This window comes from Stappia sp. G46H5W (assembly GCF_058448995.1).
Window position 1 is genome coordinate 1 of sequence record NZ_JBZFLL010000002.1, and the last position, 109,263, is coordinate 109,263.

Annotated in this window: 116 protein-coding genes and 1 tRNA gene; 71 read left to right on the forward strand and 46 right to left on the reverse strand. The window is 67.6% G+C overall.

Going from position 1 to position 109,263, the window contains the following annotated elements; genetic code table 11:
• The 31 genes from ACVJ6E_RS05560 to ACVJ6E_RS05710 form a co-directional block, all read left to right on the forward strand.
• A partial coding sequence (locus ACVJ6E_RS05560) for an EF-Tu C-terminal domain-related protein (protein WP_491676440.1) occupies positions 1-66 on the forward strand: 66 nt, incomplete at its 5' end.
• Between the two features lie 53 nt (positions 67-119).
• Positions 120-428 carry a 30S ribosomal protein S10 gene (gene rpsJ, locus ACVJ6E_RS05565; RefSeq protein WP_067216522.1) on the forward strand — a complete coding sequence of 103 codons (309 nt, stop codon included), beginning with the start codon at positions 120-122 and terminating at the stop codon, positions 426-428.
• 23 nt (positions 429-451) lie between these two features.
• Positions 452-1,162, forward strand: coding sequence for a 50S ribosomal protein L3 (rplC, locus tag ACVJ6E_RS05570; protein WP_067216520.1), 711 nt, complete (start codon positions 452-454; stop codon positions 1,160-1,162).
• Complete coding sequence (gene rplD, locus ACVJ6E_RS05575) at positions 1,162-1,782, forward strand: 50S ribosomal protein L4 (protein WP_067216517.1); 621 nt, start codon at positions 1,162-1,164, stop codon at positions 1,780-1,782. Before rplC ends, rplD begins: the two co-directional genes overlap by 1 nt.
• Entirely contained in the window at positions 1,779-2,072 is a 294-nt protein-coding gene (locus ACVJ6E_RS05580) for a 50S ribosomal protein L23 (protein ID WP_067216514.1), read from the forward strand. The genes rplD and ACVJ6E_RS05580 overlap by 4 nt, the downstream gene beginning before the upstream one ends.
• A 16-nt stretch (positions 2,073-2,088) precedes the next feature.
• A complete protein-coding gene (gene rplB, locus ACVJ6E_RS05585) occupies positions 2,089-2,922 on the forward strand; it encodes a 50S ribosomal protein L2 (protein ID WP_120267413.1) in 834 nt (277 codons plus the stop codon).
• Between the two features lie 12 nt (positions 2,923-2,934).
• Positions 2,935-3,213, forward strand: a complete 279-nt coding sequence (gene rpsS / locus ACVJ6E_RS05590) for a 30S ribosomal protein S19 (protein WP_120267414.1) — start codon at positions 2,935-2,937, stop codon at positions 3,211-3,213.
• Positions 3,214-3,215: 2 nt separating this feature from the next.
• The gene (gene rplV, locus ACVJ6E_RS05595; RefSeq protein WP_067216508.1) at positions 3,216-3,596 is read left to right on the forward strand and encodes a 50S ribosomal protein L22; all 381 of its coding nucleotides are present in this window, start codon (positions 3,216-3,218) and stop codon (positions 3,594-3,596) included.
• Entirely contained in the window at positions 3,596-4,318 is a 723-nt protein-coding gene (gene rpsC, locus ACVJ6E_RS05600) for a 30S ribosomal protein S3 (RefSeq protein WP_067216505.1), read from the forward strand. Before rplV ends, rpsC begins: the two co-directional genes overlap by 1 nt.
• Before the next feature lie 45 nt (positions 4,319-4,363).
• On the forward strand, positions 4,364-4,777 hold the full coding sequence (gene rplP, locus ACVJ6E_RS05605; protein WP_067216503.1) for a 50S ribosomal protein L16: 414 nt from the start codon (positions 4,364-4,366) through the stop codon (positions 4,775-4,777).
• A gap of 23 nt (positions 4,778-4,800) precedes the next feature.
• The gene (gene rpmC / locus ACVJ6E_RS05610; RefSeq protein WP_067216501.1) at positions 4,801-5,001 is read left to right on the forward strand and encodes a 50S ribosomal protein L29; all 201 of its coding nucleotides are present in this window, start codon (positions 4,801-4,803) and stop codon (positions 4,999-5,001) included.
• Between the two features lie 10 nt (positions 5,002-5,011).
• A complete protein-coding gene (gene rpsQ, locus ACVJ6E_RS05615) occupies positions 5,012-5,254 on the forward strand; it encodes a 30S ribosomal protein S17 (protein WP_067216498.1) in 243 nt (80 codons plus the stop codon).
• A 56-nt stretch (positions 5,255-5,310) separates the two neighbouring features.
• The gene (rplN, locus tag ACVJ6E_RS05620; RefSeq protein WP_067216497.1) at positions 5,311-5,679 is read left to right on the forward strand and encodes a 50S ribosomal protein L14; all 369 of its coding nucleotides are present in this window, start codon (positions 5,311-5,313) and stop codon (positions 5,677-5,679) included.
• Complete coding sequence (rplX, locus tag ACVJ6E_RS05625) at positions 5,679-5,996, forward strand: 50S ribosomal protein L24 (protein WP_067216494.1); 318 nt, start codon at positions 5,679-5,681, stop codon at positions 5,994-5,996. The genes rplN and rplX overlap by 1 nt, the downstream gene beginning before the upstream one ends.
• The gene (gene rplE / locus ACVJ6E_RS05630; protein ID WP_120267415.1) at positions 5,989-6,546 is read left to right on the forward strand and encodes a 50S ribosomal protein L5; all 558 of its coding nucleotides are present in this window, start codon (positions 5,989-5,991) and stop codon (positions 6,544-6,546) included. Before rplX ends, rplE begins: the two co-directional genes overlap by 8 nt.
• A gap of 23 nt (positions 6,547-6,569) precedes the next feature.
• Complete coding sequence (gene rpsN, locus ACVJ6E_RS05635; protein WP_120267416.1) at positions 6,570-6,875, forward strand: 30S ribosomal protein S14; 306 nt, start codon at positions 6,570-6,572, stop codon at positions 6,873-6,875.
• Between the two features lie 12 nt (positions 6,876-6,887).
• The gene (rpsH, locus tag ACVJ6E_RS05640) at positions 6,888-7,286 is read left to right on the forward strand and encodes a 30S ribosomal protein S8 (RefSeq protein WP_067216487.1); all 399 of its coding nucleotides are present in this window, start codon (positions 6,888-6,890) and stop codon (positions 7,284-7,286) included.
• Between the two features lie 44 nt (positions 7,287-7,330).
• Positions 7,331-7,864, forward strand: a complete 534-nt coding sequence (rplF, locus tag ACVJ6E_RS05645) for a 50S ribosomal protein L6 (RefSeq protein ID WP_120267417.1) — start codon at positions 7,331-7,333, stop codon at positions 7,862-7,864.
• 11 nt (positions 7,865-7,875) lie between these two features.
• Positions 7,876-8,238 (forward strand): 50S ribosomal protein L18, encoded by a 363-nt coding sequence (gene rplR / locus ACVJ6E_RS05650; protein ID WP_120267418.1) that lies wholly within the window; start codon positions 7,876-7,878, stop codon positions 8,236-8,238.
• A 40-nt stretch (positions 8,239-8,278) separates the two neighbouring features.
• Positions 8,279-8,851: a 30S ribosomal protein S5 gene (gene rpsE / locus ACVJ6E_RS05655; protein ID WP_067216481.1), complete on the forward strand. Its 573-nt coding sequence runs from the start codon at positions 8,279-8,281 to the stop codon at positions 8,849-8,851.
• A 42-nt stretch (positions 8,852-8,893) separates the two neighbouring features.
• Positions 8,894-9,085: a 50S ribosomal protein L30 gene (rpmD, locus tag ACVJ6E_RS05660; RefSeq protein ID WP_067216479.1), complete on the forward strand. Its 192-nt coding sequence runs from the start codon at positions 8,894-8,896 to the stop codon at positions 9,083-9,085.
• A 20-nt stretch (positions 9,086-9,105) separates the two neighbouring features.
• The gene (gene rplO, locus ACVJ6E_RS05665; RefSeq protein ID WP_120267419.1) at positions 9,106-9,576 is read left to right on the forward strand and encodes a 50S ribosomal protein L15; all 471 of its coding nucleotides are present in this window, start codon (positions 9,106-9,108) and stop codon (positions 9,574-9,576) included.
• Positions 9,577-9,625: 49 nt separating this feature from the next.
• Positions 9,626-10,960: a preprotein translocase subunit SecY gene (gene secY / locus ACVJ6E_RS05670; protein WP_120267420.1), complete on the forward strand. Its 1,335-nt coding sequence runs from the start codon at positions 9,626-9,628 to the stop codon at positions 10,958-10,960.
• On the forward strand, positions 10,957-11,553 hold the full coding sequence (locus tag ACVJ6E_RS05675; RefSeq protein ID WP_120267421.1) for an adenylate kinase: 597 nt from the start codon (positions 10,957-10,959) through the stop codon (positions 11,551-11,553). The genes secY and ACVJ6E_RS05675 overlap by 4 nt, the downstream gene beginning before the upstream one ends.
• A 158-nt stretch (positions 11,554-11,711) precedes the next feature.
• The gene (rpsM, locus tag ACVJ6E_RS05680; RefSeq protein WP_067216470.1) at positions 11,712-12,080 is read left to right on the forward strand and encodes a 30S ribosomal protein S13; all 369 of its coding nucleotides are present in this window, start codon (positions 11,712-11,714) and stop codon (positions 12,078-12,080) included.
• Positions 12,081-12,151: 71 nt separating this feature from the next.
• Positions 12,152-12,541, forward strand: a complete 390-nt coding sequence (gene rpsK / locus ACVJ6E_RS05685; RefSeq protein ID WP_067216467.1) for a 30S ribosomal protein S11 — start codon at positions 12,152-12,154, stop codon at positions 12,539-12,541.
• Positions 12,542-12,620: 79 nt separating this feature from the next.
• Positions 12,621-13,643 carry a DNA-directed RNA polymerase subunit alpha gene (locus ACVJ6E_RS05690; protein WP_067216465.1) on the forward strand — a complete coding sequence of 341 codons (1,023 nt, stop codon included), beginning with the start codon at positions 12,621-12,623 and terminating at the stop codon, positions 13,641-13,643.
• Positions 13,644-13,721: 78 nt separating this feature from the next.
• Positions 13,722-14,147 carry a 50S ribosomal protein L17 gene (gene rplQ / locus ACVJ6E_RS05695; protein ID WP_067216462.1) on the forward strand — a complete coding sequence of 142 codons (426 nt, stop codon included), beginning with the start codon at positions 13,722-13,724 and terminating at the stop codon, positions 14,145-14,147.
• Between the two features lie 148 nt (positions 14,148-14,295).
• Positions 14,296-15,732 (forward strand): DegQ family serine endoprotease, encoded by a 1,437-nt coding sequence (locus ACVJ6E_RS05700; protein WP_120267422.1) that lies wholly within the window; start codon positions 14,296-14,298, stop codon positions 15,730-15,732.
• A gap of 28 nt (positions 15,733-15,760) precedes the next feature.
• Positions 15,761-17,074, forward strand: a complete 1,314-nt coding sequence (locus tag ACVJ6E_RS05705) for a replication-associated recombination protein A (protein ID WP_120267423.1) — start codon at positions 15,761-15,763, stop codon at positions 17,072-17,074.
• Between the two features lie 69 nt (positions 17,075-17,143).
• Entirely contained in the window at positions 17,144-19,636 is a 2,493-nt protein-coding gene (locus tag ACVJ6E_RS05710; protein WP_120267424.1) for a patatin-like protein, read from the forward strand.
• Here the strand turns inward: ACVJ6E_RS05710 and folB are convergent.
• Together folB and lipB are read right to left on the reverse strand one after the other, a co-directional pair.
• Complete coding sequence (folB, locus tag ACVJ6E_RS05715; RefSeq protein WP_120267425.1) at positions 19,611-19,979, reverse strand: dihydroneopterin aldolase; 369 nt, start codon at positions 19,977-19,979, stop codon at positions 19,611-19,613. The two genes, ACVJ6E_RS05710 and folB, sit on opposite strands and share 26 nt — an antisense overlap.
• Positions 19,980-20,131: 152 nt before the next feature.
• Positions 20,132-20,842 (reverse strand): lipoyl(octanoyl) transferase LipB, encoded by a 711-nt coding sequence (gene lipB, locus ACVJ6E_RS05720; protein WP_120267426.1) that lies wholly within the window; start codon positions 20,840-20,842, stop codon positions 20,132-20,134.
• A 120-nt stretch (positions 20,843-20,962) separates the two neighbouring features.
• Between lipB and ACVJ6E_RS05725 the strand changes: the two genes are divergently transcribed.
• From ACVJ6E_RS05725 to crcB, 5 genes are all read left to right on the forward strand, one after another.
• The gene (locus tag ACVJ6E_RS05725) at positions 20,963-21,229 is read left to right on the forward strand and encodes a FliM/FliN family flagellar motor switch protein (RefSeq protein WP_067216448.1); all 267 of its coding nucleotides are present in this window, start codon (positions 20,963-20,965) and stop codon (positions 21,227-21,229) included.
• Between the two features lie 126 nt (positions 21,230-21,355).
• Positions 21,356-21,442: transfer RNA gene (locus ACVJ6E_RS05730), tRNA-Leu, on the forward strand.
• Positions 21,443-21,683: 241 nt separating this feature from the next.
• Positions 21,684-23,096 (forward strand): magnesium transporter, encoded by a 1,413-nt coding sequence (gene mgtE / locus ACVJ6E_RS05735; RefSeq protein ID WP_120267427.1) that lies wholly within the window; start codon positions 21,684-21,686, stop codon positions 23,094-23,096.
• 37 nt (positions 23,097-23,133) lie between these two features.
• Complete coding sequence (locus ACVJ6E_RS05740) at positions 23,134-23,562, forward strand: VOC family protein (RefSeq protein WP_120267428.1); 429 nt, start codon at positions 23,134-23,136, stop codon at positions 23,560-23,562.
• Positions 23,563-23,671: 109 nt separating this feature from the next.
• Entirely contained in the window at positions 23,672-24,058 is a 387-nt protein-coding gene (gene crcB, locus ACVJ6E_RS05745) for a fluoride efflux transporter CrcB (protein WP_120267429.1), read from the forward strand.
• A 26-nt stretch (positions 24,059-24,084) separates the two neighbouring features.
• On the opposite strand, the gene ACVJ6E_RS05750 is transcribed toward crcB, so the two are convergent.
• Positions 24,085-24,483 carry a RidA family protein gene (locus tag ACVJ6E_RS05750; protein ID WP_120267430.1) on the reverse strand — a complete coding sequence of 133 codons (399 nt, stop codon included), beginning with the start codon at positions 24,481-24,483 and terminating at the stop codon, positions 24,085-24,087.
• Positions 24,484-24,629: 146 nt separating this feature from the next.
• On the opposite strand from ACVJ6E_RS05750, the gene ACVJ6E_RS05755 reads away from it, so the two are divergent.
• From ACVJ6E_RS05755 to ACVJ6E_RS05770, 4 genes are all read left to right on the forward strand, one after another.
• Positions 24,630-25,232 carry a TetR/AcrR family transcriptional regulator gene (locus ACVJ6E_RS05755; protein ID WP_120267431.1) on the forward strand — a complete coding sequence of 201 codons (603 nt, stop codon included), beginning with the start codon at positions 24,630-24,632 and terminating at the stop codon, positions 25,230-25,232.
• 127 nt (positions 25,233-25,359) lie between these two features.
• A complete protein-coding gene (locus ACVJ6E_RS05760; RefSeq protein ID WP_120267432.1) occupies positions 25,360-26,370 on the forward strand; it encodes an RluA family pseudouridine synthase in 1,011 nt (336 codons plus the stop codon).
• A 15-nt stretch (positions 26,371-26,385) separates the two neighbouring features.
• Entirely contained in the window at positions 26,386-27,066 is a 681-nt protein-coding gene (locus ACVJ6E_RS05765) for an HAD-IA family hydrolase (protein ID WP_491676441.1), read from the forward strand.
• Positions 27,066-27,860: an ATP12 family protein gene (locus tag ACVJ6E_RS05770; RefSeq protein WP_120267434.1), complete on the forward strand. Its 795-nt coding sequence runs from the start codon at positions 27,066-27,068 to the stop codon at positions 27,858-27,860. The genes ACVJ6E_RS05765 and ACVJ6E_RS05770 overlap by 1 nt, the downstream gene beginning before the upstream one ends.
• Positions 27,861-27,958: 98 nt before the next feature.
• Here ACVJ6E_RS05770 and ACVJ6E_RS05775 read toward each other — a convergent pair whose 3' ends face one another.
• Complete coding sequence (locus ACVJ6E_RS05775) at positions 27,959-28,354, reverse strand: hypothetical protein (protein WP_120267435.1); 396 nt, start codon at positions 28,352-28,354, stop codon at positions 27,959-27,961.
• A gap of 62 nt (positions 28,355-28,416) precedes the next feature.
• Complete coding sequence (locus tag ACVJ6E_RS05780; protein ID WP_120267436.1) at positions 28,417-29,304, reverse strand: hypothetical protein; 888 nt, start codon at positions 29,302-29,304, stop codon at positions 28,417-28,419.
• Positions 29,305-29,456: 152 nt separating this feature from the next.
• On the opposite strand from ACVJ6E_RS05780, the gene ACVJ6E_RS05785 reads away from it, so the two are divergent.
• On the forward strand, positions 29,457-30,314 hold the full coding sequence (locus tag ACVJ6E_RS05785) for an endonuclease/exonuclease/phosphatase family protein (protein ID WP_120267437.1): 858 nt from the start codon (positions 29,457-29,459) through the stop codon (positions 30,312-30,314).
• A 21-nt stretch (positions 30,315-30,335) separates the two neighbouring features.
• On the opposite strand, the gene ACVJ6E_RS05790 is transcribed toward ACVJ6E_RS05785, so the two are convergent.
• Positions 30,336-31,004, reverse strand: a complete 669-nt coding sequence (locus tag ACVJ6E_RS05790) for a TetR/AcrR family transcriptional regulator (RefSeq protein WP_120267438.1) — start codon at positions 31,002-31,004, stop codon at positions 30,336-30,338.
• A 61-nt stretch (positions 31,005-31,065) separates the two neighbouring features.
• On the opposite strand from ACVJ6E_RS05790, the gene ACVJ6E_RS05795 reads away from it, so the two are divergent.
• Genes ACVJ6E_RS05795 through ACVJ6E_RS05805 form a run of 3 tightly spaced genes read left to right on the forward strand, consistent with a single transcriptional unit; the run spans position 31,066 to position 34,186 of the window.
• Positions 31,066-32,301: an HlyD family efflux transporter periplasmic adaptor subunit gene (locus ACVJ6E_RS05795; protein ID WP_120267439.1), complete on the forward strand. Its 1,236-nt coding sequence runs from the start codon at positions 31,066-31,068 to the stop codon at positions 32,299-32,301.
• Entirely contained in the window at positions 32,298-33,485 is a 1,188-nt protein-coding gene (gene devC / locus ACVJ6E_RS05800) for an ABC transporter permease DevC (protein ID WP_208996616.1), read from the forward strand. Before ACVJ6E_RS05795 ends, devC begins: the two co-directional genes overlap by 4 nt.
• Positions 33,486-33,487: 2 nt before the next feature.
• On the forward strand, positions 33,488-34,186 hold the full coding sequence (locus tag ACVJ6E_RS05805) for an ATP-binding cassette domain-containing protein (protein ID WP_245165077.1): 699 nt from the start codon (positions 33,488-33,490) through the stop codon (positions 34,184-34,186).
• A 25-nt stretch (positions 34,187-34,211) separates the two neighbouring features.
• On the opposite strand, the gene ACVJ6E_RS05810 is transcribed toward ACVJ6E_RS05805, so the two are convergent.
• The 6 genes from ACVJ6E_RS05810 to ACVJ6E_RS05835 all read right to left on the reverse strand — a co-directional run bounded on the left by ACVJ6E_RS05810 (position 34,212) and on the right by ACVJ6E_RS05835 (position 41,348).
• The gene (locus ACVJ6E_RS05810; protein WP_067216409.1) at positions 34,212-34,943 is read right to left on the reverse strand and encodes a proteasome-type protease; all 732 of its coding nucleotides are present in this window, start codon (positions 34,941-34,943) and stop codon (positions 34,212-34,214) included.
• A 121-nt stretch (positions 34,944-35,064) separates the two neighbouring features.
• Positions 35,065-35,886 (reverse strand): transglutaminase family protein, encoded by an 822-nt coding sequence (locus ACVJ6E_RS05815; RefSeq protein WP_067216407.1) that lies wholly within the window; start codon positions 35,884-35,886, stop codon positions 35,065-35,067.
• 79 nt (positions 35,887-35,965) lie between these two features.
• Positions 35,966-36,913, reverse strand: coding sequence for an alpha-E domain-containing protein (locus tag ACVJ6E_RS05820; protein WP_067216405.1), 948 nt, complete (start codon positions 36,911-36,913; stop codon positions 35,966-35,968).
• Between the two features lie 6 nt (positions 36,914-36,919).
• Positions 36,920-38,341 (reverse strand): circularly permuted type 2 ATP-grasp protein, encoded by a 1,422-nt coding sequence (locus ACVJ6E_RS05825; protein WP_120267441.1) that lies wholly within the window; start codon positions 38,339-38,341, stop codon positions 36,920-36,922.
• A 401-nt stretch (positions 38,342-38,742) separates the two neighbouring features.
• On the reverse strand, positions 38,743-40,533 hold the full coding sequence (locus ACVJ6E_RS05830) for a methyl-accepting chemotaxis protein (RefSeq protein ID WP_120267442.1): 1,791 nt from the start codon (positions 40,531-40,533) through the stop codon (positions 38,743-38,745).
• 218 nt (positions 40,534-40,751) lie between these two features.
• Positions 40,752-41,348 (reverse strand): hypothetical protein, encoded by a 597-nt coding sequence (locus ACVJ6E_RS05835; RefSeq protein ID WP_120267443.1) that lies wholly within the window; start codon positions 41,346-41,348, stop codon positions 40,752-40,754.
• 89 nt (positions 41,349-41,437) lie between these two features.
• Between ACVJ6E_RS05835 and ACVJ6E_RS05840 the strand changes: the two genes are divergently transcribed.
• A complete protein-coding gene (locus tag ACVJ6E_RS05840) occupies positions 41,438-42,115 on the forward strand; it encodes a helix-turn-helix transcriptional regulator (RefSeq protein ID WP_120267444.1) in 678 nt (225 codons plus the stop codon).
• Here the strand turns inward: ACVJ6E_RS05840 and ACVJ6E_RS05845 are convergent, their stop codons facing one another.
• The 3 genes from ACVJ6E_RS05845 to ACVJ6E_RS05855 all read right to left on the reverse strand — a co-directional run bounded on the left by ACVJ6E_RS05845 (position 42,116) and on the right by ACVJ6E_RS05855 (position 44,230).
• Positions 42,116-42,463, reverse strand: coding sequence for a hypothetical protein (locus ACVJ6E_RS05845; protein ID WP_208996617.1), 348 nt, complete (start codon positions 42,461-42,463; stop codon positions 42,116-42,118).
• Positions 42,464-42,599: 136 nt separating this feature from the next.
• A complete protein-coding gene (locus ACVJ6E_RS05850) occupies positions 42,600-43,430 on the reverse strand; it encodes an aldo/keto reductase (protein ID WP_120267445.1) in 831 nt (276 codons plus the stop codon).
• A 161-nt stretch (positions 43,431-43,591) separates the two neighbouring features.
• The gene (locus ACVJ6E_RS05855) at positions 43,592-44,230 is read right to left on the reverse strand and encodes an ATP-dependent Clp protease proteolytic subunit (protein WP_491676411.1); all 639 of its coding nucleotides are present in this window, start codon (positions 44,228-44,230) and stop codon (positions 43,592-43,594) included.
• 374 nt (positions 44,231-44,604) lie between these two features.
• On the opposite strand from ACVJ6E_RS05855, the gene ACVJ6E_RS05860 reads away from it, so the two are divergent.
• The gene (locus ACVJ6E_RS05860) at positions 44,605-45,315 is read left to right on the forward strand and encodes a DNA helicase (protein WP_120267446.1); all 711 of its coding nucleotides are present in this window, start codon (positions 44,605-44,607) and stop codon (positions 45,313-45,315) included.
• Here the strand turns inward: ACVJ6E_RS05860 and ACVJ6E_RS05865 are convergent.
• Entirely contained in the window at positions 45,312-46,067 is a 756-nt protein-coding gene (locus tag ACVJ6E_RS05865; protein ID WP_120267447.1) for a hypothetical protein, read from the reverse strand. The two genes, ACVJ6E_RS05860 and ACVJ6E_RS05865, sit on opposite strands and share 4 nt — an antisense overlap.
• Positions 46,068-46,228: 161 nt before the next feature.
• On the opposite strand from ACVJ6E_RS05865, the gene ACVJ6E_RS05870 reads away from it, so the two are divergent.
• The gene (locus ACVJ6E_RS05870) at positions 46,229-46,546 is read left to right on the forward strand and encodes a hypothetical protein (RefSeq protein WP_120267448.1); all 318 of its coding nucleotides are present in this window, start codon (positions 46,229-46,231) and stop codon (positions 46,544-46,546) included.
• A 1,114-nt stretch (positions 46,547-47,660) separates the two neighbouring features.
• On the opposite strand, the gene uvrA is transcribed toward ACVJ6E_RS05870, so the two are convergent.
• Positions 47,661-50,621, reverse strand: coding sequence for an excinuclease ABC subunit UvrA (uvrA, locus tag ACVJ6E_RS05875; protein ID WP_120267449.1), 2,961 nt, complete (start codon positions 50,619-50,621; stop codon positions 47,661-47,663).
• A 757-nt stretch (positions 50,622-51,378) separates the two neighbouring features.
• Here uvrA and ACVJ6E_RS05880 point away from each other — a divergent pair.
• The 5 genes from ACVJ6E_RS05880 to ACVJ6E_RS05900 all read left to right on the forward strand — a co-directional run bounded on the left by ACVJ6E_RS05880 (position 51,379) and on the right by ACVJ6E_RS05900 (position 56,943).
• Positions 51,379-51,966, forward strand: a complete 588-nt coding sequence (locus ACVJ6E_RS05880) for a single-stranded DNA-binding protein (protein WP_120267450.1) — start codon at positions 51,379-51,381, stop codon at positions 51,964-51,966.
• A 224-nt stretch (positions 51,967-52,190) separates the two neighbouring features.
• On the forward strand, positions 52,191-53,177 hold the full coding sequence (lhpI, locus tag ACVJ6E_RS05885; RefSeq protein ID WP_120267451.1) for a bifunctional Delta(1)-pyrroline-2-carboxylate/Delta(1)-piperideine-2-carboxylate reductase: 987 nt from the start codon (positions 52,191-52,193) through the stop codon (positions 53,175-53,177).
• Between the two features lie 651 nt (positions 53,178-53,828).
• Positions 53,829-54,845 carry a YeiH family protein gene (locus tag ACVJ6E_RS05890; RefSeq protein ID WP_120268313.1) on the forward strand — a complete coding sequence of 339 codons (1,017 nt, stop codon included), beginning with the start codon at positions 53,829-53,831 and terminating at the stop codon, positions 54,843-54,845.
• A gap of 19 nt (positions 54,846-54,864) precedes the next feature.
• Positions 54,865-55,758, forward strand: a complete 894-nt coding sequence (locus tag ACVJ6E_RS05895) for a LysR family transcriptional regulator (RefSeq protein WP_120267452.1) — start codon at positions 54,865-54,867, stop codon at positions 55,756-55,758.
• 84 nt (positions 55,759-55,842) lie between these two features.
• A complete protein-coding gene (locus ACVJ6E_RS05900; RefSeq protein WP_120267453.1) occupies positions 55,843-56,943 on the forward strand; it encodes an NAD(P)/FAD-dependent oxidoreductase in 1,101 nt (366 codons plus the stop codon).
• On the opposite strand, the gene ACVJ6E_RS05905 is transcribed toward ACVJ6E_RS05900, so the two are convergent.
• From ACVJ6E_RS05905 to ACVJ6E_RS05965, 13 genes are all read right to left on the reverse strand, one after another.
• Positions 56,933-58,372, reverse strand: coding sequence for an FAD-dependent oxidoreductase (locus tag ACVJ6E_RS05905; protein ID WP_120267454.1), 1,440 nt, complete (start codon positions 58,370-58,372; stop codon positions 56,933-56,935). The genes ACVJ6E_RS05900 and ACVJ6E_RS05905 overlap by 11 nt on opposite strands.
• A gap of 1 nt (position 58,373) precedes the next feature.
• Positions 58,374-58,988, reverse strand: a complete 615-nt coding sequence (locus ACVJ6E_RS05910) for a cysteine hydrolase family protein (protein ID WP_120267455.1) — start codon at positions 58,986-58,988, stop codon at positions 58,374-58,376.
• Between the two features lie 3 nt (positions 58,989-58,991).
• On the reverse strand, positions 58,992-61,043 hold the full coding sequence (locus tag ACVJ6E_RS05915) for a hydantoinase/oxoprolinase family protein (RefSeq protein WP_120267456.1): 2,052 nt from the start codon (positions 61,041-61,043) through the stop codon (positions 58,992-58,994).
• A complete protein-coding gene (locus tag ACVJ6E_RS05920; RefSeq protein ID WP_120268314.1) occupies positions 61,040-62,779 on the reverse strand; it encodes a hydantoinase B/oxoprolinase family protein in 1,740 nt (579 codons plus the stop codon). Before ACVJ6E_RS05920 ends, ACVJ6E_RS05915 begins: the two co-directional genes overlap by 4 nt.
• Positions 62,776-63,675: an isocitrate lyase/PEP mutase family protein gene (locus ACVJ6E_RS05925; RefSeq protein WP_120267457.1), complete on the reverse strand. Its 900-nt coding sequence runs from the start codon at positions 63,673-63,675 to the stop codon at positions 62,776-62,778. The genes ACVJ6E_RS05920 and ACVJ6E_RS05925 overlap by 4 nt, the downstream gene beginning before the upstream one ends.
• Positions 63,672-64,178: a LeuD/DmdB family oxidoreductase small subunit gene (locus ACVJ6E_RS05930; RefSeq protein ID WP_120267458.1), complete on the reverse strand. Its 507-nt coding sequence runs from the start codon at positions 64,176-64,178 to the stop codon at positions 63,672-63,674. Before ACVJ6E_RS05930 ends, ACVJ6E_RS05925 begins: the two co-directional genes overlap by 4 nt.
• Positions 64,175-65,476, reverse strand: coding sequence for a 3-isopropylmalate dehydratase large subunit (locus tag ACVJ6E_RS05935; RefSeq protein ID WP_120267459.1), 1,302 nt, complete (start codon positions 65,474-65,476; stop codon positions 64,175-64,177). The genes ACVJ6E_RS05930 and ACVJ6E_RS05935 overlap by 4 nt, the downstream gene beginning before the upstream one ends.
• Positions 65,476-66,180, reverse strand: a complete 705-nt coding sequence (locus ACVJ6E_RS05940; protein ID WP_120267460.1) for a branched-chain amino acid ABC transporter ATP-binding protein — start codon at positions 66,178-66,180, stop codon at positions 65,476-65,478. Before ACVJ6E_RS05940 ends, ACVJ6E_RS05935 begins: the two co-directional genes overlap by 1 nt.
• Positions 66,173-66,958: an ABC transporter ATP-binding protein gene (locus ACVJ6E_RS05945; protein WP_120267461.1), complete on the reverse strand. Its 786-nt coding sequence runs from the start codon at positions 66,956-66,958 to the stop codon at positions 66,173-66,175. The genes ACVJ6E_RS05940 and ACVJ6E_RS05945 overlap by 8 nt, the downstream gene beginning before the upstream one ends.
• Positions 66,951-67,919, reverse strand: coding sequence for a branched-chain amino acid ABC transporter permease (locus ACVJ6E_RS05950; protein ID WP_067334466.1), 969 nt, complete (start codon positions 67,917-67,919; stop codon positions 66,951-66,953). Before ACVJ6E_RS05950 ends, ACVJ6E_RS05945 begins: the two co-directional genes overlap by 8 nt.
• A 3-nt stretch (positions 67,920-67,922) precedes the next feature.
• Positions 67,923-68,795 carry a branched-chain amino acid ABC transporter permease gene (locus ACVJ6E_RS05955; RefSeq protein WP_120267462.1) on the reverse strand — a complete coding sequence of 291 codons (873 nt, stop codon included), beginning with the start codon at positions 68,793-68,795 and terminating at the stop codon, positions 67,923-67,925.
• A gap of 76 nt (positions 68,796-68,871) precedes the next feature.
• Complete coding sequence (locus ACVJ6E_RS05960; RefSeq protein ID WP_120267463.1) at positions 68,872-70,119, reverse strand: ABC transporter substrate-binding protein; 1,248 nt, start codon at positions 70,117-70,119, stop codon at positions 68,872-68,874.
• A 65-nt stretch (positions 70,120-70,184) separates the two neighbouring features.
• Positions 70,185-70,997: a GntR family transcriptional regulator gene (locus tag ACVJ6E_RS05965; RefSeq protein ID WP_120267464.1), complete on the reverse strand. Its 813-nt coding sequence runs from the start codon at positions 70,995-70,997 to the stop codon at positions 70,185-70,187.
• 236 nt (positions 70,998-71,233) lie between these two features.
• Here ACVJ6E_RS05965 and ACVJ6E_RS05970 point away from each other — a divergent pair, with 236 nt between their 5' ends.
• Positions 71,234-71,788: a tautomerase family protein gene (locus ACVJ6E_RS05970; RefSeq protein ID WP_120267465.1), complete on the forward strand. Its 555-nt coding sequence runs from the start codon at positions 71,234-71,236 to the stop codon at positions 71,786-71,788.
• A 183-nt stretch (positions 71,789-71,971) separates the two neighbouring features.
• Here ACVJ6E_RS05970 and ACVJ6E_RS05975 read toward each other — a convergent pair whose 3' ends face one another.
• Both ACVJ6E_RS05975 and ACVJ6E_RS05980 read right to left on the reverse strand, forming a co-directional pair.
• Complete coding sequence (locus tag ACVJ6E_RS05975; RefSeq protein WP_120267466.1) at positions 71,972-74,146, reverse strand: DUF294 nucleotidyltransferase-like domain-containing protein; 2,175 nt, start codon at positions 74,144-74,146, stop codon at positions 71,972-71,974.
• Entirely contained in the window at positions 74,143-74,769 is a 627-nt protein-coding gene (locus ACVJ6E_RS05980) for an esterase (protein WP_120267467.1), read from the reverse strand. Before ACVJ6E_RS05980 ends, ACVJ6E_RS05975 begins: the two co-directional genes overlap by 4 nt.
• Before the next feature lie 249 nt (positions 74,770-75,018).
• Here ACVJ6E_RS05980 and ACVJ6E_RS05985 point away from each other — a divergent pair, with 249 nt between their 5' ends.
• From ACVJ6E_RS05985 to ACVJ6E_RS05995, 3 genes are all read left to right on the forward strand, one after another.
• Positions 75,019-75,285 (forward strand): DUF4212 domain-containing protein, encoded by a 267-nt coding sequence (locus tag ACVJ6E_RS05985; RefSeq protein WP_245165075.1) that lies wholly within the window; start codon positions 75,019-75,021, stop codon positions 75,283-75,285.
• A gap of 10 nt (positions 75,286-75,295) precedes the next feature.
• The gene (locus ACVJ6E_RS05990; protein ID WP_120267468.1) at positions 75,296-77,155 is read left to right on the forward strand and encodes a sodium:solute symporter family protein; all 1,860 of its coding nucleotides are present in this window, start codon (positions 75,296-75,298) and stop codon (positions 77,153-77,155) included.
• A 72-nt stretch (positions 77,156-77,227) separates the two neighbouring features.
• Entirely contained in the window at positions 77,228-77,629 is a 402-nt protein-coding gene (locus tag ACVJ6E_RS05995) for a hypothetical protein (protein ID WP_120267469.1), read from the forward strand.
• Here the strand turns inward: ACVJ6E_RS05995 and ACVJ6E_RS06000 are convergent.
• The gene (locus tag ACVJ6E_RS06000; protein WP_120267470.1) at positions 77,602-78,276 is read right to left on the reverse strand and encodes a TetR/AcrR family transcriptional regulator; all 675 of its coding nucleotides are present in this window, start codon (positions 78,274-78,276) and stop codon (positions 77,602-77,604) included. The genes ACVJ6E_RS05995 and ACVJ6E_RS06000 overlap by 28 nt on opposite strands.
• Positions 78,277-78,471: 195 nt before the next feature.
• Here ACVJ6E_RS06000 and ACVJ6E_RS06005 point away from each other — a divergent pair, with 195 nt between their 5' ends.
• The 9 genes from ACVJ6E_RS06005 to queF all read left to right on the forward strand — a co-directional run bounded on the left by ACVJ6E_RS06005 (position 78,472) and on the right by queF (position 87,899).
• Positions 78,472-79,299 (forward strand): FAD binding domain-containing protein, encoded by an 828-nt coding sequence (locus tag ACVJ6E_RS06005; protein WP_120267471.1) that lies wholly within the window; start codon positions 78,472-78,474, stop codon positions 79,297-79,299.
• Between the two features lie 9 nt (positions 79,300-79,308).
• A complete protein-coding gene (locus ACVJ6E_RS06010) occupies positions 79,309-79,824 on the forward strand; it encodes a (2Fe-2S)-binding protein (RefSeq protein WP_120267472.1) in 516 nt (171 codons plus the stop codon).
• The gene (locus tag ACVJ6E_RS06015; RefSeq protein ID WP_120267473.1) at positions 79,821-82,196 is read left to right on the forward strand and encodes a xanthine dehydrogenase family protein molybdopterin-binding subunit; all 2,376 of its coding nucleotides are present in this window, start codon (positions 79,821-79,823) and stop codon (positions 82,194-82,196) included. The genes ACVJ6E_RS06010 and ACVJ6E_RS06015 overlap by 4 nt, the downstream gene beginning before the upstream one ends.
• 59 nt (positions 82,197-82,255) lie before the next feature.
• The gene (locus ACVJ6E_RS06020; RefSeq protein WP_120267474.1) at positions 82,256-83,314 is read left to right on the forward strand and encodes a C4-dicarboxylate TRAP transporter substrate-binding protein; all 1,059 of its coding nucleotides are present in this window, start codon (positions 82,256-82,258) and stop codon (positions 83,312-83,314) included.
• A 104-nt stretch (positions 83,315-83,418) separates the two neighbouring features.
• Positions 83,419-83,988, forward strand: coding sequence for a TRAP transporter small permease (locus tag ACVJ6E_RS06025; RefSeq protein ID WP_120267475.1), 570 nt, complete (start codon positions 83,419-83,421; stop codon positions 83,986-83,988).
• Entirely contained in the window at positions 83,985-85,310 is a 1,326-nt protein-coding gene (locus tag ACVJ6E_RS06030) for a TRAP transporter large permease (RefSeq protein ID WP_120267476.1), read from the forward strand. Before ACVJ6E_RS06025 ends, ACVJ6E_RS06030 begins: the two co-directional genes overlap by 4 nt.
• A gap of 109 nt (positions 85,311-85,419) precedes the next feature.
• The gene (locus ACVJ6E_RS06035; protein WP_067216321.1) at positions 85,420-86,232 is read left to right on the forward strand and encodes a class II aldolase/adducin family protein; all 813 of its coding nucleotides are present in this window, start codon (positions 85,420-85,422) and stop codon (positions 86,230-86,232) included.
• 164 nt (positions 86,233-86,396) lie between these two features.
• Positions 86,397-87,311: a LysR family transcriptional regulator gene (locus ACVJ6E_RS06040; RefSeq protein ID WP_120267477.1), complete on the forward strand. Its 915-nt coding sequence runs from the start codon at positions 86,397-86,399 to the stop codon at positions 87,309-87,311.
• A gap of 120 nt (positions 87,312-87,431) precedes the next feature.
• Complete coding sequence (gene queF, locus ACVJ6E_RS06045) at positions 87,432-87,899, forward strand: preQ(1) synthase (protein ID WP_120267478.1); 468 nt, start codon at positions 87,432-87,434, stop codon at positions 87,897-87,899.
• A 5-nt stretch (positions 87,900-87,904) separates the two neighbouring features.
• Here the strand turns inward: queF and ACVJ6E_RS06050 are convergent, their stop codons facing one another.
• A complete protein-coding gene (locus ACVJ6E_RS06050) occupies positions 87,905-89,119 on the reverse strand; it encodes an MFS transporter (protein ID WP_120267479.1) in 1,215 nt (404 codons plus the stop codon).
• Between the two features lie 165 nt (positions 89,120-89,284).
• On the opposite strand from ACVJ6E_RS06050, the gene ACVJ6E_RS06055 reads away from it, so the two are divergent.
• Together ACVJ6E_RS06055 and ACVJ6E_RS06060 are read left to right on the forward strand one after the other, a co-directional pair.
• A complete protein-coding gene (locus tag ACVJ6E_RS06055; protein ID WP_120268316.1) occupies positions 89,285-89,752 on the forward strand; it encodes a DUF2269 family protein in 468 nt (155 codons plus the stop codon).
• A 3-nt stretch (positions 89,753-89,755) separates the two neighbouring features.
• Positions 89,756-91,090 (forward strand): SDR family oxidoreductase, encoded by a 1,335-nt coding sequence (locus ACVJ6E_RS06060; RefSeq protein WP_120267480.1) that lies wholly within the window; start codon positions 89,756-89,758, stop codon positions 91,088-91,090.
• Here ACVJ6E_RS06060 and ACVJ6E_RS06065 read toward each other — a convergent pair.
• The 3 genes from ACVJ6E_RS06065 to ACVJ6E_RS06075 all read right to left on the reverse strand — a co-directional run bounded on the left by ACVJ6E_RS06065 (position 91,087) and on the right by ACVJ6E_RS06075 (position 94,151).
• Positions 91,087-92,718: a serine hydrolase gene (locus tag ACVJ6E_RS06065; RefSeq protein ID WP_199680990.1), complete on the reverse strand. Its 1,632-nt coding sequence runs from the start codon at positions 92,716-92,718 to the stop codon at positions 91,087-91,089. The two genes, ACVJ6E_RS06060 and ACVJ6E_RS06065, sit on opposite strands and share 4 nt — an antisense overlap.
• 214 nt (positions 92,719-92,932) lie before the next feature.
• Positions 92,933-93,163, reverse strand: a complete 231-nt coding sequence (locus ACVJ6E_RS06070) for a hypothetical protein (protein WP_120267482.1) — start codon at positions 93,161-93,163, stop codon at positions 92,933-92,935.
• 226 nt (positions 93,164-93,389) lie between these two features.
• Complete coding sequence (locus ACVJ6E_RS06075; protein ID WP_147421810.1) at positions 93,390-94,151, reverse strand: hypothetical protein; 762 nt, start codon at positions 94,149-94,151, stop codon at positions 93,390-93,392.
• 432 nt (positions 94,152-94,583) lie between these two features.
• On the opposite strand from ACVJ6E_RS06075, the gene ACVJ6E_RS06080 reads away from it, so the two are divergent.
• Genes ACVJ6E_RS06080 through ACVJ6E_RS06090 form a run of 3 tightly spaced genes read left to right on the forward strand, consistent with a single transcriptional unit; the run spans position 94,584 to position 97,320 of the window.
• Positions 94,584-95,261, forward strand: a complete 678-nt coding sequence (locus ACVJ6E_RS06080; protein WP_120267484.1) for a TetR/AcrR family transcriptional regulator — start codon at positions 94,584-94,586, stop codon at positions 95,259-95,261.
• On the forward strand, positions 95,258-96,562 hold the full coding sequence (locus ACVJ6E_RS06085) for an acyl-CoA synthetase family protein (RefSeq protein WP_120267485.1): 1,305 nt from the start codon (positions 95,258-95,260) through the stop codon (positions 96,560-96,562). Before ACVJ6E_RS06080 ends, ACVJ6E_RS06085 begins: the two co-directional genes overlap by 4 nt.
• Complete coding sequence (locus tag ACVJ6E_RS06090) at positions 96,559-97,320, forward strand: enoyl-CoA hydratase/isomerase family protein (RefSeq protein WP_120267486.1); 762 nt, start codon at positions 96,559-96,561, stop codon at positions 97,318-97,320. Before ACVJ6E_RS06085 ends, ACVJ6E_RS06090 begins: the two co-directional genes overlap by 4 nt.
• Before the next feature lie 37 nt (positions 97,321-97,357).
• On the opposite strand, the gene ACVJ6E_RS06095 is transcribed toward ACVJ6E_RS06090, so the two are convergent.
• From ACVJ6E_RS06095 to katG, 3 genes are all read right to left on the reverse strand, one after another.
• Positions 97,358-98,134 carry an SDR family oxidoreductase gene (locus ACVJ6E_RS06095; protein ID WP_067216287.1) on the reverse strand — a complete coding sequence of 259 codons (777 nt, stop codon included), beginning with the start codon at positions 98,132-98,134 and terminating at the stop codon, positions 97,358-97,360.
• Entirely contained in the window at positions 98,134-99,057 is a 924-nt protein-coding gene (locus ACVJ6E_RS06100; protein WP_120268317.1) for a dihydrodipicolinate synthase family protein, read from the reverse strand. The genes ACVJ6E_RS06095 and ACVJ6E_RS06100 overlap by 1 nt, the downstream gene beginning before the upstream one ends.
• 329 nt (positions 99,058-99,386) lie before the next feature.
• Entirely contained in the window at positions 99,387-101,591 is a 2,205-nt protein-coding gene (katG, locus tag ACVJ6E_RS06105) for a catalase/peroxidase HPI (RefSeq protein ID WP_120267487.1), read from the reverse strand.
• Positions 101,592-101,912: 321 nt separating this feature from the next.
• Between katG and ACVJ6E_RS06110 the strand changes: the two genes are divergently transcribed.
• The gene (locus tag ACVJ6E_RS06110; protein WP_120267488.1) at positions 101,913-102,863 is read left to right on the forward strand and encodes a LysR substrate-binding domain-containing protein; all 951 of its coding nucleotides are present in this window, start codon (positions 101,913-101,915) and stop codon (positions 102,861-102,863) included.
• Here the strand turns inward: ACVJ6E_RS06110 and ACVJ6E_RS06115 are convergent.
• The 6 genes from ACVJ6E_RS06115 to ACVJ6E_RS06140 form a co-directional block, all read right to left on the reverse strand.
• Positions 102,853-103,671, reverse strand: a complete 819-nt coding sequence (locus tag ACVJ6E_RS06115; protein ID WP_120267489.1) for an alpha/beta fold hydrolase — start codon at positions 103,669-103,671, stop codon at positions 102,853-102,855. The two genes, ACVJ6E_RS06110 and ACVJ6E_RS06115, sit on opposite strands and share 11 nt — an antisense overlap.
• Positions 103,668-105,305 (reverse strand): MFS transporter, encoded by a 1,638-nt coding sequence (locus ACVJ6E_RS06120; protein ID WP_120267490.1) that lies wholly within the window; start codon positions 105,303-105,305, stop codon positions 103,668-103,670. Before ACVJ6E_RS06120 ends, ACVJ6E_RS06115 begins: the two co-directional genes overlap by 4 nt.
• 5 nt (positions 105,306-105,310) lie before the next feature.
• The gene (locus ACVJ6E_RS06125; protein ID WP_120267491.1) at positions 105,311-107,179 is read right to left on the reverse strand and encodes an amidohydrolase; all 1,869 of its coding nucleotides are present in this window, start codon (positions 107,177-107,179) and stop codon (positions 105,311-105,313) included.
• Positions 107,180-107,214: 35 nt separating this feature from the next.
• Positions 107,215-107,511 carry a DUF1427 family protein gene (locus ACVJ6E_RS06130; RefSeq protein WP_120267492.1) on the reverse strand — a complete coding sequence of 99 codons (297 nt, stop codon included), beginning with the start codon at positions 107,509-107,511 and terminating at the stop codon, positions 107,215-107,217.
• 77 nt (positions 107,512-107,588) lie between these two features.
• On the reverse strand, positions 107,589-108,245 hold the full coding sequence (locus tag ACVJ6E_RS06135; RefSeq protein WP_120267493.1) for a hydrolase: 657 nt from the start codon (positions 108,243-108,245) through the stop codon (positions 107,589-107,591).
• Between the two features lie 112 nt (positions 108,246-108,357).
• Complete coding sequence (locus ACVJ6E_RS06140) at positions 108,358-109,257, reverse strand: helix-turn-helix domain-containing protein (protein WP_147421811.1); 900 nt, start codon at positions 109,255-109,257, stop codon at positions 108,358-108,360.
• Between the last annotated feature and the right edge of the window lie 6 nt (positions 109,258-109,263).

The window sequence follows — 109,263 nt, forward strand, 5'->3', positions numbered from 1 at the left end:
CGCTTCGCTATCCGCGAGGGCGGCCGTACCGTCGGCGCCGGCGTCGTCGCCTCCATCATCAAGTAACCAACAAGGCGGAACGGGATAACCGTTCCGCCGTCCCGCTCGGGGATTGAGAGATGAACGGTCAGAACATTCGGATCCGTCTCAAGGCGTTCGACCATCGGGTTCTCGATGCGTCGACCCGTGAGATCGTCAACACGGCGAAACGGACCGGTGCACAAGTGCGCGGCCCCGTGCCGCTGCCCACGCGGATCGAGAAGTACACCGTGCTTCGTGGTCCGCATATCGACAAGAAAAGCCGTGATCAGTTCGAGATGCGCACTCATAAGCGCCTCCTCGACATCGTTGATCCGACGCCGCAGACCGTGGACGCGCTCATGAAGCTCGACCTTGCGGCCGGTGTCGACGTCGAGATCAAGCTGTAAGGCGCTCACAAGGGGACACGCCGATGCGTTCTGGAGTGATCGCACAGAAGGTGGGTATGACTCGCATCTATAACGATGCGGGTGAGCATGTGCCGGTGACGGTGCTGAAGCTCGAAAACTGTCAGGTTGTTGCCCACCGGACGGAAGAGAAGAATGGCTATGTCGCGCTGCAGGTCGGCGCCGGTCTGGCCAAGGTGAAGAATACGTCGAAGGCCATGCGCGGACATTTCGCCGTTGCCAGCGTCGAGCCGAAGCGCAAGCTTGCCGAGTTCCGCGTCTCCTCGGAGAACGTGATCGAGGTGGGTGCGGAGATCACGGCCGACCACTTCGTCGAGGGTCAGTTCGTGGACGTCACGGGCACCTCGATCGGTAAGGGCTTCGCCGGTGCCATGAAGCGTCACAACTTCGGTGGCCTGCGCGCCTCGCACGGTGTGTCGATTTCGCACCGTTCGCATGGCTCGATCGGTCAGTGCCAGGATCCGGGCAAGGTCTTCAAGGGTAAGAAGATGGCCGGACACATGGGCGCCGAGCAGGTGACCACGCAGAACCTGAAGATCGTCCGCACCGATCCGGAGCGCGGCCTGATCATGATCCAGGGCGCTGTCCCGGGGTCGAAGGGTGGCTGGATCGTGGTTCGCGATGCCGTCAAGAAGGCCCTGCCGGATGGCGTGCCGATGCCGGGTGCGTTCCGTGCTTCCGCTGCCGAGGCTGCGGTCGAGAAGGAGAGCGAGTGATGGAACTTGAGGTGAAGACCCTGGACGGGGCCGCCGCCGGTTCGATCACGGTGTCGGACGAGATCTTCGGTCTCGATCCGCGCACCGACCTGATCCACCGCGTCGTGCGCTGGCAGCTTGCCAAGCGCCAGGCCGGTACCCACAAGGCGCAGCAGCGCTCGGAAGTTTCCGGCTCGACGAAGAAGTTCGTCCGCCAGAAGGGTTCCGGCGGCGCGCGTCACGGTAACAAGAAGGCCCCGCAGTTCCGCGGTGGTGGCAAGGCTCACGGCCCGGTCGTGCGCAGCCACGCTCACGATCTGCCGAAGAAGGTTCGCGCCCTCGGCCTGCGTCACGCCCTTTCGGCGAAGTTCAAGGCCGACGGCCTGATCATCGTCGACGTGGCGAGCGCCGAGGAAGCCAAGACCAAGGCTCTGGCCGCGCGTCTGGCGAACCTGGGCCTGAGCAACGCGCTCGTCGTGGACGGCAGCGAGATCGATGCGAACTTCCGCCTCGCCTCGCGCAACATCCCGGCGATCGACCTGCTGCCCGTCGAAGGCCTGAATGTCTATGACATCCTGCGTCGTGAGAAGCTGGTGCTGACCAAGTCGGCGGTGACGGCTCTCGAGGAGCGGTTCAAATGACCAACCTGAAGCACTACGACACGGTCGTTTCCCCGGTGATCACCGAGAAGGCGACCTTCGCTTCGGAGCAGAACAAGGTCGTGTTCAACGTCTCCCCGACGGCGACCAAGCCCGAGATCAAGGCGGCGGTTGAGGCGCTCTTCGGCGTCAAGGTCACGGCAGTGAACACCCTGGTCCGCAAGGGCAAGGCGAAGCGCTTCCGCGGTCGTCTCGGCCAGCAGTCCGACGTCAAGAAGGCGGTCGTGACACTTGCCGATGGCCAGTCCATCGACGTCACCACCGGACTCTGAGGGCGGAGAAGGAAAGATGGCACTCAAGACCTTTAATCCGACGTCGCCGGGTCGTCGCCAGCTGGTGATGGTCGACCGCTCGTCCCTGTACAAGGGCAAGCCGGTCAAGACGCTGACGGAAGGCCTGTCGAAGACGGGCGGCCGCAACAACCTCGGCCGTACGACGTCGCCGAACCGTGGTGGCGGCCACAAGCGCCGGTACCGCTTGATCGACTTCAAGCGGACCAAGGCCGACATGTTCGCGACCGTCGAGCGGATCGAATACGATCCGAACCGGACCGCCTTCATCGCTCTCATCAAGTATGAGGACGGTGAGCTCGCCTACATCCTGGCGCCGCAGCGCCTGGCCGTTGGCGACAAGGTTGTCTCGGGCAAGCTCGTGGACGTGAAGCCGGGCAACGCGATGCCGCTGGCGTCGATCCCGGTCGGCACGATCGTGCACAATGTCGAGCTGAAGCCGGGCAAGGGCGGCCAGGTGGCCCGTTCCGCCGGTGCGTATGCCCAGATCGTCGGCCGTGACCAGGGTTACACCACGGTCCGCCTGCAGTCTGGCGAGCAGCGCCGCATTCTCGGCACCTGCATGGCCTCGATCGGCGCCGTGTCCAACCAGGACCATGGCAACATCAACCTCGGCAAGGCCGGTCGGTCGCGCTGGATGGGTCGTCGCCCGCATGTCCGCGGTGTCGCGATGAACCCGGTCGACCACCCGCACGGTGGTGGCGAGGGTCGCACCTCGGGTGGCCGTCATCCGGTCACGCCGTGGGGCAAGCCGACCAAGGGCAAGCGCACGCGTCGCAACAAGGCCACGGACAAGTTCATCGTCCGCAGCCGCCACGCGCGCAAGAAGTAAGAGGGGCCTGGAATGGCACGTTCTGTTTGGAAAGGCCCGTTCGTCGACGGCTTTCTGCTGAAGAAGGCAGAAAAGGTCCGCGCCTCGGGTCGCAACGAAGTCATCAAGATGTGGAGCCGGCGCTCGACCATCCTGCCGCAGTTCGTCGGTCTGACCTTCGGCGTCTACAATGGTCAGAAGCACGTTCCGGTTATGGTGTCCGAGGACATGATCGGTCACAAGTTCGGCGAGTTCTCGCCGACCCGGACCTATTACGGCCACGGCGCTGACAAGAAGGCGAAGAGGAAGTAACGATGGGCAAGCCGAAGGGCGGGCGCGCGCTCGCCGATAACGAGGCGAAGGCGGTCGCCCGGATGCTGCGGGTCTCCCCGCGCAAGCTCAACCTCGTCGCGGCAACGATCCGCGGCCAGAAGGTCGAGAAGGCTCTCGCCGACCTCACCTTCTCGCGCAAGCGGATCTCCGACGACGTCAAGAAGACGCTCATGTCGGCGATCGCCAATGCCGAGAACAACCATGATCTCGACGTCGACAGCCTTGTCGTCGCCGAGGCTCATGTGGGCAAGGCTTTTGTGATCAAGCGGTTCCAGGCGCGTGCTCGTGGCCGTGTCGGTCGGATCGAGAAGCCGTTTTCGAACCTGACCATCGTCGTCCGCGAAGTCGAGGAGACTGCCTGATGGGACAGAAAGTAAATCCGATCGGTCTGCGGCTTGGCATCAACCGCACCTGGGATTCGCGCTGGTATGCGGACAAGGGCGAGTACGGCAAGCTGCTGCACGAGGATTTCCGCATCCGCGAGTACATCCTCAAGGCGCTGAAGCAGGCGGCCGTTTCCAAGGTCGTCGTCGAGCGCCCGCATCGCAAGTGCCGCGTCACGGTCCATTCCGGCCGTCCCGGCGTGATCATCGGCAAGAAGGGCGCCGACATCGAGAAGCTCCGCAAGGCGCTTTCCGACATGACCTCTTCGGACGTGCACATCAACATCGTTGAAGTGCGCAAGCCCGAGGTCGACGCCCAGCTGGTGGCCGACTCGATCGCACAGCAGCTCGAGCGCCGCGTGGCGTTCCGCCGCGCCATGAAGCGCGCCGTTCAGTCGGCGATGCGCATGGGCGCCCAGGGCATCCGCATCAACTGCGGTGGCCGTCTGGGCGGCGCGGAAATCGCGCGTACCGAGTGGTACCGCGAGGGCCGCGTGCCGCTGCACACGCTGCGTGCGGACATCGACTACGGCGTGTCCACGGCGCACACCGCCTACGGCACCTGCGGCGTTAAGGTCTGGATCTTCAAGGGCGAAATCCTTGAGCATGATCCGATGGCCTCGGAGCGGCGCGCTGTCGAGGGCGACGGAACGAACCAGGGCGGCGGACGCCGCGAGCGCGAGCGCGGCCGCGCTGCCTAACGGCGCCCGGTCGGTCTTGGACAGAAGCAAAGAGCGAGAGAAGAGATGCTGCAACCGAAGCGAACGAAGTTCCGCAAGCAGCACAAGGGCCGGATCCACGGCACCGCCAAGGGCGGTACGGATCTCAACTTCGGCGCCTTCGGCCTGAAGGCCGTCGAGCCGGAGCGGGTGACCGCGCGCCAGATCGAGGCGGCCCGTCGTGCCATGACCCGTCACATGAAGCGTGCGGGCCGTGTTTGGATCAGGATCTTCCCGGACGTGCCGGTTTCGTCGAAGCCGACCGAAGTCCGTATGGGTAAGGGTAAGGGTTCGCCGGACTATTGGGCCTGCAAGGTCAAGCCCGGTCGGATCATGTTCGAAATCGACGGCGTGCCGGAAGATACGGCACGTGAGGCGATGCGCCTTGCGGCAGCCAAGCTGCCGATCAAGTGCCGCTTCGTCCAGCGTATCGCCGACTGAGGCGCGACCAGGAGACTAGTGCCATGAAGGCGACAGACGTTCGGGCAAAGACCATGGACGAGCTGGGAACGGAGCTCGAGAGCCTGAAGAAGGAGCAGTTCAACCTGCGCTTCCAGCGGGCGACCGGCCAGCTTGAGAACACGGCGCGGGTTCGCCAGGTGCGCCGCGACATCGCCCGCATCCAGACGATCATGCGCGAGAAGCGCGTGGCGACAAGCGCGTAAGGAGATCGAAATGCCGAAACGCGTTCTGCAGGGTGTCGTTGTCAGCGACGCCAACGAAAAGACGGTGACGGTTCGTGTGGAGCGGCGCTTCACGCATCCGCTCTACAAGAAGACCGTTCGTCGCTCGAAGAAGTATCGGGCGCATGACGAGACCAACGCGCACAAGGTGGGGGACACCGTCCTCATCCAGGAGTGCGCGCCGATCTCGAAGACCAAAACCTGGACCGTTGTCGAAGGGTCGACCGCGGACTGACGTGACTTCCGGCGTCCGGTGTCGGGCGCGGTGAAAGAAGAATAAGGCGGCCAGTCATGATTCAGATGCAAACAAACCTCGACGTGGCGGATAATTCCGGCGCCCGTCGTGTCATGTGCATCAAGGTGCTCGGCGGCTCGAAGCGGAAATATGCCAGCGTCGGCGACATCATCGTCGTCAGCGTCAAGGAGGCCAATCCGCGCGGCCGCGTCAAAAAGGGCGACGTGATGAAAGCGGTCGTTGTGCGCACGGCGAAGGATATCCGCCGGCCCGACGGCTCCGTGATCCGGTTCGACCGCAATGCGGCCGTGCTGGTCAACAACAACAAGGAACCGATCGGGACCCGTATCTTCGGCCCGGTTCCGCGTGAACTGCGTGCGAAGAACCACATGAAGGTGATCTCGCTCGCGCCGGAGGTTTTGTAATGGCCGCCAAGATCAAGAAGGGCGACACTGTCGTCGTGCTTACCGGTCGTGACAAGGGCAAGACCGGTGAAATCGTCCGCATGCTGCCGGACGAGAACAAGGCTGTGGTGCGTGGCGTGAATGTGGTTCGTCGCCACCAGCGCCAGACCGCCCAGTCGGAAGGTGGCATCGTTTCGAAGGAGCTGCCGGTTCACGTATCGAACCTGGCGCTTGCCGACCCCAAGGATGGCAAGCCGACACGTGTCGGGTTCCAGATCAAGGAAGACGGCACCAAGGTGCGCGTGGCCAAGCGTTCGGGGGATCTGATCGATGGCTGAGACCAAGACCGCTCCGCGGCTGAAGACGGAATATCTTGAAAAGATCCGTCCGGCCCTGCAGGAGAAGTTCAACTACAAGAACCCGATGCAGATCCCGTCGCTCGAGAAGATCGTTCTCAATATGGGCGTCGGCGAGGCTGTGGCGGACAGCAAGAAGGCGAAGATCGCCGCTGAGGACCTGGCCATGATCGCCGGTCAGAAGCCGGTGATCACCCGTGCCCGCAAGTCCATCGCCACCTTCAAGGTGCGTGAGGGCATGCCGCTCGGCGCCAAGGTCACGCTGCGTGGCGAGCGCATGTACGAGTTCCTGGACCGCTTGATCACCATCGCGCTTCCGCGCGTTCGTGACTTCCGCGGCCTGAACGCGAAGAGCTTCGACGGGCGTGGCAACTATGCCATGGGCATCAAGGAGCACATCGTGTTCCCGGAGATCAATTACGACAAGGTCGACCAGATCTGGGGCCTTGACGTGATCGTGTGCACGTCCGCGGATAATGATGACGAGGCGCGCGAGCTTCTGCGCGCGTTCAACTTCCCGTTCCGTAAGTAAACGGGAAAGAACGAGGACAGACGATGGCGAAGAAGAGCGCGATCGAGAAGAACAAGCGGCGCGAGCGGCTCGTTAAGAAGTACGCCGAAAAGCGTGCGGAACTGAAGGCGGCAGCGAAGGACGAGAGCCTTTCGCTGGAGGAGCGCTACGCAGCGCGCCTCAAGCTCGCCAAGCTGCCGCGCAACTCGGCGGAGATTCGCGTGCGCAACCGGTGCGAAGTCACCGGTCGTCCGCGCGGTTACTACCGCAAGCTGAAGATGTCGCGCGTTGCGCTTCGCGAGCTGGGCTCCAAGGGCTTGGTCCCGGGCCTCGTGAAGTCGAGCTGGTAAGGAGACGGTCCGATGGCGATTTCTGATCCCTTGGGCGATATGCTCACCCGGATCCGCAATGCCCAGATGCGGCGCAAGAGCAAGGTCTCGACGCCGGCTTCGAAGTTGCGCGAACATGTGCTCGACGTTTTGGTCGCGGAAGGGTATATCCGCGGCTACTCGATGGTCGAGTACGAGGGCGGCAAGTCCGAGCTCGAGATCGAGCTGAAGTATTTTGACGGCGAGCCGGTGATTCGCTCTATCGAGCGCGTCTCTAAGCCGGGTCGGCGGGTGTACTCTTCGGTGAAGAATATCCCGCGCGTCGCAAACGGCCTGGGTGTCTCGATCCTGTCCACGCCGCGTGGTGTGATGGCAGATCACGATGCCCGTGAGCAGAACGTGGGTGGCGAGGTTCTCTGCCGCATCTTCTGATGCGGCGGTCCCCGCCAGAAAGTTGAACTAGACAGGTTGGTCATATGTCTCGAATTGGCAAGAAGCCAGTCCCCGTGCCTAGCGGGGTAACGGCAACGATCAACGGTCAGACGGTTGAGGTTAAGGGCCCGAAGGGACAGATGTCCTTCGTGCTCAACAGCCTCGTTCTGGCCGAAATGAACGACGACGGTATCTCGATCAAGATGCGTGAGGACAGCAAGCCTGCCCGCGCCATGTGGGGCATGTCCCGCACGATGGTCGAGAACCTGGTGACGGGCGTCAGCAAGGGCTTCGAGAAGAAGCTCGAGATCACTGGCGTCGGTTACCGCGCACAGGTGCAGGGCAAGAACCTGCAGCTCGCGCTCGGTTTCTCCCATGACGTGGTCTATTCGATGCCCGAGGGTATCGAGGCCGCTTGCCCGAAGCCGACGGAAATCGTCATCACCGGCATCGACAAGCAGCGCGTTGGTCAGGTTGCTGCGGAAATCCGCAAGTACCGGCCGCCGGAGCCCTACAAGGGCAAGGGCATCCGCTATGCGGGCGAATACATCGTCCGTAAGGAAGGCAAGAAGAAGTAACGGACCGGATCATGGCGAAGACAAACAATGGCTTCGAACGCCGCCGCGACCGCGTCCGTCGTTCGATCAAGAAGGTTCTGAACGGCCGTCCGCGTCTGTCGGTTCACCGTTCGTCCAAGCAGATCTATGCTCAGATCATCGACGATGTGCAGGGTCACACCCTGGCATCCGCCTCGACGGTCGAGAAGGATCTTCGTGGCACGCTGAAGACCGGCGGCAACATCTCGGCTGCGGCCGAGGTCGGCAAGCTCATCGCAGAGCGCGCCAAGGCTGCCGGTGTCACCAAGGTCGTGTTCGACCGTGGCGGCTACATGTACCACGGGCGCGTGAAGGCTCTGGCCGACGCCGCGCGCGAGGGCGGACTGGAATTCTGATCGTCGTCAAGACGCTCACAGACAAACGGAAGCGAATATTATGGCGAGACAGGATACACGGGAGCGCGGTGGCGATCGCGCCGAGCGCGACAGCGAGTTTGTCGACAAGCTCGTCCACATCAATCGCGTCGCCAAGGTCGTGAAGGGCGGACGCCGCTTCGGATTTGCCGCACTCGTCGTGGTCGGCGACCAGAAGGGCCGCGTCGGCTTTGGTCACGGCAAGGCGCGTGAGGTGCCTGAGGCGATCCGCAAGGCGACCGAGGCTGCCAAGCGCTCGATGATCCGCGTCGCTCTGCGCGAGGGTCGGACCCTGCATCACGACGTCAACGGCCGTCATGGTGCCGGCAAGGTCGTGCTGCGTGCGGCTCCGGCCGGTACCGGCATCATCGCCGGCGGCCCGATGCGCGCCGTGTTCGAGACGCTCGGCGTCCAGGACGTGGTGGCGAAGTCGCTCGGTTCGGCGAACCCCTACAACATGGTGCGCGCCACCTTCGAGGCCCTCAAGCAGGAGGACAGCCCGCGTTCGGTTGCTGCCCGCCGCGGCCTCAAGGTTTCGCAGATCCAGTCGCGTCGCCGCGACATCGACGACAGCGTTCCGGCCGCCGAGGCTTGAACCCGGCAGTTGCCGACCCCAGCTTGAGAAAGGCTTGGTTCCATGGCGAACGAAAAGACCGTCACGGTCGAGCAGGTGGGTAGCCCGATTCGGCGCCCGAAGGACCAGCGGGCAACGCTCGTCGGTCTCGGTCTGAATAAGATGCACCGCCGCTCGACGCTGAAGGATACCCCGGAAGTGCGTGGCATGATCCGGAAGGTTCAGCACCTCGTGCGCGTCGTCGAAGACGCGTAAGGGATGCGGGGAGACATACGATGAAACTGAATGAACTCCGGGACAATCCGGGTGCCACCAAGGAGCGCATGCGCGTCGGCCGTGGCATTGGTTCGGGCAAGGGCAAGACCGGTGGCCGTGGTGTCAAGGGTCAGAAGTCCCGCTCGGGCGTCGCGATCAAGGGCTTCGAGGGCGGCCAGATGCCGCTGCATCGTCGCCTGCCGAAGCGCGGCTTCACCAACATCTTCGCAAAGTCGTTCAACGCGGTCTCGCTTGGCCGTGTCCAGATTGCGATCGATGCTGGCAAGCTCGATGCTTCCCAGACGGTGACCGCCGAGGCCCTCAAGGCCGCTGGCGTCATCCGCCGCGTCAAGGACGGTGTCCGCCTGCTCTCCGATGGTGAGCTGAAGGCGGGTGTGACCTTCGAGGTCGCCGGTGCCTCCAAGAACGCGCTTGCCGCGGTCGAGAAGGCCGGTGGCAAGGTCACGATTATCGGAGCCCAGGCTGAATAAGCCTGGGTTTTCCCACGTCAGATTGCTCGAGAATTGACCGGAGCCCGGAATGGCATCTGCTGCCGAACAGCTAGCGGCTAATCTGAACTTTTCAGCTTTCGCCAAAGCCGAGGAATTGAAGAAGCGTATCTGGTTCACACTGGGTGCGCTTCTTGTGTATCGGTTCGGCACTTACGTGCCGCTGCCCGGGATCAATCCGGATGCCTTCGCGCAGGCCTTTGGCCAGGCGCAGCAGGGCATCGTCGGGCTGTTCAACATGTTTTCCGGCGGTGCCGTGGAGCGCATGGCGATCCTGGCCCTCGGAATCATGCCGTACATCTCGGCGTCGATCATCATCCAGCTGCTAACCTCGGTTGTTCCCTCGCTGGAGCAGCTGAAGAAGGAAGGCGAGCAGGGCCGCAAGGTCATCAACCAGTACACCCGCTACGGCACGGTGGTTCTGGCGACCTTCCAGGCCTACGGCATCGCCATCGGCCTCGAGAGCGCCGCCAATGTGGTGGTCGATCCGGGCTGGTTCTTCCGCATTTCCGCGGTGATCACGCTGGTCGGCGGCACCATGTTCCTGATGTGGCTGGGCGAGCAGATCACCGCCCGCGGCATCGGCAACGGCATTTCGCTGATCATCTTCGCCGGCATCGTCGCGGGCCTGCCGTCCGCGGTCGCCTCGACGCTGGAGCTCGGCCGCCAGGGCGCGCTCGCCACCCCGATCATCATCGGCATCATCGCGCTGTCGATCGTTGTGATCGCCCTGATCGTGTTCATGGAGCGTGCGCAGCGCCGGCTGCGGATCCAGTATCCGAAGCGCAACGTCGGCAATCGCATGGTCGAGGGCAACACCTCGTTCCTGCCGCTGAAGCTCAACACCGCCGGCGTCATTCCGCCGATCTTCGCCTCTTCTCTGCTGCTGGTCCCGGCCACCCTGTCGGGCCTCGGCACGACCGGCGACGAGAGCAGCTGGCTGACGACGGTGACCGCGCTGCTCGGCCACGGCCAGCCGCTCTACATGCTGCTCTACGCGGCCCTGATCGTGTTCTTCTGCTTCTTCTACACGGCGATCGTGTTCAATCCGTCGGACACCGCCGACAACCTGAAGAAGCATGGCGGCTTCATTCCGGGCCTGCGTCCGGGCGAGCGCACCGCCCAGTACATCGACTATGTGCTGACCCGGATCACGGTGGTCGGTGCCATCTACATCGTCCTGGTCTGTCTATTACCCGAATTCCTCATTTCCGCGACCGGCGTTCCGTTCTACTTCGGAGGCACCTCGCTGCTGATCATCGTCAGCGTGACCATGGATACGGTTTCCCAGATCCAGGGGCACCTGCTTGCGCATCAGTACGAAGGCCTTGTCAAGAAGGCGAAACTCAGGGGGAAGCGTAGATGAGGTTGATTTTTCTCGGACCGCCGGGCGCCGGCAAGGGAACGCAGGCCGCTCGGCTGGTCGAGAAGCACGGAATCCCGCAGCTCTCCACCGGTGACATGCTGCGCGCCGCCGTTGCGGCCGGCACGCCGGTCGGACTGAAGGCCAAAGCGGTGATGGATGCCGGCGGGCTCGTGTCCGACGAGATCGTCATCGGCATCGTCGCTGACCGGATCGAGGAAGCGGATGCCCAGAAGGGGTTCATCCTCGACGGCTTCCCGCGGACTGTTGCCCAGGCCGAGGCGCTCGACCACATGCTGGCGAGCAAGGGCCTGAAGCTCGACATGGTGCTGGAACTGGAGGTCGATCAGTCGATCCTCGTCGACCGCATCATCAAGCGCGCCGCTGATGCCAAGGCCGCCGGACAGCCGGTCCGCAAGGACGACGATCCGGAAGTCTTCAAGCAGCGCCTTGAGGCCTATAACCGCGATACCGCGGTTGTGGCTCCCTACTACCGCAACCGCGGACAGCTGGTCGGGATCGACGGCATGCAGCCGATCGACGGGGTCTCGGCACAGATCGATTCCGCGCTTGACGCGGTGGCGGCTGCGGGCTAAGGCTCGCGGCTCCAGCAAAACGCCTGCATCCGGGCCGCGCAAAGCGCGCGGCGCGGGTGCGTTTGCGCTTTCCTCCGCAGGGGCCGGGCTCCACCGGACGCGGGGACAACCCGGCGCGCTCCTCACCCCGAGGTCGCGCCATTAACATGGAGACGGCAGTGGCCCGTATCGCAGGTGTAAATATCCCGACAAACAAGCGCGTCGTCATCGCGCTTCAGTACATTCACGGCATTGGCGCGAAGTTCGCGGCGGAGATCATCGAGAAGGTGAACATCGCTCCCGAGCGCCGCGTCAACGAGCTGTCCGACGCCGAAGTGCTCGCGATCCGCGAGACCATCGACCGCGACTACATCGTCGAGGGCGACCTGCGTCGTGAGACGGCCATGAACATCAAGCGTCTGATGGACCTTGGCTGCTACCGCGGCCTGCGCCATCGTCGCGGTCTTCCGGTGCGCGGCCAGCGTACCCATACGAACGCCCGTACCCGCAAGGGTCCGGCGAAGCCGATTGCCGGCAAGAAGAAGTAATCTCACTGGCAATCAGGCCCGGTGGAGCCGCCGAGTTACGGCGGTGACGAGATCGACCAAAGGACAAAGACATGGCTAAAGACACCACGCGCGTCCGCCGCCGCGAGCGAAAGAATATTTCCTCCGGCGTGGCGCATGTGAACTCCACGTTCAATAACACGATGATCACCATCACCGACGCACAGGGCAACGCGATCTCCTGGTCGTCCGCCGGTGCGATGGGCTTCAAGGGCTCGCGCAAGTCGACCCCGTATGCGGCTCAGGTCGCGGCCGAGGACGCTGCCCGCAAGGCTGCCGAGCACGGCATGCGCACCCTCGAGGTCGAGGTTCGCGGTCCCGGTTCGGGCCGTGAGTCCGCTCTGCGCGCCCTGCAGGCCGCCGGCTTCATGGTGACCTCGATTCGCGACGTGACGCCGATCCCGCACAACGGGTGCCGTCCGCGCAAGCGCCGCCGCGTCTGACGCTCAGCCGCATACCGTTCATTCCCATGGCACAGCATGGCCGGCCCTCGAGGTCGGCGGGACAGCCGGAGGATAAGAATTGAGCATTCACAAAAACTGGCAGGAACTGATCAAGCCGAACAAGCTCGAGGTGAAGCCCGGCCACGACCCGCGTGTCGTCGGTACGGTCGTCGCCGAGCCGCTTGAGCGTGGCTTTGGTCTGACGCTGGGCAATGCCCTGCGCCGCGTGCTTCTGTCCTCGCTCCAGGGCGCGGCAGTTACGGCGGTGCAGATCGACGGCGTTCTGCACGAGTTCTCGTCCATTCCGGGCGTGCGGGAAGATGTCACCGACATCGTCCTGAACATCAAGGAAATCGCGCTGCGCATGCAGGGCGAGGGCCCCAAGCGCATGGTCGTGCGCAAGCAGGGTCCGGGCGTGGTGACGGCTGGCGACATCCAGACGGTCGGCGACATCGAGGTTCTCAACCCCGATCTCGTTCTCTGCACCCTCGACGAGGGCGCGGAGATCCGCATGGAGTTCACGGTCAACACCGGCAAGGGCTACGTGCCGGCGGAGCGCAACCGTCCGGAAGATGCTCCGATCGGGCTTATCCCGGTCGACAGCCTCTACTCCCCGGTCAAGAAGGTCTCCTACAAGGTCGAGAACACCCGTGAGGGCCAGGTTCTCGACTACGACAAGCTGACCCTGAACGTGGAGACCGACGGTTCGGTTTCTCCGGAAGATTCCGTCGCATTCGCGGCGCGTATCCTGCAGGACCAGCTTTCGATCTTCGTCAACTTCGAAGAGCCGCGTCGCGAAGTGAAGGAGGACACCGTCCCCGAGCTCGCGTTCAACCCGGCGCTTCTGAAGAAGGTCGACGAGCTGGAGCTGTCGGTGCGTTCGGCCAACTGTCTGAAGAACGACAATATCGTGTATATTGGCGATCTCATTCAGAAGACCGAGGCGGAGATGCTGCGCACCCCGAACTTCGGCCGCAAGTCGCTCAACGAGATCAAGGAAGTTCTCGCCCAGATGGGTCTCCATCTCGGCATGGAAGTGGCCAACTGGCCGCCGGAGAACATCGACGAGCTCGCCAAGCGCTACGAGGATCATCAGTACTGATCGCGCGAAAGCGCGGTCTTCCAAGGGACAGGCGGCGGCACGCAAGAGACGTGACCGCCAGAGAAAAAGGAGAGAGCCATGCGCCACGGCAATCGCGGCCGCAAGCTCAACCGGACATCCAGCCATCGCAAGGCGATGTTTGCCAACATGTCCGCTTCGCTGATTGAGCATGAGCAGATCGTGACGACCCTCCCGAAGGCCAAGGAACTGCGGCCGATCGTGGAAAAGCTCGTCACTCTCGGCAAGCGTGGTGACCTGCATGCCCGCCGTCAGGCGATCGCGCAGATCCGCGACGTTGCCCTCGTTCGCAAGCTGTTCGACACGCTTGCCGAGCGCTACAAGGGCCGCAACGGCGGCTACACCCGCGTCCTCAAGGCCGGGTTCCGCTACGGCGACAACGCCCCGATGGCCGTGATCGAGTTCGTCGATCGCGACGTCGACGCCAAGGGCGCGGTCGACCGGGCGCGCAACGAGGCTGCCGAGGGCGCCGAAGCTGCGGCTTGATCTTGCGGGCGAACCTCGCGTTCGCATTCGCACACGGAAAGGCGGCCTTCGGGTCGCCTTTTTTGTTAGGTTTGGCTCGACTGTCCAAAGGCGGGGCATGAGTCGTTCCGGCCATGCCCGGCGCCGCAAATCGGTGAGGTTTCCAGGGATGTCCGTCTACACCCTCGCAGGCCGCGCTTCGCTCGCGCTTGCCACCGCCCTTTTCGTTGCGCTCGCCGGCGTTTCCAGCACAGGCGCCCAGGAGCGGACAGCGCCGCGCGATGCGGCCGAACTGCGCCTGTCCTTCGCGCCCGTCGTGCAGCAGGCCGCGCCCGCGGTCGTCAACGTCTATGCCAGCCGCACGGTGCAGAGCCGGCCGGTCTCGCCCTTCTTCGACGATCCGTTCTTCCGCCGCTTCTTCGGCGGGCCGGGGCAGGACATGGGGCGCCCGCGCGAGCGCGTGCAGTCTTCGCTCGGCTCCGGCGTCATCGTGTCGGCCGACGGCATCATCGTCACCAACAACCACGTGATCGCCGAGGCTGACGCGGTGCGGGTGGCGCTGGCCGACCGGCGCGAGTTCGACGCCGAGATCGTGCTGAAGGACGAGCGCACGGATCTCGCCATCCTGCGGGTGAGGGATGCGTCCGAGACCTTCCCGCATATCGAGTTCGCCGATTCCGACCAGCTCGCCGTCGGCGACATCGTGCTGGCCATCGGCAATCCCTTCGGCGTCGGCCAGACGGTGACGCAGGGCATCATCTCGGCGCTGGCCCGCACCCGGGTCGGGGTCTCCGACTACCAGTTCTTCATCCAGACGGACGCGGCCATCAACCCGGGCAATTCCGGCGGTGCGCTGGTCGACATGGAAGGCCGGCTGGTCGGCATCAACACGGCGATCTTCTCGCGCTCCGGCGGGTCGAACGGCATCGGCTTCGCCATTCCCTCCAACATGGTGCATTTCGTCGTTGATGCGGCGGAAAACGACGGCCGCGTGCGCCGGCCCTGGCTCGGTGCCAGTCTGCAGACCGTCAGCGCGGAGATCGCCGAGGCGCTCGGCCTCGACCGCCCGAGCGGCGTGCTGGTCACCGTCGTCGGCGCGGGCAGCCCCGCAGAGCGCGCCGGGCTCAAGGTCGGCGACCTGATCACCCATGTCGGCGATACGGAAGTGACCGATCCGGACAGCTTCGGTTATCGCTTTGCCACCCGCACGCTCGGCTCCACCACCACGTTGACGGTCCTGCGGCCGCGCGGCGAGGTGAAGCTGGAGGTGACGCTGGAGGCGGCCCCGGAGACGACCCCGCGCGATGCGCGCGAGATTTCCGACTATTCGCCCTTCGCCGGCACGACGGTGATGAACCTGTCGCCGGCCGTTGCCGAGGAGTTGCGGCTCGACGGCTTCGACACGGGCGTCGTCATCGCCAAGGTCGAGCCGGGCTCGCCGGCGGCGCGTGTCGGTTTGCAGGTCGGCGACGTGGTGCAGACGATCAACGGGCGCGCGGTCGATTCCAGCCGTACCCTGCAGCGCATCGCCGGCAGCGATCCGGGTGTGTGGCGGCTGGAGATCCGGCGCGGCGGCCGGGTCCTGCGGATCGCGCTGCGGGGCTGAGGCGAGAGGCGAGGGCAAGGCATCCCCCATGAGCGATCTTTTCCAGTCCGCAGGGCTCGGGGCGCAGACCCGGCGGCCGCTTGCCGACCGGCTGCGGCCCGCGCAGCTTTCCGACGTGGTCGGGCAGGATCACCTGCTCGGCCCCGACGGCGTGCTGACCCGCATGCTGGAGACGGGATCGCTCGGCTCGCTGGTGTTCTGGGGGCCGCCGGGTACCGGCAAGACCACGGTGGCGCGGCTGCTGGCGGATGCGACGGACCTGCGCTTCGAGCAGATCTCGGCGATCTTCAGCGGTGTTGCCGAGCTGAAGAAGGTGTTCGAGGCCGCGCGCGCCTCGCGCCTCACCGGCAAGGCGACGCTGCTCTTCGTCGACGAGATCCACCGCTTCAACCGGGCCCAGCAGGACAGCTTCCTGCCCGTCATGGAGGACGGCACGGTGACGCTGGTCGGCGCCACCACCGAGAACCCGAGCTTCGAGCTCAATGCCGCGCTGCTGTCGCGGGCGCATGTACTTACCTTCCGTACGCTCGACAGCGAGGCGCTGGAGCGCCTGCTTGCCCGTGCCGAGGCGGAGGAGGGGCGGCCCCTGCCGCTCGATGAGGGCGCGCGCGCCGCGCTCCTGCGCATGGCCGATGGCGACGGACGCGCCGCCCTGACGCGGGCCGAGGACGTCTGGCGCGCCGCGCGCGGCGGGGAGACCTTCGATGCAGAGCGGCTGCAGGAGCTGGTGCAGCGCCGGGCCCCAGTCTACGACAAGTCGCGCGACGGCCACTACAATCTCATCTCGGCGCTGCACAAGTCGGTGCGCGGCTCCGATCCGGATGCGGCGCTCTACTGGTTCTGCCGCATGCTGGACGGCGGCGAGGATCCGTTGTTCCTCGCCCGGCGGCTGATCCGCATGGCGGTCGAGGATATCGGCCTTGCCGACCCCAATGCGCTGGTCCAGGCCAATGCGGCGCGCGATGCCTACCAGATGCTCGGCTCGCCGGAGGGCGAACTGGCGCTGGCGCAGTCGGTCGTCTATCTGGCGACGGCGCCGAAGTCGAATGGCGCCTATGTCGCCTACAAGGCAGCGATGCGCGCGGCCAAGCAGCACGGCTCGCTGGCCCCGCCCAAGCATATCCTCAACGCCCCGACCAAGCTGATGAAGTCGGAAGGCTATGGCGACGGCTACGCCTACGATCACGACCAGCCGGACGCCTTCTCGGGGCAGGACTACTTTCCCGAAGCGATGGGCCGCCAGCGCTTCTACGACCCGCCCGAGCGGGGCTTCGAGCGCGAGCTGCGCAAGCGCCTCGACTATTGGGACAAGCTTCGGCGGGAGCGCGGCGGGCGTTCCTGACAGCTTGCCCATTGCGCTTTGCGGCGAACAGGCGGACCATGGCGGCGGCGTCCTGTTCCGGTAGGATCCATGAAACAGATCGAGTTGCGTCTGGCGCTGGTGCTTTACGGAGGGGTCTCCCTTGCCGTCTACATGCACGGCATCACGCGGGAATTCCTGAACCTGGTGCGGGCGTCGCGGCGTCTTGAGGCGAACGGAGCCGGGGCCGGAGCGTCCGCGCGGGACGAGACCAGTACCGAGGTCTACGAGCGGTTTCTGGCGCTGTTCGCGCCGGCGCTGGACCTGAGGGTCGTCGTCGACGTGATTGCGGGGGCCTCCGCCGGCGGCGTCAACGGCGTGATGCTGGCGCGGGCGCTGGCGCATAATCTCACCCTCGACGGCCACCGCGACCTCTGGCTGGAAAATGCCGATGTCACGCGGCTGTCCAACGAGCCCGTCGGCCTCAGCCGCTATCTCAAGGGCTCCATTGCCCCGGTGCTCGACCGGCTGGTCGGCATGGCGCTGAAATCCGAGCTCGGCGACCCGGAGACGCGCACCAAGCTGCGTCAGTTCATGCAGGCGCGCTGGTTCACGCCGCCCTTTTCCGGCGAGCGCTATGTCGGCTGGATGCTGGATGCGGCCAAGGGGATGCGGCCGGACAGCTCGCCAGGCGCGCCCCACTCGCTCATCCCGCAAGGACAGTCGCTGGATCTCTTCGTCACCGTGACGGATTTCCACGGCGAGAGGCGGCGCTTTGCCATCGACGATCCGGTGGAGGTGGAGGAGACGGAGCACCGGCTGATCCTGCGCTATTCCGCCAGCAGCCGGGGCAATGGCAACATCGTCTCCGACTTCACGGATGCGCGCATTCCCGACCTCATCTTCTCTGCGCGGGCGACCTCCGCCTTTCCCGGGGCCTTTCCGCCGATGACGGTGGGCGAGATGGACCGGGTGCTTGAGGCGCGCGGCGAGAGCTGGCCGCTGCGCGGCATCTTCCTGCACCGCGCCTTCGGGCGCAGCGAGACGCCCGCCGAGGCCCGCATCCTGGTCGACGGCAGCGTCGTCATGAACAAGCCCTTCCAGCCGGTGATCGAGGCGATTGCCGGACGCCCTGCAGCGCGCGAGGTCGTGCGGCGCATCGTCTATGTCGACCCGATGGCCAATGTCCTCGGCCGCAAGGACGAGGCGCCGGCCCCCGGCAATGGCCATGGCGTCGCGGAGGAAGCGCTTGGCGCGGGGGAGGGGAGTTTGCCCGGCTTCTTCCGCGTCATCCTGGCTTCGCTCGCCCATATCCCGCGCAACGAGCCCATCGGCGATGCACTGGAGCAGGTGGAGGAGTACAATCGCGACGTCCGCCAGGTGGCGGAAGTGATCGCCGCGGCCGAGCCGGTCGTCGAGCGGGAGGTGGCGTCGATCCTGCGCGCCGATCTCGACCGGCCGATGACGGTTCCCGAGCTCACCCGCTGCCGGATGCTGGCCAACCAGCGCGCCCACGCTTCGGCGGGCTATGCCTATCACGGCTACCAGCGGCTGAAGCTGTCCGGGGTGGTGACGCGGGTGTCGGACCTGCTGGCTCAGCTCGCGACGGCGCGGGCCGGGACGGTGGGCGGGACGGTGACCAGTCCGCGCGACTGCGAAATGCGGATCGAGACCTGGCTGGCGCGCCAGCACGCGGAGGCGGCCTCCGGCCATGGCGGGGTCGAGGGGCCGACGCCGCAGCCGATCATCCGCTTCCTGCGCGGTCTCGATGTCGATTACCGAACCCGCCGGCTGCGCTTCGTGATCCGCCGGCTGAACCGGCTCTACCGTGCGGCGGGCGCGGAAATGGAGCTGCGTCCGGCGGAAATGGACGAGCTCAAGAGCACGCTCTACGAACAGGTCGATCATCTCGGCCAGCGCTGGTTGGTCAGCTTCTACGGTGCGGAGACGGCCGATGCAGCAGCCCGGCTCGCCGCCTGTGCCCCGGACGATGTCGAGACCATCGGTGAGGTGCTGGACCAGCTCGCAACCCGCATGGGGCTGGCCGATCTCGACCAGCTTTGCGACGACGCCTTCTCGGTGATGGCCTACAGCTACCTGCCGCAGCCGCTGCGTCTGCCGCTCGTGGCCGCCTATATCGGCTTCGCCTTCTACGATCTCGTCACGCTGCCGGTACTGCGCCGGCTTGCAAGCTCGGAATACAACGAGATCCTGATCGACCGCATCAGCCCGTCCGACCCGCATTCGCTGCGGCCCGAGGGCGTCAAGCTGAAGGGCAACAACCTCAACGCCTTCGGCGCGTTCTTCAACCGCCGCTGGCGGGAGCACGACTATCTGTGGGGGCGGCTGTCGGCGGCCGACCGGCTGATGACGATGGCAACCCGCGCCGCTGCTCCGATCGTGCATGTGGATCCGCAGGCGCTGGCCGCGATCCGGCGCGAGGTGTTCCTGGCGATCCTGCGGGAGGAGGATGGCCGCCTGGTCGCCGACGCCCGGCTGGTGCCGGACCTGCTGGCCGAGGTGGAGCGCATGCTTGCCGTGGACGCGGCCGAGGCCGCGCCCGAGGCGGGCGAGAAGATCAGCTCGCTGTCCGCGTCCGCGTGATCTCGACGCTGACGCGGCCGGCGGCGATGGGCAGCGGCGCGCCTGGCTTGTGCACGCGCACGGTCACTTCGCGGATCCGGCCTTCGGCCTCCAGCACCGCATCGGCGATGGCGCCGGCCAGCCGCTCGATCAGCTTGTAGCGCGACCCGGTGACCACCTTCTCGATGGTTCTGGTCAGCGTCGCGTAGCACACCGTCTCCTCGTAGCGGTCGCTGAGCGAGGGAGCGGTGAGGTCCAGCCGGCAGGTCAGGTCGACGATGAAGCGCTGGCCGAGCCGCGCCTCTTCCTCATGCACGCCATGGAAGGCGTAGAAGGCAAGGTCCTGGAGGTGGATGGCGTCCATGGAAGGGCTCGCTGGTCTGTGGCGGCCCGTCGGGTCCGCCGGAATTGGTTGCCGGCATGGGTAGGCCAGCCGGCCGGCAATCGCAATCGCTCAAACCGGCATGGCGGGGGTGCAGTTCCGAGGCATCTCGTCGTCGCCAGGGGGAGGGCGGCTTACAGAGGGGGAACCGATACGGTCGGGCCGAACCGTTCCTCGAAGCAGCGCCGCAGCACGATGTCGACATCGGCCAGGGTCACCGGCAGGCCGAGATCGACGAGGCTCGTCACGCCGTGCTCGGTGACGCCGCAGGGCACGATACCGGAAAAGTGCTCGAGATTCGGGTCCACGTTCAGCGACAGGCCGTGAAAACTGACCCACTTGCGCATGCGGATGCCGATGGCGGCGATCTTGTCTTCCCGGGTGGCGCCCTTGTCCGGGCGGGGCACCCACACGCCGACGCGGTCCTCGCGCCGTTCGCCGCGCACATGATGCTCCCACAAGGTGCCGATCACCCAGTCCTCCATCGCGGCGACGAAGGCGCGCACGTCTGCCCGGCGGCGCTTGAGGTCGAGCATCACATAGGCGACCCGCTGTCCGGGCCCGTGATAGGTGAACTGGCCGCCGCGTCCGGTCTTGTGCACGGGAAAGCGGTCGGGCGCGATCAGGTCCTGGTCCTTGGCGCTGGTGCCGGCCGTATAAAGCGCGGGATGCTCCAGCAACCAGACCCGCTCGGCCATCGTGCCCTCGGCAATGCCGGCGACGCGCCGCTCCATCTCTTCCAGCGCGACCTCGTAGGCGACCGGCTCGTCGCTGATCGCCCATTCGACGGGGGGAGAGCCGGCGCTGGGGAAGAAGGAGCCGGCCAGTTCCGCACGCTCTGTCATTTTGCAAGTCCGTTAGGAGTTTGTTAACCAGACGCCCGCCAAGGTCGGCGGACGGGGCGGCATCGGCCCGTATAGAATGAAGCCGACGGCATTGCCAAGCGACATCGGTCCGGTGGTCATATGGGTACTTTCGATAATATTTCCATCGAGATCTCGGTCGTGCTCGGCAAGGCCGAGATGCCGATTCACCAGTTGCTGCGCATGGGCCGCGGCGCGGTGATCGAGCTGATGTCGCGCGAGGAGGACGACGTCCAGATCCTCGCCAACAACATTCCCATTGCCCGCGGACAGGTCGTTCTGCAGGGCGAGCGGGTCGGCGTTTCCGTCACCGAGGTCCTGATGCGCCCGCCCGAGGCTCGCCCGGCACGGATGAGCGGAGCTCTGTGATACTGCCCTTGGGGCGACGTGCAACTTTCCCCTTGTGAATATCCTGTCGCAAAGCGCTTGCGCGGGAAAAACCTATTTGCTAGACGAGGGCTCCGCTGAGCCGATGGAGCGCAGCGGAAACGACAAGCGGTCGTGGCGGAATTGGTAGACGCGCAGCGTTGAGGTCGCTGTGGGGTAAAACCCGTGGAAGTTCGAGTCTTCTCGACCGCACCAAAAAAGAACCCGGCAGATATGCCGGGTTTTTTTGTGTCTTTCGCCAGCCTATAAAAATCCTCGTGAAGGCAGATCTCGCCCGATTTTCGCCGTGAGCAACTGCGAAATCATCGGATGCGGCGCAGCATTGTCGCAATTCCCATGTTAGGACTGGGTTCGGGCGTCTTTCTCAAGGAAGGGCGACGGGTTTCATTCTGCGGCGGGCGGGCAAACCTTGCGGCAGGCGAGAGGGGGCACTTGCGTGACCGAGGCCGACCACACCGACATTCCCGAAACCGTCCAGATTCCGGCCGTCCGTGACGAGGACGGGCGCATCAGCGCCGACTTCCTTGCCCTGATCGAGGCGGGAATCGCCGCCGAGGATACGCCCGCCCTGATCGGCCTTGCCGGCGATCTGCACGAGGCGGATGTCGCCGATCTGATCGAGGCGCTGCCGGCCGACAACCGCGTCCCGCTGGTGCGGCTGCTGGGCGACGAGTTCGACTACGCCACCTTGACCGAGCTGGACGAGGCCGTCCGCCTCTCCATTCTTGAGAATCTGCCCTCCGACACGCTTGCCGAAGGCATCGGCGAACTCGATTCGGACGACGCGGTCTACATTCTGGAAGACCTCGATGCCGAGGACCAGGCAGCGATTCTCGAACAGCTGCCCTATTCGGACCGAATCCAGCTCCAGCGCTCGCTCGACTATCCGGAGGAATCGGCCGGCCGTCTGATGCAGACGGACTTCATCGCCGTACCGCCGTTCTGGAGCGTCGGCCAGACCATAGACCACATGCGCGAGACGGAGGACCTGCCGGACACGTTCCACGAGATCTTCGTGGTCGATCCCGGCTTCCGCCTGATCGGCTCGGTGCCGCTGGACAAGATCCTGCGCACCAAGCGGGCGACGAAGATCTCCGAGATCATGACGGAGGACCCGCAGACCTTCAGGGCGACCGACGACCGGGAAGACGTGGCGCGTGCCTTCGAGCGCTACAACCTCGTTTCCGCCGCCGCCGTCGACGATGCCGGCCGCCTGGTCGGCATGCTGATGATCGACGACATCGTCGACGTCATCCAGGAAGAGGCGGAGGAGGACCTTCGCGGTCTTGCCGGCCTTGGCGACGAGGAAATCTCCGATACGGTGCTGGTGACGGCACGCTCGCGCCTGACCTGGCTCCTGGTCAACCTGTGCACCGCCGGCCTTGCGGCCACGGTGATTTCCTTCTTCGAGGCGCCGATTGCCGCGATGGTGGCGCTGGCGGTGCTGATGCCGGTGGTCGCGTCCCTCGGCGGCAACGCGGCGACCCAGACCATGACCGTTGCGGTGCGCGCGCTGGCCACCCGCGAGCTCACGGCGCGCAACATGCTGCGCGTGCTGCGACGCGAGGTGCTGGTGGCGTTCCTGAACGGCATGACGCTCGCCGTCCTGCTGGGCGCCGGCGCGACCCTGTGGTCGGGAAATCCGGGCCTCGGTGTGGTCATTGCCATGGCCATCACCATCAATCTGTTCTTCGCCGGTGTGGCGGGACTGCTGATTCCGGTGGCGCTGGAAAAGGCGGGCGTCGACCCGGCGATTGCCTCCAGCGTCTTCGTGACCACGGTCACCGACGTCATCGGCTTCTTCGCCTTCCTCGGCATCGCGGCGCTCTGGTTCGGCCTGCCGCTTTGAGGCACTGTGGCCCGGCATAGGATTGAAAGGAATCGTCATGCCGACACCGCCGCCGCTTCAGGGCATCCTGGAAACCGCCGTCTATGTCGATGACCTCGAAAAGGCGCACGCCTTCTACGCGGGCGTCATCGGGCTGGAGCGCATGGTGGGAGGCGATCGCCTTTGTGCCTACGACGCGGGCCCCGGCGAGACGTTGCTGGTCTTCGCGCGCGGGCATACCGCGGAGGATGTCGAGACCGACGGCGGCGTCATTCCCGGCCATCACAGTGACGGACCGGCCCATTTCGCCTTCCGCATCACCGCGGATCAGCTGGATCCGTGGCGCGCGCATCTTGCCGCTTGCGGTGTTCCCCTTCGCAGCGAGGTGACCTGGCCGGCCGGCGGCACCAGCCTTTATGTCGACGATCCGGACGGCAACGTGGTGGAGTTCGCGGCCCCGCCGCTCTGGGCGAATTTCATGGGGTAGAGCCCGTTTGGCCGATGCTACGGCACCGCGCGGCGACCGTTTCGACGCCGGATCGCCGCCCCAGTCGAGAAGCAGAATTGACTGCGAATTGGTCGAAAGGGCTCTAGGTATGCAGCACCTCTTTCTGGTGGCGCTGGGCGGCGGACTGGGAGCGGCCGGCCGCCATCTCGTCAATCTCGCCGCGCTCAGGACCTTCGGCCCCGGCTTTCCTGCCGGCACGCTGACGGTCAACGTGGTCGGCTCGCTGGCGATGGGGCTGCTGGTGGGCTGGCTCGCCTCGCGCCCGGACGGGGTGGGGCCGGGCCTGCGGCTGTTCCTGGCGACCGGCTTTCTCGGCGGCTTCACCACCTTCTCGGCCTTCTCGCTCGACGTCGTTGCCCTGTGGGAGCGCGGCGAGGCGACGACGGCGCTTTTCTACGCCGCCGTTTCGGTCGTGGTGTCGATTGCCGCGCTGTTCGCCGGGCTGATGGTGATGCGCACGCTGACGGCCGCTTGATCCTGCCGCTCTTCGCGCGTCCGGCGTCAGTTCTTCGCCGGAATGCGGGCGATCACCTTGATCTCGAAGTCGAAGCCGGCGAGCCAGGTGACGCCGACCGCCGTCCAGTTCGGATAGGGCGCCTTCGGGAAGATCTCGTTCTTCACTTCCATGATCGTCGCGAACTGGGCCTCCGGGTCCGTGTGGAACGTGGTCACGTCCACCAGATCGGCGAAGCTGCAGCCCGCTGCGGCAAGCGTCGCCTCCAGATTGGCGAAGGCGCGGCGCACCTGCGCGGCGAAATCGGGCTCGGGCGAGCCGTCCTCGCGGCTGCCCACCTGTCCGGAGACGAAGAGCAGGTCGCCGGAGCGGATGGCGGCGGAATAGCCGTGCGCTTCGTAGAGGGCATGGCGGTTTGCGGGAAAGACGGGGGCAGGGGTGGTCATGATGGCGGCCTTTTTGCTGGCGTGACGGTCGCCCGTTGCGGGGCTGACCGGAGCGCGGGAATTTGATATACGCTTCGTATGTATAATTTCACATACGGGGCGTATGTCAACTGGCATACGCTCCGTATCTGGATGGAGTGCGGGTGATGGCGCCAAGACGGCGTGCCGAGACGATGGAGGAAAACCGCGCGAAGCTGATCGCGGCGGGGCGGAAGGCCTTTGCCGAGAAGGGGTTCGCTGCGGCCTCGATGGATGAGCTGACGGCGGAGGCCGGCCTGACGCGCGGCGCGCTCTACCACAATTTCGGCGACAAGAAGGGGCTTCTTGCGGCCGTCGTTGCCCAGGTCGACGGCGAGATGGCCGCCCGGGCTAAGGCGGTCGGGGCGGGGCTCGGCGACGCTTGGCAGGGGCTGCTTGCGGAAGGGGCCGCCTATATCGAGATGGCGCTGGATCCGGAGGTCCAGCGCATCGTGCTGCTGGACGGGCCGGCGTTTCTCGGCGACCCGTCGCAATGGCCGAGCCAGAATGCCTGCCTGCAGGGCACCCGCCAGACGGTCGCCCGGCTGGTCGAGGCCGGCATCATGAAGCCTGTCGATGTGGACGCCGCCGCGCGGCTGCTGAGCGGTGCCGCGCTCAACGCCGCGCTCTGGGTCGCGGCGAGCGAGGACCCGCGCTCGGCCCTGCCGCGGGCGGTCGAAGCGTTCCAGGCGATGTCGGAAGGGCTGCTGCGGGGCAGGGACGGGCAGTGAAGCGCTGCGCCGGCACCATGCTGCGCTTGCCCTCGGGCGGCGTCGGGATTAGGTAGGGCGCTTGAAAAAGGGGTGGGGCGAGCAACTGCGATCAGCGCGCGGGCCCTTTCCTGCAACGGGAAGCATCATGTCCGGTATCGAACAGAAGACCGTCACCTCGGACGAGGCCGGCATGCGGCTCGACCGCTGGTTCAAGACCCACTATCCGGGCCTCGGCCACGGCCACCTGCAGAAGCTGCTGCGCACCGGCCAGGTGCGCGTCGACGGCAAGCGCGCGGAAACCTCCACCCGCGTCGGCACCGGCCAGGTGGTGCGTATCCCGCCGCTCACCGTCGATGCCCATGTGGCGGCGAAGGACAGTGCCAACGCCAAGCCCAAGCCGCGCAAGCTGGTGGCCGGCGACCGCGAGGCGGTCGAGGCGATGATCCTCTACGAGGACCGCGAGGTCATGGTGCTGAACAAGCCGGCCGGGTTGGCCGTGCAGGGCGGCTCCGGCCTGACGCGCCATCTCGACGGCATGCTCGAGGCGTTCCGCGACCAGAAGGGCGAGAAGCCCCGTCTCGTCCACCGGCTCGACCGCGAGACCTCCGGCATCCTGCTGCTGGCCAAGACGCGCAAGGCCGCGTCCGAGATGGCCAAGTCCTTCCGCGCCCGCCAGACCCGCAAGATCTACTGGGCGCTGGTCGCCGGTGTACCGAAGCCCCGCCAGGGCCGCGTGTCCACCTATCTGGCCCGCGACGAGGGCGAGGAGCGCATGCGCGTTGCGCGCCACGGCGAGGACGAGGCACAGCATTCCGTCTCGCTCTATTCGGTGGTGGAAAATGCCGGGCCGAAGGTGTCTTGGGTCTCGCTGCGGCCGATCACCGGCCGCACGCACCAGCTGCGCGCCCACACCGCCCATATCCATCATCCCATCGTCGGCGATCCGAAATACTTCAACATCGAGAACTGGGAGTTCCCCGGCGGCCTGCAGAACAAGCTGCATCTGCATGCCCGTCGCATCGTCATTCCGCATCCTTCGGGGCGCGGCACCATCGATGTCTCGGCGCCGCTGCCGCCGCATATGCAGCAGAGCTGGAACCTGCTCGGCTTCGATGCCTCGCAGTACGATCCCGAGACGAACGACCCGGAGGAGTAGGCCCTGTATCTGGTCATCTTCGATTGTGACGGCACGCTGGTCGACAGCCAGGACACCATCCTGCACGGCCTTGCCGTCGGGTTCGAGGCCGTCGGTCTCGCACCGCCCTCGCGCGAGGCGGGTCTTTCGATCGTCGGCCTGTCTCTGGAAGTGGCCTTCCGGCAGCTGGCGGCGCCCGAGCATCATCATCTGGTGCCTGCGATGGCCGAGGCCTATCGCCAGTCCAAGGTCTCCCGCCGGCTTGCCGGGCTCGATCACGACCCGCTCTATCCCGGCGCGCGCGAGGCGCTCGACGCGCTTTCGGCCCGCGACGACGTGCTGCTCGGCATCGCCACCGGCAAGGCCATGCGCGGCGTCCACCACATGCAGGAAAGCCACGGGCTCGAGGGGCGGTTCATCACCATCCAGACCGCCGACAAGGCGCCGTCCAAGCCGCATCCGGGCATGATCCTGCAGGCGATGGCGGAGACGGGGGCAGAGGCGGCGCGCACGGTGATGATCGGCGATACCGGCTTCGACATGGAGATGGCGCGTGCGGCCGGCGTTGCGGGGCTCGGCGTCAGCTGGGGCTACCATCCGCGGGCGCGGCTGGAGGCAGCGGGCGCGGCGCGCATTCTCGATCGTTTCGACGAGCTCGTGCCGGCGCTGGGCACTCTGCTCGGCTGGGGCGACATGGAAGAAAGGGAGCTTGCGTGATGCGCGACCTGTTGAGCGATATCGAGGCCGGCAGCACCATCGATCCGGTCAAGCGCGCCAGGGCCCTGTCCCGCCGCGAGCTGCCAAAGCGCTTCTACAAGGAGGTGCAGGTCGCGCGGCAGGATGACGGGTTGCACGCGGTGCAGCTCGACGGACGCCCGGTGAAGACGACGGGGCGCAACCTTCTGGCGCTTGCCGAGGAAGAGATCGCCCGTGGCATCGCCGGCGAATGGGACGCGCAGGGCAAGGAGATCGATCCCGCCACCATGCCGCTCACCCGCATCGCCAATGTGGCCATCGATGCGGTGCCGGAGCGGGCCGGGGAGGTCGCCGACGACGTCGCCGCCTATGCCGGCAACGATCTGCTGTTCTATCGGGCGGAAACCCCGCAATCGCTGGTCGAGCGGCAGAACGCCATCTGGGGGCCGGTGCTGGCCTGGGCTGAAGACCGCTTCGGCGGCCGTTTCGTGCTGGCAGAGGGCATCATGCCGGTGCGCCAGGACGCGGCGCTGCTGGCGCGCATCCGTGAAGCACTCACGCCGCTTTCGCCCTTGCCGCTTGCGGCGCTGCATGTCGCAACGACGCTGAGCGGCTCGGCGTTGCTGGCGCTGGCGCTGATGGAGGGCGAGCTGTCGGCCGACGAGGCCTGGGCGGCTGCCTTCGTCGACGAGGACTGGAACATCGAGCACTGGGGCGAGGACCCGGAAGCGGCTGCGCTGCGCGCCTCGCGCCGCCGGGATTTCGATGCGGCCGCGCTGATCCTTGCCGTTTGCGGCAGGACCGGCAGCCGCTGATCGGCACAGCCTGCAAGAGCCGGGAACCAGCGGCCCGCCGGAGCGATCCGGCGGGCCGTCGTGCATTCGGGCCGCCGCCGGGCGGGGCGGCCTTGCGCCTAGGTGAGCTGGGTGGTGATGGTCCACACGGTGCTGGCCGTGCCGTCGCTGGAGCCGGTCGTCGCCACTGCGGTGGCGACATAGTTGGCGGTCGTCACCTGATCCTGCGAGGCGGCGGTGCAGGGGCAGGAGCCGCGCTTGTTCGCGGCGGTGAAGGCGTAGTTCAGCGTCAGGGAATAGCTGCCGTTGGAGGTGGTGACCGTCACATAGCCCGAGCAGTTGCCTTCCGTGCCGCCGCTGGAATAGGCGGTGCCGCTGGCGCTGCCCTGGTTGGCGATGGTCGTGCCCTTGTCCAGGTCATGCAGGTTGCCGACCACGCCGTCGGATGCGGTGACCGTGAAGTCGGTGCCGGAGTTATTGACGATCTTGACGAGGCTGGCATCACAGCAGCTCATGTTGGCGGTCCTTGCTTGAGGGACGGGGCGGGCCCGCCGGTTCGGAGGCCGGCGGCGGTCGTTCAGCCCATGGCGACGGGGATCTTGCGCATCATGACATCCGTCGGGACCTCGGGCGCGATGAGGTCGGAGATATTGTAGCTCTTGACGATGATCGGGTTCAGGCCGCTGACGATGGAGGCCAGCGGCTGGTAGCTCGGCGAGAAGATCGTGATCACGTCCGTCATCTGCCAGCGCAGCACCGCCAGGTCGTCGGTGCCGGAATTGGTCACCGTGTCGGACATGTAGGACGTGTTCTGCTCGTTGACCGTCACCTGCTGGAAGGTCGTCGATTCCGCATTCAGGCTGGCGGAGATGCCGGCCGAGATCGGTCCCCAGCCCGCATGGGCGTCGACGCCGATGCTCGCGCCGACGGTGTCCTGGGTCGAGGAGGTGGTCTGGCGGCCGGAAACCACCGTGTAGCTCACGGTCCGGCTCTCGCCGACGCTCAGGCTGTAGCTGTCGCCCTGCAGGTTCCAGTACTGCTCGCGGGTGATGTAGTTGGTGGTCGATCCGTCCGGCGTGATGGTGGAGATCGCGACCATCACCAGCGGCGAGTTCACCGGCACCAGCACATCGGTGGTCGGCACGGGGATCGAGCCGATATTGTTCGGCGAGGTCAGCACCGAATTGTCGACCGTGTAGCTGCTCTCGCTGGTGTTCAGCGCATAGGCGCTGATGAAGCTGCCGCTGAGAGCCGACGCGATCACCAGATAGTCGCCATCGGTCCCGGTGACGGGGGCGTTGGAGCCCGGCGAGATATGGCCGAGAAGCTGGCGCGCTCCGGTGCTGGTCGAGTTGTAGACCGCGATCTTCACCGGAAGGTTGTTGTAGACCTGTACGGTCACGACAGTGTCCGTCTCGGCGGCGTAGAGCTGGTTGGTCAGGGCCCGGGCGTAGAGATCTTTCATTTGAGGGCACACCTTCTGGCTGAAACGTTACGGAACGCTATCAAGGGGTGCGGAGGTGTTCAATATCAAAAATTGTATTTCATACTGTTGCAATTAACGGGTGCGGATGATTTTCTTGGCCGGCAGCTTCTGACCGTTCGGAGGGATTGCGAATGCGCGGCCGGGACTATCTGACTGTCGGCTTCTGGAACATCGAGAAGCACAATGTGCTGCCCGAAGAGGGGCAGGCGGTGTTCGAAAGCCAGATGCTTCGGCGCAGCAACTACGTGATGCGGACCATCGAAAGCTGGTTCTCGGTCTCGCAGTTCGATGTGCTGATCCTTGCGGAGGTCGCGCAGCGGCAAACCGGCGGCGAAGACTTCGCCCGGACGCTGGCGACACGGCTCAGCCGGAGTTTCGGCCTGCGACGGTGCAACATGCAGGGCTCCTTCCATTGGTTCGAGGGCAATGGCGGCCGGGTCGGTCCCTGCAACTACATTGCGATCTGGAATGACGGCCTGCCGGAACTGACCGGGCTCGGGAACCGCGTAGAGTTCTACTGGGAGCGCGACTGGGTACGGCCGATGATCGTCCTGCAAGGCGGGACGCTGGTCGTGGGAGGGCTGCACGCCAAGTCGGCGCGCCGCGATCTTGCGCGGCAGGAGATTCTGGAGAGCTGCATCTACCTTTACCGGAACTACCGGCAACGGGCGGTGCTGATCGGCGACATGAACATCCCCTACAAGGCCTTTCCGGCTGAGACGGAGCGCGAGCTTGCGATGTGGGGATGGGAGCGCAGACCGCCCGGTATGCCCGCGACCTTCAAGTCGCGGGGCGCGCGGTACAACTCGTCGGTGCTCGACTACATGTGGCACAATGGCGGCGTGACGGTGAGCCGGGCCGATCCTCCCATGCACCCGTATGACGGCTGGGACGAGAACGACCACGCTCCGATCCAGTACGACGCCGTGTGGAACATGGACGGCTACGACAAGGCCGACGAGATGGACTGGGACGAAGAGGTGGCGTGAGCCGCGTTTGCCCCGCGTCCGTCAGCCTCCCGCCCTTGGCGGCTCGCCCTTGTCCTTCGCCAGCAGGCCCTCCAGCACCATGTCGACATGGGCGGCGAGGAAACGCCGGGTCTCGATCGGCTCGAACCGGTCGAAGGTCATCTTCCACACGATGGTCATCACCGCCGGAGCGACGACGACGATCGGCAGGTCGGTCAGCGCGCTGCGGCGGAACTCGCCGCGCTCGACGCCCCGGCGCACGAGGGCGGCGATTACCTCCTGGCCGCGGCTGATGACGCGGCGATGGTACAGCTCGGCAATCGCGGGAAAGCGCCCGCCTTCCGTGATGATGATGCGCATCAACACGTGCAGCCCGTCCTCGAACAGCGCCTTGTAGATGCGGGGCAGGGCGGTGCGCACCAGCTCTTCCGACGAGCCGGGATAGGCCGCGACCAGCCCCGCCACATCGTCGAAGAAGGGGGTGATGCGCGAGGCGAGCGCGGCCTCGAACAGTTCCTCCTTGCTGGAGAAATAGCGGTAGATCGTGCCTTTCACGACGCCCGCGCGTTTGGCGACATCCTCCAGCCGCGTCGCCGCAAAGCCGTTCTCGGCAAACTCCTGAAGTCCCGCATCGATGATCTCGCCGGGCCTGGCCTCCTTGCGCCGGCGCCGGGGCTTCGGTGTTTCCGCGGCGGAATCGCTCTCCGTCATCGTCCTTGCACTTCCCGTTGCGTACTGTTAATGACTTTCCAGTCATTAACAGGATCGTGTCATGTCCTCAACCTCGAGCCCTGCTGCGGGCGGTCGAGCCGAACCTTCGCACCCCGCCGCATCGTCCGGCGAGACGTCCGACTTGCCGCTGGCGGTGGTGCGGCGCGAGTCGCCGCGCTCCGGGGCGTCCCGCCGGCGACTATGGCCGATCCTCTCCCGCCTGCGTAGTCTTGCGCTCGGGCTGGTTCTCATCGGCGGCGGCATTGCCGCCGGCGCTGCGCTTCAGGCGCGGGGGATCCTGCCCTTCGCGGTCGTCGATACGGGCGCGCCGCGCGCGTCCATGTCTGCGGCAACGGTGCAGGAAACCACCGCCGTCTTCGGTCTCGGCCGCCTGCTGCCCGACGGGTTCGTCGTCACCGTCGCCCCGCCCTTCGGGGCGGGGGATGCTCGTGTCGCGCGGTTGCTGGTGGCGGAGGGCGAGGCGGTCGCGCAGGGCCAGCCACTGGCCGAGCTCGACAACCGTCCGCAGCTTCTGGCAGCTCTCGCCTCGGCTGAGGCCGCCGTGCGCCAGCGCCAGGCGGAGCTGGCCCGCCAGCGGGTTTCCGTCGCCGCCAGCCGGGAGGAGGCGCGCGCCGGGCTCCAGCGGGCCGAGGTGGCCGCCACCACCGCGCGCAGGGATCTGGCGCGCTCGCAGGAGCTTCTCGCCCGCGGCCATGTCACCCGCGCCACCCATGACGACGCGGTTGCAAGATCGGACGCGGCGGAGCAGGAAGTGGAAAGCGCGCGCGCAACGCTCGGGCGCTACCTTGCCGACACGCCGGATGCCCAGGCGGATATCGCCGTTGCCCTGCGCAACATCGATGCCGCGCAGGCCGCCCTTGCCCTGGCGCAGGCGGACCTTGCGCGCTCGCAGGTTCTGGCGCCCGCCGGCGGCGTCGTTCTCGACATCCATGTCCGCCCCGGCGAAAGGCCGGGCGAGCGCGGCATTCTCGACATGGGCGACATCGACAAGATGATGGCCGAGATCGAGATCTACCAGTCGCGGATCGGCGCGGTGAAGACGGGCGATGCCGTCGCCATCACCGGCGAGGCCTTCGAGGGCACGATTGCGGGCACGGTCCAGCGGATCGGCTGGGACGTCGGGCGGCAGACGGCGACCGGCGCGGATCCGGCCGCGCGCACCGATGCGCGCGTGATCAAGGTCTATGTGGCCATCGATCCGGCCGACATTGCGCGCGTGCGCCGCTTCACCAACCTGCAGGTCACCGCCCGCATCAGCACGGGAGAGGGCACGTGACCGGCCCGCTTACCCCCATGCTCACCGCGCTGCTCGGCCGGTTGCCCATCGGCTGGCTGCAGCTCGTGCACAACAAGGGGCGCCTGGCCGCCGCGCTGTCGGGCGTTGCCTTCGCCAACGTGCTGATCTTCATGCAGCTCGGCTTCCTCGGCGCGCTGGTGGAGAGCATCCGTCTGCCCTACACGGTGCTGAACGGCGACGTCCTCATCTCCGCATCCGACGCCAACACCCTGTTCGACGGCAGCCCGCTGCCGCGCAACCGGCTCTATCAGGCGCTGGGCGTGGAGGGCGTCGCCTCCGCCACCGGCTTCTATTACGGGCGCATCGACTGGAAGCAGCCGGACGGCACCATCCGCACCATGGACCTGTTCGGCATCGACCCGACCAGCGCGCCCTTCAGCGATCCTCTGCTCGCCCGCCAGGCCGAGAGCCTGATGCTGCCCGACACCGCCTTGATGGACAGCAAGACCCGCAACGTGCCGGGCCACCTGTTCGCCGGCATCGAGGCCGGCACGCCCTATCGCTTCGAGACGCGGGGGCGGGAGATCACGGTGACGGGCACCTTCGAGATCGGCGGCGGCTTTTCCGCCGACGGCTATCTCGTCGTCTCCGACCAGACCTTCCTGCGCCTGTTTCCCGCTCGCCTGCCGGGCGCGCCGAACTACGTGCTGGTGCGCCTTGCACCGGGTGCCGACCTGACGGCGGTACTTGCGGACCTGCGCGCGGCGCTGCCGGCCTCCGACAGCGCGGTGTGGACGCTGGACGAGGCCGCCGCCCGCGACCAGCGCTTCCAGACGACGCAAAAGCCCGTCGGCATCGTCTTCGGCTTCGGCGTGGTGATCGGCGTCCTCGTGGGCGTTATCATCGTCTACCAGGTGCTGTCCACCGACGTTGCCGACCACATCCGCGAATATGCGACCTTCAAGGCGATGGGCTATCCGCAGCGCTTCTTCCTCGGCATCGTCTTCGAGGAGGCGTTCATCCTCGCCCTGTTCGGCTTCGTGCCGGGGGTGCTCGTTGCGCTCGGCCTTTATGCGGCGGTCGCCGCCGGCACCGGCCTGCCGATCTTCATGCCCGCCGGCCGGCCGGTCCTGGTCTTTCTCGGCACGCTCGCCATGTGCGCGCTCTCGGGCGCCATCGCCACGCGGCGGCTGGCGCGGGCCAATCCGGCGGAGCTGTTCTGATCATGGGCAGCGATATGGCGTCCGGGTCCGTGGCCATTGCCGTGCGCGGTCTCGATCACTGGTTCGGGACGGGCGAAGCGCGCAAGCAGGTGCTGTTCGACATCGACCTGGAGATCCGGCACGGCGAATTGGTGGTGCTGATGGGTGCGTCGGGCTCCGGCAAGACCACGCTGCTCACCCTGATCGGCTGCCTGCGCCGGGTCGAGGCCGGGTCGGTGGCGCTGCTCGGGCGCGAGCTCAACGGCGCCAGCGAGGATGATCTCGTCGCATGCCGGCGGGACCTCGGCTTCATCTTCCAGGCGCACAACCTGCATGAAAGCCTGACGGCGCTGCAGAACGTGCGCATGGGGCTCGCGGTGCACGGGGACCGGGTTGCCGGCGACTGGCGCGAGGCCTCGCGCCATGTGCTCGGCCTCGTCGGCCTGTCGGAGCGGGTGGACTACCTGCCGGGCAACCTGTCGGGCGGGCAGAAGCAGCGCGTTGCCGTGGCCCGGGCGCTGGTCGGCAATCCGCCGGTGGTGCTGGCCGACGAGCCGACCGCCGCGCTCGACCGCGATAGCGGGCTTGCCGTCGTCGAGATGCTGCGCCGGCTCGGCCGCGAGCGCGGCACCACCACCCTCATGGTCACCCACGATAACCGTATCCTCGACCTTGCCGACCGCATCGTGCGGATGGAGGACGGCCGCATCGTCGAGGGGTGAGCGGCGTGAGGCAGAGGGAAGGGCGTCAGATCTCGAAGTCGGGAATCTCGGCCACCGCGTCGCGCAGCTTTTCCGACCACATGCGCGACAGGTCCGCGAAATAGGGATCGTCCTCGCGGATGCGGGTCTGGCGATGGGCGGAGAAGCTGTCGGTGTTGTAGAGCAGCATGTCGATGGGCATGCCGACCGACAGGTTCGAGCGCAGCGTCGAGTTGAACGACAGCAGCACGAGCTTGGCGGCCTGGCCGAGGCGCATGTCCGCCTGCGTCACCCGGTCGAGGATCGGCTTGCCGTATTTGTGCTCGCCGATCTGCAGGAAGGGCGTGTCGGCGGAGGCCTCGATGAAGTTGCCGGCGGAATAGATCTGGAAGAGGCGCGGCGCCTCGCCCTTGATCTGGCCGCCCAGCAGGAAGGTGACGCTGAAGCTCTCCGAATTGGCGGCCAGCGCCTCGCCGTCGATGGCGCGCACGTCGCGCACGGCACTGCCCACCAGCCGCGCCGCCTGGAACATGGTGTCCACCGAATGCAGCGTCGGCCGGCCCGGATCCTCGCTCTTCAGCCGCTCGCTGAGCAGGCTCACCACCGACTGGGTGACGGCCAGGTTGCCGGCCGCCATCATGCAGATCACCCGGTCGCCGGGCTTTTCCCACACATGCAGCTTCTTGAAGGTGGCGACATTGTCGAGCCCGGCATTGGTGCGCGTGTCAGCGGCCATCACGATGCCGCGATCGAGCTTCAGACCGACACAATAGGTCATGATCAGGCAGTCTCCGAAAACGGGAAGGGCGCGCGCCCGGCCGGATCGCGCGCGGCGACGATTCGCGCGTTGCGCCGGCTCCGGCAGATTTGACAGGTTCGCTGCCGTTCCGGCAACGGTCCTATTGCTGAGATTGCTGCGATTCCTGCGAAACCGCCACTTCCACATCCATGTTCTCGCCGGACCCGCCCATGCGGATTCCGCGGATCGGCGCGGCGGAGCGCGAGTCGAGCCCGCAGGTGAGGCGGATGTAGCGGTCCGTCGGGCACATGCCGTTGGAAATGTCGAAGCCGACCCAGCCGAGCTGCGGCAGCAGAACCTCGGCCCAGGCGTGATGCGCCTCCGAATCCTGCCCGCCCTCCAGCAGCATGTAGCCGGAGACATAGCGCGCCGGCACGCCGATGGTGCGGGCCGCGGCGATGAAGATATGCGCGTGGTCCTGGCACACGCCCTCGCCGGCATTCAGCGCCTCGGCGGCGGTGGTGTGCACCTCGGTGACGCCGGTGCGATAGGCGACCTTGTCGCGGATCGCGTGCATCAGGTCGTGAAAGCCGGCGACCGCGTCCGGCCCGTCGCGCTCGGCGATGGCGCCCAGCCGGCGGATCGCCGGGTTGGCGCGGGTCAGCGAGGTGAAGCGGCAGAACACGTTGTCGGGGGCGGGGCTGCGCGGGTGGCCGACGACGCCGGCGCGGTCCTGCGTTTCCACCAGGCCCTCGACGGCGATGGTCAGCTCGCTCATCGCCTCGCGGTGGCTGACGATGGCGACCGGATTGCCGAAGGCGTCGATGTAGCGGGCAGAGCGCTCGTAGCCCGGCACGTCGATGGTCCAGGAGATCACCTTCTGTCCGGCCAGGCTCGGCGGCGTCAGGCGCAGCTGCTGGACCATATGGGCGAGCGGGTGCTCGTACCGATAGCGGGTCACATGTCTGACGTTGAGGCGCATGGCTCTCGGGCTTCCTCGTGTTCGGTCGGCTTCGCGTCTTGTCGCCGCCGGCTTCCGATCGTTCGGTTCGCGTTTCCTGTCAGGCGAAGTGGTAGTCCGCGGCGAGCTGCGCGCCTAGTCCGTTGTTTCTCGCGATCATGTTGCCGAGGAACTCGTGCAGTCCCCCTTGGAAGATCTGCCGCATGGTTCCCTGGTCCAGCAACTCGTGGGTGCGCTGGGCCATGTCGTAGCTCATCGGCCGCTCGCCGTAGCGCAGGGTGAGCCCCTCCATGCTCTCGGTGATCCAGTCGTAGCAATAGGCCAGCGAGCGGGGCATCTCCTTTCGCAGGATCAGGAACTCGGCGATGTTGAACGGGCGGATCTGCGCATCGCGATAGGCGTGGCGATAGCTGCGATGGGCAGAGACCGACCGCAGGATCGTCGACCATTGGTACCGGTCGAGCTCGCCGCCGACCACTTCGTTGTCCGGCAGCAGGATCCAGTATTTCACGTCGAGGATGCGCGAGGTGTTGTCGGCCCGCTCGATGAAGCAGCCGAACTGCGAGAAGTGGTAGCCCTCGTCGCGCATCAAGGTGCCGAGCATGGCGCCGCGGAACAGCATGGAGCGCTGCTTGATCCAGGTCAGGAAGCCCGGCAGCTTGTCGTCGGTCATGTGCTGCGGGCGCACTTCCATGAAGTCGATATAGGTCGTGTTCAGGCTCTCCCACATCTCGCCGGTGATGGCGGTGCGCACCGAGCGGGCGTTGTTGCGGGCCGCCTCGATGCAGGAGCGGACGGAGGAGGGGTTTTCCGGGTCGAACAGCATGTGCGAGACGACGGAGCGCTTTGTCAGTTCCTCGTGCTTCTTGAAGAAGCCCTGGTCGCAGCCGGCGCTGACCAGGGTCGAACGCCAGTCGTCGGCGGCGTCCTGGCCCAGACGCGGCGTCATGGCAATGCGGTATCCCACCTCCAGCAGGCGGGCCATGTTCTCCGCCCGCTCGTTGTAGCGCGAGGTCCAGAACAGGGATGCGGCGGTACGGCCGAGCATGTTTCGTCAGTCCTCCAGAACCCAGGTGTCCTTGGTGCCGCCGCCCTGGCTGGAATTCACCACCAGGGAGCCTTTCTTCAGCGCCACGCGGGTCAGGCCGCCGGGCGTGATGCGCACCTTGTCTCCGACCAGCACATAGGGCCTGAGGTCGACATGGCGGGGCGCCAGCCCCGATTGCACATGGGTCGGGCAGGCCGACAGCGCCAGGGTCGGCTGGGCGATGTAGTTGGCGGGATTGGCCTTCAGCCGCTTGGCGAACTCGGCGATCTCGCGCTTGGAGGCGGTCGGGCCGATCAGCATGCCGTAGCCGCCGGAGCCGTGCACCTCCTTCACCACCAGCTCCGGCAGACGGTCGAGCACATAGGCGAGGTCGTCCGCCTTGGCGCAGTTCCAGGTCGGCACGTTCTTCAGGATCGGCTTCTGGCCGGTATAGAACTCGATGATGTCCGGCACATAGGCATAGATCGCCTTGTCGTCCGCGATGCCCGTGCCCGGCGCGTTGCAGATCGTCACGTTGCCCGCCCGGTAGGCGTCGAACAGGCCCGGCACGCCGAGCATGCTGTCGGGGCGAAAGGTCAGCGGATCGAGGAAGGCATCGTCGATGCGCCGGTAGATCACGTCGACCCGCTGCGGCGACCGGGTGGTGCGCATCCACACCTTGCCGTCCTCCACATAGAGGTCGCGCGCCTCGCACAGCTCCACGCCCATCGTGTCGGCGAGGAAGGCATGCTCGAAATAGGCGGAGTTGTAGATGCCCGGCGTCAGGATGCAGACGGTCGGGTCGCCGTCGCAGTTCTCCGGCGCGACGCTCTCCAGCGTCTCGCGCAGCATGTCCGGATAGTGCTCGATCGGTGCCACCCGGTTCTGCTGGAACAGCTCGGGGAACATCCGCATCATCGTCTCGCGGTTCTCCAGCATGTAGGAGACGCCGGACGGGGTGCGGGTGTTGTCCTCCAATACGTAGAAATCGTCCTCGCCGACGCGCACGAGGTCGGTGCCTATAATATGGGCATAGACCCGGCGCGCCGGGGTGAAGCCGATCATCTCCGGCAGGAACGCCTCGTTCTGCAGGATCAGCTCCGCCGGCACCCGGCCGGCCCGCACGATCTCCTGGCGGTGGTAGATGTCATAGAGGAAGGCGTTGAGCGCCCGCACCCTTTGGTCGATGCCGGCCGACAGGCGCCGCCATTCGGACGCCGAGAGCACGCGCGGGACGATGTCGAAGGGGATCAGCCGTTCGGTGGCCTCGGACGTGCCGTAGACGGCGAAGGTGATGCCGAGGCGACGGAAGATCGTCTCTGCCTCGCGCGATTTCTTGCGCATGTCCGCCGGGGAGAGGGTGTTGAACCATTCGGCGAGCCGCCTGTAGGGCGCACGGGGCTTGCCGTCGGCGGTCAGCATCTCGTTGAAAATGGTGCTCTCCCCCATGCGTGTCTCCAACCCCTCGTCCGCGCTGTCGTGTTGTTGTCTTCTGTCGTTCCTGGTCCGGTGAGGGCGGCCTCGTGGCGCGAGGGAGGTGGACACCGCCCCCGCCGGCAATGCGAGTGTTGCCGTACCGGTCATCCCGTTGATCTGCAAAGGTCATGTTTGCAAGTGCGGGGTTTTCCTCCAAGTCCGAAATTGCGTCAGTGCATGCCCAGGATAGTGCCTTTCGGGACCGGCCGCAGAGGCACGAACCGTTTGATCAAGCTTAACGGGTTGTCGGCTCGCGTCAAATGCGGCCGGAGAGCGGCGCTCGGTTTCCGGGGCGCATTGCAACTGCCCGGAAGACAAAAAAAGGACGGCTTCGCGATGAAGCCGTCCTCAAGTGTCGGTGCGGAGCCGATGGGTCAGGCGGCTTTGCCGCTCGCTTCCGTGACGAAGTTGTCGATGGCCGTCTGCAGTTGGCTGGCGCGCGTGTTCAGCGTCTCCGCTTCATCCTGCAGCTTGTCGGCCAGCTGGCTGTTGTCCTGGGTCATTTCACCGACCTTGTTGACGGACAGGGTCAGGGTTTCGGTGTTGCTCGTCGACACCTGTGCCGCCTGGGCGATTTCGCCCGTGGCCTCTTCCTGCTGCTGGACCGAATAGGCAAGGTCGTCGATGAAGCCCTGGATCTCGATCATGATGTTGTTGATCGAGTTGATCGACGTGACCGACGAGGTGGTGGACGTCTGGATGGCCTCGATCTGGTTGCGAATGTCCTCGGTGGCGCGTGCCGTCTGGTTCGCAAGCGTCTTGACCTCCGCTGCGACGACGGCGAAGCCTTTTCCGGATTCTCCGGCACGCGCTGCCTCGATCGTGGCGTTCAGTGCGAGAAGGTTGGTCTGCTCGGCGATGTCCTGGATCAGGCCGATGACGGTTCCGATGCTCTCGGCCATCCGGTCGAGACGGGTCATGTTCTCGCTCGCTTCCGACGACATGGTTGTCGCGGAGCCGATCCGCAGCTTTACATTGGCGATGCGCGAGGAAATCTCGGCAAGCGACGAGGTCAGCTCCGTCGTCGCCGACGCCACGGTCTGAGCCGCAGAGCCTGCCTGGTTGGTCGCCGCCAGGGAACTGCGCGACTCCGTGTCCGTTGCCTGTGCGGACTGCTTCAGCGTGCTGGACATGCTCTGCAGGTCGTGGACCGAACCGGCCAGGTCCTTGAAGATCGAGGAGACCCGCGTCTGGAAGCCGCTGGCGATCCGGTTGCGTTCTTCCGCGAGGCGCTGGTTCATCGCCGCCGCCTCTTCCAGCTGGCGTTCTTCCAGGCGCCGCTTGTCGATCAGGGACTGGCGGAAGGCCTCCAGCGAAACCGCCATCTCGCCGATCTCGTCCTTGCGCCCGAGCGCGCGGATGCTGGTATCGATCTCGCCGGACGCCACGGCCGTCATCTCGTCGCCGAGGCCGTTCATGCTCCGCAGCACCCGGAAATAGACGATGCCGACAATACCGGCGAGCGTCATGAGTGTTGCCAGAACGCTGGCAAACAGCAGCGTCTGGGCCGCACTCCTGGATGCCTCGGCCTCGTCTACCGCTGCCTGGGTACGCGACTCCATGAGCTGGTAGAACTTGTCGACGGGCGTCATGATCCCGGCCTTGAACTCGTGATACTGCCTGCTGTGCAGCATCCGGATCGGGTAGAGGGGATCGTCGGCGCTGATGGGCTTGCCGTCCTTGTCCAGGCCCTTCACGTAATTCATCGCCTCGACCTCGAGCGCGACGAGACCGTCCGAGTTCTTCTTGGCCTCGTTCAGCAGGTCGAATTCCGCCTCGGTGAAGCCGAGGGCGCGCATCTCGCCGAGCAGTTCGACCGGCTGGCCGTCCGGGCGGGGCTTGGCGTTGCCGGCTGCAACGAAGTCCCAGTAGATCCGGTGATAGGCTTCCGGCTTGGGCTTCTTGCCGTCACGAATGGCGAGGATGTCGTTGTATTGCTGCTCGTAGGCGGGATCGCCTGTCGCGACATAGGTTCGCGCGAGCCGCGTGAGATCGTCCGACCCCTGGCGCATTTCATCTGCGAGCAGATATGATTTGTACTTGAGATCAATTGCCTCGGCGACGTGCTGCGTCGCGACACTTGTTTCGTTGACGGAGTAGATCAGGGCGACCGACGTCGCCAGTGCCGCACATCCCCCTGCAAGGATGTAGGTAATTATGCGCATAATAACCTCCGCGAGGCATTGATAACTTTACGGAGGGTGACGGTGACAATTGAAAAATGTGTGAAAGGGGGCGGGCTAAGTTTCAGGAACCGAGAACTTTTATTCGCGCTGCCCGGCTATGGAGGCAGGACATTGAGCCGCGCGGTGTCACCGAGCCTGAAACGGCGCATTCCTGCGAAGGAACGCGCCGCTGTGCCGGGCTTCGAAGGCCGGTCTGTTCAGACCAGTTCGCCGAACTCCATGCTTTCCGGTTCGATCAGGGCGAGAAATGCCTCGCACTCCGCGTTGCCCTGCCAGGCGTTGCAGATCGCGATGGCCCGTGTCCGGCTGTCCGCGACGGCGATATCCAGGAAGATGCCGCTTTCGAGCCGCACCAGCCGCTGGCCCAGCCAGCCGGGCTGGCGCGAGAGGTGGTGCTCCACCATCCGGGCATGGGCCGCGCGCATGTTCTCCTCCGCAACGCCGGGTTTCAGGCGGAAGCGGCCGACCTCGATACCGTCTCCGGCAAGGAGACCGACCGGCGCCGGCTGGCTCGACGCGTAGTGGCCCATGCTGGCAACGCCGCTGATCGTGGCGCGGAAGCCGGCGAAGTCATCTCCCTCGCCGACCGCGCGCGCGGCCGACAGCGCCGCGTCCCTGGTCTTCCAGGCGACGAGGTCGACGCGCCGGGACGCATCGCCCGTGTCCGTCAGCTGCGTCCAGGCGAGAAACCCGGGAAACGAGCGGACCTTGGCGAGCGCGTGCCTGCGTTCGTCATCGGCGCGGGCCGGATCGTCCACCTGATAGGCGACGACTTCGAGGCAATGGTCTTGCATGCGATGCTCCTGTTCTGCGTGATGCGCAGCGGGAGATACGCCAAGGCTCCTGACACCTTCTGTCAGGGGCACGCGCTACGGATAGCGCCATGAAGGTGTTTCGTCTGTTCTCCCTGCTCGACCGCTTGCGCAGCGCCGGCGGCCCGGTGTCTGCCGAGGAACTGGCCCGCGCGCTCGAGGTGTCGCCGCGCACGATCTACCGCGACATGGCCACGCTTCAGGCGATGGGGGCGCCGGTGCGGGGCGAAGCGGGCATCGGCTACCAGATGGAGCGCGGTTACTTCCTGCCGCCGCTCAGCTTCGACGAGGAGGAGATGGAGGCGATTGCGCTCGGCATGCGGCTGGTGAGGGCGCGGGGCGATGCGCCTTTGAGCGAGGCTGCCTTGCGGGTTTCCGGCAAGATCGGAGCGGCCTCGGGCGATGCGGGCGGGGAGGCGGCCCTGCGCCTGCCGCTGCGCGCGGTGACGCGCGAGCGCCCGCAGACGGAGACCGCCAATCGCTGGCTGCCGGGGCTGCGCCGTGCCATCCGCCGGCAGCGGATGCTTCAGCTCGCCTATGTGGATCTCGGCGGTCGGGAGAGCCGCAGGCGGGTGCGCCCGCTCGGCCTCACGGTGTTCGACGAGGTCTGGCTGCTGACCGGCTGGTGCGAGGAGCGCGGCGACTTCCGCAATTTCCGCCTCGACCGGATCACGGCCGTGGAGGAGACGGGCGAGCGGGCACCGCGCGAACGCGGGCGGCGGTTCGAGGACTATCTTGCGAGCCTGTGATCAGCGCCAGCCGCCGCGCCGCTCCCAGGGCGAGAACAGCGGCGTCTCGCAGATATAGCCGACGATGCAGCGGCCCGTGTCGCGGGTGCGCACCTGCGCCGGGCGCACGGTTTCCCAGTGGTCGCACCAGCGCGGGCCGGCGACGAAGCGCTCGTAGGTGTACCGGCCGGTGGTCATCACCACCGCGCCGCGCCGGGCGACGAGGTCCTGCGCCTGGTTGCAGCTCATGCGCCTCAGGTCGGGGCGCTGGGCGGCCGCCGGCTGCGGGGCAAGTGTCATCAGCATCAGGGCGGAAAGGGCTGCCACGGCCAGGCCGGTTCCTGCTTTCGTCAAACGGTCGATGCGCATGCCGGGTCTCCCCCTGTTGTCGCGCCCGGCCTTTCGGACGCCGGGCCGCTCCCATTGTCAGTCTTGCCTGCCATCGCGGCAAAGCGATGGCAGGCCGGTGGCGTGCAGCACGCGACCTTGCGGCGGCGGGCAGGGCCTATTCCTTGTCCCAGTCGGGCGCCCAGTCCGGGTCGATGCCGCGTCCCTCCGCGCTGCCGAGCGCGGAGATCGCCGCCATCTCGGCCTCGTCCAGCTCGAAGTCGAAGACGGCGGCGTTTTCGGCCAGCCGCGCCGGCGTGCCGGTCTTGGGGATGGCGATGGTGTTCTCCTGCTGCAGCAGCCAGCGCAGCGTCACCTGCACCTCGCTCTTGCCGTAGCGCTTGGCGATGTCGCGGATCGTCTCGTTGCCGGACACACGGCCCTTGGCGATGGGCGAATAGGCGATCAGCGCCATGCCGGCGGCCTCCAGCGCCGCGCGCACCCGCTTCTGCGACAGGAACGGATGATACTCAACCTGGTTGGCGACCAGCTGTCCCTTGGCGAGGTCCTGCGCCTCGCGCACCATGGCGGCGGTGAAGTTGGAAACGCCGACGGCGCGCGTCCAGCCGCGCTGGCGCAGCTCCAGCAGCGCCTCGATCTGCTCGTTCAGCGGCACCCGCGGGTTGGGCCAGTGGATCAGGAACAGGTCGACATGGTCGAGCCCCAGCCGGTCGAGGCTGTCCTCGCAGGAGCGGATCAGCTTTTCCGGGTCCAGGTTGTCGTGCCAGACCTTGGTCGTCACGTGGTAGCTGTCGCGGGCGCGGCCCGAGGCGCGCAGGCCCGCGCCCACCGCCTTCTCGTTGGCATACATCGCCGCCGTGTCCACATGGTCCCAGCCGCTTTCCAGCGCGGCGCGGACGATGTCGCGGCACGGCTCGTCCTTCAGCGGCCAGGTCCCGAGCCCCAGCACCGGGATGTCGATGCCGCCGAGAGTGAGGTGGTGGTTCATGGCACTGCTCCTGTTCGGAAGTCGCGAAAGGCGGGGAGGGATCCCGCAAACGAAAACGGCCCGGCGGACGTTCGCCCCCTCCTGCATGGAAGGGCGAGCGTCGGCCGGGCCGGAATGTCGGACCGGCGCCGCCTCTCTAGCAAGGGGGCGCCGGTGGGTCGTCAGTCGAGGTCGCTGACCGAGGCCGCGACCTTGCCGACCAGGCCGTAGCTCATGGCCTCGTCCGGGCCCATCCAGTAGTCGCGGTCCGTGTCCTTCTCGATCCGCTCCATCGGCTGGCCGGTGGCCGCCGCGAAGAGCTTGTTCAGGCGGTCGCGCATCTTGAGGATCTCGCGCGCCTGGATCTCGATGTCGGAAGCCTGGCCGCCGGCGCCGCCGGACGGTTGATGAAGCAGGAAGCGGGTGTTCGGCGTGCAGTAACGGCGCTCCTTGGGCACCGAGATGTAGATCAGCGCGCCGGCGCTCGCCACCCAGCCCATGCCGAGGATCCGCACTTCCGGGCTGATGAACTTGATGGTGTCGTGGATCATGTCGCCCGACTCGACGTGGCCGCCGGGCGAGGACACGATCACGGTGATCGGGTCGTTGGAGACCTGCGCCATCGCCAGCAGGCGGGCGCAGACGTCGCGCGCCAGTTCCTGGTTGATCGGGCCGGTGATCAGCACCGTGCGGGCGTCGAACAGATGCTTGTCGACCTGGATCGAAGGCGGCGTCTTGGTCTTCTCGTCGTCGTCCTCGTCGTCGAGGCGGCTCGGCACATCGTTCGGCTTGATGGTCATGTGCAAGATCAGCTCCTTCATGAAGACGGAATCGGGCCCCGCCGGGCCCGGTCTCGTTTCCCATACTTAGGCGATGCGTGCCCTCGCGGCAAAGGGGTTCTCGCAATTTGCCGTGCACCGCGTCGATCTTGATGAATGGCGTGTGGAGAGCGGAAAGCACGGCCGCGGGCCATGCGCCGGTGCCTCGCCGCTCGCCCGGCCGTCGCGGCGGCGGCTCGAGGCGATTTCCATGGCGGGGGCGAATGGGCTAGATTGCGAGTCGGGTGCTGCCCGCGCCTCCCCCCTCCGCTTCGGGAAAGCATGTGCCATGCCGGGCCTTTCGCATCACCGGACCACCGTTCGGGCGCCGCATGAGGAGGGATTGCGCTCATCGCCCGCAGACGGAGTTATCCGGCATGCACCTGTCCGCACCCCTTTACCGCCTCAAGCGCGAGGCGCGCCTTCTGTCCCGCGAGGCGGGAATTCCCCTTGCCGCCGCGCTCGACCGCATCGCCGCCCGTGAGGGCCATGCCCGCTGGAGCCTGCTGGCGCAGCGCGCCGCCGAGCGCTCGCCCGCCGCGCTGATCTATCCCCGCCTTCGCCCCGGCGAGATGATCCTCGTCGCCGCCCGTCCCGGCCAGGGCAAGACGCTGCTGGCGCTCGAACTCGCCCTTGCAGCGATGAAAGCCGGCAACCGCGCCGCTGTCTTCACGCTGGAATATGTGGAGCACGAGGTGGAGGCGCGGCTCGAGCGGCTCGGCGCGCGGGGGGCGCTCAAGGACCTCCTTGCGCTCGACTGCTCCGACGAGATCTGTTCGGCCCGCATCACCCAGCGGCTGCAGGGCTGCGCGCCCGGCACGCTCGCGGTGATCGACTACCTGCAGATCCTCGACCAGCGGCGCGACACGCCCGATCTCGGCACGCAGGTCGCGGAGCTCTCCGCCTTCGCCCGGCGGTCCGGCGCGGTGCTCGTTTTCGTCTCGCAGGTCGACCGCACCTTTGATCCGGCGCTGAAACCCTTGCCGGACCTTGCCGACCTGCGTCTGCCCAATCCGCTCGACCTTTCCCTGTTCGACCGGGCGGTGTTCCTGCAAGCAGGCCGGCTGCGGCTTGTAGATCGAAACTAGGGCTGGGCCCGAAGGTCGAAGTGGAGATGGTCGTCGTGGCGGGCGGCGCGGCAGCCCTGGAAGCGGATCTTGGGATCCGCGAGGGCGAACCGCTCGACCAGATGCGGTTCGAGAAAGATCTTCCCGACCCGCTCGTCGCCCGCAAGCCGCGCGACGACGAAGCGCAGCCGCTCCGGCTCGGGTTCAAGATCCGGCCAGAGCGGTTGCAGCGCCGCCAGATCCCAACGCAGCGACAGTATCGCGCCGGGGCACTGCGTCGGTCCGTCCTCGAACGCGAAATAGCCAATGGGTGAGCGGGTCCGTCCGGGCAGATAGCCGGACGCGTTGCGGTAATAGAAGGCGAGATCGACCTTTTCGCCGTCGTCGTGCGACAGGTGAGGCAGCAGCGGAAAACCGTTCAGGAACGGGAAGTTCGCATCCAGGACGAGCGTCTGCGTGCCCGGAAACGCGTCGTCGACCGCCTCTGCGGTGTCCACGAGCACGGTCTGCATGGCCGGTGTCACGTAGTTGCGGTTGAGGGCGCAATAGATCCAGGAGCCGACCTGGAGCGGCCCGTTCGCAAGGCAGCTCAGCGGGACGCGGCCAAGCAGCGGCGCGGTCCACAGCGCTCCTGCGCTCAGCGCGACATAGGCGAGAGCAAAAACCGCCAGTCGCCTGCGGAAGGGCAGGGCGATCAGCCATGCCAGCCCGCCGATCTGGGTCAGCAGCGTGAGGACCAGAACCCAGACGGTATGAACTGCAATTCTCAGCATCCGCAAATCCCTGATATGGCAACCTATCCGGTATGTCCGGCCGGCGATGCCGACGCAAGGTGCCTGCGAGAGGCGGCGGGCTTTCGGACTTGTGCCCGCCCGCTCCGCCCCATCGTCGCCGGTCGGCGAAACGCGCTCCACGGCGGCGGGGAGGGGAGGACGTGGCCGCCAATTTTCTTGACACCCGTGAGCAAGCGTCTTTTGATCAAGGGCCTTTTATTCTTGAGATATTGGAGAATTCGATGAGACGGTTGTTTTTTGTGTTCTTTCTCTTGGTCCTTCCCGCCACCGCCATGGCAGGTAACGCTGTCCTGAAGAAGGATGGGAAGTCCTATACCTTGAATTGCTCGAATGCCGGCTGCTTCATCGCCGAGCGCATCTCCTTCTTCAAGTCGGGCCCTCAGAAGCGACTTGGGGCCGGGGGCGCCGCGAACTTCGAGAAGTGGAAGAAGAAACTGAAGAGCGACGGCTATAAATAACAGGCCCGGATGACGCGACGCCGTCACCACGCCTGCAAGATCAGCGGCGCAGGCTGAACCGCGAGTTTCTGGAAAGGCGGGAAGGAAGGTACCTCTCCCGCCTTGCCCGACGGGGTGTGTCGCGTCGGCGGTGGGCAAGCGCCGTCCGGGAGGACGCGGGAGAGGGCCCGTCGGCCAAGTTGCTCCAGCACCGCCTCGCGGCTGCTTATACCTCTCCGGCCCCAGGTCGCAGTTCACGCTTGGCCGGATTGATGCGACGAGAGGCCTTTCCGTCTCGCACCTGCCGAGGGTGCCAATGGGTCCCGGCTCTCCGGCTTCGCCTGCGGCCGGGATGACCTGCTGAGAAGGTTGCGCGGCCTCGTATCCTCTCTGCCGTCACCCCGGACGAGCATCGCGAGATCCGGGGCCTATTGGCTGCCAGAGCGGCGGCGGGGAGGCGGAGGCCGGGCCGCATCCCCGTTTCGCGCGCCATCCCGAGCGCTGTCCTTTCCCCGCGTCTTCCCGGACGGTGCGCAGCGCCGAGCCGGGATCGGCGAGCCGAGGGCGTCGGTGGCTGGGCTCGGCAAGGGTCGCAGGCTCCGTGCCTCTCCGGTCCCGGGTCGCGGCTTCGCCTTGCCCGGGAGGACGAAGGCTGGGACGGAGCCAGCAAGACGGCAGCTGGGAGAGGCGCCGCACCTCCCGGCTTACGCCGGCTGAGGGTGCCAATGGATCCCGGCTCTCCGGCTTCGCCTGCGGCCGGGATGACCTCGGAGAGGAGGAAACGTCCTCACATCCCCTCTGCCGTCACCCCGGACGAGCATCGCGAGATCCGGGGCCTATTGGCTGCCAGAGCGGTCGCGATGATGCGCTGGTCGAGCAGCTGGCTCCTCTCTTCCCACAAGAAGGAACGATGAGGGGGAGATGTCGGCGCAGCCGACAGGGGGGAGCAGCGCCAGAGCCGGTCGCTTCCCCGCGCCGGTCATGCCTGACCGCGACAACGCAATCGCCCGATCCGGGCGCGATCCGGCGTCCAGATATCAGCCGCGGGCGGCACACCCGGGCCGTGGTTGCCTCACGACCGGCAAGCGCATGCCGGCCGCACGCCTGCCGTTCCCGCCCCACCAGGGAGGCGCGCCTACTCCGCCGCGTTCATGCCGCGGGCCGGGCGACGCTCCAGCACCTCGCGCAGGAAGCGGCCGGTATGGCTCGCCTCCGCCTCGACGATGTCCTCCGGCGTGCCGGCCGCGACGATGGTGCCGCCGCCGTCGCCGCCTTCGGGACCGAGATCGATCACCCAGTCGGCGGTCTTGATGACCTCCAGATTGTGCTCGATCACCAGCACCGTGTTGCCCTGCTCGACCAGTTCGTGCAGCACTTCCAGCAGCTTGGCGACGTCATGGAAATGCAGGCCGGTCGTCGGTTCGTCGAGGATGTAGAGCGTGCGGCCGGTCGCCCGCTTCGACAGTTCCTTGGCCAGCTTGACGCGCTGTGCCTCGCCGCCCGACAGGGTCGTGGCCTGCTGGCCGACCTTGATGTAGCCGAGGCCGACGCGGGCCAGCGTCTCCAGCTTGTCGCGCACCGCCGGCACGGCGGAGAAGAAGCGGGCGCCTTCCTCCACCGTCATGTCGAGCACGTCGGCGATGGACTTGCCCTTGAACTCGACCTCCAGCGTCTCGCGGTTGTAGCGCTTGCCCTTGCAGACATCGCAGGTCACGTAGACGTCGGGCAGGAAGTGCATCTCGATCTTGATGACGCCGTCGCCCTGGCACGCCTCGCAGCGCCCGCCCTTGACGTTGAAGGAAAAGCGCCCCGGCTGGTAGCCGCGTGTCTTGGCCTCGGGGAGGCCGGCGAACCATTCGCGGATCGGCGTGAAGGCGCCGGTATAGGTCGCCGGGTTCGAGCGCGGCGTGCGGCCGATGGGCGACTGGTCGATGTCGATCACCTTGTCGAGCTGCTCCAGCCCGTCGATATGGTCGTGCGGGGCCGGGGTCTCGCGCGCGCCGTTCAGCCGCCGCGCCGCCGCCTTGTACAGCGTGTCGATCAGGAAGGTCGACTTGCCGCCGCCGGAGACGCCCGTGATGCAGGTGAAGGTGCCGAGCGGAATGTCCGCCGAGACGTTCTTCAGGTTGTTGCCGCGCGCACCGGCCACATGGATGCGGCGGTGCTTCTTCGGCTTGCGCCGCTCGCTCGGCATCGGGATCGCCATGGCGCCGGACAGGTACTGGCCGGTCAGCGACTTCGGATTGGCGAGGATCTCCGCCGGCGTTCCCTGGGCCACCACCTCGCCGCCATGGATGCCGGCGCCCGGGCCGATATCCACCACATAGTCGGCGGTCAGCACCGCGTCCTCGTCATGCTCGACCACGATCACCGTGTTGCCGAGGTCGCGCAGGTGCTTCAGCGTGTCGAGCAGGCGGGCGTTGTCGCGCTGGTGCAGGCCGATGGACGGCTCGTCGAGCACGTAGAGCACGCCCGTGAGCCCAGAGCCGATCTGCGAGGCGAGCCGGATGCGCTGGCTCTCGCCGCCGGACAGGGTGCCGGAGTTGCGCGACAGGGCCAGGTAGTCGAGGCCGACATCGTTGAGGAATTTCAGCCGCTCGCGGATCTCCTTGAGGATGCGCAGGGCGATCTCCGACTGCTTGTCGGTCAGCTCCCCCGGCAACTCGGCGAACCAGGCGGCGGCGTCGCGGATCGACAGCTGCGAGATCTCGCCGATATGGCGGGTGGCGATCTTCACCGACAGCGCCTCGGGCTTCAGCCGGTAGCCGTTGCATGCCGGGCAGGGGCGGTCGGACTGGTAGCGCGACAGTTCCTCGCGCACCCACTCGCTGTCGGTCTCGCGCCAGCGCCGCTCGATATTGCCGATGACGCCCTCGAAGGTCTTGGCGGTGCGGTAGCTGCGCACGCCGTCGTCATAGACGAACTCGATCTTCTCCTTGCCCGAGCCGTTGAGGATCGTCTCGCGCACCGCCTCCGGCAGGTCCGCCCAGGGGGTCGCCATCGAGGCGCCGAAATGGCGGCAGATCGCGTCCAGCGTCTGGGCGTAATAGGGCGAGGTCGAGCCGGTCTTGGCCCAGGGCAGCACCGCGCCTTCGCGCAGGGTGAGCGTATGGTCGGGGACCACCAGCTCCGGCTCGAAGGCGAGCGTGGTGCCCAGGCCGTCGCAGGTCGGGCAGGCGCCGAACGGGTTGTTGAACGAAAACAGCCGCGGCTCGATCTCGGAGATCGTGAAGCCGGAGACCGGGCAGGCGAACTTTTCCGAGAACACCACGCGCTCATGGGTCTCGTTGCGGTTCTGCAGCACCGCGCCGTCGGCGGGCGCGGGCAGCGCCTTGTCGGCGAATTCGGCGATGGCGATGCCGTCGGCCAGCGACAGGGCGGTCTCCAGCGAATCCGCCAGCCGGCCGCCCATGTCCGGGCGCACGACGATGCGGTCGACGACCACGTCGATGTCGTGCTTCAGCTTCTTGTCGAGGGCGGGCGCCTCGGCGATCTCGTGGAACGTGCCGTCGATCTTGACGCGCTGGAAGCCCTTCTTCATCAGCTCGGCGAGTTCCTTGCGGTACTCGCCCTTGCGCCCGCGCACGATCGGGGCCAGCAGGTAGAGCCGCGTGCCTTCCTCCAGCGCCAGCACCCGGTCGACCATCTGGCTGACCGTCTGGCTCTCGATCGGCAGGCCGGTCGCCGGCGAGTAGGGCACGCCGATGCGCGCGAACAGAAGGCGCAGGTAGTCGTAGATCTCCGTCACCGTGCCGACGGTGGAGCGCGGGTTGCGCGAGGTGGTCTTCTGCTCGATGGAAATGGCCGGTGACAGGCCGTCGATCTGGTCGACGTCCGGCTTCTGCATCATCTCCAGGAACTGGCGGGCATAGGCCGACAGGCTCTCGACATAGCGGCGCTGGCCCTCGGCATAGATCGTGTCGAAGGCGAGCGACGACTTGCCGGAGCCGGACAGGCCGGTCATCACGATCAGCGCGTCGCGCGGCAGGTCGAGATCGACATTCTTCAGATTGTGCTCGCGCGCGCCGCGAACGCTGATCACGCGCCGGTCGGCGGCGGAAGCGGGCGGCGTGGAGGTCGAACGCGACTTGGACATGCGTGCGGTCCCTGGATGACGGCCTTGCGGCATCTGGAGGGCTGCCGGGCGTCACGCGGGAGGGCGAGGGCCGGCGGCAGCTTAAGTGAAACGGCCCGGCCGGGCCGGGAATGACAGGCGCCCCGGCGGTCCGGGGCAGAAGCGTACCCGGCACTGCCGGGCGTTTGGTGCGGGGCGGGCGGCGGCAGCGCTCTTCTACGACATGCGCCGGCATCCGTCGATTCCGCTCGGCGGATTCCCGAACGTCCCATCCGCGCACGCAGCATCAGGCCGCCGGCCGACCGGCCCGATGATCGCTCGGCCGGCCGAACCGCCATCCGTACCGCAGTCCGCCATGACCTTCGGGGAGAGTCTACGCAGGCGTTCGCGAATCCGATTGCGTGAACATATCAGGAACATATATTGTTCCGCAAGATCGTCGGCATGTGGTGCGGGTGCGCCCGCCGGGCAAGGGGTGTTCGCCTCTCCGTGCCCGCGCGTCCCGTCCCGCCGGCAAAGCGATTGTGGAAAAACGGGAGCTCCGCGCCCAAAAGCGCAGTTCGAAGGTCGCGGGCCTTTCGCCGGCCTCCTGCCCGGGGCTAAGGTCCTCGGGATGATCACGGGCCCCGGGGCGCGCGCATGCGTGCCGCCGGCCGGCCTCATGCAACGAAGGGATCCCGCCGCTGCTGTCGGCGGATCGCCTCACATCGACGAGCCTGGCCGGGCACCGGCCGGCTCATGGACAGGCCGGCAACGACCGGCAGGCAAGGAGACGACAATGTCGGGAAGCGTCAACAAGGTGATCCTGGTGGGCAATCTGGGAGCCGACCCGGAGGTCCGCCGGATGCAGGACGGGCGCCCGGTGGTCAACTTGCGCATCGCCACCTCGGAGACCTGGCGGGACCGCAGCTCGGGCGAGCGCAAGGAGCGCACCGAGTGGCACCGCGTGGTGATCTTCAACGAGGGGCTGGCCAAGGTCGCCGAGAACTATCTGCGCAAGGGCTCCAAGGTCTACATCGAGGGCCAGCTGCAGACCCGCAAGTGGCAGGACCAGTCCGGCCAGGAGCGCTATTCCACGGAAGTCGTGCTGCAGGGCTTCAACTCGACGCTGACCATGCTTGACGGTCGCGGCGAGGGCGGCGGCGGCGGTGGCGGCGGCCGCTTTGTCGAAGGCGGCGGTGGCGGCGGCTATGAGGGCGGCTCCGGCGGTGGCGGCTACGGCGGCGGTTCGGGCGGCGGCGGCTATGGCGGCGGCTCCGGTGGCGGCGGTTACGGCGGCGGCTCGGGCGGTGGCTCCGGCGGGTCCGGCGGTTCGGGCGGCGGCTTCGGCGGCGGCCCGGACATGGACGACGAGATCCCGTTCTGATCGGGCTTTGATCCGGCCCTTTGCGGTCTTTTGCGACACATGCCGTCCCGGTTCTTCGCGGGGCGGCATCTTTTTCCAACCGGCCGGCACGCGCTCCTTCCCTCCGGTGGCTCGCTGCGGCGATCCTGCCTTGGCGCTGCCGGGTTTGAGACGCAAACTCGCCGTCCCACCCGGCGGATGCTCTCATCTGCCAGCATCTTTTCCGGTCTTTCACGGAGGCTCCCATGCTGCAACTCGACCCGGATGCCACCCGCAACGCGCTCGAATGGCGGCCTCTGATCGAGGCGCTGCGGACGATGTTCCGCGACGGCTGCGAGAGCCCGGTGCGCCACCATCACGATTTCGAGGTGCCGGGCGAGGCGGACGGCACGCTGCTCCTGATGCCGGCCTGGGTTCCGGGGCGCTATCTCGGCACCAAGCTTGCGACCGTGGTGCCGGGCAACGGCGCGCGCGGCCTGCCGGCTGTGATGGCCAGCTACCTGCTCAACGATGCCCGCACCGGCGAGATGCTGGCGATGATCGACGGCGGCGAGCTCACCGCCCGGCGCACGGCGGCGGCCTCCGCTCTGGCGGCGGACTATCTGGCGCGCGAGGATGCCCGCCATCTGCTCGTGGTCGGCACCGGCCGCCTGTCGCGCAATCTTGCGGCCGCCCATGCCTCGGTACGGCCGTTGTCGCGGGTCTCGGTCTGGGGCCGCGATCCGGAGAAGGCGCAAGCGGTGGCCGACGAGATCGCCGAGGAACTCGACATTCTCGCCCAGCCGGCGAGCGATCTGGAAGCCGCGGTGCGCGATGCCGACATCGTCAGCTGCGCCACCTTGTCTGAAACGCCGTTGGTGCAGGGCGCCTGGCTGAAGCCGGGCAGCCATCTCGATCTGGTCGGCGCGTTCAAGCCGACCATGCGCGAGAGCGACGACGAGGCCGTTTCGCGGGCCCGAGTCTTCGTCGATACCCGCGAGGGCGCGATGAAGGAAGGCGGCGACATCGTTCGGGCGCTGGCCTCCGGTGCGCTCGAGGAGGACGGCATCGAGGCCGACCTGTTCGACCTTGCCCGCGGCACCCATGCGGTGCTGCGCCAGTCCGACGACATCACCCTGTTCAAGTCGGTCGGCGCGGCGCTGGAAGATCTCGCCGGCGCGATCCTCGCCTTCGAGACCGCCTCGGCCAAGACCGGCCAGTCCACCTCGCCGCGCATCCTGCCGGTGATGTGACGGCGCGGCGGGGCCTGTTGGTTGCCAGAGCAGCGGCTAAGGCGCGCAGTCCCTTCCACGCTCCCTCTCGCCGCAGGATGTCATCCCGGTTTCGGCGAAGCCGAAGACCGGGATCCAGTAACCCCGAACGGTTCGCGTTGGGCTTCGGCACTACCGCCGGACCGCCGGTGGCGGCTAGCTTCGCGCGCCATCCGCCCCGGCGGATACTGGATACCTGCCTTCGCAGGTATGACAAGCGAGAGTGGGATGAGCGCCTTCCGCCTCGCACCTGCTGAGGTTGTCTCTGGGTCCCGGCTCTGTGCTGAAGCGCGGCCGGGCGGGCGGCCCGTGGGTGTCGCACGACCTCGCATCCCCTCGGCCGTCACCCCGGCCAAGCGAAGCGCGCGCCGGGGGCTATTGGTTTCCAGAGCAGCAGCGGGGATGCACGGCTTTTCCCCGGCCGCGGCCGGCACGCTGACGGGGATAAGTCCCGGGTGTCGCCGGCGCGCAGGGGGCTGAAGCGGCCTCTGTTTTGTCGTCCGCGATAATCAATCGATTCTATCGATTATAATCACGAAAACAATCAGTTTGTACGAATGAAGTTTCGCTGCCATCTTGCGTGAGAATTGCAGGAGGCAAGGCATGAGTTTCGCCGGAATCTCGAATATTGAGATGAAATTTGCAAAGTCCGTCGCAAATTTCGGTCTCGTTTTGCCCGGCGTCCTGCTTTGCGTCGTCCTCGCGCTTGCCGGCAAGGCCCTGCGGCTTGTCCCCGGTCTCGACCTGCTCGGGCCGATGGCGCTGGCGATGGCGCTCGGGCTGGTTATCCGCGCGGCGATGCCGCTGTCCGAGGGCGTCATGCCGGGCGTGCGCCTGTCCGCCGTGACGCTGCTGCGGGCCGCCGTGGTGCTGCTCGGCCTGCAGCTGACGCTGGCCGACCTCCTGTCGCTCGGGCTCGGCGGGCTGGCTGTCACCACGACTGCGCTCGTCGCCACCTTCGCTCTCACCCTGTGGGCCGGCCGGCTGCTCGGCGTTGCGCCGGACCTTGCCCGTCTGATCGCCGCCGGCACCTCGATCTGCGGTGCCTCGGCCGTTGCCGCCACCCGCTCGGCGACCGGGGCCGGGGCGGGCGACACGGCCTATGCGGTCGCCTGCGTCACCCTCTTCGGCACGCTCGCCATGGTCCTGATGCCCCTGGTGCCGCCGCTCGCCGGACTGGATGCGGCCGGCTACGGCCTCTTCGTCGGCGCCTCGGTGCATGAGGTGGCGCAGGTGGCGGGCGCCGGCTTCCGGCACTCGGCGGAAGCGGGCGAGGCGGCGATGGTCGCCAAGCTGTCGCGCGTCCTGCTGCTGGCGCCCATGGTGCTGGTTCTCGCCGCCTGGTGCCGGCGCGGCCGGACCAACGACATCACGGGCGAGGGCGTTGCCGCCCGCCTTCCCGTGCCGTGGTTCGTCTTCGGGTTCCTGGCCATGGTGCTGGTTGCCAGCAGCGTGGAACTGCCAGATCCGGTCCGCACCGGGGCGGGCGAGGCGACGACGTTCCTGATGACCATGGCGCTTGCCGGTCTCGGCCTCTCCACGGATCTCGGCGAAATCCGCGCGCGCGGCATCCGCCCCTTGCTGCTTGCCGCCATTGCCGCCCTGTTCATCGCCGCGATCTCCCTGCTAATGGTGACCGTCTGGATGTGACCATTTCGGGCAGGGTGCGATGACGCTGGAACAGTTGCGGATTTTCGTGGCGGTCGCCGAGCGCGAGCATGTCACCCGCGCGGCCGAAGCTCTCAATCTCACCCAGTCGACGATCAGCGCGGCCATCGCCGCGCTGGAGGCGCGCCACGATGTGCGCCTGTTCGACCGGGTCGGCCGCAGCATCCGCCTGACCGAGGCCGGACGGGTGTTCCTGGGCGAGGCGCGCGCCGTCCTCGCCCGGGCCGAGGCCGCCGGCGAGGTGCTGGCGGAGCTTGCCGGCCTGCGGCGCGGCAACGTGCGCATCGCCGCCAGCCAAACGGTCGGAAACTACTGGCTGCCGGCCCGGCTCAAGGCGTTTCGCGAGGCGCATCCCCGTCTCGGCGTGTCGCTGTCCATCGGCAACAGCGAGCAGGTCGCCGCCTGGACCCGCGAGGGCGAGGCCGATCTCGGCATGGTCGAGGGCCCGGTGGCCGATCCCGATCTTTCGCCGGTGGAGGTGGGCCACGACCGCATGGTCCTGGTGCTGCCGCGCGACCATCCCGTCGCCCGGCGCGGGATCGTCAATGCCGATGCCTTGACGGCGCTGACCTTCGTTGCCCGCGAGGCCGGTTCCGGCACAGGCCTGATGCTGGAGCGGCTGGCGAAAAGCTTCGGCCTTGCGCCCGCCGATCTGCGGATCTCGATGGAGCTGCCCTCCAACGAGGCGCTGCGCGGCGCCGTCGAGGCAGGGGCGGGCGCGGCCGTCCTGTCCTCGCTGGTGGCGGAAGGGGCGGTGCGCTCGGGGCAGCTGTCGGCGTTGGAGCTCAGCCTGCCGCCGCGCCCCTTCTTCGTGCTGCGCCACCGCGCCCGGCACCTCTCCCCGGCCGCGCGCGCCTTCCTTCAAGCGCTGGAAGTGCCTGCCGACGCGACGTGAGGGCAAGCCTTTCCCGGCGCCCCTTTCCCGGAATTGTTCATGCGTGCCAGTATCATGGCCGAATCTTGCCCAAGGAGCTGCGCCATGCCCATCACCTGCGATTGCCTGATCATCGGCGGCGGCATTGCCGGCATCGGCCTTGCCGCGCATCTGGGCGCGGAGCGCTCCACCGTGGTGCTGGAGATGGAAGACGCGCCCGGCCGCCATGCCACGGGCCGCTCGGCGGCGATCTTCATCCGCAACTACGGCAATGCCACCTTGCGGGCGCTGAACGGCGCCTCGGTCGAGGTTCTGGCCGGCGGCGGCCGCTTTGCCGAGACCGGGTTCCTCAGCCCGCGCGGCGAGCTGGTCGTCGCCAAGGCGGACGAGATGGAGCGGTTTTCGGCCTATCTGCAGGGCGCAGACGGGCTGGAGGAGATCCCCGTCGCCGAAGCGCGTCGGCTCTTCCCGATCCTCTCGGATGACCATGTGGCCGCCGCCCATGAGGCGGGCGCGGCCGATATCGACGTCGACCGGCTGCTGCAGGCCTATCTGCGCGCCGCCCGTCATGCCGGCAGCCGGCTGGAGACTTCCGCGCGCGTCTCGGCGATTTCCCGCAAGGGCGATGTCTGGCAGGTCGAGGCGGGCAGTGAAACCTATGAGGCGCCGGTGCTGGTGAATGCCGCCGGCGCCTGGGCGGACACCATCGCCGGCCTTGCCGGCCTGTCGCCGCTCGGCATCCAGCCCTACCGGCGTTCGGCGGCGATCCTGCCTGCCCCGGAAGGCATGAATGTCTCCTCCTGGCCGGCGGTGGTCAGCGCTTCCGAACGCTGGTACGCCAAGCCGGAGGCCGGCAAGCTGCTGGTCTCGCCGGCCGACGAGGATCCGCTGGAGCCGCAGGATGCCTGGCCGGACGACATGGTTCTGGCCGAAGGGCTCGACCGCTTCGAGAAGGCGACGACTGTCTCGGTGACGCGCGTTGAGCGCAGCTGGGCGGGCCTCAGATCCTTCGCGCCCGACCGCACACCGGTCGCCGGCTTTTCGGATCGGGCGGATGGCTTCCTCTGGCTCGCGGGGCAGGGCGGCTACGGCATCCAGACCTCGCCGGCCCTGTCGCGGCTGGCGGCGGACCTCATCCTTGGCCGCGCGCCCGCGCTTGCCCCGGCGGTCGTTGCCGCGCTCGATCCCGGCCGCTTCAGCTCCTGAGGCTGGAGCTCCTGAGGCTAGCCGCCGAGCGGCCGGCAACACGGCCGAAGGCGATGGCGGTCAGCAGCCCATTGCCGGACAGATACCCGGAAATATCGGGTCCCGACACGCCGCAGGCGGCCCCGCCGGCGGCAAAGAGATTGGGGAAGCTGGAGCCGTCCTCAGCCAGCACCCTCGCGCTTTCGTCGATGCCGAGCCCGCCCTGGGTGTGGAACAGCGCGCCGGTCACCTTGACCGCGTAGAACGGCGCCTGCAGCGATGGCCGGCCGGTGAAATCGCGGCCGAACGGGTCGGCCTGGCGGCCCGCTGCAAACTCCGCCGCCGTCTCCAGCGTCTCTCGCAGCGCGGTTTCGGGAAGGCCGGTGGCAGCGGCAAGCGCGGCGATGTCGCCTGCTTCGCGGATCGCGCCGGCCGCCATCGCATCGCGATAGTCCGGAAAGCCCTGCGCGAAGGCATGAAGCCGCGCGTCGAGGATGTTCCAGGCGGTGCCGCCCGGCTGGGCCAGCACGTTGACGGCCTGCTCGGAATAGCCGCCATGCTCGTTGGAAAAGCGCCGGCCGTCCGCGTTGACCTGGATCGCGCCTTCCATCATCAGCGCCCAGGAGATCAACACCCCATGCGGATGGGCGAGCGAGCCATGGCCCTGGCAGCCGCTCAACTGCCAGCGCGCCGCGCCCATCGCCTCGCCCCACAGCACGGCATCGCCCGTATTGCCCGCGTGGCCATAATAGAGCGCGCCGGCCATGCCGGGGATAAACCGTGCGACCAGCTCCGGGTTGCCGCCATAGCCGTTGCAGGCCAGCACCAGCGCCTTGCAGGCGATGGTCTCGCGCGCGCCGCCCGGTCGGGCCAATGTCACCGCGCGCGCAGTGCCGGCCTCGTCCAGATGCAGCACCTGCGCATGCGCCTCGGTGACCAGCGGAATGCCGGCCGCCTCAACGGCGGCGATCAGGCGGGCGAGCAGCGCCTCGCCGGTGCGCTCGGGAACCGCATGCATGCGGTGGCGGCTGTGGCCGGGATAGAGGAAGTCGGTCAGCACCTGCCATTCCAGGCCGTGCGCGTCGGCGAGCCAGTCGAGCGCCGGGCCGATCTCGCGGGCGGCAAGGGCAACCAGCGCCTCGTTGGCTGTCCCCTTGGCCTTGGCCTGGATGTCGGCGGCAAAGCGCCCGGCGTCGTCGTCGGATATTCCCGCCGCGCGCTGCGCGGCCGTCGCCGGCGCCGGGATGAAGCCGGAGGACATGGAGGTGGAGCCGGAGGGCGAGGCGTCGCGCTCGACCACCACCACCTCGGCGCCGGCATCGTGTGCGGCCAGCGCCGCGGTGAGGCCGCAGGCGCCTGCGCCGATCACCAGCACGTCGGTCTCGATGTCGGGCGCGGCCGGGATCTCCCGCGAGATCGCGGGGGCTGTTGCCGGGGGGGCGCCGCTCATCTCACGCGGCCTCGACCAGCGCCAGCGCCTCGGCGCAGGTCAGTGCCCGGGCGACCGTGCCGAGATCGCCGATGGCCCGCTGGTGTGTCTCGGGCGAGAAGGCGGCGCAGCCGTCGCTCAGCACCATCGTACGGAAATCGCGCACATGCGCATCGCGGACGGTCGAGGCGACGCCGCCATTGGTGACGATGCCGCAGACCATCAGCGTGTCGATGCCAGCCTTGCGCAGCACCCACTCCATCCGCGTCATGTAGAAGGCCGAATAGGCGACCTTTTCCACGGTGAGATCGGCCGGCTGCAGCTCGTCGATGAGCTGATGTCCCCAGGCGCCGGGACAGAAATCCCCCTTGCGCAGGAAGGGGCGCAGCGCCTTCAGATGCGGCGAGATGAAGGGCTCACCGCCCTTGCCCGGCACCAGGGTGAACTGGGTGGAGATCACCCAGCCGCCCTTGCGCCGCAGGCTGTCTGCCAGCGGCAGGACGCGCTCGGGGAGCGCGGCGATGTCCGCGCTGGTCTGGCCGCCGCGCGCATAGGCGCCGTCCGCGTGCAGGAAGTCGTTCTGCAGATCGACGATCAGCAGGCCCGTGCGGGCGATGTCGAGAGGGGCGTCGTGCATGGCTCAGCCCGCCCGCGAGATCACGAGATTGCCGAAGCCGTCGACCTCGGCGACAAGGCCCGGATCGACGAAGATCGTCGTGTCCGCCTGCTCCAGCAGGGCCGGACCGGCGACCCGCGCGCCGACGGCGAGCGACAGGCGCTCGTAGATGCCGGCCTCGTGCCAGGCCCCTTCCGCATAGACCCGCCGCGTGCCGGTGCGGCATTCGGCGGCCGGCTTGCCGCCCTGCGGGGCAAACAGGGCCATGTCGAGCTGCGGCCGGCGACCGATTACCGCGATCCGGTAGTTCATCACCCGCATCGGAATGCCGTCGAGCAGCCGGCCGAAGGCGCTGCGATAGGCGGCCTCGAAGGCCTCGCGGATCGCGTCCGCGGTCAGGTCGTCCTCGCCGATCTCCAGCGGTACGCCGACCGTGTGGGTCTGGCCGAGATAAAGCATGTCCAGCTCGACCAGCCGGTCGATGGCGGAGAAGCTGACGCCGGCGCTGCCGAGCACGGCGCGCGTCTCCTCGGCATCGCGCAGGATGGCGCGGCCGAGCTCTGCGGCATCGAGTTCGGAGAGCAGCCGGTTCACCGTCTGCACCCGGTCGTGCCGCATGTCGGCGACGACGCAGCCGAGCGCCGAGGTGACACCGGGGAAGCGCGGCACCAATGCGGAGGCAAGGCCGACCTCCTTGATCAGGGCGCCGGTGTGCAGCGCGCCGCCGCCGCCGAAGGGCATGGCGGCGAATTTCGCCGGGTCGTGGCCCTTCTCGATGGAGACGAGGCGGATGGCGCCGGCCATCTTGGCGTTGGCGAGCTTGAGGATCGCCTCCGCGGCCTCCTCGACGGAAAGGCCGAGCGGGGTCGCGATATGGCTGTCGATGGCCGCGCGTGCCGCATCGATGTCGAGCCGGTCGAGCTTTCCGCCGATGGGCCGGTCCGGGTTGATGCGCCCGAGCACCACATTGGCATCGGTGACGGTGGGCCGGGTGTTGCCGAGGCCGTAAGCCACGGGACCGGGGTCGGAGCCGGCCGATTCCGGGCCGACCTGCAGCAGCCCGCCCTTGTCGACGGCGGCGATGGAGCCGCCGCCCGCGCCGATGGTGGTGATCTCGATCATCGGCGTGCGCACGACCATGCCGAAGTCGATGGCGGTCTGGGCGGCCAGCGCCGCCTCGCCGCCGGCCACCAGCGACACGTCGAAGGAGGTGCCGCCCATGTCGCAGGTGATGATGTTGTCGAAGCCGGCGGCGCTGGCGATGCGCGTTGCCGCGATCACGCCGGCTGCCGGGCCGGACAGCGCCGTGCGCACCGGGTAGCGCTTGGCGGTGTCGATGGACATGACGCCGCCGTTCGACTGGACGATCAGGATATCCCCGGCAAAGCCCTCGGCCTTCAGCCCGGTTTCCAGCCGGTCGAGATAGGACGAGACGACGGGCTGCAGATAGGCGTTGAGGGTCGCCGTCGACAGGCGCTCGAACTCGCGGATCTCGGGCAGGATTTCGGTCGCGGCGGTGACATAGGGGTTCGGCCAGACCGAGCGCACCGCCTCGACAGCGCGGCGCTCGTTGTCGTTGTTGGCATAGCCGTTGATGAAGAAGACGCAGACCGCATCGCAGCCGGCGTCCGCCAGCGCCTTCGCCTGCGCGGCGACTTCCCGTTCGTCGACCGCGCGCAGCACCGAGCCGTCGGCGAGCACGCGCTCGGAGACCTCGACCCGGTCGGTGCGCGCGACGACGGGGGTGAAGGCGCCCTTCAGGCCCCAGGTCGTCGGCCGGTCGCGGCGGCGCATTTCCAGCACGTCGCGAAAGCCTTCCGTGGTGATGATGCCGGTACGCGCGCCCTTGCGCTCCAGCAGCGCGTTGGTCCCGACCGTGGTGCCGTGCACGACGGTGCGGATCTCGCCGAAGTCGGCCACGCGCGAGGCGATGCCCTCGATGAAGCCCTTCGACTGGTCGCCGCGGGTGGAGGGGACCTTCGCGGTGGTGATGCGCCCGTTCGCCTCGTCGAGGATGAAGACGTCGGTAAAGGTGCCGCCGACATCGACGCCGATGACAAATGCAGATCCGCTCATTCGGCGGCCTCCCGGGAACGAAGGGACTGGGTGCGGGCGGCATCGATGCTGCCGTCCTCGTTCAGCGCGACGCGGTAGTCCACCTGCGCACTGTCGCGGGTCACATAGCCTTGCGCCACATCGCGGGCGACGGCCTGCGGGTCGCGGGCGCCTGGCGCGCCGTAGCCGCCGCCGCCGGGCGTTTCCAGCCGCAGCCGCTGTCCGCGGGCGATGCGGATGCCGACCATCTTGGAGGCCATCGGCGGCTCGTGCCAGCCGTCGGCCTGCTCGAAGGAGAAGCGGTTGAGGGCGGCCGGGCCGCCGCCGACGACGCCGGGAGGGGCGTGCCGCCCGCGTTCGCCGAACAGGAAGACGTCGGCGTTTTCCTCCAGCAGCTCGATCTCGTAGGTCGCGCCGAGGCCGCCGCGCGTCTCGCCGGGACCGGCGGAATCCGGCCTGAGCGCCCACTGGGTGAAGCGCACCGGATAGGCCGCCTCCAGAATCTCCAACGGCGGGATCGTAGCGGTGGAGATCGGCGCGTTGCCGTGGTTGAGCCCGTCGCCCCCGGCATGGGCGCCGTGGCCGCCGCCGAAGAAGGAGAACATCACCCAGCGGCGGCCGTCCTTGCGGTGGCCGGCCAGCGACAGGGCGTTGATCGTGCCATAGGCACAGGCCATGGCCGGCTCCGGCGCGATCTTCGCCACCGCCTGGAACACCACGTCGATCAGCCGCAGGATGGTCTCGGTGTAGCCGCCGACGGGCTTGGGCGCGCGCACCGCCAGCAGCGAGCCTTCGTCGATGCGGAACTCCACCGGCTCCAGCACGCCGGCATTGGCCGGCACCTCGCCGAAGATGTGCTTCAGCGCGACGTAGCAGGCGGCGATGGCGGTGGAGCGCGAGATGTTGACCGGCCCCGCGCAGGCGGGCGAGGAGCGCGAGAAGTCCATTACCATGCGGTCGCCGTCGATGGTCAGGTCGAGGGCGATCTTCAGCGGCGTGTCGACGATGCCGTCATTGTCCAGCCAGTCCTCGGCCGAGACGGTGCCCTGCGGCAGCTCGGCGATCTGGGCGCGCATCATCCTTGCGGCGCGCGCCTTCAGCTCGATGAGGCAGGTGGCGACGGTGGCATCGCCATAGTCGTCGAGCAGCGCGTGCATGCGCTTTTCGCCGAGCTCCAGCGCGTTGATCTGGCCGTTGAGGTCGCCGTAGAGCGACAGCGGCAGGCGCGAGTTGGCGGACAGGATGTCGACCACGTCCTGGCGGAACTCGCCGCGGTCGTAGAGCTTCACCGGCGGGATCAGCATGCCTTCCTGGAAGCATTCGGTCGCGGCCGGGTTGTAGTTGCCCGGCACATTGCCGCCGACATCGTGCCAGTGGCCGACCGAGGCGAGGAAGCAGAACAGCTTCCCGCTGCGGAACACCGGCTTGACCAGCCGGAAGTCGGACAGGTGCGTGCCGCCGTCGTAAGGGTCGTTGAAGATCCACACGTCGCCCTCGTGGACGCCGCCGGACTTCGCCGCCTTGTCGATCACCGCCTTCACGGCAAAGGCCATGACGCCGACGAAGATCGGCAGGCCCGACTTGCCCTGCACCAGGGTTTCGCCGGTCGCGGCATCGTAGATGCCGTGCGAGGCGTCGTGCGCCTCGGCGATGATCGGGTTGAAGGCGGAGCGGAACAGCGTCGCGTCCATCTCGTCGGCGATCTGTTCCAGGCGACCCTTGAGGATCGCCAGCGTGACGGTATCGATCGCCATCAGGCGGCTCCCGTGTCGTAGCGCTCGCCGGTCTTCAGCATCTCGGGCGTGCCGATGACGCCGTTGAGGCCGGCGAAGTCGAACATGCGGTTGCGGAACGCCTCGTTGGAGCCGTTCGCGACCAGGTTCCCGTAATAGTCGCGCGCGGTGGCGGCCAGCGCGCGGACGATCCCGCCGGGGAAGATGCAGAAGCTGAAGCCCAGCTCCTCCAGCCCGGCGGCGTTGACGATGGGGGTCTTGCCGCCCTCCACCATGTTGGCCATCAGCGGCACCCGTCCGCCGAAGCGGGCGTGGATGGCGCGGATCTCTTCCAGCGAGCGCGGTGCCTCGACGAAGAGCATGTCGGCGCCGGCCTCCAGATAGGCCTCGGCGCGGTCGAGCGCGGCCTCGAAGCCTTCCACCGCGATGGCGTCGGTGCGGGCGATGATCAGCGTGCCGTCGCTGGCGCGGGCGTCGCAGGCGGCGCGGATCTTGCCGGCCATCTCGCCGGCCGGGATCAGCGACTTGCCGTTGAGGTGGCCGCAGCGCTTGGGGCTGGTCTGGTCCTCCAGCTGCAGGGCGTTGGCGCCCATGCGCTCGAAGACGCGCACCGTGCGCTGGACGTTCAGCGCATTGCCGAAGCCGGTGTCCGCATCGACGACGATGGGAAGCGCCACCCGGTCGCGGATCACGGCGATGGTGTCGGCGACCTCGCTCATCGAGACGAGGCCGATATCCGGCCTCCCGAAGCGGGTATAGGCGATGGAGGCGCCCGACAGATACACGGTCTCCGCGCCGCTCTGCTCGGCGATCAGGGCCGTGAGCGCGTCGTAGACGCCGGGCGCAAGCAGGATGCGCGGTCCGGCGAGTCGCTGCTTCAGGTCGGGCAGCGGCGGGGTTGCGGGCGTTTCCAGGCTCATCGGCCTTGCTCCTTCTGGCGCTCTTGCGCAAAGCGCTTCTTCAGATGCGGCACCAGCCCGCCATCGGCGAGCAGGGCCTTGAGATTGTCGGGCAGCGGATCGAGGGGGAGGGCGGGTTTTTCGCCTGCGCGCTCCAGCCGGCCGGTGTCGAGATCGAGAGTGACGCGCTCGCCCTCGGCAAGATCGGCAAGGCTTGGCGCGGTCAGCACCGGCAGGCCGAGATTGATCGCGTTGCGGTAGAAGATGCCGGCGAAGGACAGGGCGACGACGCCGGCAACGCCGAGATGCTTCAGCGCCTCGGCCGCCTGCTCGCGCGAGGAGCCCATGCCGAAGTTCTTGCCCGCAACCACCACGTCGCCGGGGGCGACGCTTGCGGCGAAGTCCGGCCGCACGCCCTCCAGGCAATGGGCGGCAAGGGCCGCGATCCCGCCCTTCATGTACTGGCCCGGCGCCAGCTGGTCGGTGTCGATGTCGTCGCCGAACAGGAAGACGCGCCCGCTCATGCTGTGCCTCCCGCGCCCTCGGTCAGCATCAGGCGCGGATCGGTGATCCGGCCCGCGACGGCGGAGGCCGCCACGGTCAGCGGCGAGCCGAGCCACACCTTGGAGCTTGCCGCCCCCATGCGGCCCTTGAAGTTGCGGGCCGTCGACGAGATGCAGGTGACGTCCTCGCCGAGCCGCGCGCTGCCGTAGCCCGCGCAGATGCCGCAGGCGTTGGGCAGCAGCTTCGCGCCGGCCTCTTCCAGCACGGCCATGATGCCGTCGCGGGCGGCGCGGTCCTGGTCGCGGCGCGAGGCCGGGGCGACCAGCAGCTCGACACCGGAGGCGACGCGCCGGCCCTTCAGGATGCGCGCGGCATTGGCGAGGTCCTGGTACTTGGCGCCGGTACATGCGCCGAGATACGCCACGTCCACCGGCGTTGCCGGTGCGTCGTCCACCGGTCCGCTATTGGCCGGCGAATGCGGGGCTGCCACCTGCGGGGCGAGATCTCCGGCCGCAAAGACGTGATGCTCCATCAGCTGCGCGCCGGGATCGGTGCGAAGGCCCTGCCAGTCGCCCCAGCCGGCCGGGTCGCTGCCGGCCTCTCGCAGGAAGGCGGCCGTCACCTCGTCCGGGGCGATCAGCCCGGCCTGTCCGCCCAGCTCCGCCGCCATGTTGGAGAGCGTCATGCGCTCCTGCATGGAGAGCGCGGCGATGGCCTCGCCGGTATATTCGACCGCCTGATACTTGCCGCCGTCCATGCCGAGCCGGCCGCACAGGGCGAGCATGATGTCCTTGGCGGTGACCCCGTCGGAAAGCCGCCCGCGCCATTCGATCAGGATGGTCTCGGGCACCTTCAGCCAGATCTCGCCGGTGGCGAGCACGCCGGCCATCTCGGTCGCGCCGACGCCGAACATGTAGGCGCCGAAGGCCCCGCCCGTCGGCGAATGGCTGTCGCCGCCGACGACCAGCATGCCGGGCGCCAGGTGCCCGCGCTCGGGCAGCACCACATGGCAGATGCCTTCGCCGTCGTGGAAGGCGACCTTGCGCTGCGCCGCCCATTGGCGGGTCATTTCGAGGATCCGCGCGCCCTCGTCGGTATCGCCGGGCACGAAGTGGTCGGAGATCAGCACGACCTTGCTCGCATCGAACAGGCCGACGCCGAGGTCCTGCAGGATCGGCTCGACCCGGCGCGGGCCGCCGCTGTCGTGGATCATGGCAAGGTCGACACGGGCGGTGACGATCTCGCCGGGCGCGACGCTGGCCCTGCCGGCCGCGCGCGCGACGATCTTCTGGGCGAGGGTGGTGGGGGAGGCGGTCATCAGGCAAGCCCCAGATAGGAGCGCTTCAGCTCGGGATCGTCCATCAGCTGCGCGGTCGGGCCGGACAGGCGGATCTCGCCGTTCTCCATGACGAAGGCGCGCGCGGCGATCTCCATCGACTGCAGCACGTTCTGCTCGACCAGCAGGATCGGCAGGCCGCTTTCGTTCAGCTTGCCGATCAGCGCGAACATCTCCTCCACCAGCAGCGGCGACAGGCCGATGGAGGGTTCGTCGAGGATCAAGAGGTCCGGCTCGGCCATCATGCCGCGGCCGATGGCCAGCATCTGCTGCTCGCCGCCGGACAGGGTGCCGGCCTTCTGGGCGGAGCGCTCGCGCAGCCGCGGGAAGGTCTCCATCACCCGCTCCAGGTTGCGTGCCCGGTTCGCCTTGCCCCGGCGATAGGCGCCGAGCTCCAGGTTCTCGCGCACGGCAAGGTTCGGGAAGATGTGGCGGCCTTCCGGCACGTGGATCAGGCCCCGGTCGACGATTGCCTGCGGCGACAGGCCGGCAATCGGCTCGCCCTTGAAGCGGATGGTTCCGCTCCAGGCCGGCAGCAGGCCGGACAGGACCGAGGAGGTCGTGGTCTTGCCGACGCCGTTGGAGCCGAGCAGGGCGACGATCTCGCCGTCATGGATGTCCAGCGAGACGCCGCGCAGCACCTCGACCGCGCCATAGCCGGCGCGCAGGTTGACGATCTCAAGCATGGGCGCCTCCCGCGGTCATGCGCTGGCGCGCGATCCGCTCGGCCATGCCCTTGCCGAGATAGGCCTCGATGACGAGCGGGTCGCCCACCACCTCGGCCGGCGGGCCTTGCGCGATCAGTTCTCCCTGGTTCAGCACCCAGGTGTGCTCCGACAGGCTCATCACCGCCTGCATGACATGCTCGATCAGGAGGATGGTGACGCCCTCATCGCGGATGGCGCGGATCACCGGGATCACGTCGCGGATCTCGGACGGGTTGAGCCCGGCCAGCACCTCATCGAAGAGGATCAGCTTGGGGTCGGTGGCGAGCGCCCGTGCGACCTCCAGCCGCTTGCGCCCGGCCACCGTCAGCGCCGCCGCATCCATGTCCAGCCGGTCGCCGAGGCCGACCTTGCGGGCGACCTCCTCGGCCTTGGCGAGTGCCGCATCGCGCGAGCGGATGTGCAGATGCGCCCCGACGGCGATGTTCTCGCGCACGCTCTGCCCGGCGAAGGGCTGGACGATCTGGAACGTGCGGATCATGCCGCGCCGGGCGATATCCTGCGGCGCCATGCCGGTGATGTCCTCGCCCAGGAACGAGACCTTGCCGGCATCGGGCTTGTGAAAGCCGGTGATCAGCGCGAAGAGCGTCGTCTTGCCGGCGCCGTTCGGGCCGATCAGCGAGGTGATCTTGCCCTTCGGCACGGACATCGAGATGTCCTTGGAGGCCTGCAACCCGCCGAAGCTCTTCGACACGCCCTCGACGCGGAGCATGGTATCCGACTGTGCCGTCTCAGACATTCGTGGTCTCCCGCGAGCTGCGGCGTGCCGACAGGCGGCGCACCAGACCGGCAAGGCCGCGCGGGGCGAACAGCACCATCAGGATCAGGATCGTGCCGTAGAGCACCAGGCTGATGCCCGGCAGGTCGCCGATCAGCGCGCGCGAGGCTTCCGAGACGCCGTGCAGGGCGACAGCCCCGAGCAGCGGGCCGAACAGGGTGCCCATGCCGCCGACGATGGGCACCAGCAGGCTCTCCACCGAGATGGCGGGCCCATAGGCGATGGCCGGGTCGAGATAGAGGAAATATTGGGCGTAGAAGACGCCGGCGAGGCCGGAGAACAGGCCCGACAGCATGATCGCCCGCATCTTCACCGCGAAGGGATCGACGCCGAGGGCGCGCGCGGCGTCCTCGTTGTCGCGCACCGCCATCAGCCGCGCGCCGAAGCGGGAATGGCCGATCCACCACACGGTAAGGAAGGCGGCGAGCGCGATGGCCCAGACCAGCCAGTAATAGCCGGCCTTGGAGGCGAATTGCAGGTTGGCGGCGCTCTGCTCGAGCGGGATCAGGATGCCGACGCCGGCGCCGGTGAAGGGCACGGTGTTGGCGAGGATCCGCAGCACCTCGGCAAAGGCCAGCGTCACCAGCGCGAAATAGGACCCGCGCAGGCCGTAGCGGAACGTGGTGAAGCCGATGAAAGCGGCGACCGCCACGGCCATCAGGCCTCCGGCGACAAGGCCGATCCACGGATTGACGCCGAGCTGCACCTGCAGCACCGCGACCGTGTAGGCGCCGGTGCCGAAGAAGGCGGCATGGCCGAAGGAGAACTGGCCGCCATAGCCGCCGAGGATGTTCCATGCCTGGCCGAGCAGGGCGGCGTAGAGGGTCATCAGGATGGTGTTCTGCCAGGCCTCCGAAGTGACCACGAAGGGCACGAAGAACAGGGCGGCGAAGACGAGACCGAGAAGGGCGAGCTGGCGCATGGGTCAGACCTTGTGTCCGAGCAGCCCGGTCGGCCGGAAGACGAGGACCAGGATGAAGATCAGGAAGATGCCGATCTGGCCGAGGCTCTCGCCGAGGAAGAGACCGCCGAGCGCCTCGACGACACCGATGATCAGCCCGCCGACCAGCGCCCCGACGAAGGAGCCCATGCCGCCGAGCACGACGATGGTGAAGGCGATCAGCACGAAGCCGTGGCCGACCTGCGGCGTCACGTAGTAGCTCGGCAGCAGCAGGCAGGCGGCAACGCCTAGGCAGCCGATGCCGAGACCGAAGCTCATGGCGAAGACGTGGTCGACATCGATGCCGACGAGTTTCGCACCCTTGCGCTCCTTGGCGAGCGCGCGGATCGCGCGGCCAAGGTCCGTGCGCGACATCAGCAGCCACAAGAGCGCGGCGGTGACGAGCGCCCCGGCGAAGGCGATCACCTTGGGCAGCGGCAGGAAGGCGCCGAGGATCTCGACCACCTCGAAGGAATAGGGCGTGTCGACGCTGCGCGTGTCGGAGCGGAAGACGAACAGCGCCAGGTTCTCGATGACGATCGACAGGCCGAGCGTGACGAGCAGGATGTTCTCGTCGCGGCCGTGGCTGGCGCGGCCGATGATGCCGCGCTGCAGGGCATAGCCGAGCGCGAACATGGCCGGCGGCACGATCAGCAGCGACACGTAAGGATCGATGCCGAAGCTGCTGTGCAGGAAATAGACGGCGTAGAGACCGACCATCAGCAGCGCCCCATGGGCGAAGTTGATGATGTGCAGCACGCCGTAGATGAGCGTCAGTCCGAGCGCGACCAGCGCGTAGAGCGCACCCGTCGTCAGCCCGTTGAGCACGGAAGGAACGATGATCGCCAGGTCCGGCATGGTCACCCGATCGCTGTGCAGGAGGGGGCCGGGCGGGAGTTTCCCCGCCCGGCAGTCATCGTCGATGGGGCGACGATTACGACTTCATCGGGAACACGGTCTGCGCCGAGGCGAACTCTTCGGGGAAGATCACCTCGATGACGCCGTTCTGGACCTGGGTGTTGACCGGCTGGGCGCCCTCGTTCTGCCCGTCGACCATCTTGGTCGGGCCGTAGGGCATGTAGGACATGTCCAGCGTCGAAGCCGCAAGGGCCGCATTCACGGCCTCCTTGTCGGTGGTGCCGGCGCGCTCCAGCGCGTCGGCATAGGCAAGCACGGCGTTGTAGGCCAGGAAAACCTCGTAGGTGTAGATCAGGCCCTTGGCCTCGGCGGCGGCCTTGCGCTGCTGGGCGAGGTCCGATTTCGGGTTGAACCAGTGGTTGCAGTCCATGATCAGGTCCGCAGCCTCCGGGAACTCCTTCACGAACTGGTAGCTGGAGGCGGCGCCGCCAAGCACCGAGTAGATGCCCATCGCCTCGACGCGCTGCTGGCGCATGGTGCGGGCGAGCAGCACATACTCGTTGTAGTAGTTCGCCGGGATGATCAGGTCGGGCTTCTTCGACTTGATCTGCAGCACGATGTTGGTGAAGTCGCGGGTCGGGTTGGCGTGCTTGATGACGTCGACGACCTCGATGCCCTTTTCCGGCAGGCGCTTCTGCAGCAGCTCGGCGGTGCCGGTGCCGAACAGCGACTCCTCGTGGATGATCATCGCGGTCTTGGCCGGCGCACCGGCGGCCTTGTTGATCGTGTCGAGATTGTCGACCGCGAACTGGGCGATCTTGCCGTAGCCGGGGCTGAAGCGGAACGTGTTCTTCAGGCCGCGCTGGACGATCTGGTCGGAGACGCCGACATCGACGATATGCGGCGTGTTGGTCTTGGCCGCTTCCTGCGAGGTCGCCAGCGAGATCGCCGAGGAATAGCCGGCGACGATGCCGTCGGCGCCTGCCTCGACCATCTTGGTCACTTCGGCCGCGCCGATCTCGGGCTTGCCCTGGCTGTCGGCCAGCATCGCCTCGATCTTGGCACCGCCCAGCGACTTGATGCCGCCGGCGGCGTTGATGTCGGCGATCGCCATCTGCGCGCCCTCGCGGCACTGGGTGCCGGAGAAGGCGATGAAGCCGGAAACCGGATGGATCAGGCCCAGCTTCACCGCTGCCGGCTGCGCCCGCAGGATGGCCGGAAAGCCGGTGATGCCGAGGCCGACGGCGGCCGCGCCCGTGGCAAGGAACTCGCGGCGGCGCAGGCCACCGGTCTTCTTCGTGCCTGTCTTGTTCGTGTCAGTCATTCGCAAACCTCCCACTACAGGCCGCCTCATGCGGCCGGCTGGTGACCCCGGAACCCCACTTTTGGTTATCCGCCGCCGGCCGGGACCGGCGAGGAGCTTGTCGTTGTCCAGCGCGGGCCGCTTTCGGCGCGCACCCGTCGCATGGACATTTCGAAACGGTAGAGATCCGGCCTGTAGAGGACGCGGATGTATTCGACCGGCCGTTCCATCCGGTCGCGCACCACGCGGCGCACCTCGATGAGGGGCGAGCCGGCGGGAATGGACAGGACCTCGGCGACCTCGGTGTCGGCGACGGTTGCCGAGATGGTCTGCCGGGCGGAGGCGACATCGACGCCGGCGCGCTCCAGGAGGTTGAGAAGCGGCTGCGAGTTCAGCTCGTCGCGCTCGTACTGGCGGCCGATATCGGCGGGCACATAGGTGACGAGATAGGACATCGGCTCGCCCTCGAGCCGGCGCACGCGCACCGCGCGCTGGACCTCGGTGCCCGGCTCGATCTCGAGCGCGGCGGCGATTTCCTCGCTCGCGGGCGGATAGGCGAAGGACAGCACCTGCGCGGTGGTCGACTGGCCCATCAGCGAGATGTTCTCCAGCCAGCCCTCGATGGAGGAGGTGACGGCCGGGGCTGGCGGCCGGTTGACCACCCTGGTGCCGCGGCCGCGCTCGCGGATGACGAGGCCGGCATCGGCCAGCTCGTTGAGCGCGCGCTTGGCGGTGATGCGCGAGACGCCGAACTCGGTCGTCAGGTCCTGCTCGCTCGGCACCCGTTCGCCGGCGGCGAGATCCCCGCCGTAGATGCGATTGCGCAAGATCAGGAAGATCTGGTGGTAGAGCGGCACCGGGCCGTTGGGGTCGAGGGCGCTGGTCGCGGGCGCTGCCATGCTGCCCGCATCCGAGCCTGCCGCCGATCCGTTCCGGGACTTCGTCGCTGCCACCTGTGGCCCGCCTCGCGCTCTGGAGCAGCCGTCTTGTGCGGCCGTTCTTTCCGGTTGATGTGTGATAATGGTATGTCATTATATCAATATGTCAACTGGCTGCTCTTTCGCGAAATATCCTTGTTTTCGGCAGGGGCGGCGGCGGGCCAAAGACTTGGCCAGAGAACAGGGAGGAGAGGCGGATGCCGGTGGTGCGCGTGACGTTGATCGAGGGCTATCCGGCCGAGACGCGGCGGCTTCTGGGCGAGCGGCTGACTGCCGCCGTGCGCGGTACGATGGCCGCGCCGCTGGAGGGAATCACCGTGGCTATCGAGGAGGTGCGGCCCGACAACTACATGCGCGGCGGCACGTCCCGCGTGCCGGGCGCCCCGTCTCCCGACCCGCAGGCGCTGGTGCGCGGCTTCCTCGAGGCGATGGAGGCGCGCGATCTCGCCCGCGCCTCGGAATATCTCGCCGAAGGGTTCGTCATGACCTTCCCCGGCGGGGTCAGCTTTTCCCGGCCCGAGGAGCTCGCCGCCTGGGCGAAGGGGCGTTACCGCTTCGTGCGCAAGACCTATGAGGGGTTCGACACGGCGCTGGGCGTCGAGGGCGCCACGGTGTTCTGCTTCGGCACCCTGTCGGGCGAATGGCCGGACGGCACCGCCTTTTCCGGCGTGCGCTTCATCGACCGGTTCGAGGTCGAGGCGGGCAAGCTGACGCGGCAGATGGTGTGGAACGACCTAGTCACCCGAATCTGAAGTTCGTCGTATTTCACGGCATGCTCTGAACGAACTTCAGATTCAAAAGGGTGACTAGCAAGTTTATGTTTCTAGTGTGGTTTTCGAATTTGAAATACGCTCTGGGTGTGCTGCCAAAGTGAGGCGTATTTCAAATTCACCACACTAGCCGAGACCCTGCGCGGCTGAACGCGGGGCCCTGTCTCACAGCCCCTGCAGCAGGTCCTGCAGCATGTGGGTGATCAGGTCGATCCTGCCGAGCGCCTCGCGCAGCTCGTCCTGGTCGCGGTGGCTCAGCGCGTCGAGCCGCACCCGGTTGGTCGGCGGCACGCCGGCCTCCAGGTCGACGATCTGCTGGGTCAGGATCAGCCGCATCAGGAATCCGTGGATGTCGGCGAGCAGGTCCGCATCCGCCTGCGAGCGGCCGGCCTTTTCCGCCGCCTGGCGCAGGCGCTGGGGCGTCGACAGCGAGGCGACGCCGTGGCGCAGGGCGATGGCGCGCGCGCCCGAGACGATGGGCAGCAGCCCGCCGGCCTTGAGGTCGACGCGGCCCGTGTCGTCCTTCTTGATCCGCCCGAACAGGCCGAGCGGCGGGGCGTGGCTGCCGGCGGCATTGCCGAGTGCCCGCAGCATGGAGAGCGAGCCGCGGGCGATCTCGCCGGCGTCCCGCCGCAGCTGTCCCGCCAGTCGGCTGCCGCCGCTGCCCGACACATGCGCGGGCGTGAAATCGTAGAAGATGTCGACGCTGAGCAGCGCCTGCGGCGAGGGGTGGCCGGCCCAGTCGCGCGCCTGATCCAGCCATTCGCCGAGGCGTCGCCGCCAGGGCCGGTTCTTCGCCATCACCCCGCCCTTGCAATAGGGGATGCCCGCGCGGTCGAGGATCTCGTTGATGCGCGCGGCAAAGCGGGTGAACCAGTCGTCGGGGTCGTCGAGATCGCCCGTATAGTCGTCGGCGATCACCAGCGCATTGTCCTGGTCGGGGGCGAGCAGGCTCTCGCCGCGCCCGCCCGAACCCAGCACCAGCAGCGCATAGTCGGCCGGCGCCGGGCCACGGCCGGCGGCCACCAGCTCCGCCTCGGCCAGTTCCGCCGCGCGCCCCGTCATTGCCCGGGCTTCCGCCGCGATGATCGCCGCCACCTGCCGTGCGTCCTGGCCGTCGGCCAGCAGCCCGGCGGCGAGCGAGGGCAGGGCGGCCTGCACCCTTGCAAGATCGCGCGGGCGGGCGGCGGTGGCGATCTCGTCGCCGACGGTCAGCGTTGCCAGCGCGCGCTTGCGCAGCAGCGTGCGCAGAGTGAAGACGCCGGCCAGCCGTCCGGCGCCGTCGGTGACGCCGATATAGCGCAGGTTGCGCCGGGCCATCAGGCCGAGGGCGCGATAGAGGAACGTGTCGTCGGGCGCGCTGATCACCGGCGCGCTCATCACCTTTCCGACCGCAACCTCGCTGGCGCCAGGTCCCTCGCGGGCCAGCGCATGCAGCACGTCGCGTTCGGTGACAATGCCGGGCTCCCCGTCCTCGTGCGCGGGATCGACGATCAGGCAGCCGATGCCGCGGTCGGCCATCAGCTGCGCGGCCTCGTGCAGGCTCGCCTCCGGCGCGATGCAGATCGGCGGGCTGTTCATCACGTCGGCCAGCCGGTGGCGGTAGAGAAAGCTGTCGATGGCGCGCTGGCTGCCCGAGCGCATCACCGCGCGGGAGAAGTCCGGCCGCTCGGAGGGGCGCTCGAACCAGCCGGCCTCCTCCTGCCGGGCGATCAGGCCGGCGGGCTTGCGCGACAGGTTCTCCGCCTCCGCGAGCGTGCGCACGTCCTTGGCGAGCAGCCTGGGGATCAGCGCGGAATAGATCCGCGCGGTCGCGACCGCATCGCCGAAGGCGGTGTGCCGCCCTTCCACCGGGATGCCGTAGCCGAGCGCCAGACTGTCGAGCGAGGTGTCGATCATGGCCCGGTCGAGGCCCGCGACCAGCAGCGCCACGTCGAGCGAGCGCGGCTCGCGCCAGGCGATGCCGTGCCGGTCGGCCTCGTGGCGCAGCACGGCGAGGTCGAAATGGATCGAATGGCCGACGACGACGGAATCGCCGATGAATTCCAGCAGCCGCGGGCCGACTTGCGAGAAGTCCGGCTTGCCGGCGACGTCCTCGTCGCCGAGCCCGTGGATGCGGCGGGCGACCTCCGGGATCGCAAGGCCGGGGGCGACGAGTTCCTGGAAGCTGAGTTCGGGATGGACCTCCACCCCTTCCATGCGCACCGCGCCGATTTGCACGATGCGGTCCTTGCGGATGTCGAGACCGGTGGTCTCGGTGTCGAGCACGACCACGTCGAGCGCGATCAGGGGCGTCGCGCCGGCGCGTTGTCCGTTGCCTTGGCGCGACGCCGGGCTCACGACACCGCCACCATCCTGTCGGAGAGCTGGCGGGCGAAGGCGACGAGGTCGATGCGCTTGCGCAAGGTGGCCTGGTAGTCGATGAAGCGGAAGGCGACGTTGTTGACCACCATCATCTTGTCGGCCTCGCGCACGGCGCTGTCGATGGGGGCGTGGTCGAGCAGGCGCAGGGCGGTGGCGATGGAGATCGCGTCCGGCTTGAGCGGCGGCTTGGCCATGTAGACCTCCAGCCGGCGGTCGAACTCTTCGATCACGTCGTCCCAGCCGCGCTCGGCGCGGTGCTCGGGCATCTCCTCGGCGGCCAGCACCGTGCGGTAGAGTTCGGCAAGGCCGGCGGCGCGCAGCTTCGGATCGGCGGGAAGATGCGGGCGCACCTCCGCCTCGATCATCAGGATCAGGTCCTGCGCCGCGACCGCGAATCCCTCCCATTTGCAGATCTTCAGCGCCATGCCGAATCCCTCGTCCTGGAACAGGCGGGGGCCGGCGAGCAGCGAGCGGGCGCGCAGATACGAGTAGCTCGCCCCTTGCGCGAGAAAAGCCGCGCCGGCGCGGATCGCCTCGACCGCCGAGTCCCAGTCGGAGCGCTGCCGTCGGGGCAGGATGGATCCAATCAAATCAAGCACTTGGTGCTACTCCCTGGTGGTCGGCCGGTTGGTCCCGGCTTTCGTGATTAGTCTTTCGGATAACTTTCCTTTTCTACATTGAAGAGAATAACCTGACGGCGCAAGTGCCCCTGCATTGCAATATATCGCATGCTGCTAGTGCGAAAAGGTCGGGGAGGACCCTATTAGACTTTGTGATTATTGCGGGCGGGGAAGACCGGGCTGGCCGAGGTCGTTCAGCCGACGGTGCATTCAGTGGGAGGATTTGTTTTGACCGAGAAACTGCCACCGGAAGTGGCGGAGGCGCACTGGTCCAAGACGCGCAACCTGATGTGGGTTTCGCTGGCCATCTGGGCGTTCTTCGGCTTCTTCATCCACTTCTTCGTGACGGCGTTGAACGACGTCGTGATCCTTGGCTTCCCGCTCGGCTTCTACATGGCCGCGCAGGGGTCGCTCATCGTCTTCGTCATCCAGATCTTCTGGTTCGCTTCGCGCCAGAATGCGATCGACGAGGAATTCGGCGTCGCCGAAGACTGAGGGGGATCCAATGGCACTTTCCATGAAGGGTGATTTCACCGACAACCTCGGGAAGATCTACGGGATCTACGTCGGCGGCTTTGCCGCTTTCGTCGTCCTGATGGCGATCTTCTCCATGATCGGCGTGCCCGACAGGTTCATCCTGTGGTGCTACATGGCCGCCACGATCGGCATCTACGCGTTCATCGGCATCATGTCGCGAACGGCGCAGGTGGCGGAATACTACGTCGCCGGACGCTCGGTGCCTGCCATCTACAACGGCATGGCGACGGGCGCGGACTGGATGTCCGGCGCGTCCTTCGTCGGCATGGCCGGCACGCTCTTCGTGCTGGGTTATGACGGCCTCGCCTTCGTGCTGGGCTGGACCGGCGGCTACGTGCTGGTGGCCGTGCTTCTGGCACCCTACCTGCGCAAGTTCGGCGCCTACACGGTGCCCGACTTCCTGGGCACCCGCTACGGCGGCAACATGGCCCGGCTCGTCGGCATCGTCGTGCTGTTCTGCTGCTCGTTCACCTACATCACGGCGCAGGTCTACGCCTCGGGCATCATCGCCTCGCAGTTCCTCGGCATCGACTTCCGCTATGCGGTGTTCGCCGGTCTTGCGGGCATTCTCGTCTGCTCGATGCTGGGCGGCATGAAGGCGGTGACCTGGACGCAGGTGGCTCAGTACATCGTGCTGATCGTCGCCTACCTGCTTCCGGCGATCTGGATGTCCACCGTGCAGTTCGGCATTCCGGTGCCGCAGCTGACCTACGGCGGCGCCCTGTCGCAGATCGCGGAGTACGAGCGGCTCCTGGAGGTCACGCGGACGCACGTCGCGCCGTTCCAGACCTACAGCGCCCAGGACTACTTCTTCCTGATCTTCTGCCTGATGGTGGGTACGGCCTCGCTGCCGCACATCCTCATGCGCTTCTTCACGACCCCGACGGTTCGTGAGGCGCGCAAGTCGGTGGGCTGGTCGCTGCTCTTCATCTTCCTGCTGTACTTCACGGCTCCCGCCTATGCGGCCTTCTCGAAGTTCAACCTGATGGGTCTCTTCGTGGGTGCCGGCGCGGAGGCGAACTACCAGCTCGCCTTCTCCGCCATTCCGCAGTGGATGATCCAGTGGGGCTCGATCGCCGGTCACCAGCTGGTGACGATCTGCGGCGTGAAGGCGGAAACCGTCGCGGCGATTCAGGCGGCCTGCGAGGCCAAGGGGTTCGCAACGGGCTTCCCGTATACCGAGCTGAAGCTGAACAACGACATGATCGTGCTTTCGACCCCGTCGATCGCCGGCATGCCGATCTGGGTTGTCGGTCTCGTCGGTGCCGGCGGTTTCGCCGCGGCGCTCTCGACCGCCGACGGCCTGCTGCTGGCCATCGCCAACGCCCTGTCGCACGACGTCTACTACAAGATGATCGACCCGAATGCGGACGCCAAGCGCCGCCTGTTGGTCGCCAAGATCCTGCTTGTGGTGGTCGCGCTTGCGGCGGCCTTCCTGGCGCGCACCAAGCCGTCCGACATTCTGTCGATGGTGGCGTGGGCGTTCTCGATCGCGGCTGCCGGCCTCTTCGCCCCGCTCGTCATGGGCGTGTGGTGGAAGCGGACGACGACGCTCGGTGGCGTGCTCGGCATGGCGTCCGGCTTCTGCGTCACGATGTACTACCTGATCGGCAACGTGTACGGCTTCGACTTCGTCAAGGGCACGGGCGACGAGATCTCGTGGTTCGGCGTGGCGTCGATCTCCGCCGGCGTCTTCGGTGTCCCGGTCGCGTTCGTCGTCACCTATGTGGTGTCGCTGATCACGCCGGAGCCCAGTCAGGAGATGCAGGACTTCGTGGATCGTCTGCGCCTGCCCAAGGGCGGAACGATGATGGTTCAAGGCCACTGACAAAGCGGCTATAGAACAAGGCGCAGGGCCCACGGGCCCTGCGCTTTTTTATCCTCGAAGGGACGGACATTCATGCCAGCTTCCGCGTTCGGCGGCGTTCTTCTGCTCATCGCCACCTACCTGCTCGCCCTCGTCACCTTCATGGTCGCCGGCGCTCCTGCCGAAGTGGCGATCTTCCTGGGCGGAACCTATGCGTTGACCGGGCTTGCCGCCTTCCTGTTCTCGCGAGGGGTGCTGGAGTTCTTCGTCGGCTCGGACCGCGATCTCACCTTCTTCGTGGTGCTGAGGAAGCTGACCGATCCGCTGCTGGCGCTCACGGCGCCGATCACGCCGGGCTTCCTGATGCCCTTCGCGGCGTGCCTCTACTCGGCCTTCCTGTTCTTCCTGCTGAAGCTGTTCCTGTTCGGCGACGCCTTCCTCGAAGTGCCGCCGCTGTTCATCCTCATCTACCTGGTGGTGATGTCGGCGGCCTGAGCGTTGCGGGCCGGCAGGTTCTCCGTGCTCGGGCAAGGGATGTCGAAGGCATCGACGAAGCGGCTGATCGCGGCGCAGATCGCCGGATCCTGGTCGTCGGGGCAGGGCACCTGATAGACGTAGCGGCGAATGCCGATATAGATGATCCCGCCGTGCAGGTTCCAGATGTCCTCCATCTCCGGCTTGCGGGGGCCGGGGGCGGCGTGGCGGAACTCCTCCATCAACGGACGCAACAGCAGCCCGCTGACATGTTCCAGGTAGCGCCGGTTCAGCTCCGCGCCGGCGAGGCCGGAGAACATGAAGATGCGCATCCATTCGTAGCTGAAGATCGCCTGCGTGTATTCGCGGTAGAAGGTCAGCGCCCGGTCGTGGATCGAGCGGCTGCGGTCGGCGATCAGCGCCGGCCAGTCCGGCGAGATCCGGTCGAGATAGACGCTGCGATAGACCGCCTCCAGCAGGTCGGTCTTGGTGCTGAAATAATTGAAGATCAGCGACTGCGTGACACCGAGCCGCTTCGACAGCTCGCGCGTGTTTCCTTCCAGCCCCACTTCGGAAAAGTAGGCCGTCGCGCCGGCCAGGATCATCGCCCGTCGCTCTTCGGGGGACAGGCGCTTGCGATCGCCTGCGGAAGGGGAAGCTTTTGTCATCGTGCTGCGCTCTTCGGGGCAGAATTTCTGGGCTGACCTCTTGTTGAGGGCGGAAACCGCTCCGTCAAGTTTTCTCTTGCAATTTCTCCGGCCGCAATAGATCATTTGATCAATAAGAGTGTGCCGCCGATCCGGGACAACCTTTCCGGGGGGAAAGGGCCGGGTCGCCATGGCGGCGCGGGGGAGGAAATCGAGATGAAAGCCGCAGCGGCCGGGTACATCCGGGCGAACGATCTTGTTCACGCCATTTCCCTGCTTGAGCAGTCGCGGGGCGAGGCGCGCATCCTTGCCGGCGGGCAGAGCCTTGTTGCATCGCTCAATCTGCGACTGGCCGGCGAAACGTCCCTTATCGACATCAACGGCGTTGCCGAACTGTCGGGCATCGAGCTCGTCGGCGAGCGCCTGCGCATCGGCGCGCTGACCCGTCACCGGGAGCTCGCCACCTCCGACCTCGTCGCTCGCCATGTGCCGGCGATTGCGCAGGCCGCACCCCTGATCGCCCATGCGGCGATCCGCAATCGCGGCACCATCGGCGGTTCGCTCGCCTATGCCGATCCTGCAGCCGAGCTGCCTGCCTGCATGCTGGCGCTGGATGCCGAGATCGTGCTGCGCGGCCCTGCCGGCGAGCGGCGCGTGCGGGCCGGCGACTTCTTCATCGACCTGTTCACCACCGATCTTGCCGAGGACGAGATGATCGTCGCCGTCGAGGTGCCGGTGGCGATGGCGGGCGAGCGCCAGACCACGATGGAGCTGGCGCGCCGGTCGGGCGACTACGCGCTTGCCGGCATCGTTCTGGTCGACCGCCCGTCCGGTGTCCGCGCCGCCTTCTTCGGCGTCGGGCCGACGCCGGTCCTGGCCACCGGCGCGATGGCCGCCATCGACCGCGGCGCTTCTGCGGACGAGGCGGCCGAGCTGCTTGAGGGCGACCTGCAACCGCTCGACGACGTCCATGCCCCGGCTGCCGTCCGTCTCCATCTGGCGCGGGTGCTGCTGCGCCGCGCCCTTGCCGCGACACGTTCCTGAAGGTCCGACATGTCCGATACAGCGCAGAGCTTTCCCACCCGCGTCGACATCTCGCTCACCGTCAACGGCGAGCCGGTCGACGCCCGTGTCGACGTCTCCCGCCATCTCGTCGACTTCCTCCGCCTCGATCTCGGCCTCACCGGCGCCCATGCGGGCTGCGAGCACGGGGTCTGCGGCGCCTGCACGCTGCAGGTCAACGGCGAGATCGTGCGCGGTTGCCTCATGCTGGCCGCCCAGCTCGACGGTGCCGAAGTGTGGACCGTCGAGGGCCTGACCGAGACCGGCGCGCTTGCCGACCTGCAGGCGGCCTTCGTCGAGCGCAACGCCCTGCAGTGCGGCTTCTGCACGCCGGGCATGCTGTTTGCCGCCGCCGACATCCTGGGGCAGGGCGGTCAGCCCAGCCGCGAGGAGATCCGCGAGCACATTTCCGGCAACTACTGCCGCTGCACCGGCTACGAGGCGGTGGTCGATGCCATCGAGACCGTCGCGGGTTCCCGCGCGCGGGCTGAGGAGGTCTCGGCATGACCATCAATTTCGGCAACCCCGACCGCCCCAACAGCTATATCGGCCGCACGGTTCCCCGCCCCAATGCCCGCCGCCTGGTGGAAGGGCGCGGGCGCTATGTCGACGACATCGTGCTGCCGCGCATGCTGCATGTCGCCTTCGTGCGCAGCCCCCATGCCCATGCGCGCATCCTGTCGGTGGACACGCAGGCCGCCGCCTCCGTGCGCGGCGTGCGCCGCATCTTCACCGGCACCGAGCTTGCCGAGCATTGCACGCCCTGGGTGGCGGTGCTCGCCCATCTCAAGGGGCTGAAGTCGGCGCCCCAGCATGCGCTCGCCATCGACCGGGTCACCTGGACCGGCGAGGCGGTGGTCGCGGTCGTCGCCGACAGCCGCGCGGCGGCCGAGGACGGGGCGGCGCTGGTGGAGGTGGAGTACGAGCCGCTTCCCGTCGTCACCGACATTCGCACCGCGCTCGATGAGGCGACGCCGCTCATTCATCCCGAGCTCGGCGACAACCTCACCTTCCGCCGCCTGCACGAGCAGGGCGAGGTCGACAAGGTCTTCGCCGAGGCGCACACGGTGGTCGAGGCCAGCTTCAAGACCGGCCGCCACACCGGCGTCTGCCTCGAGCCGCGCTCGATCCTTGCCGACTACAATCCGGCCGAAGGCCAGATGACGGTCCATCACTCCACCCAGGCGCCGCACATGATGCAGAGCATCATCGCCCGCCATCTCGACCTGCCCGAGGGCAAGGTCCGGGTGATCTGCGGCGATGTCGGCGGCTCCTACGGCATCAAGGTCCACGTCTATCCCGACGAGATGGCGACGGCGGCGATCGCGAGGGCAATGGGCCGGCCGGTCAAGTTCATCGCCGACCGGGTCGAGAGCTTCGCCACCGACATCCATGCCCGCGACCACGAGATCGACGCGCGCATCGCCGTCGACGGCGAGGGGAAGATCCTTGCCATCGACGTCGACGACTGGACCGGCATCGGCCCCTATTCGGTCTATCCGCGCACCTCGGCCATCGAGGGCAACCAGGTGGTCAACCTGTGCGGCGGCCCCTACGACTTCGCCGCCTACCGCGCCCGCACCACGGTGGTTCTGCAGAACAAGACGCCGACCTGCCAGTATCGCGCCGTCGGCCATCCCATCGCCGCGGCGATCACCGAAGGGCTCGTCGACTTCGCGGCCGAAGCGCTGGGCATGGATCCGGTCGAGATCCGCCGCCGCAACCTGATTGCGGACGATGCCTATCCCTACACCTCGCCGGCCAACATGCGCTTCGAGGGCCTGTCGCATCACGCCTCGCTCGCCAAGCTGCTGGAGCTGATGGACTACGAGGGCCTTCGGGCCGAGCAGGCGGCGCTGCGCGAGAAGGGCATTTATCGCGGCATCGGCATCGCCAGCTTCATCGAGCTGACCAATCCGAGCCCGTTCATGTACGGCATCGGCGGCGCGCGCATCTCGGCGCAGGACGGCTGCACCGTGCGCATGGACCCGGACGGCAGCGTCGTTGCCATGTCCGGCGTCACCGAGCAGGGCCAGGGCACCGAGGCGATGCTGGCGCAGGTGGTCGCCGAGGCGGTCGGCGTGCCGGTCGAGCGGGTCAAGGTGATCACCGGCGACACCCAGACGACGCCCTATGGCGGCGGCACCTGGGCCTCGCGCGGCGCTGGCATCGGCGGCGAGGCCGCGCTTCAGGCCGGCCTTGCGCTGAAGGAGAGCATCCTCACCGTTGCCGCCTCCATGCTGCAGGCCTCGGCCGACGGGCTCGACATCGTCGACGGTGCGGTGACCGACAAGGCCACGGGCGAGGCGCGCATGCCGCTGGAGGAGCTCGGTCGCATCGTCTATTTCCGCGGCGACACGCTGCCCAAGGGCCTGCCGCGCGAGCTGGTGCAGACCCGCCACTTCATCACCTCGGACTATCCCTTCGCCTTCACCAACGGCGTGCAGGCGAGCTATCTCGAGGTCGACACGGAGACGGGCTTCGTCAAGCTCCTGAAGCACTGGTGCGTCGAGGATTGCGGCCGGGTGATCAATCCGCGGCTGGTCGACGAGCAGATCCGCGGCGGCATCGTCCAGGGCATCGGCGGGGCGCTCTACGAGGAGTGCCACTACGACGAGGACGGCCAGCTGCTCAACGCCAACATGGCGGACTATCTCGTGCCGATGGCGGCGGAGATGCCGGACATGGTCATCGGCCATGTGGAGACGCCGACGAAGGAGTCCGTGCTCGGCGCCAAGGGCGCGGGCGAGGCCGGCACCGCCGGCGCGCCGGCGGCCGTGATGAACGCCATCAACGACGCATTGCGCCCGTTGGGGGGGCGGGTGACCGAAATGCCCTTCACGCCGGCCAGGATCCTGGCGGCGCTCGGGGCTGTGTAACGCGCCCTCAAGGGTGCCGGGCTTCGTCCGCTGACGGGGCCGAACTGGGGAGGAAGACCATGAAGTTCAAGCATCTCATCGTGGCTGCCGCGCTCGCGGGAACGGTCTTCGCCGTTCCGGCCAGCGCCCAGCAGACCATCACCGTCAACATCGGCTCCAGCCATCCGGAAGCGAATATCTGGGCCTGGGCGATGAAGAACGGCTTCCAGCCGGAGGTCGACCGCCTGCTCGCCGAAAAGGGCGATTACAAGGTCAACTGGGTCGAGTCCTACGGCGGCACGCTCTACAAGTTCACCGACACCCGCGAGGCGGTGCGCGACGGCATCGTCGATGTCGGCATGGTCGGCACGGTCTGGGAAGGCGCCACCATGCCGCTCCAGAACGTCACCTACTTCACGCCCTTCGCCACCGGCGACCATGAGCTCCTGATCGAGATCTTCGACAAGCTCACCGACGAACTCCCCGAGCTGCGCGACAGCTGGGCCGAGCAGAACATGGTGCACCTGTCGTCGCTGATCACCGACAGCTACGACATCTATGCCACGTTCGAGGTCAACAGCCTCGCCGACCTGCAGAACCGCAAGCTGAACGCGCCGGGCACCTCGGCCAACTGGCTGCGCGACACCGGCGCCACGCCCGTCGATGGCGCGCTGACCACCTACTACACCAACATCCAGACCGGCGTGACCGAGGGCACGCTGTCGTTTGCCTCGGGCATCCTGCCGACCCGCGTCTACGAGGTCGCGCCCAAGCTCACTCGCGTCGGCATCGGCTCGATGTATTTCGGCGGCATCGCCGTCAACAAGAGCTTCTTCGACGGTCTGCCGGAGGACGTGCAGGCGGCGTTCCGCGCCGCCGGCAAGGAGACCTCCAAGCGTCACGGCGCCTATGTCACGGAGAAGGCGACCACCGCCATCACCGAGATGCAGGCGGCGGGCCTGGAGATCCGCGAGCTTCCCGAGGAGGAGAAGCGCAAGTGGGTGAACAACCTGCCGAACATCGTCGAGCCGTGGCTGGCGACCGGCGGCGAGCCGGCGAAGACCGTGCTGAAGGCCTATTTTGCGGCCCTGCGCGAGCGCGGTGTCGAGCCGCTGCGCGCATGGGACGAGGGCCTGTAATATCCTTGGTGCTGCGATGATCGTCCCGCCCGGCCGCTTGCCGGGCGGGACTTGCTTGCCGGGGGGCGGGACGTTGCATGCGGGAAAAGCCAGCGGGGGAGACGATGGCTGAGGAAATCGACCTGGAGGCCGGCGAGGCGAGCGCGCCGCCGGTAAGCGCCGGGGTGCCGGGCGCCGCCGCGCTGGCCCTTGCCGCCAATGCGCTGGCCGCCATCGGCACCGTATGGATCTTCGCGATGATGCTGGCCATCGTCGCCGATGTCGTCGGCCGCAACCTGCTCAATGCCCCGATCACCGGTGTCGCCGAGGTCTGCGCCCGCTCGGTCGTCGCCATCGTCTTCCTGCAGGTCGCCTCCGCCATTCTCAGCGGCCGCATGACCCGGGCCGACTTCTTCGTGCGCGGGCTGGAGCGCGCGACGCCGCGCCTGATGGCGCTGGTCGACGCGCTGTTCTCGCTGGTCGGCGCCGCCGTCTTCCTGGCGATCCTCTGTTCCGCCTGGCCGGACACCGTCGGCGCCTGGCGCGGCAGCGAGTATTTCGGCGTCCAGGGCGTCTTCACCATTCCCACCCTGCCGTTCCGCGCCATCATCGTCGTCGGCTCGGGTTTTGCCGTTGCCGCCTATATCGCGGTCGCCGCCTCGCATCTCGCCGCCTACCGGAAGGCCCGTCCATGACCGCCCTGACCATCGGCGTCCTGCTGATCGCCGCGCTCATCTTCCTGGTGCTCCTTGGCATGCAGATCGCGGTGGCGCTGTTCGCCGTCGCCTTTGCCGGCGTGTGGATCATCCGCGACAATTTCGAGCTCGCTATGCGGCTCCTGTCGATCACCGCCTATAACGGCATCGCCGACTATCTCTTCGCCACCATCCCGCTCTTCGTGCTGATGGGGCTCCTGGTCAGCGTCTCCAATGTTGGGCGCGACACGTTCGAGGTCGCCGAAAGCCTGCTGCGGCGCATCGCCGGCGGGCTGGGCGTTGCCACCGTTGCCGCCAACACGGTCTTTGCCGCCGTCACCGGCGTCTCCATCGCCTCCGCCGCCGTCTTCACCCGCGTCGCGGTGCCGGAGATGCGCCGCCACGGCTACCGCGCGGGCTTTTCCGCCGGCACCGTCGCCGGCAGCTCCGTCCTCGGCATGCTGATCCCGCCGAGCCTGCTCTTGATCATCTACGGCGTGCTCGCCGAGGTCTCCATCGGCCGCATGTTCGTCGCCGGCGTCATTCCGGGCGTGATGCTCGCCCTCGGCTTCGTCGCGGTGATCATGCTGCTCGCCCGCTTCCGTCCCGCCTTCGTCTTCACCGATCCGTCCGCCGCCGCCGCGCGCACCGCCGCCCGCGAGCGCGAAATGGGCGGGCGCGAGATCGCGGTCAAGCTGCTGCCGATCCTGATGCTCGTCGTCCTCGTGCTCGGCGGCCTGTACAGCGGCTTCTTCACCCCGACCGAGGCCGGCGGCGTCGGTGCCTTCGGCGCGCTGGTCATCGCGCTTGCCCGCCGCAAGCTCGACCGCCACCGCATCTGGGAGGTCCTGAAGCAGACCGGCACGGTGTCCGTCGGCATCCTGATCCTGCTCATCGCGGCCGGCTTCTACAGCCGCATGCTGTCGGTCGCCGGCATTCCCAACGCCATCGGCGACGTGGTGCGCATGAGCGGCTTCGGCCCTTACGGCTTCCTCGTGCTCTATGTCGTGCTGCTGCTGCTGCTCGGCATGATCCTCGACAGCAGCTCGATCCTGCTGATCATGGTGCCCATCGCCGCGCCCATCGCCCAGTCGATGGGCTTCGATCTCATCCATTTCGGCATCGTCACCGTCATCGCGGTGGAGATCGGGCTGTTGACGCCGCCCTTCGGCATCTCCGTCTTCACGGTGCACAACACGCTGGCCGATCCGAGCGTCGGCGTGGAGCAGATCTTTCTCGGCACCGTGCCGTTCATGTTGGTCATGCTCGGTTCGCTGGCGCTGATCGCGCTGTTTCCCTACCTGACGCTCGCCCTCGTGTGAGGGCGATAACAGTTATCACCGGGGCGGAATTGACCCGTTTCGGTGGGCATGCGAGCCAGAAGGGGAGATATGCGAGCCGGGGTTTCGCCGGCCTTCAGGAGGGAACGACATGCTGGATCTCAAGGGACGGGTTTCGATCTACCAGCCGGAGCAGGAAGGCCTGATCTTTCCGTACGAGCCCTCGTTCGAGAGCGTCGAGGAAGAGCGCCGCCACCGCAAGGAGCGCCTGGTCGGCGCCTGCCGCGCCTTCGCCCAGCAGGGCTTCGACTACGGCTTCGCCGGCCACCTGACGGTGCGCGACCCGGAGCGTCCGGAGCTCTACTGGACCAACCCGATGGCGATCCACTTCGACAAGGTGAAGATGTCGAACCTGATCCTCGTCGACCATGCAGGCAATGTCATCGAGGGCACCCATGCGGTGAACCGCGCCGGCTTCGTCCTGCATGCCAATGTGCACGAGGCGCATCCCGACATCATCGCCATGTGCCATGCGCACACGGTCTACGGCACCGCCTATGCCGCGCTCGGCCGGCCCATCGAGCCGATCACCCAGGATGCCTGCGCCTTCTTCGAGGACCATGTCATCATCGGCGACGAGGCCGGTGCGGTCGCGGTCGAGAACCATGCCGGGTCCAACGTCGCGACCGCCTTCAAGGGCGTCAAGGCGGCGATCCACCAGAACCACGGCCTGCTGACGGCGAGCCGCCACAGCATCGAGGCGGCGGCCTTCTGGTTCATCGCACTGGAGCGCTGCTGCCAGCAGCAGCTGGCGATTGCCGCCGCCGGCATCCCGCCGATCTACATCCGCGAGGACCGCGCCCGCTACAGCCGCGAGCATGTCGGCAGCGAATATATCGGCTGGCTGCATTTCCAGACCATCTGGGACCAGCTGGTCCAGGATTGCCCGGACATGTTCGACTGAGACATGTTCGACGGGCGATTGTGTCCCCTGTTTACACCGCTTCAGCGGCCGGTGCGTCCCGTGCGCCCGGCCGTCTTTTTTTGTCTCCCGGCTGACGCCGCCCGCCCGCCTTGCTAGTGTGTCCCGCTGCCTGAGGGGGGCGGCGAGGGGGACATGGACGGGGCATGAAGGACAATCGCTTGCTGGAAATGCGGGTGTTCCGCGCGGTCGTCGAGGCGGGGGGCTTTCGCCATGCCGCCGACATGCTGCGCGTCAGCCAGCCCTTCGTCAGCCAGAGCGTTTCGGGGCTGGAAAAGCGGCTCGGCGTCAAGCTGCTGCACCGCTCGACCAGGGGGCACAGGCTCACCGACGAGGGGCAGACCTATTTCGAGGCCTGCGTGCGCGCCATCGACACGGTGGAGGCGGCGGAAGGGGAGGTGTCCTCCGCCACGCGGGCGGCGGCCGGCGAGCTGCGCGTCAGCGCGCCCATCGCCTTCGGCACCGATCAGATCGTGCCGCGCATTCCCGACTTCCTGAAGCGGCATCCGGGCCTGACCCTCGCCCTGTCGCTGACCGACCGCTTCGCCAATCTCATCGAGGAAAACATCGACGTTGCCGTGCGCATGGGGCGGCTGGAGGATTCCTCGCTGATGAGCCGCAAGCTCTGCGACCTGCAGCGGGTCGTCGTCGCCGCGCCCGCCTATCTCGCCGCGCACGGGCCCATCGCGCATCCGCGCGACCTGGCCGGGGCCAACTGCCTGATGTGGGAGGGGCGGCGCGGTCATCTCAACCGCTGGCCGTTCCTCGTCGATGGCGCGGTGGAGACCGTGGCGGTGGAGGGCGACTTCCGCAGCGCCAACGGCCTGTCGCTGGTGCAGATCTGCCTTGCCGGCCACGGCGTCATGCGCATGGCCGAGCATCTGGCCAATCCCGCCATCGCGCGCGGCGATCTGGTGCCCTTGCTGAGCGAGTATCAGGTGCGCGACGATACCGCCTTTCACGCGGTCTACCTGCCCGAGCGCCAGCTCCTGCCGCGCGCGCGTCTCTTCATCGACTATCTGGTCGAGACCTTCCGCGTCCCGCCCTGGTCGGTGCCCTGATCCCGTCCCATATCCCGCAAGAGCCCCGCCCGGTTTGCCGCGTTTCTCGCGCGGTGATACACGGAGGGCGCCGGCAGCGGCCGGTTTCCCTCAACGCTTTCTAGCGATGGACGGTGTGCGATGAGCGACAAGGATATCTATTCCGGCCTGACCCAGCTCGGCAGCGCGACCGAGATCCCGGCAAGCCCGAAGGACGCCGTGCTGGAGCGGGTGCCCAATCCGCAGCCGGACGTGCGCTATGCCGTGCGCTTCACCGCGCCGGAATTCACCTCGCTCTGCCCGATGACCGGCCAGCCCGATTTCGCACATCTGGTCATCGACTACCTGCCGTCCGGCTGGCTGGTGGAGAGCAAGTCGCTGAAGCTCTACCTCACCTCGTTCCGCAACCACGGCGCCTTCCACGAGGACTGCACGGTCAGCATCGGCCGGCGGCTCGTCGACCTGCTGGCGCCGGACTGGCTGCGCATCGGCGGCTACTGGTATCCGCGCGGCGGCATTCCCATCGATGTCTTCTACCAGACCGGCCCGGCGCCCGCTGATGTGTGGATCCCCGACCAGGGCGTGCCGCCCTATCGCGGCCGGGGCTGATCGGACTAGGCCGTCTCCTCCGCCAGCGCCAGCGCGCCATAGTCGGTGACCGTCGTCAGCCGGCTGGCCAGCACCACGGCGAAGGAGAGGGCGAAGAGGGCCGCGACCACGACGAGCCCGGTTTGCGGGGCGAAGGCCGTGCCGATGGCGCCGGCCGCCAGTGCGCCGAGCGGCCGCGTGCCGTAGATCGCCGTCTGGATCACCGCGTTGACCCGCCCCAGCATCTGCGCCGGCGTCACCAGCTGGCGCACCGTGTTCTGTGTCACCAGCCACATCGACGGGCCGAAGCCGAGCACGAAAAAGGCGGTGAGCAGCAGCGGACCTGGATCGCCTTGCGGCAGCACCAGAAGCATCAAGGCGGCGATGGCCGAGCTGCCGGGGCCGAACATCAGCACGACGCGCGGGGCGATGCGGTTGGCAAGGCGTCCGGCCACGAAGATGCCGGCGACCGAGGCGAGACCGAAGGCGGCCATCGCACCGGCAAAGAGCGTCGCCTCGCCACCGTGTGCTTGGGTGATCACCGGGACGGCCAGCACCACCAGCATCGAGAAGGCGAAGTTCCAGAACACGGCGCAGAAGGTGATCGGCAGCAGCATCGGGTGGCGCAGCACGAAGCCGGCGCCTTTCGCCAGCCGGACCGCCAGCGCCTCGCGCTGCACGGGGCGCAAGGGAAAGACCGGCAGGCGCACCGTCAGCACCAGCGCCGACAGCGCGCAGGCCGCCGCTGCCCAGAACACGGCGGCAGCGCCCGCCCGGTCGAGCGCCAGTCCGAGGGCGAGCGGCACGGCCAGCGAGGCGACCGAGCGGGGCAGGGAGATCGCTGCGTTGGCGCTGGTGAGCTCGCCCTGCGTCACGATCCGCGGCAGGATCGACAGGCTCGCCAGTCCGTAGAGCACGATGCCGAGGCCGGCGAGCGCGATCGCCCCGGCAAAGGGCAGGATCTCTCCGGCAGCGATGGCAAGGGCCGCCGCCGCAAAGCCCATGAGCGACAGCACCGCCGAGGCGAGCACCGCGCTGCGCGGCTGGATGCGGTCGACCAGAACGCCGAAGGGGAGGCTGCCCACCAGATGCGCCATCGACTGGCAGGCGACCAGCAGCCCGATGGTGCTGGCGCCGGCACCAAAGGCGGTCGCGGCGACGATGGGCACCGCGACCAGCGCGATCTGGTCGGCGATGTTCATTCCGTAGGACGAGGCGACAAGTCGGTCGAGGGCGCGCATGGAAGGCTCCGTTGGCGGTGTTGCGCGCGACCTTAACGAGGGGCGCCCGGCGGGCTCGACCCGATTTGCGAGCGGGCGGGGGGGGCTGTTTGCGGCCAGCTAACGGGTTGATCCCGCCTGCTGTGGATGCGAAGAGGAAAACCCGTCCTCTTGGGGCCGTCCGCCGTGACCTATCTGCTGCTCAAGTATCTCCACGTCCTCGGCGCCATCGTCATTCTCGGCACGGGCACCGGCATCGCCTTCTTCATGCTGATGGCGCATCGCTCCCGCAGCGCTGCCTTTATCGCCGAGACCTCGGCGGTGGTCGTGCTGGCCGACAAGCTCTTCACCGCCACCGCCGTCGCGGTGCAGCCGGTGACCGGCTATCTCTTGATGCGCGAGAGCGGATACGCCTTCACCGACGGCTGGATCGCTCTGTCGCTGGGGCTCTACCTCGTCGCCGGCGTCTTCTGGCTGCCGGTGGTGTGGATCCAGGCGCGCATGCGCGATCTTGCGCGCGGTGCCGCCGCTGAGGGCGCGCCGCTTCCCGCCGCCTATCACCGCCTGTTTCGCATCTGGTTCGTCTTCGGCTTTCCCGGCTTCGGCTCGGTCGCGGCGATCCTCTGGCTGATGATCGCAAAACCGGAGATCTGACCGATGGCCGCCGCTGCTCCCACCATCGCCGTTCTCGGCGCCTCCGGCCTGATCGGCCACGCCGTCGCGCTCGATCTCATGGACCGGGGCTTCCCGGTCGCGGCGTTCGCCCGCCGCTTTACCCGCGCACAGAAAGCCGCGCTCGGGGAGGCTGCCGTCGAGGCGCCGCTGGTCGATCTGGACGCGCGCGGCCTTGCCGCCCTGCTGGCCGGGCGCAATGTCGATATCCTCGTCAACTGCATCGGCGTGCTGCAGGACATGCCGGGCAAGGGCACCGCAAGCGACGCGCATGGCGGCTTCGTCTCGCGTCTGCTCGCCGCGATGGGGCAAGAGGGCGCGCGGCCGCAGCTCTTGGTGCAGCTGTCGATCCCCGGCGCGCCCGAGAGCGACCGCACCGCCTTTTCCGCCACCAAGCGCGAGGCCGAGCAGCTGATTGCCGACAGCACCGTTCCCTTCGCGATCCTGCGTCCCGGCTTCGTCGTCGCGCCGGTCGCCTATGGCGGCAGCGCGCTGATCCGCGGCCTCGCCGCCGTGCCGTTCCGCTTGCCGCAGGAGGAAGCCTCGCGCCCCTTCGCCGTGACGGATGTCGCCGACATTTCCCGCAGCATTGCCTTTCTTGCCGATGCGTGGGGGGAGGGGCGGCGCGACTGGCGCGAGACCTGGGAGATCATGGAGCGCCGCCCGCACACCGTCGGCGAGGTGGTGGAGGCATTCCGCGCCCGCATCGGCGGCCCGGCGCCGCGCTGGCGGCTGCCGGGTGCGCTCCTGTCGCTGGGGGCAAGGGCGGGGGATCTTGCCGCGCGTCTCGGCTGGGCACCGCCCGTGCGCAGCACGGCGCTGGCCGAGATGCGGCGCGGCGTTGCCGGCGATCCCGGCTCTTGGGTCGCGGCCACAAGCATTGAGCCCCGGTCGCTGGAGGCGGCGCTCGCCCGTTATCCCGCCGGCGTGCAGGAACTCTGGTTCGCCCGCCTCTACATGCTGAAGCCGGCGATCCTCGGCATTCTCGTCGTCTTCTGGTTCGTCTCGGGGCTGATCGCGCTCACGGTGGCCTTCGACGCGGCGGTGGCGATCCTGACGGCGCATGCCTTCCCGCCGCTGCTGGCGAAAGCGATCACCGTGGTCACCAGCCTTGCCGACATGAGCATCGGCGCGGCCATCGCGGCCCGGCGCAGCTGCCGGGCCGGGCTTCTCGCCGGCATCGCCCTGTCGCTCTTCTACATGGCGGGCGCGGCCGTGCTGACGCCGGACATGTGGATCGAGCCGCTCGGCGCGCTGGTGAAGACCGGCCCCGCCATCGTGCTGATGCTCGTGGCGCTGGCGATCCTCGACGACCGCTAGCGCGGCCGCTCGAAGGTCCCCAGTCCGTTCTCGTCGAGATGCTCGATGGTCACCGAGGCGGCGCTGGCCGGGGCCGTGCGCGAGAAGTCGACGCGCGAGATCGACCCTTGCGGCTGGTTCTCGCTCATCGGCTGCACGATGAAGCTGTCGCCGTCCCAGTGCTGCATCGCCAGCGGCGCCTGTCCGGACCCGAGGCGCAGCACCAGGTCGCCATCGGTCTCTTCCACCGTCGCCGGGCCGAAATAGGCGTTGTTGTAGCGCCCGACATAGGCCTCGGCCTGCTGCGCGGGGGCCGGATCGGCGGGCTTCTGCACGCCGACGAGACTGCCGGACGGGCGGCTCAGCGCCTTCAGCCGCGGGCCGTAGCCGGCGAGCCAGTCGCGCGTCTCGATCCCCAGTTCCACACGGTCGAGGAATGAGGCGGTCACCGCTTCCGGGACGCCGCTCGGCGCGGCGTTGGTCAGCACGACGATGCCGAGCTCGAGATCCGGGACCAGGACGAAATTGGTCGAGGCCCCCAGCGCGAAGGCGCCCGAATGGCTGATCGTCACCCGGCCCGAGGGGCGAACTCCCACGCCGAAGCCGAACCCGTAGGTGCCGGCCCGCGCGTCCGCCGTTCCGGGGGCGCCGCTGATCACCTGCGGCGAGGTCGCCGCCAGCAGCGCCTTGGCGTCCACCACCTGCCTGCCGTTCGCCTCGCCGCCGGCCAGCACCATCGCCATCCAGCGCGCCATGTCGCTGACGCTCGAGCTGACGCCGCCGGCCGGGCTCTGCGCGTCCGGCTGCCGCAGGTCGGTGAGGGCGTAGCCGTCGCCGTCGATCATGTGGCTGGAGGCGCGGTTGTCGCGCGCCATGTAGTCGGCGTGGCGGGAGCTGGTCGAGGTCATGCCGAGCGGCGCGTAGAGCGTTTCCTCCGATAGGCTCGCCCAGTCGGTGCCGGCAGCGGCGGCCACCGCCTCGGCCGCGGCGGTCAGCCCGAAATTGGTATAGGCGTAGTGCGCGCGGAACGGGTGCTTCGGCAGCAGGGCCAGCCGCTCCAGCACCGTCTTGCGGTCATAGCCGAGATCCTCCAGATCGTCGCCCGCATGGTCCGGCAGGCCCGAACGGTGGGCATAGAGATCGCCGATGGTGACATGCGCGCTCACCCAGGGATCGCCCATGTCGAAGCGTGGCAGATGCGCGCGTACCGGGGTGTCCCAGGCGATGCGCCCGGTCCCGACCTGCCCGGCGACCACGGTCGCCCCGACGGGTTTCGACAGGGAGGCCAGCAGGAAGACCGTGTCCGCATCCACGTCCGCATTGCCGTTTGCCGCGCGCTTGCCGAAGCCGCGCGCATAGACCGTCTCGCCCTTGTGCACCACGGCGACGGCAAGGCCGGGAATGCCGGAGCGCTCCAGCATCGAGGTGCTGAGCGCGTCGAGCGCCGCCACCGCCGCATCGATCCTCTCCTGGGTCACCGGGAGCCAGACCATCTGATCGGGGGCGGGCATCGGATCGGGCAGGCCGAGGGCGGGCAGGGCGGTTTCGGCATGGGCGGCCGAGCCGGCGCCCAGGCACACGGCAATCGCGGTACGGGCAAGGATGCTGCGGGCAGGCGGGATGAAGAAAGACATGGGGGGAAAGTTCAAGATCCTGTCCTTTGTCGTTCGGCGACTGAAACGGCATGCTGGCGTAAAGGCGCGGGCTGAAATGCCGGTGCGGACCGGACCGCCCGCACCTTGCGCGGCGCGATCGCGGCCCGTTTCCTCCTGCGGTCCTCCGGTCGGGCCCGCAGGTCTATTTCTGGAGCCATGCGGCCGGCATTGCCAGCCCCTTCTTGCCCGTGAGGGGATGGCGGGGGCACTAGCGCCGTGTCCAGCGCCAGGCCTGATAGGCTGCTATCGCGAACGCGGAAATCGCGAGCGCCAGCCAGATGGCGCCGCTCTGCTCCAGATAGACGACGCCCGTCTCCGGGTCGTAGCACCGGCCCAGTTCGTTGAAGCAGTCGCGCCATTTGAAGTGGTTCGAATAGTAGAGCTGCGCGGAGAAGCCGGAGATAACGAGAAACGCCAGCGATAGAATTGCGCGCAGCAAGGGCCGTCTCCCGGTTCCGATGCGGCCCATCGTTTCGAGGTCGGACGCCGATTGCAAGCCTCGGGTGCATCTTCGAGCGGCTCCCGGCTCTCCGGTCCCGTTGGGGTGTACGGCTCGGCGCTCACGTGCGGTCCGGGAGGCCGCGGGCAAGACTGCGTGTCCAGAGGCACGCCTTGCGGGACAAGTGCCTCATGGAATTTTCAACGGCGGTTTGCAACCGGGATGGCTATATGAGGGCTCGATAAACGATATCGGCTGTGCCGCCGAAGGTCTTGAAGTATGGCACTGAATATTTCCTGCGAAGGCTCTCCATATGATTTGCGCGGGAGAGATCGCCTCTGGATCTCCGACGTCCTCGTTCAACTAAAATATCTTCTGGAGCCTCCACCAGGACCATCAGGTCCAGTTCATTCCTGACTGCCGGGTGTAACAGGTAAATGCAATCGCAGAGCACTACTGCCGGGCGGCCGGTGGGTACCGTCAGACAGTATTGCCCGTTCAACTCACCCGTCTGCCTGTTCCAGGCGCGATTGTAGGTGTGGATGCGATTGGACTTCAAATCATCGAGGGCGGAGAGGATGTCCCCGAAGGCATACCAGTTGAGCGGGTTTTCGATGACCTCGATCTGCTGAGGATTTCCCGATTTCGTAGCTTCCTCGATGAGTGTCTGCCGCTCGGCCAGGCTATGGGAGGAGAACTGGTCGCAGTCCAGGCGAACTGCATCGAAACTGGCGATTTCAGCTATTTGATCGCACAGCGTCGACTTCCCGGAACCCGCCATGCCGCAAACTCCGACCACCAGAAGGTCTTTGTCATGCAACCTGGCCGCGATGTGAGCGCATAGATCGGCCGGAGAGTGGACGACGTTGATTGAGGTTTTCATTTTTGTAGCAGGCCTTTGATCTCGCCGCATTTTTTTGGACAATCCAGCCAGACCGCAATGAGAAACGGGTCGACTGTCTACCAACGCGCTGCTGCCGGCTTCCATGTTCAGATCGATGCGAACAGAATGCTCACCTCGCTCCCGTTTTGTCACGCCCGCCGCGGGGGCGCCGCCACTCCGTCGCTCCTGCCTCTCCCGCCGTCATCCCGGCCGCAGGCGAAGCCGGAGGGCCGGGATCCATTGGTCCCCTCAGCAGGGGTGAGGTGGAGGGTGCGGCCACGCCCACGGCTGTCATACCTGCGAAGGCAGGTGTCCAGTATCCGCCGGGCGGGCGGGTCTTCGCCCCAACCTCTCCCTCGTCATTCCGGACGAGGCCGGAGGCCGACGATCCGGAACCGGGGAGGCACGGCGCCTGCCACTCTCGCCTCGGGGCTCCCCATTCCCCCGCCCAACCCTCCGATCCAAAAAATCCCCTTTGACTCCGACCTCCCTTCAAAATATGAAACTGATGTCATTTTTATTTATGAGGTCGCCGCCATGCTGCGTGCCGTGCCCCGGAAGGGGGAGGATCAGGTGCTGTTCTATCCGCAGGCTCTGACCGCGCGGGCCGCCGGGCGGCCCAAGGGCGAGCGCACGCGCGCCCAGATCCAGGCGGCCGCCTGCGCCGTGCTCGACCGGCAGGGGCCGCAGGAGTTCACCGTCTCCGCTGTGTGCGAGCAGGCGGGGATCTCGAACGGCACCTTCTACATCTACTTCGCCGACCGCACCGTGCTGCTCGACGAGCTGCTGGTCGGCTTCGTCGGCTTCCTGCAGGCAGCGATGCGGGTAGCCGGCTCCGCCCAGCCGGAGGACCCGGTGCGCGCGGCGACCAGCGCCTATGTCGAGCTGTTCCGCCGCAATCCCGGCCTGATGCGCTGTCTCGTCCATCATCTCGACACGCTGCCGCAGGCGCGCGAGGCCTTTCATCGGCTGAACCGCGACTGGCTGGAAACCGTGGTCGCGGCGGTCGAGCGCCGGCTGCATCGCCTCGGGCGCGGCGAGGCGGTGGACCGCGAGGAGCTGCTGCGCCGCGCCTATGCGCTCGGTGGCATGGTCGACCAGTACCTGTCCGCGCTGATCCTGTCGCAGGACCCGGCGCTGGTCGCGATCTCGGCCAGCGACGAGGCCGTCATCGACACGTTGACCCTGATTTGGAAGCGGGGGATGAGCCTATGAGCACGCTGGCGCGGGCGGACTTCGCGTCCGCCGAGGATCTGCGGCCGCATCTTGAGGCCGCCTGGGAGCGCCAGCGGGCGCATGTGATGGCGAACTCTCCCTTCTATCGCGCCCTGTGGCAGGGCGAGGCGCCGCCGCGTGCGCTGTCCGACCTCTCCTGCCTGCCGCTCTCCGACAAGTCGCAGCTGCGCCTGTCGCAGGCTGCGCACCCACCCTTCGGCGACTATCTCGCCGCCCCGCGCGACACCGTGCGCCGGATGCACCGCACCTCCGGCACCACCGGGCAGGCGATGAACCTTGCCCTGTCGGCCCGCGACACCCGCGTTACCCAGGAGATCGGCGGGCGCTGCCAGAGCGCGGCCGGCCTTGGCCCCGGCCACACGGTGGTGCACTGCCTCAATTACCAGATGTGGATGGGCGGGCTGACCGATCACCTGACGCTGGAGGAGACCGGGGCGACCGTCGTGCCCTTCGGCGTCGGCTCGACCGAGCTGCTGGTGCGCACGATCCTGGAGGTCGGGGTGACCGCGATCTCCTGCACGCCGTCCTATCCGGCGGTGCTGGAACGGGTGATCGCGCAGAAGTTCCCCGGCCTTGCCCCGCGCGATCTCGGCCTGAAGCTCGGCCTTTTCGGCGGCGAGCCGGGTGTCGACGATCCCGCTTTCCGCGCCCGCATGACCGCGACCTGGGGCCTGCAGCCGCGCAATTCCAACTATGGCGTCTCCGACGTCTTCTGCAATTTCGCCTCCGAATGCGAGCACGACACGCATCTGCATTTCATGGCAGCGGACGTGCTGCATGCCGAGCTGATCGACCCGGACAGCGGCGCGCCGAAGGCCCTGGAGGCCGGCGAGAGCGGCGAGCTGGTGCTCACCCATCTGGTGCGCGACTGCCAGCCCCTGGTGCGCTTCCGCACCGGCGACATCATCCGCGTGGGCAGCACTTCGCCGTGCTCCTGCGGCCGCACGGGCTTTCGCTTTTCCGTCGTCGGTCGGTCCGACGACATGGTGGTGGTGCGCGGGCTCAACATGTTCCCGACCATGGTCGCGGCGGTGCTCCACTCCTTTGCCGAGCTGTCGGGCGAGTACCGCATCCGCCTCGCGTCGCCGCCCCCCTACGACACGTTGCCGGTCGAGGCGGAACTGGCGAAGGGCGCGCCGGAGAGCGGAGACCTTGCCGCCCGGGTGGCGGCCGAGATCAAGGCACGGCTCGGGGCCAGTGCCAGCGTGCACCTGCTGCCCGCCGGCAGCCTGCCGCGCACCGAAGGCAAGACCCGGCGCGTCATCAGGGGGGAGCAATGACCGATTTTGCTTACAAGACCGTGCTGAGCACGCTTGGCGAGGGCGGGGTGCGCACCATCGCCCTCAACCGGCCGGAAAGCCTCAACGCCATGAACCGGCAGCTGATCGACGATGTCGCGCGCGCCTTCGACGATGCCAACCGGGATCCGCAAACCCGGGCGATCCTCTTCACCGGCGCCGGCAAGGCGTTCTGTGCCGGCGACGACCGGCGCGAGCATCTCCACCCGGAAACCGAGGAAGCCGCGCGCGATCTCGTGCTTGCCATCCAGCGGGCGACCCATGCCATCTCCTTCGGGCCGAAGCCGGTGGTCGGGGCGATCCACGGCTGGGCCGTCGGCGGCGGCTTCGAATGGGCGATCAACTGCGACTTTCCGATCTGGGGCGATGGGGCGAAGGCCTTCTTCCCGGAAGTCTCGCTGAACGTCTTCGTCACCGGCGCGGTGACGGCGCTGCTGCCGGCGCTGGTCGGCCTCATGAAGGCGCGCGAGATGCTGTTCTTCGGCGAGCGCTACACGGCGGCCGAGCTGGGCAGGCTGGGCCTTGCCCACAAGGTGGTTGCGGACGACGCGCTGCAGGGCGAGGCTGAGGCGCTGGCCCGGCGGCTTGCCGAGCTGCCGCCGCTGGCCGTGCGCTCGATGAAGCGCGTGCTCAACGCGGTTGCCGCCGGCGATCTTCACCGTGCGCTCGATCTGGAAACCGAGGCGACGGTCGCCGGCTTTCTCGATCCGGAGACCACCCGCCGGATCTCCGCCTTTTGAGCGGGACCCGGCGGTCTGTCTTGAGATGCGTGTGCGGTCAGAGGCTTCTGATCGCGCCGCCGTCGACGCGCACGCGGCTTCCCGTCACATAGGACGCGCGCTCGGACGCCAGGAACACCACCATGTCGGCGAATTCCTGCGGCCGGCCGTAGCGCCCCGCCGGGATCGAGGCGGCGGAAGCCTTGGCGATTTCCTCGACGCTCTTGCCGGTACGCTTGGCAGCGGCGGCGTCCAGCTCGTCGACGCGGGCGGTGTGGATGCGCCCCGGCACCACCATGTTGACGGTGACGCCGTCGCTCGCGACCTCGCTCGCCAGCGTCTTCGACCAGGCCAGCACCGCCGCGCGGATGCCGTTCGACATGGCAAGGTTGGGGATCGGCTGCTCGACGCCGGACGAGCCGATGGTGATCACCCGGCCGAAGCCGCGCTCGCGCATCGCGGGCACCAGCTTCGAGGTGATGTGGAAGAGGCTTGCGGCCATCGCCGAGAAATTGGCGGTCCAGGCGGCATGGTCGGCATCGAGCGCCGTTCCCGGAGGCGGGCCGCCGGCATTGTTGATCAGGATGTCGACCCCGCCATCGGCCAGGATCGCCTCCAGCGTGCCGTCGATCGAGGCGATGTCGGCAAGGTCGATCCGCAGCGGAGTGATGTCGCAGTCGGGCATCGCGGCGGCCCATTCGGCAATCGCCGGTTCGTTGCGGGCGGCGGCGATCACGCGGACGCCCTCGCGCGCCAGCGTTTCGGCGATGGCCCGGCCGAGGCCGCGGCTGGCTCCAAGGACGAGGGCGCGTTTGCCCTTCAGGCCGAGATCCATCAGTTGAGCTCCTTCAGGCGTTTTTCGAGACGGGCCATCAGGCGGTCGACCTCGGCCCGCGACAGCGGATCGAGGGCGGCGCCCGGCTTGCGCAGGGTCGGGTTGGCGAGCACGCCGCGCCGGTAGAGGACGTATTTGCGGATGGCAAGGCCGAGGCCCGGCTGCTGTTCGAAGCGGGCGAGCGGCAGATAGGCGTCGAACAGGTCGCGGGCCCGCTCCATGTCGCCCTTCGCGTGGTTCTCGACGACGCCGGTCATCATCTCCGGATAGGCGAAGCCGGTCATCGCGCCGTCGGCGCCGCGCTCCATCTCCTCGGGCAGGAAGACGCCGCCGTTGCCGCACAGGATCGACACCCGGCGGGCGGTCGCCCCCTCCTTGCGCAGCGCCGTGATCTTGGCAAGGCCGGGCCAGTCCTCGTGCTTCAGGCACACGCAGGTGGGGATATCTCGGATTATGCGGGCGATCACTGGCACGGACATCTGCACGCCGGTGGTCAGCGGGAAGTCCTGCAGCACGAAGGGGACATCCCCGATCATCTCGGCCGCCTGCTCGTAATAGCCGGCGATCTGGTCGTCGGTGCGAAGGCTGCCCGGCGGGGCGATCATCACGCCGGCGGCGCCGTCGTCCATCACGCGCCCCGTCAGCGCCTGCATCTGGGCGAAGCCCGGCGACGACACGCCGACGACGATCGGCACGCGCCCGTCGACGCGCTTCAGCACCCGGTTGACGATGGTCGCGGACTCGTCGGTCGTCAGCTTCGGCGCCTCGCCCATCACGCCCAAGAGGGTGAGACCGGAGGCTCCCGCCTCCAGGTAGAAGTCGACCATCCGGTCGCAGCCCTCGAGGTCGAGCGCGCCGGTTTCGGTGAAGGGGGTGACGGCGATCAGGTAGACGCCGCGGGCACTTTCGTCCAGTCGGGCCATGATGTCCTTCCGCATGAGGTGAATTGAGACGGGCGTCTCGAATTTCAGCGATTTCGAGACGGAATTTCGCAAAATTCCGCGCAAAATTTGCGAGGCCCTGCCAAGCCCGTGCGAGAGACTGCAGGCCGTGGACAGGTGGTCAGGCAGGCGGGGAGTTCCGTGTCCGGCCCGCCTCGGGGAAGGGGATGGTAGGCCGCGGGCGGCAGGAGTCAATTGCGGGCAAGCCTCTGCTGCCAAACAAAAAAGGCGCGGCGGAAGAACCGCCGCGCCTTTCGCGTTCGGGGCCGGCGGGCGGGGAGAACCCCGGCCGCCAGCGGGCATTGCGATGCTTACGCGAGGTCGAAGCGGTCCGCGTTCATCACCTTGGTCCAGGCGGCGACGAAGTCGTGGGCGAACTTCTCCTTCGCGTCATTCTGGCCGTAGACCTCGGACAGGGCGCGCAGCTGCGAGTTCGAGCCGAAGAGCAGATCGACGCGGGTGCCGGTCCACTTGGGGCTGCCGGTCGCCCGGTCGGAGCCCTCGAACACGTCCTGCTTATCCGACACCGGCTTCCACTTTGTCCCCATGTCGAGCAGGTTCACAAAGAAGTCGTTGGTGAGGGTGCCCGGACGCTCGGTGAAGACGCCGTGCGCCGAACCGCCGTGGTTGGCACCGAGCACGCGCAGGCCGCCGATGAGCACGGTCATTTCCGGTGCGGTCAGGGTCAGCAGCTCGGCGCGGTCGATCAGCGCCTCTTCCGGCGACAGGACCGAACGGCCCGAGACGTAGTTGCGGAAGCCGTCAGCGGCGGGCTCCAGAACGTCAAAGGACTCGACGTCCGTCTGCTCGGCGCTGGCATCGGTGCGACCCGGTGCGAAGGGCACGGTCACATCGAGGCCGGCATCCTTGGCTGCCTTCTCGACGGCGGCACCGCCCGCCAGCACGATCAGGTCGGCGAGGGATACCTTCTTGCCGCCCGACTGGGCCGCATTGAAGGCCGACTGGATTTCTTCCAGCTTTGCCAGCACCTTGGCGAGCTGGGCCGGCTGGTTGACCTCCCAGCTCTTCTGCGGGGCGAGGCGGATACGCGCGCCATTGGCGCCGCCACGCTTGTCCGAACCGCGGAAGGTCGAGGCCGAGGCCCAGGCGGTCGAGACCAGCTCGGACACGCTGAGACCCGAGGCCAGGACCTTGCTCTTCAGCTCGGCGACATCCGCATCGTTGACCAGCGGATGGTCGACGACCGGGATCGGGTCCTGCCACAGCAGGTCCTCGGCCGGAACCTCGGGGCCGAGGTAGCGCGACTTCGGGCCCATGTCGCGGTGGGTCAGCTTGAACCAGGCGCGGGCGAAGACGTCGGCGAACTCGGCCGGGTTCTCCAGGAAGCGGCGGGCGATCGGCTCGTAGATCGGGTCGAAGCGCAGCGACAGGTCGGCCGTCGTCATCATCGGGCGATGCTTCTTCGACGGGTCGTGGGCATCGACGATCATGTCCTCGTCGTCCACGTCCTTGGCCAGCCACATGTTGGCGCCGGCCGGGCTCTTGACCAGTTCCCACTCGTATTTGAACAGGACCTTCAGGTAGCCCATGTCCCAGGTGGTCGGGTTCGGCTTCCACGCGCCTTCGATGCCGCTGGAGATCGTGTCGCCGGCAAGGCCCGAGGCAAAGCGGCTGGTCCAGCCGAGGCCCATGTCCTCAAGGCCTGCGCCCTCCGGCTCGGAGCCGAGCAGCGCGGCATCGCCCGCACCGTGGCACTTGCCGAACGTGTGGCCGCCGGCCACCAGCGCGACGGTCTCCTCGTCGTTCATGGCCATGCGGCCGAAGGTGTCGCGAACATCGCGGCCCGAAGCGACCGGATCCGGGTTGCCGTCCGGGCCTTCCGGATTGACGTAGATGAGGCCCATCTGCACCGCGGCGAGCGGGTTTTCCAGCTCGCGGTCGCCGGAATAGCGGCTGTTCGGCTTGTCGCTGGTCGCCAGCCACTCGGACTCGGCACCCCAGTAGACGTACTCTTCCGGCTCCCAGGTGTCGGCGCGGCCGCCGGCAAAGCCGAAGGTCTTGAAGCCCATGCTCTCCAGGGCGACGTTGCCCGTGAGGATCATCAGGTCGGCCCAGGACAGCTTGTTGCCGTACTTCTGCTTGATCGGCCACAGCAGGCGGCGGGCCTTGTCGAGGTTGACGTTGTCCGGCCAGCTGTTCAGCGGGGCGAAACGCTGCTGGCCGTTGCCGCCGCCGCCGCGACCGTCGAACGTGCGATAGGTGCCGGCGCTATGCCAGGCCATGCGGATGAAGAGCGGGCCGTAGTGGCCCCAGTCTGCCGGCCACCAGTCCTGGCTGTCGGTCATCAGCGCGGTCAGGTCGGCCTTCACAGCCGCGAGGTCGAGCTTCTTGAACTCCTCGGCATAGTTGAAGCCGGTGCCCATCGGATTGGACAGCGAAGAATTCTGGTGCAGGACGCGAAGGTTGATCTGGTTGGGCCACCAGTTCTGGCGCGGCTGCTGGGCGGTGTGAACGACCGGGCATTTGCCGGCGGTGTCGAAATCGGGTCTGTCCATGTTTCTCACTCGTCAGGTTGTTCAAACGACTGTCCGAGAAGGAGAAAATCATGGCGTGCAGCGCGGTGACCCGCCCTGCGACCCGCATGGCGACCGTGTCGCGCTGCCATGCACTCTCCCTCTCGAGGTCGTCCCGAAGCATTGCATGCCGGGAGGGGCGGCGATCCTTCGGGGTCCTGCAGCGCACGGTTGCGCGCGGCCGGAACCCGTTGCGCCAGCGGGGCGCCAAGGTCGTCGCTTCTCATCCTCGCAAGGGCACTATGCCCCAGCCGCTTCATTAATTTAAGTTGTATTTTTTGATTGTCGCGATAGTTTTTTGTTATGAGAAACCTGACGCTCAAGCAGCTGCGCTATTTCCGCGCCCTGGCCGAGCACGGCCACTTCGGCCGGGCGGCGGAAGCCTGCTCGATTTCCCAGCCCGCGCTGTCGGTGCAGATCCGCGATCTGGAGGATGCGCTCGGCACCGAGCTGTTCGAGCGTACTGCGCGCCAGGTGCGCCTGACCTCGTTCGGCGAGGAATTTGCCAGCCGGGTCAGCGACATCCTGCAGGCGGTGGACGAGCTCGGCGATCTGGCTCGCGCCTCGCAGGACCGGCTGGCCGGGCGCCTGCGGATCGGCATCATTCCGACGATCGCGCCCTATCTCCTGCCGGCGGTGATCGCCCGGCTGACCCGCGCCAACGAGGGGCTGGACATCCATGTGCGCGAGACCGTCACGTCGCGCCTGGTGCAGGAACTTGCCGAAGGGCGCCTCGACACGGCCATCGTCGCGCTGCCGGTTTCCGAGCCGGCGCTCAGCGAGGTGGCGCTGTTTTCCGAGAACTTCGTGCTCGTCCGCCCGACGGAGGACGAAGGCAAGCCCGTGCCGAACCGCGAAGCCTTGCGCGAGATGCGCCTTCTGTTGCTGGAGGAGGGGCACTGCTTTCGCGAGCAGGCGCTGTCCTTCTGCAACATGGGCCCGGCGCAGCCGCGCGAGCTGATGGACGGCAGTTCGCTGTCGACGCTGGTGCAGATGGTGAGCGCCGGCATCGGCGTGACCTTGATCCCCGAAATGGCGCTGCCGGTGGAAACCCGCTCGGCCTCGGTTTCGGTCTCGCGGTTCGACGAGCCGCAGCCCTCGCGCACCATCGGGATGATCTGGCGCAAGGCGAACCCGCTCGCCCGCCAGCTGCAGCAGATCGCCGATGCGGTGCGCCAGACCGCGCAGGAAATGCGGGCCCGGCCGCTGCCGGACCCGCTGGGGTCTTCTGGCGATATGCCCGTCAACGGATGAACTTGTCCACGGCCTGATTGAACGTGTCGGGATCGATCTCGGCGAGCCCGTGGCTGCCGCCCTCGATCACCAGCAGCTCGCCCTGCGGCAGCAGCTTCACGGCCTTTTCCGCCGAGGCGGCAATCGGCACGATCTGGTCGTCGGAACCGTGAATGACCAGCGCCGGAACGTCGATCTTCTTCAGGTCTTCGGTGTAATCGACTTCCGAAAACTCACGGATACAGTCGTAGTGGCCCTTGATGCTGCCGGCCATGCCCTGCAGCCAGAATTTCTCCTGCATTCCCGGCACTTTCGGCGCGCCATCAAGGTTGAGACCGTAGAAGGGCGTCGTCAGATCAAGGAAGAACTGCGCGCGGTTCTTCGCGGTTCCTTCGCGAATGCTGTCGAATACGTCCATCGGCGTGCCTTCCGGATTGCTGTCCGACTTCAGCATGACCGGCGGCACGGCGCCGACCAGCACGACGCGGGCAACGCGGGCCGTGCCGTGGCGGCCGATGTAGCGGGCGACCTCGCCGCCGCCGGTGGAATGGCCGATGAGGATCGCGTCCTTGAGGTCGAGATGCTCGATCAGCTCGGCCAGATCGTCGGCGTAGCGGTCCATGTTATTCCCGTCCCACGGCTGGGAGGAGCGGCCGTGGCCGCGCCGGTCATGGGCGATGACCCGGTAGCCGTTCATGCCGAAGAACAGCATCTGCGCGTCCCAGGCATCGCCCGACAGCGGCCAGCCATGGGAGAAGAGGATGGGCTGGCCGGAGCCCCAGTCCTTGTAGAAGATCTCGGCGCCGTCGCTGGTGGTCAAGGTGCTCATTTTCTTGCCTCTTTAGGTGGTGGTGGGTCGAGGGTCAGGTAGTGGCGAACCTGCGGCGGGCTGTCGCCGGAATGGAAGCGCTGCACCTCGCGCTGCAGGTCGGCATCGTGGCCGGCGACACGGCGATGCTGGCGCAGGTGCTCGGCCCAGGACGAGACGAGGAACCATTCCAGCAACACGCCGGGCTCGGCGACATCCTCGGTAATGCCCCAGGCAAAGGCCCCATCGCGGCGGCGCGAGCCGGCGAGCCGATTGACCGCCTCCAGGAAGGCGGGGCGATCCTCGGCCGTGACGCGATAGGCGATGGTGATCAGCACGGGGCCGCGGTCGGCCTCGAGAGTTTCCGCAAGACCGCTGGCGACCAGGGGCTCGGGCCAATGGTTCGAGGGGGTGAGGTCCGCTTCGCCGCGCGGCAGGCGGATGCGGTGGAAGATCATCCCGGCAAGGGTGAGGGCGACGGCCGCCGCAACAAGCGCCGCGGCAATGCCGAAGAGCTGCGCGACGCCGCCCCAGGCGAGGCTGCCGAGCGTCATCGCGCCATTGAAAACAGTGAGATAGACGGCAAGTGCACGTCCGCGCACCCAGTCGGGCAGGACGGACTGGGCGGTGCCGTTCAGCGTCGTCAGGGCGGTTATCCACGCAGCGCCGAGCATTGCGAGGAGGGCAAGGGCCGCCTCTTGCGGTGGGCCGAGGGCGAGCGCCAGCATGACCGCCCCGGCGATGAGCGAGGCGGCCAGCAGCAGGCCGTCGGCATCCAGCCGGGCGCGAAGGCGGGGGAGCAACACCGCGCCGCCGATGGCTCCGAGCCCGACGGCGCCGAGCAACAGGCCGTAGAGGCCGGAACCTCCGCTCAGCAGCTCGCGGGTGACGAGCGGCAGTAGGGCCCAGACGGCACTGGCGCACAGGAAGAAGACGGCGGCGCGCAGCAGCACCACATGCAGCTCCCGGCTCTGGCGCGCGTAGCGCAGGCCGGCGCGAAAGGCGCCGCCGAACCGCTCGGCCAGCGGGTCGCTGCCCTTCGCCTTTCGCGGCCACCAGGCCAGCGCGGCGACGACCAGCACGTAGCTGAGCACGTCGACACCATAGGTGATCGTGGTGCCCGCGGCGGTGAGCAGCAGGCCGCCGGCGGCGGGACCGATGGCGCGGGCGATGTTGATGCCGAGCGAGTTGAGCGCGACGGCGGCCTTCATCTGCGGGCGTTCGACGAGCTCGGGCACGATCGCCTGCCAGGTCGGCGCCATCAGCGCCGCGCCGGTGCCGCCGAGAAAGGTGAGGGCGACGAGCGCGGTCAGCGACATGGCGCCGAAGGCCGACAGCAGCATCAAGGAGAGGCTGACGAGACCGAGGAAGATCTGCACGACGATCAGGAAGCGGCGGCGGTCGAGAATGTCGGACAGCACGCCGGCAGGAATGGCGAGCAGGAAAACCGGCAGCGTGGCGGCGGCCTGCACGGTGGCGATGGCGGCCGGAGAGGCGCTGAGGTCGGTGGCGATCCAGCCGCTGGCGGTGTCGCGGATGAAGCTGCCGACATTGCCGATGACCGTCGCGACCCACAGGACCAGGAAGACGCGCCCGGCCAGCGGTGCGAAGGCGCCGGGGGCGGCGGCGGAGGCGGGCGTGGAGGGCTTGCTCATCCGCGTCACATCCAGCAGGCGCAGCCGAGCGCGCCGAAGAAGCCCTTGAGGTCGCCGACCGGCAGCGCGGCGCCCCAGGCGCGGGCGTGGTCATGGCCGTGGACATGACAGGCGCTGGCGCAGCCGCAACCGGCCGCCGCTGTGCGCGCAAGGCCCGCGTCGGGCTTGTCCGCCGCCCAGGCCGCGAAGCCGCCGTAGCGCCGCACAGGCGACCAGTCGGGCATTGCAGGCGGCAGCGGGCTGTCGTCGAGGGCGGCGAAGTCGCCCGAGCCCCAGACGACGCGGCCGCCGACCATCGTCAGGTCCGAGACGAGATGCGACAGGTCGGCCTCGGGAACCGAGAAATAGTCGCGGTCGGGCACCATGAGGTCGGCGAGATAGCCTGGCGCGATGCGGCCGCGCCGGCCTTCGTCATTGCTGAACCAGGCGACCTTCTCGCTCCACATGCGCAGCGCCGTCTCGCGGTCGAGGCAGTTTGCCGCCGGCGTCACCCGTAGGCCGCCGACCGTGCGGCCGGTGACCATCCAGGCGATGGAGACCCAGGGGTTGTAGGAGGCGACGCGGGTGGCATCCGAGCCGGCGGAGACGTTGACGCCCTTTTCCAGCATGCGGGCGATGGGCGGGGTGGCGGCGGCCGCCGCCGCGCCGTAGCGCTCGACGAAATATTCGCCCTGATAGGCCATGCGGTGCTGGGTGGCGATGCCGCCGCCGAGCGCGGCGACCCGGTCGATGGAGCGCTCGGAGATCGTCTCCGCGTGGTCGAACATCCAGTTGAGGCCGGCGAGCGGGATGTCGCGGTCGACCTTCTCGAAGACGTCGAGGGCGCGGGAGATCGTCTCGTCATAGGTGGCGTGCAGCCGCCAGGGCCAGCGGTTCTCGGCGAGGATGCGCACGACATCCTCGAGCTCGTCCTCCATGCTCTCGGCCATGTCCGGCCGGGGCTGTCGGAAATCCTCGAAGTCGGCGGCGGAGAAGACCAGCATCTCTCCGGCGCCGTTGTGGCGGAAATAGTCGTCGCCCTGGCGGTACTTCACCGAGCGGGTCCAGGCGAGGAAGTCCTCTTTCTCCTCGCCCGGCTTCTGGGTGAAGAGGTTGTAGGCGAGGCGCACGGTCATCTGTCCCGCCTCGGCGAGAGTGCGAATGATCTCGTAATCCTCGGGATAGTTCTGGAAGCCGCCGCCGGCGTCGATCACCCCGGTGATGCCGAGCCGGTTGAGCTCGCGCATGAAATGGCGGGTGGAGTTGAGCTGGTATTCGGGCGGCAGCTTCGGCCCCTTCGCCAGGGTGGAATAGAGGATGCCGGCATTGGGCTTGGCCAGCAGCAGGCCGGTCGGGTTGCCCTTCGCATCGCGCTGGATCTCGCCGCCCGGCGGATTGGGCGTGTCGCGGTCATAGCCGACGGCGCGCAGGGCCGCCCCGTTCAGCAAGGCGCGGTCGTAGAGATGCAGCAGGAAGACCGGGGTGTCGGGCGCGGCGGCATTGATCTCGTCCAGCGTCGGCAGGCGCTTTTCCGCGAACTGATGCTCGGTGAAGCCGCCCACGACCCGGACCCATTGCGGCGGCGGCGTGATGGCGACCTGGGCGCGCAGCATGGCCATGGCGTCGGCGAGCGAGGTCACCCCGTCCCAGCGCAGCTCCATGTTGAAGTTGAGGCCGCCGCGCACGACGTGGGTGTGGTTGTCGATGAGCCCCGGCAGGACCCGCCGGCGCTGCAGGTCGATGCGGCGGGTCTGCGGGCCGGCGAGCCCAAGGATCGCGGCGTCCTCACCGACGGCGGTGAACGCACCGTCGCGGATCGCCACGGCGGTCACCTCCGGCCGTGTGCGGTCGAGCGTGGTGATGCGGCCATTGTAGAGAACGAGATCGGGGGTCATGGCATGGCCTTGCGTGAGGTCGTGTCGGGGCGGGATCAGCCGGCAGCGCCACCGCGATCCGGCGGAGCGGAGGCCGCGGTGGCCTGACGAGGGTCGGTGCCGCTCGGCAGCTCGCCGCAGATGTGCGGAAGGCGATGCTCGGCGATCCAGCCGAGGGTCATGGGCGCACCGCGCAGGGCGTGGCGGACCATCGGCACCACCTGCTCGCCGAGCAGGATGCCGAGAAGGCCAACCAGCGCGACGATGGGAGGGGCGGGCGAGCGCACGTTGAGCAGGCTGTAGACGATGCCGACGAGGATCCCGGCACCGAGCGAGAGAAGGTACATCTTCATGGTCGGGCACTCCGGCAGCGAGAGAATACAAAGACGGGAGCGAGGCCGCGCGGACGCGGCCCCGCCTGACTTGCCCGTCAGTGCCCTTCGGAGGCGCCGAACATCGACTTGGCGTAGATGATGCCGAGGCCGTAGGCGCCGCCGAACCTCTTCGCGATGCCGGTGGTCATGTCGTAGGTCTCGGTGCGGGCCCAGTCGCGCTGCAGTTCCAGAATGTACTGCAGCGAGGTCATCGGGCGTGCGCCCGCCTGCACCATGCGCTCCATGGCGCGCTCATGCGCCTCGTCGGAGATGTCGCCGCAGGCATCGGCGATGACATAGACCTCGAAGCCCTGCGACAGGGCCGAGAGCGCCGGGCCGACGATGCAGACGCTGGTCCACAACCCGCTCAGCACGATGCGCGGCTTGCCGATGCGGTTGACCTCGTCGATGACGGCGGCGTCCTCCCAGGTGTTCATGGAGGTGCGGTCGAGCAGCGCCTGTCCCGGGAAGGCGTCGGTGATCTCGGAGAACATCGGGCCAGAGAACGATTTCTCGGCGACGGTGGTCAGGATCGTCGGCACCTTGAAGCCGGCGGCGGCATTGGCGACGAGGGCCGCGTTGTTGCGCAAAAGCGTGGCGTCGATCGATTTGGTCGCGAAGGACATCTGCGACTGGAAGTCGATCATCACCAGCATGTGGTCGGTCGGGGAAAGCAGCAGGTCGCCGGGGGTGGGCGTGGCGGTCGGGGCCATGGACATAGGTCCTCTTGCAAGGTGTGTCGGATGGCCTGACGGTAGTGTTGGCATCCCTCGGCTGTCTTGAACGGCAGTCGCCTGCGCCTTGAAGGATTGTCCGTAAGTCTGCTTATGCGATCGCCGCGACGCCGTATTCGGCGCGCCAGCGGCCCGGCGACATCCCGAAGCGGCGGCTGAAAGTGCGGGTGAAGTGGCTCTGATCGGAAAAGCCGCAGCGCCCGGCAATCTCGGCCAGCGTCAGATCCGGCCGCCGCAGCAGGGAGCGCGCCTGCTCGATACGCATGCGCATCAGCCATTCGTGCGGCGTGCAGCCGAGTTCCTGGCGGAAGACCTGATAGAAGTGCGAGCGCGAGACATTGCAGCGCCGCGCGATGTCGTCGAGTGAGACGTTGCCGTCGAGCGAGTCGCGCAGGATATCCAGCGCCTGCCGGACCAGCGGGGAGGGCGTGCGCTCGCGCTTGTGCCGAGGGATGCGGATCGGGGCGTAGCGGTGCCGCAGATAGGTGATGAGCGCCTCGGCGACCTGGTCGATGAAGAGCTGGTCGGTGGGCTGCTGGCCGGACAGCATCGGCTGGATCGCCGAGAGGAGGTGAGTGACTGTCGGATCGGTCATGCCGGTCTCGAAGTCGATGCGGCGCGGCATCAGGCGCGGGCCGCTGTCGTCCTGCGGCAGGAAGCGCGTCCACGGAATTTCGACCAGCAGGAAGTCGAACTGTCCGCCGAGCTCGGCCCGGTAGGCGATCTCGAAGTCGCGCAGGTAAAGGCTGTTGCGCTGGAAGTGATGGCGATGCGCGGCCTTGCCGATACGGATGTCGCGCCAGTGGTTCTCGCCGAGCGACATGCCGAGGACGAGACCCTGTCCGCTCGGCGGCGTCTCGACCTTGACCGGGCACGGGCTGGCGGAGGTCTTGCGCAGGAAGGTGACGTCAGAGAGGGCGATCTCTTCGTCGCGCGCCAGATCGGTCGCGCGGCAGCCAAGACGATCGCGGGACGATGCGACAACGGTCATCACGGC

Coding starts and splice junctions, on each gene's coding strand:
- ACVJ6E_RS05705 (WP_120267423.1), top strand. CDS start 15,761: ATGAGCGATCTTTTCCAGTCCGCAGGGCTCGGGGCGCAGACCCGGCGG.
- rplQ (WP_067216462.1), top strand. CDS start 13,722: ATGCGCCACGGCAATCGCGGCCGCAAGCTCAACCGGACATCCAGCCAT.
- ACVJ6E_RS05990 (WP_120267468.1), top strand. CDS start 75,296: ATGGCACTTTCCATGAAGGGTGATTTCACCGACAACCTCGGGAAGATC.
- ACVJ6E_RS05760 (WP_120267432.1), top strand. CDS start 25,360: ATGTCCGGTATCGAACAGAAGACCGTCACCTCGGACGAGGCCGGCATG.
- rplE (WP_120267415.1), top strand. CDS start 5,989: ATGGCTGAGACCAAGACCGCTCCGCGGCTGAAGACGGAATATCTTGAA.
- ACVJ6E_RS05880 (WP_120267450.1), top strand. CDS start 51,379: ATGTCGGGAAGCGTCAACAAGGTGATCCTGGTGGGCAATCTGGGAGCC.
- ACVJ6E_RS05915 (WP_120267456.1), bottom strand. CDS start 61,043: ATGAGCGGATCTGCATTTGTCATCGGCGTCGATGTCGGCGGCACCTTT.
- rpsN (WP_120267416.1), top strand. CDS start 6,570: ATGGCGAAGAAGAGCGCGATCGAGAAGAACAAGCGGCGCGAGCGGCTC.
- rplO (WP_120267419.1), top strand. CDS start 9,106: ATGAAACTGAATGAACTCCGGGACAATCCGGGTGCCACCAAGGAGCGC.
- ACVJ6E_RS05905 (WP_120267454.1), bottom strand. CDS start 58,372: ATGAGCGGCGCCCCCCCGGCAACAGCCCCCGCGATCTCGCGGGAGATC.
- ACVJ6E_RS05850 (WP_120267445.1), bottom strand. CDS start 43,430: ATGAACCACCACCTCACTCTCGGCGGCATCGACATCCCGGTGCTGGGG.
- rpsQ (WP_067216498.1), top strand. CDS start 5,012: ATGCCGAAACGCGTTCTGCAGGGTGTCGTTGTCAGCGACGCCAACGAA.
- ACVJ6E_RS06130 (WP_120267492.1), bottom strand. CDS start 107,511: ATGAAGATGTACCTTCTCTCGCTCGGTGCCGGGATCCTCGTCGGCATC.
- ACVJ6E_RS05710 (WP_120267424.1), top strand. CDS start 17,144: ATGAAACAGATCGAGTTGCGTCTGGCGCTGGTGCTTTACGGAGGGGTC.
- ACVJ6E_RS06125 (WP_120267491.1), bottom strand. CDS start 107,179: ATGACCCCCGATCTCGTTCTCTACAATGGCCGCATCACCACGCTCGAC.
- rpmC (WP_067216501.1), top strand. CDS start 4,801: ATGAAGGCGACAGACGTTCGGGCAAAGACCATGGACGAGCTGGGAACG.
- ACVJ6E_RS06005 (WP_120267471.1), top strand. CDS start 78,472: ATGAAAGCCGCAGCGGCCGGGTACATCCGGGCGAACGATCTTGTTCAC.
- ACVJ6E_RS06085 (WP_120267485.1), top strand. CDS start 95,258: ATGAGCACGCTGGCGCGGGCGGACTTCGCGTCCGCCGAGGATCTGCGG.
- rplD (WP_067216517.1), top strand. CDS start 1,162: ATGGAACTTGAGGTGAAGACCCTGGACGGGGCCGCCGCCGGTTCGATC.
- ACVJ6E_RS05815 (WP_067216407.1), bottom strand. CDS start 35,886: ATGCGCCTCAACGTCAGACATGTGACCCGCTATCGGTACGAGCACCCG.
- ACVJ6E_RS05955 (WP_120267462.1), bottom strand. CDS start 68,795: ATGCCGGACCTGGCGATCATCGTTCCTTCCGTGCTCAACGGGCTGACG.
- ACVJ6E_RS06040 (WP_120267477.1), top strand. CDS start 86,397: ATGAAGGACAATCGCTTGCTGGAAATGCGGGTGTTCCGCGCGGTCGTC.
- rplF (WP_120267417.1), top strand. CDS start 7,331: ATGTCTCGAATTGGCAAGAAGCCAGTCCCCGTGCCTAGCGGGGTAACG.
- ACVJ6E_RS05865 (WP_120267447.1), bottom strand. CDS start 46,067: ATGCTGAGAATTGCAGTTCATACCGTCTGGGTTCTGGTCCTCACGCTG.
- ACVJ6E_RS06015 (WP_120267473.1), top strand. CDS start 79,821: ATGACCATCAATTTCGGCAACCCCGACCGCCCCAACAGCTATATCGGC.
- rpsJ (WP_067216522.1), top strand. CDS start 120: ATGAACGGTCAGAACATTCGGATCCGTCTCAAGGCGTTCGACCATCGG.
- rplR (WP_120267418.1), top strand. CDS start 7,876: ATGGCGAAGACAAACAATGGCTTCGAACGCCGCCGCGACCGCGTCCGT.
- ACVJ6E_RS05890 (WP_120268313.1), top strand. CDS start 53,829: ATGAAATTTGCAAAGTCCGTCGCAAATTTCGGTCTCGTTTTGCCCGGC.
- ACVJ6E_RS05900 (WP_120267453.1), top strand. CDS start 55,843: ATGCCCATCACCTGCGATTGCCTGATCATCGGCGGCGGCATTGCCGGC.
- ACVJ6E_RS05820 (WP_067216405.1), bottom strand. CDS start 36,913: ATGCTCGGCCGTACCGCCGCATCCCTGTTCTGGACCTCGCGCTACAAC.
- ACVJ6E_RS05930 (WP_120267458.1), bottom strand. CDS start 64,178: ATGAGCGGGCGCGTCTTCCTGTTCGGCGACGACATCGACACCGACCAG.
- ACVJ6E_RS06060 (WP_120267480.1), top strand. CDS start 89,756: ATGGCCGCCGCTGCTCCCACCATCGCCGTTCTCGGCGCCTCCGGCCTG.
- ACVJ6E_RS06000 (WP_120267470.1), bottom strand. CDS start 78,276: ATGACAAAAGCTTCCCCTTCCGCAGGCGATCGCAAGCGCCTGTCCCCC.
- rplP (WP_067216503.1), top strand. CDS start 4,364: ATGCTGCAACCGAAGCGAACGAAGTTCCGCAAGCAGCACAAGGGCCGG.
- ACVJ6E_RS05845 (WP_208996617.1), bottom strand. CDS start 42,463: ATGCGCATCGACCGTTTGACGAAAGCAGGAACCGGCCTGGCCGTGGCA.
- lhpI (WP_120267451.1), top strand. CDS start 52,191: ATGCTGCAACTCGACCCGGATGCCACCCGCAACGCGCTCGAATGGCGG.
- ACVJ6E_RS05925 (WP_120267457.1), bottom strand. CDS start 63,675: ATGAGCCTGGAAACGCCCGCAACCCCGCCGCTGCCCGACCTGAAGCAG.
- ACVJ6E_RS05860 (WP_120267446.1), top strand. CDS start 44,605: ATGCACCTGTCCGCACCCCTTTACCGCCTCAAGCGCGAGGCGCGCCTT.
- rplN (WP_067216497.1), top strand. CDS start 5,311: ATGATTCAGATGCAAACAAACCTCGACGTGGCGGATAATTCCGGCGCC.
- ACVJ6E_RS06035 (WP_067216321.1), top strand. CDS start 85,420: ATGCTGGATCTCAAGGGACGGGTTTCGATCTACCAGCCGGAGCAGGAA.
- ACVJ6E_RS06010 (WP_120267472.1), top strand. CDS start 79,309: ATGTCCGATACAGCGCAGAGCTTTCCCACCCGCGTCGACATCTCGCTC.
- ACVJ6E_RS05750 (WP_120267430.1), bottom strand. CDS start 24,483: ATGACCACCCCTGCCCCCGTCTTTCCCGCAAACCGCCATGCCCTCTAC.
- lipB (WP_120267426.1), bottom strand. CDS start 20,842: ATGACAGAGCGTGCGGAACTGGCCGGCTCCTTCTTCCCCAGCGCCGGC.
- folB (WP_120267425.1), bottom strand. CDS start 19,979: ATGGACGCCATCCACCTCCAGGACCTTGCCTTCTACGCCTTCCATGGC.
- ACVJ6E_RS05995 (WP_120267469.1), top strand. CDS start 77,228: ATGCCAGCTTCCGCGTTCGGCGGCGTTCTTCTGCTCATCGCCACCTAC.
- ACVJ6E_RS06120 (WP_120267490.1), bottom strand. CDS start 105,305: ATGAGCAAGCCCTCCACGCCCGCCTCCGCCGCCGCCCCCGGCGCCTTC.
- rpmD (WP_067216479.1), top strand. CDS start 8,894: ATGGCGAACGAAAAGACCGTCACGGTCGAGCAGGTGGGTAGCCCGATT.
- ACVJ6E_RS05785 (WP_120267437.1), top strand. CDS start 29,457: ATGCGCGGCCGGGACTATCTGACTGTCGGCTTCTGGAACATCGAGAAG.
- rplV (WP_067216508.1), top strand. CDS start 3,216: ATGGGCAAGCCGAAGGGCGGGCGCGCGCTCGCCGATAACGAGGCGAAG.
- ACVJ6E_RS05935 (WP_120267459.1), bottom strand. CDS start 65,476: ATGACCGCCTCCCCCACCACCCTCGCCCAGAAGATCGTCGCGCGCGCG.
- ACVJ6E_RS06050 (WP_120267479.1), bottom strand. CDS start 89,119: ATGCGCGCCCTCGACCGACTTGTCGCCTCGTCCTACGGAATGAACATC.
- ACVJ6E_RS05910 (WP_120267455.1), bottom strand. CDS start 58,988: ATGCACGACGCCCCTCTCGACATCGCCCGCACGGGCCTGCTGATCGTC.
- ACVJ6E_RS06100 (WP_120268317.1), bottom strand. CDS start 99,057: ATGGCCCGACTGGACGAAAGTGCCCGCGGCGTCTACCTGATCGCCGTC.
- ACVJ6E_RS05830 (WP_120267442.1), bottom strand. CDS start 40,533: ATGCGCATAATTACCTACATCCTTGCAGGGGGATGTGCGGCACTGGCG.
- ACVJ6E_RS05940 (WP_120267460.1), bottom strand. CDS start 66,180: ATGCTTGAGATCGTCAACCTGCGCGCCGGCTATGGCGCGGTCGAGGTG.
- ACVJ6E_RS05790 (WP_120267438.1), bottom strand. CDS start 31,004: ATGACGGAGAGCGATTCCGCCGCGGAAACACCGAAGCCCCGGCGCCGG.
- ACVJ6E_RS05895 (WP_120267452.1), top strand. CDS start 54,865: ATGACGCTGGAACAGTTGCGGATTTTCGTGGCGGTCGCCGAGCGCGAG.
- ACVJ6E_RS05805 (WP_245165077.1), top strand. CDS start 33,488: ATGGGCAGCGATATGGCGTCCGGGTCCGTGGCCATTGCCGTGCGCGGT.
- rplB (WP_120267413.1), top strand. CDS start 2,089: ATGGCACTCAAGACCTTTAATCCGACGTCGCCGGGTCGTCGCCAGCTG.
- ACVJ6E_RS06135 (WP_120267493.1), bottom strand. CDS start 108,245: ATGGCCCCGACCGCCACGCCCACCCCCGGCGACCTGCTGCTTTCCCCG.
- rpsH (WP_067216487.1), top strand. CDS start 6,888: ATGGCGATTTCTGATCCCTTGGGCGATATGCTCACCCGGATCCGCAAT.
- ACVJ6E_RS05855 (WP_491676411.1), bottom strand. CDS start 44,230: ATGAAGGAGCTGATCTTGCACATGACCATCAAGCCGAACGATGTGCCG.
- ACVJ6E_RS06090 (WP_120267486.1), top strand. CDS start 96,559: ATGACCGATTTTGCTTACAAGACCGTGCTGAGCACGCTTGGCGAGGGC.
- ACVJ6E_RS05675 (WP_120267421.1), top strand. CDS start 10,957: ATGAGGTTGATTTTTCTCGGACCGCCGGGCGCCGGCAAGGGAACGCAG.
- ACVJ6E_RS05970 (WP_120267465.1), top strand. CDS start 71,234: ATGCCGGTGGTGCGCGTGACGTTGATCGAGGGCTATCCGGCCGAGACG.
- ACVJ6E_RS05960 (WP_120267463.1), bottom strand. CDS start 70,119: ATGACTGACACGAACAAGACAGGCACGAAGAAGACCGGTGGCCTGCGC.
- ACVJ6E_RS06080 (WP_120267484.1), top strand. CDS start 94,584: ATGCTGCGTGCCGTGCCCCGGAAGGGGGAGGATCAGGTGCTGTTCTAT.
- ACVJ6E_RS06095 (WP_067216287.1), bottom strand. CDS start 98,134: ATGGATCTCGGCCTGAAGGGCAAACGCGCCCTCGTCCTTGGAGCCAGC.
- katG (WP_120267487.1), bottom strand. CDS start 101,591: ATGGACAGACCCGATTTCGACACCGCCGGCAAATGCCCGGTCGTTCAC.
- ACVJ6E_RS05780 (WP_120267436.1), bottom strand. CDS start 29,304: ATGAAAGATCTCTACGCCCGGGCCCTGACCAACCAGCTCTACGCCGCC.
- ACVJ6E_RS06075 (WP_147421810.1), bottom strand. CDS start 94,151: ATGGAAGCCGGCAGCAGCGCGTTGGTAGACAGTCGACCCGTTTCTCAT.
- rpsC (WP_067216505.1), top strand. CDS start 3,596: ATGGGACAGAAAGTAAATCCGATCGGTCTGCGGCTTGGCATCAACCGC.
- rplX (WP_067216494.1), top strand. CDS start 5,679: ATGGCCGCCAAGATCAAGAAGGGCGACACTGTCGTCGTGCTTACCGGT.
- uvrA (WP_120267449.1), bottom strand. CDS start 50,621: ATGTCCAAGTCGCGTTCGACCTCCACGCCGCCCGCTTCCGCCGCCGAC.
- ACVJ6E_RS05835 (WP_120267443.1), bottom strand. CDS start 41,348: ATGCAAGACCATTGCCTCGAAGTCGTCGCCTATCAGGTGGACGATCCG.
- ACVJ6E_RS06030 (WP_120267476.1), top strand. CDS start 83,985: ATGACCGCCCTGACCATCGGCGTCCTGCTGATCGCCGCGCTCATCTTC.
- queF (WP_120267478.1), top strand. CDS start 87,432: ATGAGCGACAAGGATATCTATTCCGGCCTGACCCAGCTCGGCAGCGCG.
- crcB (WP_120267429.1), top strand. CDS start 23,672: ATGCAGCACCTCTTTCTGGTGGCGCTGGGCGGCGGACTGGGAGCGGCC.
- rpsS (WP_120267414.1), top strand. CDS start 2,935: ATGGCACGTTCTGTTTGGAAAGGCCCGTTCGTCGACGGCTTTCTGCTG.
- ACVJ6E_RS06140 (WP_147421811.1), bottom strand. CDS start 109,257: ATGACCGTTGTCGCATCGTCCCGCGATCGTCTTGGCTGCCGCGCGACC.
- ACVJ6E_RS06115 (WP_120267489.1), bottom strand. CDS start 103,671: ATGAGCACCTTGACCACCAGCGACGGCGCCGAGATCTTCTACAAGGAC.
- rpsE (WP_067216481.1), top strand. CDS start 8,279: ATGGCGAGACAGGATACACGGGAGCGCGGTGGCGATCGCGCCGAGCGC.
- ACVJ6E_RS05810 (WP_067216409.1), bottom strand. CDS start 34,943: ATGACCTATTGTGTCGGTCTGAAGCTCGATCGCGGCATCGTGATGGCC.
- ACVJ6E_RS06025 (WP_120267475.1), top strand. CDS start 83,419: ATGGCTGAGGAAATCGACCTGGAGGCCGGCGAGGCGAGCGCGCCGCCG.
- rplC (WP_067216520.1), top strand. CDS start 452: ATGCGTTCTGGAGTGATCGCACAGAAGGTGGGTATGACTCGCATCTAT.
- ACVJ6E_RS06020 (WP_120267474.1), top strand. CDS start 82,256: ATGAAGTTCAAGCATCTCATCGTGGCTGCCGCGCTCGCGGGAACGGTC.
- secY (WP_120267420.1), top strand. CDS start 9,626: ATGGCATCTGCTGCCGAACAGCTAGCGGCTAATCTGAACTTTTCAGCT.
- rpsK (WP_067216467.1), top strand. CDS start 12,152: ATGGCTAAAGACACCACGCGCGTCCGCCGCCGCGAGCGAAAGAATATT.
- ACVJ6E_RS05770 (WP_120267434.1), top strand. CDS start 27,066: ATGCGCGACCTGTTGAGCGATATCGAGGCCGGCAGCACCATCGATCCG.
- ACVJ6E_RS05950 (WP_067334466.1), bottom strand. CDS start 67,919: ATGCGCCAGCTCGCCCTTCTCGGTCTCGTCTTCGCCGCCCTGTTCTTC.
- ACVJ6E_RS06110 (WP_120267488.1), top strand. CDS start 101,913: ATGAGAAACCTGACGCTCAAGCAGCTGCGCTATTTCCGCGCCCTGGCC.
- ACVJ6E_RS05580 (WP_067216514.1), top strand. CDS start 1,779: ATGACCAACCTGAAGCACTACGACACGGTCGTTTCCCCGGTGATCACC.
- ACVJ6E_RS05965 (WP_120267464.1), bottom strand. CDS start 70,997: ATGGCAGCGCCCGCGACCAGCGCCCTCGACCCCAACGGCCCGGTGCCG.
- ACVJ6E_RS05755 (WP_120267431.1), top strand. CDS start 24,630: ATGGCGCCAAGACGGCGTGCCGAGACGATGGAGGAAAACCGCGCGAAG.
- ACVJ6E_RS05700 (WP_120267422.1), top strand. CDS start 14,296: ATGTCCGTCTACACCCTCGCAGGCCGCGCTTCGCTCGCGCTTGCCACC.
- ACVJ6E_RS05775 (WP_120267435.1), bottom strand. CDS start 28,354: ATGAGCTGCTGTGATGCCAGCCTCGTCAAGATCGTCAATAACTCCGGC.
- ACVJ6E_RS05740 (WP_120267428.1), top strand. CDS start 23,134: ATGCCGACACCGCCGCCGCTTCAGGGCATCCTGGAAACCGCCGTCTAT.
- ACVJ6E_RS05840 (WP_120267444.1), top strand. CDS start 41,438: ATGAAGGTGTTTCGTCTGTTCTCCCTGCTCGACCGCTTGCGCAGCGCC.
- ACVJ6E_RS05825 (WP_120267441.1), bottom strand. CDS start 38,341: ATGGGGGAGAGCACCATTTTCAACGAGATGCTGACCGCCGACGGCAAG.
- ACVJ6E_RS05725 (WP_067216448.1), top strand. CDS start 20,963: ATGGGTACTTTCGATAATATTTCCATCGAGATCTCGGTCGTGCTCGGC.
- ACVJ6E_RS05795 (WP_120267439.1), top strand. CDS start 31,066: ATGTCCTCAACCTCGAGCCCTGCTGCGGGCGGTCGAGCCGAACCTTCG.
- ACVJ6E_RS05945 (WP_120267461.1), bottom strand. CDS start 66,958: ATGTCTGAGACGGCACAGTCGGATACCATGCTCCGCGTCGAGGGCGTG.